Genomic DNA, 113,867 nt, shown 5'->3' on the forward strand with positions numbered 1-113,867 from the left:
GACCTTCTGCACGTCGCGGAACAGCCGGCGCTCGGGCTCGGTGAGGAAGCCGTACAGCGAGACGCTGTCCTCCTTCTGCGCGTAATGGGTGAACAGCACCACCTCGCGACCGGCCTCGGGCAGGTCGTAGAAGGTGCTCATCGGTGCTTCGAGTTCGTAGCCCACTCCATGCACGTCGACCACCAGCCACGGCGGCTGCTTGTGCGCGAGGATGCCTTTCAGGCGACCGATCATGCTGACTCCCGGGAGACGTGTGGTGGTGCGCGACCGCTGACGCTCAGCGGCTCCAGGCGGTGCGCGTACCGACGCCCAGCCGCGCCGCGCTGGCGCGCACGTGGGCGTGGGTGATGGCCGCCGCCAGCGCATCGGCGGCATCCGCCTGCAGCCTGCCCTGCAGGTTGAGCAGGATACCCACCATATGCTGCACCTGGGTCTTTTCCGCCTTGCCGCGCCCGACCACCGCCAGCTTGATCTCGGTGGCGGCGTATTCGTGCACCGGCAGGTCGCGCAGCACGGCGGCGCAGATCGCCGCACCGCGGGCGTGGCCCAGCTTGAGTGCGGAATCGGCATTGCGCGACATGAACACCTGCTCGATCGAGACCTCATGCGGATGCCAGGTATCGATCACCGCGCCGAGCTGGTCGAGCAGCCGCCGCAGCCGGTCCGGGAAACCGCCTTCGCCCAGCAGTTGCAGTGGCGCGTGGTGGACGTGGCGCAGGCGGCCATCGGGGGCGACATCAACGATGCCGACGCCGGTGCGCTGCGAACCCGGGTCGATGCCGAGGATGCGGGTGGTGCCGGCGATGGGGTCAGTCATGCGCGGCGGGCAGGCGATCGTGCCCGCCAACTGCGGGCGCTGCGGGGTTGCTGGCGCCGCCGGCGCCACGAGCGCGCATCAGGCCTGGTCCAGCGACGCCTGGTCGACGTTGGAATAGACGTCCTGCACGTCGTCGAGGTCCTCAAGCATGTCCAGCAGCTTGCGCACCTGCTGCGCGGTGTCGGGATCGGCGGCGACGTCGGTGTCGGCGCGGAAGGTGAGCTCCGCATGCGCCGGCGCCATACCGGCGGCGGTCATCGCATCGCGCACGCCGATGAAATCCTCGGGCGAGGTGAGCACCTCGATCGCGCCGTCGTCCGGGTACACCACCACGTCGTCAGCGCCGGCCTCGATCGCCGCTTCGGTCACCCGGTCCTCGTCGGCCCCGGCGGCGAAGCTCAGCACGCCCAGGCGCCGGAACATGAAGGACACCGACCCTTCGGTACCCATGTTGCCGCCGCACTTGGAGAACGCATGGCGCACATCGGCCACGGTGCGCACGCGGTTGTCGGTGAGGCAGTCCACGATCACCGCGATGCCGCCGGGGGCATAGCCCTCGTAGCGCACTTCCTCGTACTCGACGCCCTCGAGTTCGCCGGTGGCCTTTTTGATCGCGCGCTCCACCACGTCCTTGGACATGTTCTGCGCCATGCCCTTGTCGATGGCGGCACGCAGGCGCGGATTGTTGGCGGGATCGCCGCCGCCGGCACGCGCCGCGACGCCGATCTCGCGGATGATCTTGGTGAAGATCTTGCCGCGCTTGGCGTCGGTCGCGTTCTTGCGCGCCTCGATCGAAGGTCCACGACCCATCGGGATGTCCGTTGTGTTGAGCGAGCCGCGATTTTACACCGCGGCGGAGGCCGCCCCGGCGTGGTCGAACGCTCCCTCGCGCAGGAAGCGGGCGGTCTGGGCGACCGCGTCCGCGCTGAACATCAGGCCGGTGTGGCTGGCCGGCAGCAACAGGTGGTCGGCCAGGCCGGGGGCGCGGGTCTCGCGCACCGCCACCGTGCCGTCGTGCGGTTCGTCGAAGCGCGCCACCAGCCCACCCAGCCCGCGTGGACGGGTGCCGGCGATCATCCCGACCTCGACCGCGTGGGGCCATTGGGCGCAGCCGCGCTCGAGCAGCGGACCGGCACGCCCAAGGTAGGCGCCGGTCAGCCGCCGGCCGCGCAGCACGCGTGCGGCCGCGCTGCCGCACAACGGGCTGCCGATGCAGACCACCCGCCCGGCCGGCAATGCCGGATGCCCACGCAACGCCTCCAGCGCGATCACCCCTCCCAGGCTGTGGCCAACCAGATGCGCCGGGCCGGCCTGCAGCGCCTCCCCGATTTCCTCGATCGCGTACCGGGCACCGTCGACGATGCTGCGGTAGCCGAGCGTGCGCGCATCGAAGCCGAGTGCACGCAGGCGCGCGGCGAACCACGCCATCGACACCGCCGGCATCCACAGGCCGGGCAGCACGATGACGCGATCCACATGCCGCTCAGGCATCGGGCTGGCCCGCTTCGGCCGGGCGCCTGAGGATGTATTCGAGGTCACGCACGCGCCCGACCGGAAAGATGTAGTCGCCCACGCGCTCGAAGCCGTAGCGTGCGTAGAAACGTTGCGCGCCGTGGTTCTCCGACCAGGCGCCGACCCACAGCGTGCGCGGGCCATCGCGCAGCAGCCACTCCATCGCCGCGTCCATCATCCGTGCGCCGTGCCGGGCACCCTGCCAGCCCTGCACGAGATACAGGCGCTTGATCTCGCCGTCGCCGGGTACGACCTCCGGGTGCGGCAGGCCGCATGGGCCGGTGGCGACATGGCCGACCGCTTCGCCATCGGCCTCCAGCAGCCACACCGCGTATGCGGGATGCGCCAGGATCGTGCGCTGGCGGCCGACCTCATAGGCCTCGACGAGGAACGCGTCGAGATCCTCGCGCGGATACAGATGGCCGAAGCTCTCGATGAAGGTGCGCGCCGCCAGCGTCGACAGCAGCTCGGCATCATCGACAGTGGCGCGGCGGAGAACCGGGGTCATTGCTCTGCCACGGATGTGCACCGATGGACGCGGACCACGCGGCTGTCGGGCCCGCGGTCGTCGGCAACGACCACACGGCAGGCGTATCCAGCATGCCGGCCGTCCGCGCTCATCCGCGTGGTCCGTGGCCGGTCAAGCGCCGTGGTCCGCCTTCGCCCGCACTGCCACGTGCACCTCGGCGAGCTGCGCGTCGGCGATCGGCGATGGCGCGCCCGTCATCAGGCACTGCGCACCGGTGGTCTTCGGGAAGGCGATCACGTCGCGGATCGATTCGGTGCCGGCCATCAGCGCGGCGATGCGGTCGATGCCGAAGGCGATGCCGCCGTGCGGCGGCGCGCCGTACTTGAGCGCGTCGAGCAGGAAGCCGAACTTGGCCTGCGCTTCCTCGGCGTCGATGCCGAGCAGCCCGAACACCGCGCTCTGCATCTCCGGGCGATGGATGCGGATCGAACCGCCGCCGATCTCGTTGCCGTTCATCACCATGTCGTAGCCGCGCGACACCGCGGTCCTGGCATTGGCGCGCAGGTCGTCGATATCGTCGACGGCCGGCGCGGTGAATGGATGATGCAGGGCGACGTAGCGCTGCGCCTCGTCGTCGTACTCGAACATCGGGAAGTCGGTGACCCACAGCGGCTTCCAGCCGTCCTGCACCAGGCCGAAGTCGCGGCCGGCCTTCAAGCGCAGCGCGCCCATGAAGTCCGACACCCGGTTGTATGCGCCGGCACCGAAGAACACGATGTCGCCGTTGCCGGCGCCGACGTGCTGCACGAGCGCGGCGAACGCGGCGTCGTCGAAGAACTTCCGGATCGGCGACGAGATCTCGCCGGCCGCGTCGATCTTGATATAGGCCAGACCCCTGGCGCCGAACTTCGCGGCATGCGCGGCGTACTCGTCGATCTGCTTGCGCGAGAGGCTGGCACCGCCGGGAATGCGCAGCGCGGCCACGCGGCCCTCGGGGTCATTGGCGGCACCGGCGAACACCGCGAAACCGCTGTCGGCGACCAGTTCGGCGACATCCACCAGTTCGAGGTCGATGCGCAGGTCCGGCTTGTCGGAGCCGTAGCGGCGCATCGCCTCGGCCCAGGTCATGCGCGGGAAGGGATCTGCAAGCTCGACACCGATGACCTCGTTGAACACCGCGCGGATCATGCCTTCCACGGCGTCCTGCACGTCGGCCTCGCGCACCCAGGCGAACTCCATGTCGAGCTGGGTGAATTCCAGCTGGCGGTCGGCGCGCAGCGCCTCGTCGCGGAAGCAGCGTGCGATCTGGTAGTAGCGGTCGAAGCCCGCGACCATCAGGATCTGCTTGAACAGCTGCGGGCTCTGCGGCAGCGCGTAGAACTCGCCGGCATGCATGCGCGCCGGCACCAGGAAGTCGCGCGCGCCTTCCGGCGTGGCCCTGGTCAGGATCGGGGTCTCGATGTCCTGGAAACCACGCGCGTCCAGCCAGCGGCGCAGCGCCTGCACCAGGCGGATGCGGGTGCGCTGCATGCGCTGCATCTCCGGGCGGCGCAGGTCGAGGTAGCGATAGCGCAGGCGGGTTTCCTCGCCGGGATTCTCATGCGCATGGAACGGCAGCGGCGCGGCCTTGTTGACCACCTCGATCGCGGTTGCGACCACTTCGACCTGGCCGGTGGCGATCTTCGCATTGGGGTTGTGCCGCCGGCGCACGCTGCCGGTGATGCGCAGGCAGTCCTCGTAGCCGATGGTTTCCGCGATCGCGACGACGCCGGCATTGCCTTCGGCATCGCCCGGCTCGGCGACGATCTGCACGATGCCTTCGTGGTCGCGCAGGTCGATGAAGCAGACGCCGCCGAGGTTGCGGGCGACATCGGCCCAGCCGCACAGGGTCACGGTCTGGCCGATCAGTGCCTCGTCGATCAGGCCGCAGAAATGGGTACGCATGGGAGCTCCGGGGGGATTCGACCCGGCGCCGCCGGGGAACCGGCTATTTTGCGGGGGTGGCCGCGGTGCGGCAAATGCGGGCCGGCGCGATGCCGGCCCGGACGCACTCAGGGGGTGGTGGCCGGCGCGCTGGCGGGCTTGGCCGCAGGGGCGGCGTCGGCGGCCGGCTTGGACTCGGGCTTCGTGTCGGGCTTGGCCTCGGACTTGCCTTCTCCACCACCGCCGTCGGCAAGGTTGCGCTTCCTGTCGCCGTCCTTCTTGAAGTCGGTCTCGTACCAGCCGCCACCGGCGAGGCGGAACGACGGCGCGGTGACCTGGCGACCCACGGCGGACGCGCCGCAGGCCGGGCAGTCGGTGGGATCGGGGTCGGAAAGCTTCTGCAGGCGGTCGAAGGCATGGCCGCAGTCGGCACAGCGGAAAGCGTAGATCGGCATGGCGTGATCGCTGAACGACAACAGGGAGCCGGCATTGTGGGGGTATGCCGCGCGCTTTCAAGTCGTGGGCCCGCGGACTAGGCTGGGCGCCCCACGTTCCGAGACCCCTCCATGGCACAGCCACCGAACTTCCGCACCGTCGCCGCTGCCCTGCTGATCGCGCTGGGGCTGCTTGGCGCGGGCTGGTTCGCGTCACACGGCATGACCGGCCTGCGCACCGCGGACCGCTTCGTGACGGTCAAGGGGCTGGCCGAGCGCACCGTGGATGCCGACCTGGTGGTGTGGCCGCTGTCGCAGACGGTGGGTGGCGATGATCTCGCCGCGGTTCAGGCGCAGCTCGACGCCAACACCGCGACCATCCGCGCGTTCCTGTCCGGGGCGGGCTTCCCGGATGAGGAGGTGGTGGTGTCGCCACCGCGGCTCGAGGACCGCTGGGCCTATTCCTGGGGCGAAAGCCGGCCGCCGGAGCGCTACCGCTATTCCAATACGGTGACGCTGCGCACCGGACGCGTTGCCGAGGCAATGGAGGCGCTGCGCCGCAGCGGGCAGATGGTCGCCGGCGGGGTGATGCTCAATACCGACGAGGGCGGCGGGCCGCAGTTCGAGTTCACCAGATTGAACGACATCAAGCCGGAGCTGATCGCCGAGGCCACCGCCAACGCACGCGCGTCGGCCGAGCAGTTCGCCAACGACTCCGGTGCACGCATCGGCGGCATCCGCAGCGCCAACCAGGGCGTGATCTCGATCAGCGACCGCGACCGCGGCAGCCCGCACGTCAAGACCGTGCGCGTGGTGTCGACCGTCGAGTACTTCCTGAAGGACTGAGCCGCGGCAGCACGCCGGCGGTGAGGCACGGAGGCGGACGATTGGCGCCGCGTGCAAGCGGCCAGGTGCGGCGACCCGCCTGGGCGATGCGGGATCGCAGGGCGGGACACGCGTTCGCTCCCGAGGTCACGACCGACATCGAGCCTGTGCCTACTCATGCCCCCACGGGGTTGGCGGCAGCTCGACCGGGCGGGTCAGGTCGAACTCCACCTGGAACATGCGGCCGCCCGGACGCGAGAGCTCGTAGAGGAAACGCTGGTCGGGCTCGATCTCCATCGCCCAGGTATTGGTCACCGACGCCGACAGCCCCTCGCGTTCGAAGGTCGCGATCGACTCCGCATCGACCGGGAACTCCTGCCGCTGCGCGGTGCCGGCAGCTGCGGTGTCGCCACCGTACATCGTGACCGCGTCCTCGCTGCCGTCCTCGTGGCGATGGTCGTGCTTGAGGCGCATGCCGTCGTCGGTGCGGGTGAGCACCCAGGTGCGCGAATGGTCGTCGCCGACATGGAACGGCACCTTGAGTTCGCGGGTCGGGTCGTCGCAGCCGCGCACATGCATCACCAGCCGCTGGCCCTCGAAGGCATCCGGCGTGGTGGGGGCGGGTTCGTTGGTGACGATGCGGCCCTCGAAGGCCTGCCCGCAATGATGGGCGATCGCGGCCATGAACTCGTCGGCGGGCGCGTTGGCCACGTCGATGCCGTCGGCCGGCGCGGTGTCGATCGCGGATGCCGCGGGCGCATCGGTGGACGCGGTATCGGTTGAGGGGGAGCACGCGGCAAGTGCCAGTGCGAGGGCGATCGAGGCGGAAAGTTTGAATGTGTTCATCCCTGCACCCTACCCGCCGCCGGCGCGACCCCGCAAGCAAGCCCCTCCGGTCACCCCTCAGGCATTGCCATACATGGCCAGGCAGCGCTCCTCCGCTTCGGCGAGTCGCTCCGCCACCTGCGCACGCTCGCGACCGAGCGCGACCAGCCGCGTGGCATCGGCCTGCACCGACGGATCGGCCAGCGCCGCATCGATGCGCGCCAGCTCGGCTTCAGCCGCTTCCAGCATGCGTTCGGCATCGGCCAGCTTGTGCGGATTGACCTTCGCCGCGGCAGGCTTCGGCACCACCGCCGGCGCGGGGGGCGCTGCAACCGCCGGCGCTTTCAGCTCACCGGCATTGCCGCGCGCACGCAGCCAGGCGGCGTACTCGTCGAGGTCACCATCGAAGGGCTTGACCACGCCGTCGGCAACCCGCCAGAACGTGTCGCTGACCAGGCCGATCAGGTGGCGGTCGTGCGAGACCAGCACGATCGCGCCGGCGAAGTCGGACAGCGCCTCCGCCAGCGCCTCGCGCATCTCGAGGTCGAGGTGGTTGGTCGGTTCGTCGAGCAGCAGCACGTTGGGCTGCAGCCAGGCCAGCAGCGCCAGCGCCAGCCGCGCGCGCTCGCCGCCGGAGAAGCCGTCGATCGATTCGAACGCACGGTCGCCGGGAAAGCTCCACTTGCCGAGGAAATCGCGGAACGCCTGGGTGGAGACGTTCGGCGACAGCTCGCGCAGGTGGTCGATCGGCGAGGTGCCGGCGACCAGCGATTCCACCGTGTGCTGGGCGAAGTAGCCGATGCGCAGGTCCGGATGCGCGTAGCGCTCGCCGGCCAGCAGCGGCAGCTCGCCGACCAGCGTTTTCACCAGCGTCGACTTGCCGGCGCCGTTGGGGCCCAGCAGGCCGATGCGGTCGCCGGCCTCGAGGCCGAAGCCGACGTTGTCGAGGATGACCGCCTCGCCCGAAGCGGTGGCATAGCCGCAGCGGCCCTCATTGATGCGCAGCAGCGCATGCGGAAGTTTCACCGGCGCCGGAAAGTCGATCCGCACCTCGCGCTCGGCGCGCACGGCTTCGGTGTCGGCCATCTTGGCCAGGCGCTTGACCCGCGACTGCGCCTGCTTGGCCTTGGCCGCGCTGGCCTTGAAGCGGTCGATGAATTTCTGCAGGTGCGCGCGCTCGGCCTGGGTCTTCTCGTGGGTGATCTGCTGCAGGCGCAGCTGCTCGGAACGCTGCCGCTCGAACGAGGTGTAGTCGCCGGTATAGAGCTTCGCCTTGCCGCCGTGCAGGTGCAGGGTGTGGGTGCAGACGTTGTCGAGGAACTCGCGGTCATGCGAGATCAGCAGCAGCGTGCCCGGGTACTTCAGCAGCCACTGCTCCAGCCACAGCACCGCGTCGAGATCGAGATGGTTGGTGGGCTCGTCGAGCAGCAGCAGGTCGCTGGGGGTCATCAGCGCACGCGCCAGGTTCAGCCGCACGCGCCAGCCGCCGGAGAACGTCGCCACCGCGCGCTGGTGGGTCTCGGCCGGAAAGCCCAGCCCATGCAGCAGTTTGCCGGCACGCGCGCCGGCGTCGTAGGCGCCGACCTCGGCCATGCGCAGGTGCACGTTGGCCACCGCTTCCCAGTCCTCGGCGGCAAGCGCATCGGCCTCGGCCTTGAGCACGGCCGCCACCGCGGCGTCACCACCGAGCACGAAGTCGATGGCGGGGTCCGGCAGCGAAGGCAGTTCCTGGGCGATGCTGGCCACCCTCACACGATTCGGCAGGTCGAGGTCGCCACGGTCGGCCTCGACCTCGCCACGCACCGCGGCGAACAGCGAGGATTTGCCGGTGCCATTGCGGCCGACCACGCCCACCCGCCAGCCGGCGTGCAGGGAAAGATCGACTTCGGACAGCAGCAGGCGTTCGCCCCGCCTGAGGGCGAAATTGCGGAAAGAGATCATCCGCGCATTCTACCGGTGCCGCCGCGGCCGCCAGCCGCCGGGTGATCGTTCGCCTCCCTCGCCGCGCAGGCCGCATTCAGGGCGAAGCCTCTCCCGGACACGGTTTCCGCTGAAACATTTGCGCACTGCAACAGGCGGTGCTACAGGCGATGGAGGCCGAGATCCTGTCATCCACCACCACGGAGAGGTACCCGCATGACCCGTCGTCCGATCGCCGCAGCCATCGTGCTGGCGCTGGCCAGCCCCTTTGCCCACGCCCAGCAGGCCACGCCGGCGCAGGGGGCGAGCGCACAGCGCCCCGCCACCCTCGACACCCTGATCGTCACCGGCACCCGCGTCACCGACCGCTCGGTGGCCGAATCGACCGCGCCGATCGACATCATCACCCCGGAAGCGCTGGCGTCCACCGGCACCGTCGAGCTGGCCACGGCGCTGTCGCGCGCGGTGCCCTCGCTGAACTTCCCGCGTGCGGCGATCAACGACGGCACCGACGCCATGCGCCCCGCGCAGCTGCGCGGTCTCGCCCCCGACCACACCCTGGTGCTGGTCAACGGCAAGCGCTACCACCCCGGCGCCCTGGTCAACGTCAACGGCAGCCAGGGTCGCAGCTCGTCGCCGGTCGACCTCAACTCGATCCCGATCGCCGCGATCGAGCGGGTTGAAGTGCTGCGCGACGGTGCCTCGGCGCAATACGGCTCGGATGCCATCGCCGGGGTGATCAACATCGTGCTCAAGGGCTCCGGCGAAGGCGGCGCGGTCAGCCTCACCGGCGGCCAGTACAGCGCCGGCGATGGCCAGCAGGCGCAGCTGCTGGGCGACGTGGGCCTGCGGCTGGGCGAGCGCGGCAAGGTGCATCTGGCCGCGCAGTCCGGCTACCAGGAACAGACCGACCGCGCGCGCCCGTTCGCGGGTCCCGCCTCGCCCACCAATCCGGCGCCCGGCGACGTGGTGCAGCGCTATGGCGACCCGGAGGTCGACAACGGCTCGGTGCTCTACAACGGCGAGGTCGACATCACCGATTACCTGCAGGTCTATTCCTACGGCCTGTACACCCGCCGCGAGACCCTCTCCAACGGCTTCTTCCGGCCCGCCGGCGACACCCGCAACATTCCTTCCATCCATCCCGACGGCTTCCTGCCACAGATCTTCAACACCTCCAGCGACATCAGCGTGTCGACCGGCCTGCGCACCACCACCGCCGGCGGCACCGGCATCGACTTCAGCTACACCTACGGCAGCAACGAACTCGAGTTCGATATCCTCAACACCCTCAACCGCAGCCTCGGGCCGTCATCGCCGACGCGCTTCTACGCCGGCGCGCTGGAACTCGACCAGCACGTGCTGAACCTCGACTTCAACCGCCAGCTCGACTGGGGCATGGCCTATCCGCTCACCCTGTCCTATGGCGCGGAATGGCGCGGCGAGGAATACACCATCGGCGCCGGCGAGCCGGCCTCCTACATCAACGGCGGCGTGCTGTTGCCCAACGGGCAGCCGGCACCGTCCGGGGCGCAGGTGTTCCCGGGTTTCCGCGAGTCCGACAGCGGCAGCTTCGACCGCCACAGCTATTCGTTCTACGCCGCGCTCGAAGGCGACATCACCGAACGCTTCTCGGCCGGCATCGCCGCGCGCCACGAGTCCTACAGCGACTTCGGTGACACCACCACCGGCAAGCTCACCGCGCGCTATGCGTTCAACGATGCCGTCGCGCTGCGCGGCACGGTGTCCACCGGCTTCCATGCGCCGTCGCTCGCGCAGCAGTACTACCAGACCACCTCGACCAACTTCATCGGTGGTATCCCGTTCGACCTGGTCACCTTCCGCGTCACCAACCCGGCCGGCATCGCGCTGGGCGCGGAGCCGCTGCAGGCCGAGACCTCCGACAACCTCAGTCTCGGCCTGGTGCTGACCCCGGCCGAGCGCCTGTACGTGACCATCGACGCCTACCGCATCAGGCTCGAGGACCGCATCACCCTGTCGGAAAACCTCAACAGCACGGCGGTGCGCAACTGGCTGAACACCAACGGTTTCCCGGATGTCGCCGGCGGCCGCTATTTCACCAACGCACTCGACACCACCACCACCGGTATCGACGTGGTCGGCACCTACGGCTGGGAGCTCGCGGCCAGCGCGCTCGACCTGACGCTCGGCTACAACTACAACCGGACGGAGATCGACCGCGTGGCGCCGAACCCGGCGTCGCTGGAGGCCATCGACCCCACCGCGCTGCGCTTCGGCCGGGTGGAACTGGGGCGGTTCGAGGTCGGTGCGCCGCGCGACAAGGCCATGCTCAATACCGTCTGGACGCGCGGTGGCCTGAGCCTCTCGGCCACCGCCACCCGCCATGGCGAATTCACCCTCAACAACGCCAACCCCGACCTCGACCAGACGTTCGGCGCGAAATGGCTGCTCGACGTCGCCGCGACGTACCGCGTCGACGGCTGGGAGTTCACGGTGGGCGGCGACAACGTGTTCAACGACTACCCGGACGAGGTGCTGGCGGCCAACTCCACCTCCGGCCAGCTGATCTACCCGTCGCAGAGCCCGTTCGGCTTCAACGGTGCCTACGTGTACGGCCGCATCGGCTACCGCTGGTAGCCACGCGCGTTGCGGGTCGGCCGCGGCGCCCGGCGTCATCCGGGTGTCGCGGCCGCTGTGCCAGACTCGCGTCGCCTGCAGATGATCCACTCGCGCGCGCAAGCCGCGAGGTGCGCCCGACCCGACCGCGAACCGCCTGACCGGGACGCCACCGATGCCGCACGACATCTCGCTGATCTCGATCCTGTGCGTGGGCTTCGTGCTGGCGTTCGTGCTGGGCCTGGCCGCGCAGCGGCTGCGGATGTCGCCGATCGTGGGCTACCTGCTGGCGGGAATCATCGCCGGGCCGTTCACCCCAGGCTTCGTCGCCGACCAGGAACTGGCACCGCAGATCGCCGAGCTCGGGGTGATCCTGCTGATGTTCGGCGTCGGCCTGCATTTCTCGCTGCGCGAGCTGATGTCCGTGCGCGCCATCGCCCTGCCCGGCGCGGTGGTGCAGATCGGCGTGGCGACCGCGATGGGCTGGGCGCTGGCGCGACTGCTGGGCTGGTCGCACGCGGCCGGGCTGGTGTTCGGGCTTGCGCTGTCGGTGGCGAGCACCGTGGTGCTGCTGCGTGCGCTGGAGGAGCGACGCCTGCTCGACACCGGGCGCGGCCACATCGCGGTGGGTTGGCTGATCGTCGAGGACCTGGCGATGGTGCTGACGCTGGTGCTGCTGCCACCGGTCGCCGCGGCGCTGGAGGGCACTGCGACCGGCGTCGGCAGTCGCGGAGTCGGCATGAGCCTGCTGCTCACCCTGGGCAAGGTCGGCGCGTTCGTGGCGGTGATGCTGCTGGTCGGCCGCCGGGTGGTGCCCTGGGTGCTGGGGCGGGTGGCAGGCACCGGCTCGCGCGAACTGTTCACGCTGTGCGTGCTGGCGGTGGCGATGGGCGTGGCGTTCGGCGCGTCCGAGTTCTTCGGGGTGTCGTTCGCGCTGGGTGCGTTCTTCGCCGGCATGCTGCTCAACGAAAGCGAGTTCGGCCACGAGGCCGCGAATGATTCGCTGCCGATGCGCGATGCCTTCGCGGTGCTGTTCTTCGTCTCGGTGGGGATGCTGTTCGACCCGCGCATCGTCGTCGAGCACCCGCTGGAAGTGCTGGCGACCTTCCTGATCATCGTGGTCGGCAAGTCGCTGGCGGCCTGGGGCATCGTGCGCGCGTTCGGCAAACCGAATGCGACGGCGCTGACGATCTCCGCAAGCCTGGCGCAGATCGGGGAGTTCTCCTTCATCCTCGCCGGGCTCGGGCTGGCGCTGGGCGTGCTGCCGCCTGAAGGCCAGGACCTGATCCTCGCCGGCGCGCTGCTGTCGATCATGTGCAACCCGCTGGTGTTCGCCCTGCTCGACCGCTGGCAGGCGCGCGAGGACGCCCGTGCCGCGGCCATGGCGCCGCGCCCGGAACAGCCGCCGCCGCTGCTGATCGCCGATCACGCGATCCTGGTGGGCTTCGGGCGCGTCGGCAGCGATCTGGCCGGCCTGCTGCGCGAGCGCGGCGTGCCGCTGGTGGTGGTCGAGGCGGATGGCGAACGCGTCGCGCAGTCGCGCGATGCCGGCTTTCCCACCGTGCGCGGCAATGTCGCCATGGAAGCGGTGCTGGCCGAAGCGCGGCCGGAGCTTGCGAAGATGGCGATCTTCGCGATCCCGCATGTGCTGGAGGCCGGCGAGACCATCGCCCGCATGCGCCAGGCCAACCCGGCACTGAGCATCCTGGCGCGCGCACACAGCGAGGGCGAGGTGCGCCACCTGCTCGAACGTGGTGCCGATGCCGCGGTGCTGGCCGAGCGCGAGCTCGCGTACTCGCTGTCGGAAATGGTGATGGCGACGCCGCCATTCCGTGCACTGCGTGACCAGCCGGCCGCCGCGGCAGCGGTACCTGCGAGCACCACGCCGCTGCCGGACCCGGGGACGGCCTCGGCCGCGTAGCCGCACTGGCGGGCTTGCGTGGTACGCCGGCAGACGAGTCAGGCGAATCCGGGGCGCAGCACCGTATCCAGGCGCGGATGGCTGAACTCGAAGCCGCTGTCCAGCAGCCGCCGCGGCAGCACCCGCTGGCCGTCCAGCAGCAGCGTCGACATCTCGCCGAGCACCAGCCGCAGGGCTTGCGCCGGTACCGCGGCCCATGCCGGCCGGCGCACCGACCGGGCGAGGATGCGGGTGAACTCACGGTTGCTCACCGGCGCCGGCGCGGTCAGGTTGACCGGCCCGGCCAGCGCAGGCCGGCCGGCATGCGGGTCGAGCAGCTGCAGCACCGCACGCACCCAGTCCTCGCGCGAGATCCAGCTCAGGACCTGCTCGCCATCACCCAGGCGGCCACCGGCACCAAGCCGGAACACCGGCAGCAGCCTGCGCACCATGCCGCCGGCCGGGTCGAGCACCACCCCGGTGCGCAGCAGCACCACCGGCACATCCAGTGCCACCGCCTCCAGCGCCGCGCGTTCCCATTGCGCGCACAGCGCATGCACGAATTCGCGATGCGGGGTGCTGTCCTCGGCCAGTTCCCGCGTGGCCGGCTGGCGCCCGTACCAGCCGACCGCCGACCCGCTGAGCAGCAGCCGCGGCCGCACCTGCGCACGGCGCATCCAGTCCACCACCGTGCGGGTCGGGCCGAGGCGGCTGTCGAACAGTTCCTGCTTGCGGGCATCGCTCCAGCGGCGGTCGGCGATCCCGGCGCCTGCGAGGTTCACCACCACGTCGAAGCAGTCGCCCGGCTGCAGGCTGTCGTAGCCGCGCACCTCGACGCCAACGGGCGCGTCGATGCCGCGCGGATCGCGCGACAGCCAGGTGGGCGTCGCCCCTTGCGACAGCAGCGCAGCGGTGAGCGCTCGGCCCAGGAAGCCGCTGCCGCCAGTGATCAGGATGCGCATCGGGAACCTCGTGGAATGCATGGAGCGACCCGCGTCCATTCGCTGTGTCGTCCGTTCGCCGGCACTGCAACAGAGCGCCGATGAAATGCACGTCAGCAAACGCTGACTGCGCATCGTCATGAAGCCGCTGGATGCATGCGGCGCAGCGGCCGCATGCAATGCAGGCTCAGCCCCGGGCGAACACCAGTGCACCGGCGGCCGCATCCACCCTCACGGTATCGCCGCTGGTGAATTCACCGGCGAGGATCTTCTGCGCCAGCGGATTCTCCAGCTGCTGCTGTACCGCACGCTTGAGCGGGCGGGCGCCATACACGGGGTCGAAGCCGACATCGCCCAGCAGGTCGAACGCGGCGTCGCTGATCGCCAGCTTCAGCCCGCGGTCCGCCAGGCGCTGTTCCAGGCCACGCAGCTGGATCCGCGCGATCCGGCGGATCTGCGCCTTCTGCAGCGGGTGGAACACGATGATGTCGTCGAGCCGGTTGACGAATTCCGGGCGGAAGTGCGCCTGCACCACGCCCATCACCGCCGCCTTCATCTGCGTGTAGGCGATCGCCGACTGCCCCTCGTCGCCACCGGAGCCACCTTCGCCGGCCAGCTCCTGGATCATCTGCGAGCCGAGGTTGGAGGTCATGATGATCACGGTGTGGCGGAAGTCCACCGTGCGGCCCTGACCATCGGTGAGGCGACCGTCGTCGAGCACCTGCAGCAGGATGTTGAACACATCCGGATGCGCCTTCTCGACCTCGTCGAGCAGGATCACGCTGTACGGGCGCCGGCGCACCGCTTCGGTCAGATATCCACCCTCCTCGTAGCCGACGTAGCCGGGCGGTGCACCGACCAGCCGCGACACCGCGTGCTTCTCCATGAACTCGCTCATGTCGATGCGCACCATCGCCTCGGCCGAATCGAACAGGAATTCCGCCAGCGCCTTGCTGAGTTCGGTCTTGCCGACGCCGGTGGGGCCAAGGAACAGGAACGAGCCCGACGGCCGATCGGGATCCGACAGCCCCGCGCGCGAACGCCGCACCGCATCCGAGACCACCTTGATGGCCTCGTCCTGGCCGACCACGCGCGCATGCAGCATGTCCTCCATCTTCAGCAGCTTCTCGCGCTCGCCTTCCAGCATCCGGCTGACCGGAATGCCGGTCCAGCGCGCGACCACCTCGGCGATCTCCTCGGCGGTGACCTTGTCCTGGAGCAGGGTGAAGCCGGTGGTCTCGGCCTCCTGCGCGGCCCTGAGCTGCTTTTCCAGCTCCGGCAGGCGGCCGTACTGGATCTCGCTCATCTTCGCGAAGTCCTGCCGGCGCTGCGCGGCCTCGAGCTCCAGCCGCGCCGCCTCGATCTGCTCCTTGATCCTGGTGGCGCCCTGCACGGTGGCCTTCTCGGCCTTCCACACCTCCTCGAGGTCGTTGTACTCGCGCTCCAGCGTGGCGATCTCGGCTTCGAGGTCGGCCAGGCGCTGCTTCGAGGCGTCGTCCTTCTCCTTCCTCAGCGCCTCGCGCTGGATCTTGAGCTGGATCAGCCGGCGTTCGCGGCGGTCGAGTTCCTCCGGCTTCGAATCGATCTCCATGCGGATGCGGCTGGCCGCCTCGTCCATCAGGTCGATGGCCTTGTCGGGCAGCTGGCGGTCGGCGATATAGCGGTTGGACAGCGTGGCCGCGGCCACGATCGCGGGGTCGGTGATCTCGACGCCGTGGTGCACGGCGTACTTCTCCTTGAGCCCGCGCAGGATGGCGATGGTGTCCTCCACCGACGGCTCGCCCACGAACACCTTCTGGAAGCGGCGCTCCAGCGCGGCATCCTTCTCGACGTACTTGCGGTACTCGTCGAGGGTGGTCGCGCCGATGCAGTGCAGTTCGCCACGCGCAAGGGCGGGTTTGAGCATGTTGCCGGCATCCATCGAGCCTTCCGCCTTGCCGGCGCCCACCATGGTGTGCAACTCGTCGATGAACAGGATGACCTGCCCTTCCTGTTTGGACAGGTCGTTGAGCACGCCCTTGAGGCGCTCTTCGAACTCGCCGCGGAACTTGGCGCCGGCGATCAGCGCGCCCATGTCGAGCGACAGCACGCGCTTGCCGCGCAGGCCCTCGGGCACCTCGTTGTTGATGATGCGCTGTGCAAGGCCTTCGACGATCGCGGTCTTGCCGACGCCGGGTTCGCCGATCAGCACCGGGTTGTTCTTGGTGCGGCGCTGCAGCACCTGGATGGTGCGGCGAATCTCCTCGTCGCGGCCGATCACCGGATCGAGCTTGCCGCTCTCGGCGCGGGCGGTGAGGTCGACGGTGTACTTTTCCAGCGCCTGGCGTGATTCCTCGGCGTTCTCGTCCTGCACGCGCTCGCCGCCGCGGACCTTGTCGATCGCGGCCTCCAGCGCCTGCTTCGTGCCGCCGGCGGCCGTGAGCGCGCGGCCGGCGTCGCCACCGTCCTCGAGCGCGGCCAGCAGGAACAGTTCCGAGGCGATATAGGCATCGCCGCGCTGCTGCGCGAGCTTGTCGGTGAGGTTGAGCAGGCGCGCGAGGTCGTTGCCGACCGACACCTGCCCGGCCTGGCCCGACACCTTCGGCAGGCGCTCGAGCACTTCGCCCAGCCGTTCGCGCAGCAGCGGCACGTTGACCCCGGCCTGCGACAGCAGCGGGCGCGTGCCGCCGCCCTGCTGGTCGATCAGCGCCACCAGCAGGTGCGTGGGTTCGATGAGGTTGTGGTCGCGCCCGACGGCCAGCGACTGGGCGTCGGCAATGGCCTGCTGGAAGCGCGACGTGAGCTTGTCCATCCGCATGGGCGTGTCCTCGGGCATCGTGGCCGGCGGCTGGCCGGCGATACCCATCAGATGCGGGCTCTTGGTATCGATTCAAGCGGATGGCCCGCGCTCCAGAGCAGCTGATGCGGCGACCGGTCAGGGCTGGCTGCGCGGTAGGGCCGGCGCAGCATCACACGGCGGGACACGCCGTGAATCCGTCCATGGAGGCTTGTCGGCGCCATTCACGCGCCCGCGGTTTCCACTGGCCGGCCCCATCCCGCCTGTGAACTGCTGGTGCCGTTGAAGGAGAGCGCAAAGCACGAATCTGCGGTAGGCGCGCTCGCCTGTTTATCGGCTCGCTACTCCGGGAAGTCATCCGCACTCTTCTTGGAGCCGCAGCGGTGTCGGCAGAGACGGTGCGGCACCGCCCGCGGGGACTGTCGGCGCCATGGATGGCGCCGACAAGCCTCCATGGACGGATTTACGGCGTGTCCCCGCGGGTGATGCCGCGCCGGCTCACTACGAAGCCTCTCGCCAACGACATCACCGACGCGACAATGGGCAGCCTCCAGAACCGGCCTCAGCCAGGCGGACGAGCTCCATCAGGTCAGCCGAGCGGCGTCGGCTGGATGATCTCCACCCAGTAGCCGTCCGGATCCCTGATGAAGGCGATCTCGCGCATGCGGCCGTCGGTCAGCCGCTTCTGGAAGGCCACGCCGAGTTCCTCGAAGCGCGCACAGGCCGCGACCACGTCGGGCACGCTCACGCAGATGTGGCCGAAGCCGCGAGGGTCGCTGTTGCCGTCGTGGTAGACCGCGCCGTCCTCGCTCTCGGTGCCATGGTTGTGGGTGAGTTCGAGCACGCCCGGCCGCGCGGCCAGCCATTGCTTGCGCGCCGCATCGTCGTCGGGGATCGCGCCGGAGTCATCGGTCAACACCAGGAAGTAGAGGCTGAACTTCGCCTCGGCGAAGTCGATCCTGCGCACCAGCGTGAAGCCGAGCACGCGGGTGTAGAAATCCAGCGACGCCTGCGGGTCCTTGATCCTGAGCATCGTGTGGTTGAACACGAAGCCGCGGGTGGCGACGTCGCGCTCGCCGGCGACGCCCGGGACCTGCGCCAGCCCGGCGCGAGTGGTTGCAGTCATGGTGGACTCCTGACGTGGAAGGACCCGCCATTATCGGCGATGGCGCCTGCACGATCGCCCGCCACGCCGTGCAGACCAATCCTCACGCCGCATCCGGCAGAATGCCCCGATGGCTGCCGAGTCCCCCACCCGACCGCCGCCGCCGTCGATCGACAAGGCCTGGGCCCTGTTCCTCGACGTGGACGGCACCCTGCTCTCCTTTGCCACCGAACCGTCGGCGGTGGTCGTCGACCCCGTCCTGCGTGACAGCCTCCAGCATGCGCACCAGCGCCTCGATGGCGCGCTGGCGCTGATCAGCGGACGCCCGCTGTCGACGCTGGACCGGCTGTTCGCACCCCTGCGACTTCCGGCTGCCGGCCTGCACGGGCTGGAACGCCGCAACGGCGACCGGCAGTCCGCACCGGTGGCCGCACCCGGGGCGCTGCATCGCATCCGTGCCGAAGCGGAAGCACTTTCGGCGCGCCTGCCCGGCACCCTGGTCGAGGACAAGGATGTCGCGCTCGGCCTGCACTGGCGCGCCGCGCCCCAGCACGGGCCGCAGCTGCGTGCGTTCGCCGAGGCCGCGCTGCCGCGCCTGCCCGGCTACCGCCTGCAACCCGGCGACCACGTGGTCGAGCTGCGGCCTGCCGGCGCCGACAAGGGCGATGCCATCGCCGCGCTGCTCGAACAGCCGCCATTCCGCGGCCGCACCCCGGTGTTCGTCGGCGACGACCTCACCGACGAGCACGGCTTCGCCGTCGTCAACGCGCGCCACGGCATAAGCGTGCTGGTCGGCACCCGCGAACCCAGCGCCGCCCACTACACCTTGCCCGACGTCGCCGCCGTGCACGCCTGGCTGCAGGATGCCCTTCCCGCATGAACGCACCACCCACCGCACCCTTCGCGCCCGATACCGCTGCCACCCTCGACCTCGGCGTGATCGGCAACGGCAGCTTCGGCGCCCTGCTCGACGCCCGGGCGCGGGTGGTCTGGAGCTGCCTGCCCGCATTCGATGGCGATCCCGCGTTCTGCGCGCTGCTGTCGCCGCGCGAGCAGGAGGGCGGCGACTTCGCCATCGAGCTCGAGGATTTCGAGCGCAGCGAACAGGCCTACCTGGCCAACACCGCGATCCTGCGCACGGTGCTCCACGACAGCCATGGCGGTGCGGTGGAGATCATCGACTTCGCACCGCGCTGGCGCGAGCACGGGCGGCTGTACCGCCCGGTCTCGATCATGCGCCGCGTCACCCCGCTGTCGGGCAGTCCGCGCATCCGCGTGCGCCTGCGTCCGCTCACCCACTGGGGCGAGCAGCGCGCGGCGACCACCTGGGGCAGCAACCACATCCGCTACCTGCTGCCGGACTTCACCCTGCGCCTGACCACCGACGTGCCGGTGCGCTTCGTGCGCGAGGGCACGCCCTTCGTGCTCGCCCACCGGGTGCACCTGCTGCTGGGCGTGGATGAAACGCTCACCCGGCCCCTGCACGGCTTCATGGAGGAGGCGCTCCACCGCACCACCGGTTACTGGCGCGAATGGGTGCGCTACCTGTCGATTCCATTCGAGTGGCAGGACGCGGTGATCCGCAGCGCGATCACCCTCAAGCTGTGCCAGTACGAGGACAGCGGCGCGATCATCGCCGCGATGACCACCTCCATCCCAGAAGCCCCGGGTTCGGCGCGCAACTGGGACTACCGCTACTGCTGGCTGCGGGATGCCGCCTTCGTGGTGCGCGCACTCAACCGCCTGGGCGCGACGCGCAGCATGGAGGAGTTCGTGCGCTACATCTTCAACCTTGCGACGCACGACGGCGGCCTGCAGCCGCTGTACGGCATCGACTTCTCGGCGCGCCTGGACGAGCACGAGGTCGAGGCGCTGCAGGGCTACCGCGGCATGGGCCCGGTGCGGCGCGGCAACCTGGCGTGGGTACAGCGCCAGCACGATGTCTACGGCAGCGTGGTGCTGGCCTCCACCCAGCTGTTCTTCGATTGCCGCCTGGCCGATCCCGGCAGCATCGCCGACTTCGAGCGGCTCGAACCGCTGGGCGACCACGCCTTCGAGCTCTACGAGGTGCCGGATGCGGGGCTGTGGGAGTTCCGTGGCCGCACCGAGGTGCATACCTATACCGCGGTGATGTGCTGGGCCGCCTGCGACCGGCTGGCGAAGATCGCCAGGCATCTGGGGCTGGACGAGCGCGCCACGCACTGGCGCGAACGTGCCGACGGCATGCGCGTGCGCATCCTTGAACGTGCCTGGCGCGAGGACGCCAACCACTTCAGCGCCTCGTTCCAGAGCGACTACCTCGATGCTTCGCTGCTGCTGCTGGCCGACGTCGGCTTCATCGCACCGACCGACCCACGCTTCGTGGCAACCGTCGAGGCGATCGGTCGCGACCTCAAGCGCGGCGACGGGGTGTTCCGCTATATCGCCCCGGACGATTTCGGTTCGCCCGAGACCAGCTTCACCATCTGCATCTTCTGGTACATCGACGCGCTGGCCGCGATCGGCCGCGTCGACGAGGCCCGCGAGATGTTCGAGCGCATCCTCGCGCGGCGCAATCCGCTCGGCCTGCTGTCGGAAGACCTCGCGCTGGAAGATGGCGAGCTGTGGGGCAACTTCCCGCAGACCTACTCGCACGTCGGCCTGATCATGGCGGCGATGCGCCTGTCACGCTCCTGGGAGGACGCAACATGAGCCGTCTGGTGGTGGTATCCAACCGCGTGGCGGTGCCGGGGGAGAATCGCGCCGGCGGGCTGGCCGTGGCCCTGCAGGCGGCGTTGCAGGAAAACGGCGGGCTGTGGTTCGGCTGGAGCGGGCGCGCGGTGCGCGGCGAGAGCGGCACCATCCACGAGCAGAGCGAAGGCGACATCCGCTACGTCACCCTCGACATCAACCGCCGCGATTTCGACGCGTACTACAACGGCTTCGCCAACCGCACGCTGTGGCCGCTGCTGCACTTCCGGCTCGACCTGGTCGACTACGACCGCGACACCCGCGAGGGCTATGCGCGGGTCAACGCGCTGTTCGCGGAAACGCTGGCGCCGCAGCTGCGCGACAGCGACACCCTGTGGATCCACGACTACCACCTGATCCCGCTGGCGGCGCTGCTGCGCGAACGCGGAGTCGGCTGCCGGATGGGCTTCTTCCTGCACGTGCCGATGCCCTCGTCCGACCTGCTGGCGGCGATGCCCAACCACACCCGGCTGTTCTCGTCGCTGTATGCCTACGACCTGATCGGCATGCAGACCCAGCGCGATGTCGAGCGCTTCCAGGACTACGTGCGCCTGTTCGGCGGCGGCCGCGTGCTCAACGACGGCTGGATGGAAGCACCCGGCGGCCGCAGGTTCCGCGCCGGGGCGTATCCGATCAGCATCGACACCGACACCATCGCCACGCAGGCGCGCGCGGCGGTCGCCAAGACCGCGGTCAGGGACCTGCGTTCGAGCCTCGACGGGCGCGCGCTTGCCATCGGCGTCGACCGGCTCGACTACTCCAAGGGCCTGCCCGAGCGCTTCCGCGGCTTCGAACGCTATCTCGAGACCCGCCGCGAGCAGCGCGGCACGCTCACCTACCTGCAGATCGCGCCGGTCTCGCGCGGCGAGGTCAACGAGTACCGGCAGCTGCGCCAGGAGCTGGAGCAGATCGCCGGTCACATCAACGGCGCCTATGCGGAGCCGGAATGGACGCCGCTGCGTTACGTGAACCGCAACTTCGCCCACGCCACCCTGACCGGCTTCTATCGCAGCGCGCGGATCGGCCTGGTGACCCCGCTGCGCGACGGCATGAACCTGGTGGCCAAGGAATACATCGCCTCGCAGGATCCCGAGGACCCTGGCGTGCTGGTGCTGTCGCTGCTGGCCGGCGCAGCCTATGAGCTCAAGGACGCGCTGCTGGTGAACCCGCACGATCTCGATGGCGTTGCCGACGCGATCGCGGTGGCGTCGACGATGCCGCGCGAGCAGCGCATCGAACGCTGGCGCTCGATGATGGATCACCTGCGCAGCCACGACATCCACGCCTGGCGACGCAATTACCTGGCCGACCTGCGCGCCCGATAGGCGGCGAGGCATGCGCACGGAGTGGGCCGCGCGGCGGCGGGGCCTGGTCGCGTGCAGGCGATCGTGCCGCAATGCGTTGCCCGCGAACGCGCACGCAGCGGGTTACCGCGGCGCGCGGATCCATGCCAGCGTCGCCATGCGGCCGGTGCGGTGGTCACGGCGGTGCGAATAGAAGCGCGCGGCATCGCCGATCGTGCACAGGCCGCCGCCGTGGATGCTGTCCGCAGCGATGCCGGCGGCGAGCAGCCGCTGCCGTGCCAGTGCATACAGGTCGACCTTCCAGTGCCCCGGCCGGGTGGCGACGAAGGCGGCCGCCGCCTGCGTGCTGCCGGCAACGAAGGCGTCGCGCACCTCCGCACCGACCTCGTAGGCCCGCGGCCCCGCGGCCGGACCGAGCCATGCCAGCAGCTGCGCGGCAGGCGTGGCCATCGCGGCAATGGTCGCCTCCAGCACGCCGCCGGCAAGCCCGCGCCAGCCTGCGTGCGCGGCGCCGACCTCGCGTCCGTCGCGCGCGGCGAACACCACCGGCAGGCAGTCGGCGGTGAGGATCGCCAGCACCACGCCGGGCGTGCCGGTCACCGCGGCGTCGGCTTCCGGTTGCCCAGGGGCGCCGGCATCATCCAGGCCACCCTTGTCCGGCGCGTCGCCCCGCCCGCGAGCGGCATCATCTCGGGGGCAGGCGCTTTCCCCATGCACGGGAGACGGGCTTTCGCTTCGCCCGTCGAACCGCACCACCCGCGCGCCATGCACCTGGCGCAACCAGCGCGGCGCGTTCGGCAGCCGGCCCAGCGCCACCAGTGCATCCCGGTTGCGCTGGACCGCCGCCGGGTCGTCGCCACTGTTGAGGCCGAAATTGAAGCTGTCGAACGGCGGCGCCGACACGCCCGCGCCGTGACGCAGCGTGGTGAACGCGGTGACGCCGGGCGGTGCCGGCCAGTCGGCTGCAAGCCACGGATCCGCACCGCTCGCCATCTCAGCGGCTCCGCGCGTGGCGCCCTGGCGCGGGCGTCGCGCCGGTACCGCGATCGGCAGCGACACGACCCATGTCAGCCGCGCCCGTCGTCATTGAAGGCGCGGGTGTCCTCGCGCAGCAACCGCAGCAGCGTGCGCATGTCCTCGGGGATCGGCGCAGTGGCGCGGACCGGTTCGCCGGTGCGCGGATGCACGAATTCCAGGGTCTCCGCGTGCAACGCCTGCCGGCGCAGCCCGCGCAGGGCCGCGGCAAGTTCCGGCGTCGCGGCCTTGGGCAGCTTCAGCGCACCGCCGTACAGCGGGTCGCCGATGATGGGGTTGCGCAGGTGCTGCATGTGCACGCGGATCTGGTGGGTGCGGCCGGTTTCCAGGCGGCACTCCAGCGCGGTGTGGGCACGGAAACGTTCGCGCACGCGGTAATGGGTCACCGCCTCGCGGCCGCCCTCGCGCACGGCCATGCGCAGGCGGTCGCGCGGATGGCGGTCGATCGGCGCATCGGCGGTGCCGCCGCTGACCAGCGCGCCGACCACGATCGCCAGGTACTGGCGGTGCACGGCGCGCGCCGACAGCTGCTCCACCAGCGCGGCATGCGCCTGCACGGTGCGCGCGATCACCATCACGCCGGAGGTGTCCTTGTCGAGGCGGTGGACGATGCCCGCGCGCGGCAGCGTGGACAGCGTGGGGTCGCGGAACAGCAGGCCGTTGACGAGGGTGCCGGTGCGGTTGCCGGCACCCGGATGCACCACCATGCCGGCCGGCTTGTCGATCACCAGCACGTCGGCATCCTCGTACAGCACCTCGAGGGCGATGTCCTCGGGTTCGTCGTGGGTCTGATCCTCGAGCACCACGTCGAGCACGATCGTCTCGCCGCCGGCCACCGGATCGCGCGGACGCACCTGGCGGCCGTCGAGCAGCGCATCGCCGGACTTGATCCACTCGCTCAGCCGCGAACGCGAGAACTCCGGCAGCAGCTCGGCAAGCACCTGGTCGAAGCGGCGCCCGGCAAGTGCCGCGGGCACCACCACGGTGCGCGGTTCGAGCTCGTCGTCGGCGCGATCGGCGTCGCTGGCGTGGGGTTCGGTCATCATCGGGTCCGGTTCAGGGGGGACCGGACGGGTGCCCGGCCGGGACTGCTATTATCGGCGCTTCGCGCTTTGAACGCCCAGCAGCCCATGACCCGAACCCCGTCCGTCTTCCGTGTCGCAGTAATCCTGTCGCTGCTGGCCGTCCTCCTGGCGAGCGGGTGCTCGCGCCTGCGTGGCGACCGCGAGGAGGTCAACGAGGGGGTTCCGGTCGAGGAGCTCTACGACAGGGGCCACCAGTCGATGCGCTACGGCAACTGGAGCGCGGCCGCGACCACGTTCCGCCGGCTGGTCGCGCAGTACCCGTACGGGCCGCTCACCGAGCAGGCGCTGATCGAGACCGCCTACGCGCAGTACAAGATGGGCAACAACGAGGAAGCGATCTCCAGCATCGACCGCTTCCTGCGCACCTATCCCACGCACCGCAATACCGCCTACATGTACTACCTGCGCGGGCTGGTGAACTCCAACCGCGACACGGTGTTCCTGCAGCGGGTGTGGAGCCTGGACGCCAGCCGCCGCGACCTCGCCACGCCCAACCAGGCGTATGCGGACTTCGGCATCGTCGCCGAGCGCTTCCCCAACAGCCGCTACGCCGAGGACGCGCGCCAGCGCATGGTCGCGCTGCGCAACATGTTCGCGCGCCACGAGGTCGACACCGCGCTGTACTACCTGCGCCGCGGCGCCTGGGTGGCGGCCACCAACCGTGCCACCTACGCGCTGGAGACCTACCCGCAGAGCGAGTACCAGAGCGACGCCGTGGCGGTGCTGGCCGAGGCCTACACCCAGCTCGGCAACGAGACCCTGGCCGCCGACGCGCGCCACGTGCTCGAGCTCAACGATCCCGACCACGCCTGGCTGCAGGGCCGCAACTGGCCCGACTATCCGTGGGCGATCCGCAAGCTCAACCCGTTCGCCGGCGAGCGCTCGCCGCTGCAGGATTGAGCGGGCTGCAGAAGCAGACAGCAGGAAGCCGGCCCGATGGCCGGCTTCCTCGTTTCTGCCCGCTGTGGATGGCTCGATGCTGCTGGCGTGTGCCTGTCGCATCCGTGGGCGCCCGCCGCCCCCGGCGACCCACAGACGACCGTGCGGGCCCGCGCCTTACTCGCGGCGCGAGGGCCACACATAGCCGGACAGCTGCGCCAGTTCCTCCGGCGTCTTCAGCCCGGGATGGTGGAGCCCGTGGATCACCCAGGTCGGGTAGGCGCCCACGCCGGCCCGCACGCAGGCACCGGCCACCGGCCCGCCGCGGCCCTCGGGCGTGCACTCGACATACGGCAGCCGGCTGGCCGACGCACCGAACATGCGTGTCTGCCTGCGGCAGTTGGCGCACCACGACGCGCCGTAGTAGGTCGCGCCGATCGCATCCAGATGGTCGACCAGGCCCGCCACCCGCGGGTCCTCCGGGCGCCGGTCGAGCACGCCGCTGCCGCTGACCAGCAGCAGGGCCATCACCGCGACAGCGACCAGGCCATTGCCCAGCCACCAGCTGGTCCAGCCGGGGCCGCCCGGCGCCGCGGCCGGCCGGCGGACGTGGGTCCACGCGAACAGCGCCGCCAGCAGCAGCAATGACAGCAGGCACCAGGCACAGCTGGCGCCCACGTCGACCCAGCCGACCACGGTGAGCAGCACGCTCACCGCGAGCCCGAGCAGCGACAGCCGTGACAGCCAGCGCCAGCGCGCCAGCACCGAACGCCCGGTGACCGCCGCCAGCGCCACCAGCGCGTAGAGCACGAAGCCCCACAGCGCGAGCGGCAGGCCGAGCAGGGTCGACCACGCACTCGACTGGATCGCGTCGCACCCGCTGCCTTCGGTGCACCACGCGGGCGTGGCCCCACGCCAGGCCAGCATGGTGAGGTATCCGGTCAGCAGCAGGCCCGCGGCTGCGATCGCCAACGCAACGGCATCGGGCCGCAACCGCGGCTTGGCCACGCGCGCACTGCCACCGCGTTCCGGGCCGGCACTTGGCCGGCGCTTCTTCTTTGCCATCAGCTGTCCCCCTCGAACGAGCCGCATTCTAGCCATTGCCCGGTCGCGGCCGGCCGGATGGGGCATCCGGCGACGGGCTGGAACGCATGGCATAACTGCGGCCCAGGTCTCACGTTTTATCGGCCAATTGCACGCTGTGGCGATCTCACGCAACGCCAGCTGACTGCAGACGCCCCCAAACGGCGCGCTTTACCGGAGGTCCATCGGCCGCCACCTATCGTGGCGCATGCACGTATCGCGCGGGCGGCCTCAATACCCGCGCGGGGACGACCGGAGAAGCACGCATGGCCAGACGGGAGGGCACCGCAGGTTTCACCCTGATCGAACTGATGGTGGTGGTGGCGATCATCGCGATCCTCGCCGCCATCGCGCTGCCTGCGTATGGCAACTATGTGCTGCGCAGCAAGATGCGCGTTGCCCAGGCGGACCTGCTGGCGTTGTCGGCCAATGTCGAGAACCACCGCCAGCGCACCCTGCTGTATCCGGCCAGCGCACTCGGCAGCACCGCGGCGCTGCGCTCGGCCTTCCCGGGCTGGTCGCCGGCATCGGAGGCCGGCGATTTCTCCTTCGCGTATTCGCCGCAGAACGGCTACACGCTGACCGCCACCGGCACCGGGGGCCGGCTCGGCGGCTGCACGCTGCGGCTGACCGCGGGCAATACCCGCACCAGCCAGGGCTGCCCCGACGTGGGCGGCAGCGCATGGTGAGTCTGGCGCCCCGACCGGTGTTATCCGCCTGCGCACCCGTGCCGGACGCACGGTTGTGCGCGCGCCACCACAGTCGCGGCGTCACCCTCATCGAACTCGTGATCACGCTGGCGATCGCGGCGATGCTGATGCTGGTCGGCGTGCCGCTGACCGCCGGCTGGATCGACGGCGCCCGGCAGATGCACGCCCGTGCACAGGCCAGCGAAGCGGTGGCACAGGCCCGCGCGCTGGCGTTGCGCAACCCGGGCGCGCTGCCGTCCGACACCGTTGGCGGGGTGGCACGCCTGGAACTGGTGTCGCACGACGACACCAGGCGCCTGCAGGTGCGGGTGCGCAACGCCGATGGCAGCTGGCGCACGGCACCCGAATGGCAGGCGGAGCTGCCGCCGCACCGCGATATGGAACTGAAACTCACCGGCATCGGTGGCTTCGCCAGCGTGTCCAGCTTCCGTGCCGACGGCAACGCATTCTCCTGCGTGGCGTACGACAGCCACGGCCACCGTACCGATGCCCCGGGTTGTGCGCTCGCCACCCAGGAGCGCATCGCCATCGGGGCCGGCAACCAAGCGCTGGAATATGTGGAACTGCTCTAGGCCCATGCACAGGCACCAGCGCGGCGACGTGCTGCTGGAAGCACTGGTCGGCGTGCTGATCACCGCCCTGCTGGGCGCTGCCATGGCGCATGTGGCGGGCCGCGTGGCGGCCGGGCAGCACGAGGCGCGGGTCGCGAACCTTTCGGTCGAGCAGCTGCGCCACACCCTGCAGATGGAGGGCGTGGCGCTGTGCGATGCCGGCGGCACCACGATCGTCGCGCCGTGGACCGCGCAGGGCAAGCAGCCGGTTTCGGTGCAGTGCGCACCGGGCGCGGCGGTATCGCTCGGATTCGGCGGCGGCGCCAACGCGACGGTGACGGCCCCGCGGGAAGTGGCACTGCGCGTCCCGGTGCAGGCGCTCGAAGGCACGGCCTCGCAGGCACCCGACGCGGCCACCCTGGTGGTCGGCACCCGGCAGGTGGCGCGATGATTTCCGCGCCCCGCAGTCCGCGCAGGCAAGGTGGCCAGAGCCTCATCAGCATGATGGTCGGCGTGCTGATCTCGCTGGTGACGATCGCGGCAATGGTGTCGGTCTACCGCGTGCTGATCGACGTCTCCGGCAACGCCTCGCGCAGCGCGCAACGCGATGGCCAGCTGGCATCCGCGCTGCTCACCGTGCAGATGGAGATGCAGCGCGCCGGTTTCGGCATCGCACCGGGCGAGCCGGGCGTGCTGGCGATCCTCGACGGCGGGCGGCAGGTCGTCTGGCGCTACAGCCTGCATCCCGATCCCGGCCATGCCTGTGCGGGACTGCGCATCGCCACCGCCGCGAACGCGCCGGGCCTGCCGGTGGCGCCCGCCGATGCCGGCGCCGACCGCCGCGGCCTCTACTGGTTGCCGGGGCGCAGCTGCAGTGCCGCCGACGATCCGGCACTCGCCTGGACGGCAACCGGGCCGTCGGCTCCGCGGCGGCTGGTCTCGGCCACCGGTTTCTTCGTGCCGCAGGCCGCGGACGGCACTGCCTATGGCGACGAGGCCGGCGTGCACGCCCTGGGCAGTGCGCGCTTCGAGCGGGACGGCGCCTGCAGCCTGCCCTACGCCCAGCAGGCGGACCTGCTGCCGGTATCGCAGCGGGTGTCGCTGAAGGTCGGCAGTGACGTGGTGTTCTCCACCTGCCTCGCCAACCTGCGGGCCGGTGGCGGAGGCGTGGGATGAGCACTGTCCGCGGACATCGCAGCAATCCGCCCCGCCACCAACGCGGCGTGGCGACGATCCTGGTGCTGCTGCTGCTCGGCCTGGTGGTCGGCACCACGGTCTTCGCCATGACCGGCTCGCTGCGCGGCACCCAGCAGCGCCAGCTCACCGTGCACGCGGCCACCGCAGCGCAGGGTGCCGCGTGGCGCGGTGTCGAGACCATCCGCACCGCGCTGCTGGCGCTGCCGGAGGACCGCTACGAACGCTGGGCCGATGGCCAGGGCTGGAGCCGTCGCGACGCGGTACCGGCCACACCCGCCGCCGCGGCGGCGGCGGCGCCGTCCGCCGATCCGTATGCCTGCCAGGGCGCGCCGGTGCGCGGGGAAATCGCCATCACCGGCGCCGAAGCCATCGCGGTGCCGCGGGCCACGATCAGCGAGGTCTGCCGGCTGCCCGGCGCGGCGACCTACCGCGTGACCGCGCAGGTCACCGGCCGCGCATCGGAGGGCACATCCGCCACCACCTCGACGGTGGAAGCGGTGTACATCGTCGCGCTGCCCGGTGCCGCGGCCCCGCCCGGCGGTGGCGGCGCGGCGACGCTGGGGGCGATCAACATCTACCGCGACCTCGACATCTCCGGCGGCATCGCCTTCACCGGCGAGAACGCCGTCATCAACGTCGATGGCGACGTGCGCCTCGACAACGCCTCGATCACCGGCATCGACACCCTGCGCGCCACCGGCAACGTCACCATCGGCAGCGGCATCCGGGTGAACACCGTGGAGAGCGATGGCGACGTCGTGCTGCGCGGCAGCTCCGGCGTGTCGCAGGTGCGCGCGAAGGGCCATGTGCGGGTGGAAGGCGGGGCCCGGCCGATGTCGATCCGCAGCGACCGCACGGTCACCTTCGCCGGCGGCAGCGGCGACGTGGTCGAGGCGAAGGGCGACGTGCTGGTGACCGCCGGCGGCGTGACCATCAGCGCGATCACCAGCGAGGGCAGCGTGCGCTGGACCGGCAGCGGCGGCGGCGCCGGCTCCATCCGCGCCAACGGCGACATCGAGTACGGCGGCGCCAACCGCAACCCGACCACCCTGGTGGCGGGACGCAACATCAGCGTTGCCGCCGGCGCGACATCAGCGCATGCCGGCGGCCGGGTGCAGCTGTCGGGCTGGGGCCATACCGGCCAGGTGCGTGCCGGTGGCGACGTCGTGCTGCTGGGCAGCACCTCGGCGGGCACCATCACCAGCCGCGGCAATGTGCGGCTGGAGGGCAGCGGCGCGGCGGACGCCGTGTTCGCCAGCGGCTCGCTGTACGTATCCGGCTGGCAGGCGGTCGGGGCGGGCACCATCGGCGGTGCGCTGCAGCGCGCACAGGCCGGCAACAACAACGTCCGCGTCACCGTGCAGCGCGGCTACCAGGCAGGCGTGCCCATGCCGGCGACGGTCGCCGTGCCGGTGCTCGCGGCGATCGACATCCCGCGCGTGCGCGTGGACACGTTCCCGCTGCGCGAAGCCGCGAACTACCGCTTCGAAGTCGCCAACGGACGCATCCAGGTGACGGTGGCGCACGTGCAGGGCATCCCCGCCGGCACCTATGTGCTGGGCGATCGGCTGGCCAACAACAGCCGCCAGCCGGACTGGCTGTGCCGCCCGCAGGACATGTCCGGCACGCTGTGCACGCGGCCGGTGGCGACGATCTGCCAGGGGTTCTCGCCGCAGAACAGCTGCTTCGCCCATGCCAACGGCAACTGGACGGTCAACGGCACGTCGATGGCGCGCGGCCTCGCGTGGTTCGACGGCAACCTCGAAGTCGGCAACGGAACCTACGTCAACACCTTCATCGCCACCGGCAACATCCGCACCGCCGGTGCCCACCGCACCATGGCGCCGAACTGGGCGGGTTACGCATCCACCTGCACCAATGCGTCCGTGGCCGGCGGGGTCAACGCCAACTTCGCCGAGCTGGTGCCCACCAACCTGTGCGATACCGCCGCCCGCACGATGCTCGACAGCACGCTCGCCAATGCCGCCTATATCGCCGGTGGCTACCGGCCGAACGGCACGTACGGCGGCGGCTTCATCGACCTCGGCGCGTCGACGGTCGCGTCCGGCAACGTGGTGGCCGGCGACACCCTCGCCACCGGCGGCAGCACCCGGATCGACGGCTCGATCATCGTCGCCGCGCAGTCGGGTGCCACCGGCGCGGCGACGATCAGCGGCAGCACCACCATCAACCAGACCACCGGCGACATCGCCTTCGATCCCGGGGCGCTGCCCTGCCTGGGCGCGTCCTGCGGCGCTGCCGGGACCGCGCCGCCCACCGGCAGCCCGGAGGCGACGGTGCTCTGGACCCGCTACCGCTGACGCCTCAGGCGCCGTAGCCGTTGCTGATCGGGTAGCGGCGCTCGCGGCCGAACGCGCGCCGCGAGATCTTCGGGCCGGGCGCGGCCTGGTGGCGCTTCCACTCGCTGGTGCGCACCAGCCGCAGCACGCGGTCGACCAGGGTCGTCTCGAAACCCGCGGCGACGATCTCGTCGCGCGACTGTTCGTAGTCGACGTGGCGCAACAGGATGGCGTCGAGCACGTCGTAGGGCGGCAGCGAGTCCTGGTCGGTCTGGTCTGCGCGCAGCTCCGCCGACGGCGGCCGGCTGATCACCCCGCGCGGGATCGCGGGCGCGCCACCCACGGTATTGCGCCACTTCGCCAGCCCGTAGACCTCGGTCTTGTAGAGGTCCTTCAGTGGCGCGTAGCCGCCGGCCATGTCGCCGTAGATGGTCGCGTAGCCGACCGCGTACTCGCTCTTGTTGCCGGTGGTCAGCACCAGCCCACCGAACCTGTTGGACAGCGCCATCAGCATCGCACCACGGATGCGCGACTGCAGGTTCTCCTCGGTGACATCCGGCTCCTGCCCGGCAAACGTCTCGGCCAGCGTGTCGAGGTAGGCCCTGAACGGGGCCTCGATCGGCAGGCTCATCATCCGCACGCCCAGCGCCTCGCACTGTTCGGCGGCGAGGTCGTTGCTCAGCCCCGCGGTGTAGCGCGACGGCAGGCGCACCGCGGTGACGTTCCCGGCACCCAGCGCATCGACGGCCATCGCCAGCACCACCGAGGAATCCAGCCCGCCCGACAGCCCGATCCACGCGTGCGCGAAACCGTTCTTGCCGAAATAGTCGCGGATACCGCGGGTCACCGCACGCCACGCCAGCGCATCCATGCTTTCGTCGCCGTCGTCCACCCACACCAGCGGCGAGAACCGGCGCGTGGCGGCGTCGTAATCCACCACCAGCCACTGGTCGGCGAACGCGACGGCCGCCGGATGGATCGAGCCATCGCCATCCGCCACCAGCGAGGCACCGTCGAACACCAGCGCGTCCTGTCCGCCGACGACGTTGACGTAGGCGATCGCCGCGCCGGTCTCGGCGATGCGGTCGGCCAGCATGCCGTCGCGCTCGGCGTGCTTGCCGCGCTCGTAGGGCGACGCATTGGCGACCAGCACCAGCTCGGCACCTTCGCGCACGGTGTCGACCATCGGTTCGGCGAACCACAGGTCCTCGCAGATCAGCACGCCCAGCGGCACGCCCTTGACCTCGAACACGCAGGAGCCGCCATCGGGATCGACATGGAAGTAGCGGCGCTCGTCGAACACGTTGTAGTTCGGCAGCTCGCGCTTGCGGTAGGTGCGCTCGATGCGGCCGTTGCGCAGCACGCTGGCCGAGTTGTAGAGCACGCTGCCAGCGGACTCCGGCCAGCCGACCACCGCGACGATGCCGGTGGTCTCCTTCGCCACCCGCTGCAACGCGCGCTCGCAGGCGGCCAGGAACGACGGCCGCATCAGCAGGTCCTCCGGCGGATAGCCGCTGATCGCCAGTTCCGGAAACAGCACCACGTCGGCGCCGAACTCGTCGCGCGCCTCGCCGATCATCTGCACGATGCGGTCGGCATTGCGCTCCACTGCGCCCACCGGGAAATCGAACTGCGCCAACGCGATGCGGAGGGTCGTGGACATGGGGACACCGGAAACGGGGAAGGTGGCCATTATTCCAGACTGCACTGTACGGGCTGCATGCGCTGGATCAGGCGACCGACCTGCCGGGCAGCACGACCGTCGGCCGGATCGATGGCGAGGGGGTCATCCCACATCGGTCTGTCGTGGTGCAGGACCGGACCCTCGAAGGGCGCGCGATGCCGGACAGTCGGACGCCGCTATTTGGACCCTTCTCCCGCGTGCGGGAGAAGGTGCCCCGAAGGGGCGGATGAGGGCGTCTCAGGCCTGCTGGACCTCCCTCCACCGCGATGCCACGGTCGCGCACGCACAATCCGCTACGTCCAGCTCTGCCACGATCGCCTCCAGCACCCGTGCGGTTCGCACCAGCACATCGTGATTCCAGAACCGCAGCACCCGGTAACCGCGACGCTCGAGGAATCGGGTACGCGCGGCGTCCACGTCGCTGCCGTGCTGCGAACCATCGATCTCGACGATCAGGCGCGCTTCCGCACAGACAAAGTCGGCCACGAAAGGGCCCACGGGACACTGGCGACGGAACTTCGCGCCCAGCATGGACCGGCTACGCAGGTGGAACCACATCAGCTGCTCGGCGTCGGTCATCTCGCGGCGCAACTGGCGCGCGAGACCCTTCTTCACGTTCTGGCGCATCCATGCGCTCCGGTCCAGCGACGAGCGCAATGTGCGACACCCGCCCTGCTGCGACCATCGGAAAAGTCCGCGCGTTGTTGTCGGATGCTCCGCCTTTCTGCCCTCACCCCAGCCCCTCTCCCGCTCGCGGGAGAGGGGTAATTCCGCGCGTTGGAACAACTCGAACCTGCGGCCGCGAAGCACGCGCCACCCTTCTCCCGCACGCAGGAGAAGAGCCTGCCCCCGAGATGTCTTTGGTCGGGGGTGCCCCAGCGGGCGGATGAGGACCGCTTCGATGCACCGGAACGCCCTCGGCCTTTGTTCGCTCGCCGGAGAGGGGTCACTCCGCGCGACTGCAACGGCCCGCGCCTCTGCACCGAAAAGGCCGCCCGGAGGCGGCCTTTCAAGAGGTGCTTACCGCACACCCGTGCGCGTTGCGTGCTCTTACTTCACCAGTTCCGCGATCGCCGCGCCGAGGTCGCCCGGCGAGCGGACGGTCTTGACGCCTGCCGCTTCCATCGCCGCGAACTTGCCTTCCGCGGTGCCCGAGCCGCCCGAGGCGATCGCGCCGGCGTGGCCCATGCGCTTGCCCGGAGGGGCCGAGGCGCCGGCGATGAAGCCGACGACCGGCTTCTTGACGTGTGCCTTGATGTACTCGGCGCCCGCTTCCTCGGCGTCGCCGCCGATCTCGCCGACCATGATGATGCCCTCGGTCTGCGGGTCCTCGTTGAACAGCTTGAGGCAGTCGACGAAGTTCAGGCCGTTGACCGGGTCGCCACCGATGCCGATGACCGTGGACTGGCCGAGGCCGGCCGCAGTGGTCTGCTTGACCGCTTCATAGGTCAGCGTGCCCGAGCGCGACACGATGCCGATCTTGCCCGGCATGTGGATGTGGCCCGGCATGATGCCGATCTTGCACTCGCCGGGGGTGATCACGCCGGGGCAGTTCGGCCCGATCAGCACCACGTCGTCGTGCTGCTTGAGCACGTTGTCGACGCGCAGCATGTCCAGCACCGGGATGCCTTCGGTGATGCACACGATCACCTTGATGCCGGCGGCCGCGGCTTCGAGGATCGCGTCGGCCGCGAACGGCGGCGGCACGTAGATCACCGAGGCGTTGGCGCCGGTGGCCTCGACGGCCTCGCGCACGGTGTTGAACACCGGCAGGTTGATATGGGTGGTGCCGCCCTTGCCGGGCGTGACGCCACCGACGACCTGGGTGCCGTATTCCACCATCTGGGTGGCGTGGAAGGTGCCCTGCTGGCCGGTGAAGCCCTGCACGATCACCTTGGTGTCTTTATTGATCAAAACGGACATGGAATCTTCCTGTTGGAGCCCTTCCCGCGAAGGAGAAGGGTTTGGCGGCGAGGGCTGCAGTCTGGATGCGCCCTCGTCCGCCCTTCGGGCACCTTCTCCCGCGTGCGGGAGAAGGGAGGAAACAACGGTGAGGGCTCAGGCAGCGGCAGCGACGGCCTTGCGGGCGCCGTCGTTGATGTCGTCGGCCGGGGTGATGGCCAGGCCGGACTCGGCCAGCAGCTTCTTGCCCGCTTCGACGTTGGTGCCTTCCAGGCGCACGATCACCGGCACCTTGACGTCCACTTCCTTGACCGCGGCGATGATGCCCTCGGCGATCATGTCGCAGCGCACGATGCCGCCGAAGATGTTGACGAAGATCGCCTTCACCTTGTCGGACGACAGGATCAGCTTGAACGCCTCGGTCACGCGCTCCTTGGTGGCGCCGCCGCCAACGTCGAGGAAGTTCGCCGGCGAACCGCCGTTGAGCGAGATCACGTCCATCGTCGCCATCGCCAGGCCCGCACCATTGACCATGCAGCCGATGTTGCCGTCCATGGTCACGTAGTTGAGGTCGTGCTCGCTGGCGCGCACCTCGGCCTCGTCTTCCTGCGTGGTGTCACGCATGGCGGCGAGGTCCTTGTGGCGGAAGGTGGCGTTGTCGTCGGAATTGACCTTGCCGTCGAGCGCGTACAGATCGCCCGAGTCGAGGATCGCCAGCGGGTTCAGCTCGACCAGCGCCAGATCCTTCTCGTTGAACAGCCGGTAGAGGCCGCCCATGATCTTCGCCAGCTGGTTGGCCTGCTTGGCATTGAGGCCGAGCTTGAAGCCGATCTCGCGCGCCTGGTAGGGCTGCAGGCCTTCGACGAAGTCGACGTTCAAGGTCTGGATCTTCTCGGGGGTCTCGGCCGCGACCTGCTCGATGTCGACGCCGCCTTCGGACGAGGCGATGAAGGTGATCGAACGCGTGCCGCGGTCGACCAGCACCGACAGGTACAGTTCCTTGGCGATCTCGCCGGCTTCGGTCACCAGCACCAGGTTCACCGGCAGGGCGACGCCCGCCGACTGGTAGGTGGCCATGTTGGTGCCGAGCATGCCCGCCGCTGCGGCCTTGACGTCATGGGTGGTCTTGCAGAACTTCACGCCGCCGGCCTTGCCGCGGCCGCCTGCGTGGATCTGCGCCTTCACCATCCAGGGGCCGTTGCCGAGGGCGTTGGCGGCCTCGACGGCTTCATCGGCGGTGGACGCGACGCGCCCGGCCGGCACGGGGATGCCGTAGTCGGCAAACAGCTGCTTGGCCTGATATTCGTGGAAATTCATGAGGAATCCTGCGTGGGGTGACGGACCGCGCACGACGGATTCGCTGGCCGGAAGGCTGGCGACAGGGGCGCGGGCAGACCGCCATTCTCGCCGATGCTGCGCTGCGGGGCAAAAGTGAGGGTCGCGATCGGCGCGGTGAATCGGATCGATCGGGCTGACCCTTATCCCGCAGGCGAGTGAAGGGTCGGAAATCGCGCCGCGCAGGCATACCTGGCCGCCCGCCTATACTCGCGACGATCCCGCCCAGGAAGGCGCTTCTGTTCCAGTTGCCCGCCAGCATCGTCTACACCGACCGCGTCCTGCGACGCGAGCTGCAATTGCTGGCGCTGTACCGCCTGCTCGAGGCGAGCCTGCTGTGCTTGCTGGTGTTCAGCCCGATCGGCCCGCTGATCGCCGAACCGCACGACGCCAACCTGGCAATCACCGTGGCGCTGGGCGGCCTGCCCGCCGCGTTCGCGCTGTGGCTGTGGACGCGCAGGCCGGACGCACATCTCGGCGAACTGGCACTGATCGGCGTTGCGGTGGACATCACCCTGGCCCTGCTGATCACCCACGCCCTGCCCACCGCCGGCCCCGGCGTCGCCCTGCTGCTGCTGACCAACATCGGCGGCGCCGCACTGTTCCTCAAGCTGCGGGTGGCGCTGCTGGTGGCGTTCGCTGCCGCCGCGGCGATGATCGGGGAATACGTCTGGTCGCAGATCGAGGGCGGTTCCGTGCGGCCACTGGCGGAAGCACTGATGTTCGCGATCAGCTTCATCGCCATCGCGGTGCTGAGCAACCTGCTGGGCGAGCGCATGCGCGAAAGCCAGGCGCTGGCCGAGCGCCATGGCGAGCACGCCGCCAACCTCGCCGGCCTCAACGAGCTGATCATCCGGCGCATGCGCACGGGCGTGCTGATCGTCGACGGCCGCGACCGCATCAAGCTGGCCAACGAGGCGGCGACGCTGGTGCTCGGTGGCGAGGACGATGGCGCACTCGATGGCACCGCGCTGGCCGAACCCGCGCCCGAGCTGGCCGCGCGCCTCGTCAGCTGGCGGCTCGACAACCGCAACGACGAATCCCCCGTTCTCTGCGGCCCCGAGCGCATCGAGGTGCAACCGCGCTTCATGCGCCTGCTGCCGGGCAGCGACTCGGTGCTGGTGTTCCTCGATGATGCCTCGCTGGTCTCCCGGCGGGCCGAATCGCTGACCCTCTCGGCGATGGGCCGCTTCTCGGCCAGCCTGGCGCACGAGATCCGCAACCCGCTGGCGGCGATCAACTACGCCGCGCAGCTGCTGGAGGAAGCCGAACTCGCCGATGCCGACCGCCGCCTGCTGCAGATCATCAGCCAGCAGTGCCAGCGCACTAACGGCATCGTCGAGAGCGTGCTCGGCCTGGCACGGCGCGAACGTGCGATGCCCGAGCAGCTGGAACTGGTGGCCGCGGTGCGCCGCTTCATCGCCGATTTCCACCTCACCCTGGCGCCCGAGAACGGCAGCCTGCAGCAGGCCGGCCGAGATCGCCCCCTCGAAGCCGTGTTCGACCCGCGCCACCTGCAGCAGATCCTCACCGTGCTGGTGCAGAACGCCATCAACCACGGCCGCCTGCCCGGCGAGATCGCCAGGGTCACGGTGGCGGTCGAGGTGCGCGAGGGCCGCCCGGCGATCGAAGTCACCGACCGTGGCCCGGGCATCCCCGAAGCAGTGGCATCGCAGATCGGCCGGCCGTTCTTCACCACCTCGGAATACGGCACTGGGCTGGGCCTCTATATCGCCCGCGAACTGGCCAAGGCCAACGGCGCCACCCTGGACTACGTGTCGGTGCCGGGCGGCGGCGCCTGCTTCCGCCTGGTGCTGTCGGGACGCAACCCGCTGCTTTCGGCATAATTGGTCACCTATTGACCTGCGCGGGCAAAAGCCGGCGCCGCCGCACCGATGCGGACGCCCCTCACATCGCCACTGCCAGGGCGCGTGAGCCCCTGCAGGCGCGGCCCATCCCCATTCCCCAACCGCATGGATCGCGGCCAGGCAACCCAACGAGGATCCCCGGTGACCACGACCAGCGAACAACGCTCCGTACTGATCGTCGACGACGAGCACGACATCCGCGAGCTGCTGGTGCTGACGCTGGGGCGGATGGGCCTGCGCACCGACACCGCAGCCACCCTCACCGCCGCGCGCGAGCTGCTGGGCAGCGGCAGCTACGAGCTGTGCCTGACCGACATGCGCCTGCCCGACGGCTCCGGCCTGGAACTGGTGTCGGAGATCACCACCCGCTTCCCGCGCACGCCGGTCGCGGTGATCACCGCCTACGGCAACGTCGAGGCGGCGGTGGAAGCGTTGAAGGCCGGCGCATTCGACTTCGTCAGCAAGCCGGTCGACATCCACATGCTGCGCGGGCTGGTGCGGCAGGCGCTCGACCTCAACACCCGCCCGGCCCCGGCGCCCAGCGACGAGCCCGCCGGGCGCCTGTTCGGTGAATCCGACGCCATGGTCGACCTGCGCCGCACGGTGGCCAAGGTGGCGCGCAGCCAGGCGCCGGTGCACATCAGCGGCGAGTCCGGCACCGGCAAGGAGCTGGTGGCACGCACCATCCACGGCCAGAGCGCACGGGCGGCTGGCCCGTTTGTGCCGGTCAACTGTGGCGCCATCCCCAGCGAGCTGATGGAAAGCGAGTTCTTCGGCCACCGCAAGGGCAGCTTCACCGGCGCCCACGCCGACAAGCCCGGCCTGTTCCAGACCGCCGACGGCGGCACGCTGTTCCTGGACGAGGTGGCCGAGCTGCCACTGTCGATGCAGGTCAAGCTGCTGCGCGCGATCCAGGAAAAGACCATCCGCCCCGTGGGCGCCTCGATCGAGGTGCCGGTGGACGTGCGCATCCTCTCGGCCACCCACAAGGACCTCGCCCAGCTGGTGGACCTCGGCAGCTTCCGCCACGACCTCTACTACCGCATCAACGTCATCGGCCTGCACGTGCCCCCGCTGCGCGAGCGCACCGGCGACCTCAAGCTGCTGTCCACGGGCATCCTGCAGCGCCTGGCCCAGGCCATGCGCCGCCCCACCCCGGTACTGGCCCCGGCCGCACTGGCCGCGCTCGAGGAATACCCCTTCCCCGGCAACGTGCGCGAGCTGGAGAACATCCTCGAACGCGCGCTGGCGCTGGCCGAAGGCGACCTCATCCAGGCCGAGGACCTGCACCTGCCGCGCGGCCAGCGCCCGGGAATGCACCTGGGTGCAGGCGCCGGCCGCAGTGATGCATCACCCGGCCAGTCGCCCGGCGGCACGCAAGGCCCCGCGCCCACGCCCGACCCCCGCACCCTCAGCCCCTACGACACCGCCTCCACCGCCCTGCCCTCGTACATCGAGGAAATCGAACGCGCCGCCATCCAGCAGGCCCTGCAGGAAAACCGCTACAACAAGACCAAGACCGCGGCGGCGCTGGGCATCACCTTCCGGGCGCTGCGGTACAAGTTGAAGAAGCTGGGGATCGATTAGAGATTAAATTGCATTTAACCGGCCTCAAGCGTAATTTAATTTCGCATGGCCAAGCGGACACCCCCAGTGATGCCCCGTGCCCAGCGGCAGATCCAACGGCTGGGCGCGCGCCTGCGCGCGGCGCGGATGCGGCGTGGGATGACGCAGGGCGAACTCGCGACGCGCGTTGGCGTCAGCGTCCCCACGATCGGCAAGTTGGAAGCGGGCGATTCGTCCACGAGTTTCTCCACTGTGTGGCGCGTGCTTGCGGTGCTTGGGCTGGAGGCCGACATCGACAAGCTGGCCCAGGACGATCCGCTGGGGCGGGAACTCCAGGACAACCGTCTGCGGCGCCCGGGGGGTGGGCCCCGATGACCCCGGCCACGCGATCCAGCGAAGACATCACGATGGTCGAGGTCTGGCTCGACGACGCCACCCTGGGTGGCCCCGCGCTGGTGGGGCAACTGAACCGCCGCCCCAGCCGGACCGGCGACACCATCGATTTCACCTACGCTCCGGGCTGGCTGGAAAGCGCTCCGCCCCACCGCAGGTTTCCGTTGGATCCACAGCTCCTCCTCGGCCCTGGCGCGAAGCGTGCCCGTGCCGGCGCCGCCAGCCTGACCGGCGCGTTCCTGGACTGCTCCCCCGACCGCTGGGGCAAGATCCTGATGGACCGCCGTGAAGTGATCGCCGCACGTGCGGAGGATCGGCGACCCCGCACCCTGCGCCACTGGGACTACCTCCTCGGTGTCAATGACGAGTCCAGGATGGGCGCACTGCGCCTGCGCACGCCGGACGGTCCATACCTGGACGACGACGTGCTGAGCGCTCCGCCCATGACCGAACTCCGACAACTGGAAGCGATCGCACGCCGCATGGAGCAGGGCGACACGGCCGCCGACGGGCAGGAAGCGGCGTGGATCCGGCAACTGGTGGCGCCCGGCGCCTCGCTCGGCGGCGCGAGACCGAAGGCCGGGGCGCGCGACGCGGCCGGATCGCTGTGGATGGCGAAGTTTCCATCCGCGGAGGATCGTCGTGACGTCGGCCTGTGGGAATACATCGCCCATCGCCTGGCACTTCAGGCCGGCATCGTCATGTCGCAGGCCATGCCGATGCGGCTGTCCGGGCACGGCACGACCTATGCCGTCCAGCGCTTCGACCGGACACGGACAGGTCAGCGGCGCGCCTATGCCTCGGCCTTCACCCTGCTGGACGTGGACGACAGCGAAGGCAGCAGTTATCTGGACCTGGTGGAGACCATCGAGCATCAAAACGTGCCGGACGCGATCGAGGAAGACCTGCACGCACTGTTCCGCCGTGTCGCCTTCAACGTGCTGGTCGGCAACCGCGACGACCACCTGCGCAACCACGGTTTCCTCCGCGCGCCCGGTGGCTGGCGGCTCTCCCCGGCGTTCGACGTGAACCCCAACCCCGACAAGGACGTCCATGTGCTGGCCATCGGCGCCGACGACCCCACCCCGGACAGCCGCCTGCTGCTCGAGGTGCACGACTTCTACCGTCTTCAAGGAGCACGGGCCCGCGAGATCCTGGATGAGGTGCGCCACGCGGTCCGGCCCTGGCAGGAGGAGGCCAGACGCTGCGGTGCAAGGGCTGCTGAAGTCTCCGCAATGGTCGGCGTGATCGATCCGGAGCGCTGACGGTGAAGCGGATCGCCGCCCTCGTCACCCTCGCCAACCTCCTCGGGTACCTCGCCCTGATGCAGGTCGAGCCCCGCTACAGCCTGCTCCAGCCGCGCGGCGGCCTGCTCACCTTCGGCATCTCCTTAGCCATCGCCTGGGTCGGCCTCATCGTCGCCAGCCGCGACGACCTGCCGCTGGACCGTCGCTTCCAGTACGCCGCCGCTGCGTGGATATGGCTGCTCGTGCAAAGCTTCGGTCTCGGCTACATCTACTGGAAGGCGGTTTCGCCCTGAGGATCTGCGGTCGCGCGGCACCGAGGCACACCCAACCTTTCGCGTCACTTCGAACCCTCGAACTGACGCGTCGCGTCACCCCGACTCGTTCCGGCAATCCCATTCTGTGACCCCACCCGGCAAAACCTGCCACTCAGGGGATCCCCGACAGGGTTGGCACGCGAGTTGCGTAGATCATGAGGCACGTGCGGGACGTCGCACGGCTGCCAACGGACCCGGCACCCGCCGCCCACCGGCACGTGAGTTCAAATCACTCCTAGGGGATACACCATGAAGAAGATGCAGAAGGGCTTCACGCTGATCGAACTGATGATCGTCGTCGCGATCATCGCCATCCTGGCCGCCATCGCGCTGCCGGCTTACCAGGACTACGTGGCTCGTGCGCAGGCGAGCGAAGCACTGACCGCTACGGCTGGCGTGCGTGCTGACTTGGGCGTTGAACTTGCAGAGAATGACGCGTTTCCTGCTGCTGGTAGTCCGATTCACGCCGCCACCTTGCTCCTTGATGGCAAGTACTTCGCCCCGGGCGGAGCGGTTCTGGGCGGGGGCAATGGCGTCATCACTGTTACGTTTAATGATGGTGCGCTCGACACCCAAGCTATGACCATTACGCCGAACCTGTCCGCCACTGGTGACCAGATCGCAAGCTGGACCTGTGCAGGCCTGACTAAGCCGAACCATATCCCGTCCGGCTGCCGCTAATCATTAGCGACTAGCCAGCGGAGAACATCCTTCCGGCTTTCAACATGGACCCCGGCTTCTGCCGGGGTTTTTGTTTGTTCGATCTGTACGGTGTGATCTGGTCCACGACCCCTATTTTTTCCCGCTTCGCGTTCTCGCCTCGCGGCAATGACCGGGCTATTGATCAGAATTGAATCAGCTCACTGCGACCCCGAGAGTCGGGTTCAGATGACGACGAATGTCTCGAATCTCGAATCCGCTGGTCGCGCCGGCCAATCGAGACTGACTCAGCTTTGCCCTTGCGCTAAAGTCGCGTCAGTCTGCAGGGAACATTCACATGAGCGCAGTTGTCTCCGCCAACCTTGTCGGCATCACCGGCATCGCCCGCCGTCTTGTGATGGATGGCGCGCTCGACGAGGCGACCGCCCGTGAGGCACTCGACCGAGCTTCAGCCGAGCGCAAGCACGTCAGCGCCTGGCTGCGTGAGAATCGCAAGATCACCGGCGCCCAGTTGGCAGCCGCGAACTCCATCGAGTTCGGCATGCCGCTGTTCGACCCCGCCGCGATGAATGCGGGCGAAAGCGCGGTGAAGCTGGTCAAGGACGAGCTGTTGCGCAAGCACTGCGTGCTGCCGCTGTTCAAGCGTGGCGGCAAGCTCTTCGTGGGCACGGCAGACCCGACCGACACCCGGGCGCTGGACGAAATCAAGTTCCACACCAACCTGGTTGTGGAGCCGATCCTGGTGGATGAGGAAGTGCTGCGGCGCACCCTCGACCTGTGGCTCGAGGCCAACGACAGCTTTGGCGACGCGCTCGAAGATGCGGAAGGACTCGAAAGCCTGGACGTGGGCGGCGACGAGGACGGCCGCCCCGACACCGTGGCCGACGGCAAGGACGACACCCCGATCGTCAAGTTCGTCAACAAGGTACTGGTGGATGCGATCCGCAAGGGTGCATCCGACATCCACTTCGAGCCCTACGAGGATGATTACCGGGTGCGGCTGCGCATCGACGGCATCCTCAAGCAGGCGGCGAAGATGCCCGTCAAGCTCAACGGGCGGATCACGGCGCGCCTGAAGGTGATGGCGCAGCTGGACATCGCCGAGAAGCGCGTGCCGCAGGATGGGCGCATCAAATTGAACCTGTCCAAGACCAAGCAGATCGATTTCCGTGTCAGCACCCTGCCCACCCTGTTCGGCGAGAAGGTGGTGCTGCGTATCCTCGACGGCAGCGCGGCGAAGCTGGGCATCGAGAAGCTGGGCTACGAGCCCGACCAGCAGAAGCTGTTCATGGATGCGGTGCACAAGCCCTACGGCATGGTGCTGGTGACCGGCCCGACCGGCTCGGGCAAGACCGTGTCGCTGTACACGGCGCTGGGCATCCTCAACGACGAGCAGCGCAATATCTCCACCGTCGAGGATCCGGTGGAAATCCGCCTGCCCGGCGTGAACCAGGTGCAGCAGAACACCAAGCGCGGCATGACCTTTGCCGCGGCGCTGCGCTCGTTCCTGCGCCAGGACCCGGACATCATCATGGTCGGCGAAATCCGCGACCTGGAAACCGCCGAGATCGCAGTGAAGGCGGCCCAGACCGGCCATATGGTGCTGTCGACGCTGCACACCAACGATGCGCCGCAGACCATTGCGCGCCTGATGAACATGGGGATCGCGCCGTACAACATCACCTCTTCGGTGACGCTGGTGATCGCACAGCGCCTGGCGCGGCGGCTCTGCGAGAAGTGCAAGAAGCCGATCGACCTGCCGGAGAACGCACTGCTGGCGGAGGGGTTCACAGCGGACGAGATCCATGCGGGCCTGAAGCTGTTCGACGCCGGCAGCTGCGACGACTGCACCAATGGCTACAAGGGCCGGACCGGCATCTACCAGGTGATGCCCATGAATGAGGAGATCCAGGCCATCGTGCTGGCGGGCGGCAATGCGCTGGAGATCGCGGAGGCGTCAAAGCGGTCCGGGGTGCGGGATCTGCGGCAGTCGGCCCTGTTGAAGGTGAAGCAGGGGGTGACCAGCCTGGCGGAGATCAATCGGGTGACGAAGGACTGAGCCAGGAGCGCCCTCACCCGCCCCTTTGGGGCACCCTCTCCCGTTGAACGGGAGAGGGGCAAAGGCGGGGGCGAAGCCGCGGGTGATGCAAAGGCTGCCGGGCGTCACAGTGGGAAATTCCGCACGGGGCCGCGACGCGCTACCATGCGGGCGTTACCCGGCCCGGGGAGGCCGGTCAAGGGGATAAGCCGATGTCCGTGACCCGATCCGCCGCCAAGTCCGCGGCCCGCAAGCCCGTGTCGCCCGGTCGCCAGGGCGTGACCCTGGAGACGTTCGTCTGGGAGGGCACCGACAAGCGCGGCAAGAAGATGAAGGGCGAGCAGTCGGCGAAGAACGCCAACCTGCTGAAGGCCGAGCTGCGCAGGCAGGGTATCAGCCCGGGCGTGGTCAGGCCGAAGAAGAAGCCGCTGTTCGGCGGGACCGGCAAGAAGATCACCCCGAAGGACATCGCGGTGTTCAGCCGGCAGATCGCCACGATGATCAAGTCGGGCGTGCCGATCGTGCAGGCCCTGGAGATCATCGGCAACGGGCACAAGAACCCCAAGATGGCCGACATGATCAACGCCATCCGTGTCGACATCGAAAACGGCACCGCGTTTGCCGAGGCGCTGGGCAAATACCCGGTGCAGTTCGACGAACTCACCCGCAACCTGGTACGCGTGGGCGAATCCGCCGGTGTTCTGGAGACAGTGCTCGACAGCATTGCTTCCTACAAGGAAAACATCGAGACCCTGAAGGGCAAGATCAAGAAGGCGCTCTTCTATCCCATAACGGTCATCGCCGTCGCGATCATCGTCAGCGCGATCCTCTTGATCTTTGTGGTGCCGCAGTTTGAATCGGTGTTCTCCAATTTTGGCGCTGAACTTCCTGCTTTCACCCAGATGATCGTCGCCGCCAGCCGCTTCATGGTGGCGTACTGGTGGTTGATCCTCGGCATCGTGCTGGCAGCAGTCTTCGGCTTCATCTACGCCTACAAGCGCTCGCCATCCCTGCAGCACGGCATGGACCGCTTCGTACTGAAGATTCCGGTGATCGGCCAGATCATGCACAACTCTGCCATCGCCCGTTTCAGCCGTACGCTGGCGACCACCTTCAAGGCAGGTGTGCCACTGGTGGAGGCGCTCGAATCCGTCGCCGGTGCGACCGGCAACATGGTCTACGAAAAGGCCACCTGGCTGATCCGCGACGATGTCTCCGTCGGCTACCCGATGAACATGGCGATGAAGCAGGTCAACCTGTTCCCGCACATGGTGGTGCAGATGACCGCGATCGGTGAGGAAGCCGGCGCGCTCGACACCATGCTGTTCAAGGTGGCGGATTTCTACGAGGAAGAGGTCAACAACGCGGTCGATGCACTGGCCAGCCTGATCGAGCCGATGATCATGATCTTCATCGGCGTGGTCGTCGGCGGCATGGTCATTGGCATGTACCTGCCGATCTTCAAGCTGGCGGCCGTGGTCTGATCCGCAGCCGCTAGCCCGCTCCTCTAGAATCCTGCGCATGGCATTTCTCGATCAGCACCCCGAACTGGGGTATCCGGCTGCGGCTGCGCTCGGGCTCATGCTCGGCAGCTTCCTCAATGTGGTGATCCTGCGGCTGCCGAAACGGCTGGAGTGGGAATGGAAGCGCGACGCGCGCGAGGTGCTGGAAGCGCCGGAGATCTACGATCCACCGCCACCCGGCATCGTGGTGGAACGCTCGCACTGCCCGCACTGCGGCCACCAGCTGAGCTGGTACGAGAACATCCCGGTCTTCAGCTGGCTGGCGCTGCGCGGCAAGTGCCGCTCGTGCAAGGCGCCGATCTCGATCCAGTACCCGCTGGTCGAGCTGCTGACGATGCTGCTGGTACTGGCCTGCGTGTGGAACTTCGGCTTCGGCTGGCAGGGCTTCGGCGCGATCGTGCTGACCTGCTTCCTCGTCGCGCTATCGGGCATCGACCTGCGCACGCAGCTGCTACCGGACCAGTTGACGCTGCCGCTGATGTGGCTGGGGCTGATCGCCGCCGCCGACAACTTATATATGCCCGCAAAGCCTGCGTTGCTCGGCGCCATCGCGGGCTATGTGAGCCTGTGGTCGGTGTGGTGGGTGTTCAAGCAGCTCACCGGCAAGGACGGCATGGGCCACGGCGACTTCAAGCTGCTGGCCGCGCTGGGTGCGTGGTGCGGCCTGGTGGGGATCCTGCCGATCATCCTGGTGTCGGCGGTCGCCGGTGCGATCATCGGTTCCATCTGGCTGGCCACGCAGGGGCGCGACCGGGCATCGCCGATTCCGTTCGGGCCCTATCTGGCCATCGCGGGCTGGATCGTCTTCATGTGGGGCGACCGGCTGATCGGCTGGTACATGGGCGTGGCGGGGCTCGGGGGCTAGGGAGCCGCCCTCATCCGGGCTGCGCGCCACCTTCTCCGGCGTGCGGGGAAGGGTCAGGCGGCGGCCCGCGGGATTGCGGCCGTGGTCGGGCGCTCGGCAATCATCAGCGCGATCCGCAGCTGGTAGGCGGCGCGTTCCGCCGGGGTGGTCGGCAGGCTCTGGATCAGCGAGAGCTCGCCGCGGAACCAGGTCCAGAAGTCCTCGTCGGCCGGGTAGCGCTCGCGCGCCCAAGGCAGGCGGCGCTGCAGGGAGCACAGGCGGGTCTCAAGTTCGTCGGAAAGCGCGCCCGGGCGCCTGGGCGACGCCTCCGTCGACGCGGCGGGACCAGTGGACACCAGGTGCGCGTCAGCGCCGGATGCCATCGGCGCGGCAATATCGACAGATGCGTGCTCGACCATGATCCTTCCTCCTTGCGCGTCGGCCGAGCGTAGGCGGTTCCGCGTCATGGCGGCGGCAAGATCACGCAGGCGTCCCCGCCGCTGCCGCGCGCCATCGGGTGCGCGGCAACACCATCGGCGATCGGCGCGCCCGCGGGAGCCTCGCGCTTTCGCTCAAAGGCTGACGTGGACCCCGCCTCGCCACGCGCTGGTCAGGGCAACGCGAATCCGCGCCGGCTTCACTCCTTGCCGATCACGCCCGCCCTACGCTCGCCGTCCAGATCGGGGAGTCCTGTCATGAAGCCCACGCCGATCGGGGAATCGTCGTCACCGGCACCAGCAGCGGCCTCCGACCGTGCGCCGTGCTTGTGGGAGCGACGCTGGCCCCGATCGATCCCGCCCGGAGATCGCCTGAACACGGATGATCGCGCCATGGTGCGGGCATGAGCCGCCGCACGCTCCGGCTGGCCACTTTCAACGTCAACGGCATCGGCACCCGGCTGCCGCATCTGCTCGCCTGGCTGGAACGCGAACAGCCCGACATCGTCGCGCTGCAGGAACTGAAGGCGCTCGACCAGGCATTCCCGGTGGATGCCCTGGACGCCGCCGGCTACGGCGCGATCTGGCAGGGCCAGCGCTCGTGGAACGGCGTGGCGCTGCTGGCCCGGGGCGCGGTGCCGGTGGAAAGCCGGCGCGGCCTGCCCGGTGACGCCAGCGATACCCAGAGCCGATATCTGGAGGCGGCGGTGCACGGCATCGTGGTCGCCTGCCTGTACCTGCCCAACGGCAATCCGCAGCCGGGGCCGAAGTTCGACTACAAGCTGGCGTGGATGGAGCGGCTGATCCGCCACGCCCGCACGCTGGTGGAGCTGCCGCACCCGGTGGCGATGATCGGCGACTTCAACGTCATTCCCACCGACGCCGACGTCTACGACCCGAAGTCCTGGCGCAAGGACGCGTTGCTGCAGCCGGAAGTGCGCGAGGCCTTCGAACGCCTGCTGGCGCAGGGCTGGACGGATGCGCTGCGCACGCTGCACCCGGACGAGACGATCTACACGTTCTGGGACTACTTCCGCCAGCACTTCCAGCGCGACCGCGGCCTGCGCATCGACCACCTGCTGCTCAACCCGCCCCTGGCCAAACGCCTGAAGGCGGCGGGCGTCGACCGCTGGGTGCGCGCGCTGGAAAAGCCCAGCGACCACGCACCGACCTGGATCGAGGTCACCGCGCCCGCCGCACCACGCAAGCGCGCACCCACTGCGAAGACCGCGAAGACCGCCAGGAGCGCGAAAAGCGCGAAAAGCGCCTGACGCACCCCGCACGCGCGCGACGCTGCGTTGGCCGCACAGAGCGGCTGACACGCCGGTTCACGGCGGCACCACAAAGGCCATCGCACGGTGTGGCCACCCTCACCTGGAGACAGCCCATGGCCGACGACAAGACCCAGACCGGCAGCCCGGACCGCGACCGCATCAACATGAGCGAGGACTACGAAGTCCAGTACTGGACCAAGGCGCTGGGCGTCAGCCGTGATCGCCTGCAGGAGGCCGTGGACGCGGTCGGCCCCACCGCGGACGCGGTGCGCCGCCACCTCGGCCAGTAACGCCCCGGCGCCGGCATGAGCCTGGCCGACTACCGCCGCAAGCGGAGTTTCGACAAGACCCGCGAGCCGGAGCCCGGCAAGCCGGTGCCCAAGGGCAGGCGCGCGATCTTCGTGGTGCAGCTGCACCACGCCAGCCGTCGTCATTACGACTTCCGCCTGCAGGTCGGCGACGCCCTGAAGAGCTGGGCGGTGCCCAAGGGCCCGAGCTACGACCCCGACGTCAAGCGGATGGCGGTGGAGGTCGAAGACCACCCCGTCGACTACGCCGGCTTCGAGGGCGAGATCCCCAAGGGCCAGTACGGCGGCGGCCATGTCGCGCGCTTCGACCACGGGGTCTGGGCCACCCGCGGCGACCCCGAGGAGCAGCTGGCCAAGGGCCATCTGCGCTTCGAGCTGTTCGGCGACAAGCTCAAGGGCGGCTGGCACCTGGTGCGCTCCGGCAAGCCGGCGCGGCAGCCGCAGTGGCTGCTGTTCAAGGACAAGGATGCCTACGCCGGCACGCTGGAGGCCGACGACCTGCTGGCCGACGTCACCCCGCCACCCGCGGCGGACCTGAAACGCGCAGGCGCCGGCAAGGCGGTCAAGAAGAAGCTCGCCACCGCGCCCGCACCCGCGCGCCGTCGCCGCCGGGACTGGGCGAAGAAGGCGCTGGCACTCGACGGTGCCAAGCGCGCCGACGCGCCCACCGGGCCGTTCCAGCCGCAGCTGGCCAAGCTCGGCGATGCCCCGCCCAGGGGCGAGCAGTGGCTGCACGAGCTCAAGTGGGACGGCTACCGCATCCTCGCGACGATCGCCGACGGCGAGGTCCGCCTGTGGTCGCGCAATGCGCTGGAATGGACCGACAGGATCCCCGAGATCCGCGACGCTATCGCCGCGCTCGGGCTGAAGTCCGGCGCGCTCGACGGCGAGCTCATCGCCGGCAAGGGCACCAAGGAAGACTTCAACCTGCTGCAGTCCACGCTGTCGGGCGAACGCCAGGGCGCGCTGGCCTTCGCGCTGTTCGATCTGCTGCACCTCGATGGCGTGGACGTCACCGCCGCACCGCTGCTCGAACGCAAGGCCCTGCTGCAGGAGCTTCTGGATGGTGCGCCGCCGCACCTGGCCTACAGCTCGCATATCGAAGGCGATGGCGACGCCGCGTTCAAGCTGGCGGGCGACACCCACTTCGAGGGCATCATCTCCAAGCGCATCGACCGTCCCTACCACGGCGGCCGCAGCGACGACTGGCGCAAGACCAAGCTGCTGGCGAGCGACGAGTTCGCCGTCGTCGGCTACACCGCGCCGAAGGGCAGCCGCACCGGCTTCGGCTCGCTGCTGCTGGCGAAACCGGATGCGGAGCATGGCTGGCTGTATGCCGGACGCGTGGGCAGCGGCTTCAACGACACGCTGATGCGCGAGGTCACCGCGAAACTCGGCAAGGGCGGCGCGCGCAAGCCCACCGTGCACGTGGGCACCACCGACACCGACCTGCGCACCGCCACCTGGTTCGAGCCGTGCTTCGTGGTGGAGGTGTTCTACCGCGGCATCGGGCGGCAGGAGCTGCTGCGGCAGCCGTCGCTGAAGGCGGTGCGCTGGGACAAGTCCGTGGACGATCTTGCAGATTCCGATCGCGGGCCGGGCGCTGGCAAGCCGGCGAAGAAGGCGGCGAAAACCGCGAGCAGGGCCGCGACGAAGACGGCCGCCTCGAAAGCGGCTGCAGGGAAGGCAACGAAGGCCGCCCCGACCAGGGTTGCGGGCAAGCAGGCCGCTGCGAAGAAGTCGACGAAGCGCACGACGGCCGCGACATCCAGCGCCACCGCAGCCCCGTCACCCGCGGCCGATCGCACGCCACCGCGGCTGTCGAGCCCGACCAAGGTGCTGTTTCCCGACATCGGCGCGACCAAGAAGGATGTCTGGGATTACTACACCGCCGTGATCGACCACCTGCTGCCGGAGATCGCCGGGCGGCCGCTGTCGATCATCCGCTGCCCCAGTGGCGTCGAGCGCCCCTGCTTCTTCCAGAAGCACCACACCGCCGGGCTGGAGCTGGTCTCGTCGGTGCGGCTGAAGGAGGACAGTGGCGTCAACGCCTACTACCTGATGGTGGAGGACGAGGCCGCGCTGATGGAGCTGGTGCAGTTCAACGCGATCGAGTTCCATCCCTGGGGCTCGCACGCGGCCGAACCCGACATCGCCGATCGCGTGGTGTTCGACCTCGACCCCGGGCCCGACGTGCCGTTCGCCGAGGTCAGGAAGGCCGCGGTCGATATCCGCAAGCTGCTGGCGCAACTCGAACTCGAATCCTTCCTGCGGGTGTCCGGCGGCAAGGGCCTGCATGTGGTGGTGCCGCTCAACCCGGGCTGCCACTGGGACCTCACCAAGCGCTTCGCACACGGGTTTGCCGATGCGCTGGCGCGTGCGCAGCCGGACCGCTTCCTCGCTACCGCCACCAGGAGCCTGCGCAACAAGCGCATCTTCGTCGACTACCTGCGCAATGGCCGCGGCGCGACCGCGGTGGCCTCGTACTCGCTGCGCGGCCGGCCGGGCGCACCGGTGGCGCTGCCGCTGGCATGGAGCGAACTGTCGAAGCTCAAGCGCGCGGATGCCTTCACCATCCACGAGGTACCGGCGCTGCTGCGTCGCCGCCGCAAGCACCCGTGGGCCGACATCGACCGCATCACCCAGGACCTGTCGCGCTGGTCCGACGCGGAGTAGCGCCATCGGCCACGATTGGAGAGGTCGGCGTACAGCGCGGATGAGAGCGCCTGCACCTGACGCGTGGACATCACGCCTGCGGCGGCGACAATGGCGGCCGACTCCCGTCCGAACGGTCCGCATGACGCCAGCGCCCAGGTTCCGCTGCAGTTCTGCCCGCTCCACGCAACGCGGGGCGTTGTCGCATCCGCTGGCCGCGCGTATCGCCATGGTGTTGCTGTGGCTGCTGCTGATGGCGCCGGCCTTCGCGCAACCGGCGGTGGAACCCACGGCCCCCGTCCCGGCCGCGGAGGCGGCGACCGCCACGCTCGACACGGCCGACGACGAACTCCTGGCCCTGCGCGAGCGGCTGGGCGAAACCACCGACACCGCCGGCTTCGTGCAGCTTCGCGATGCCGCGGTGGCACTTGACGTGCGCGTGCAGGATGCAGTGCGCACGCTGGAAGCCGAACTCGCAGGCGTGCAGGGTCGCCTCGACGAACTGGGGCCGATCCCGGAGGACGCCGCCGGCGAGGACGCGGGAATCCGCGAACGCCGTGCCGAGCTTGCGGCGCGCGTTTCGGTGCTCGATGGCGCGGTCAAGCGCGGGCGGCTCCTCGGCATCGACATCCGCGACGTGCGCGAGGAGATCACCGCTACCCAGGGCCGCCAGCTCGGCGAGCAGCTGTCGCAGCGCTACGGTTCGCCGCTGACGCCGCGGCTGTGGCATGCGGTCGCGGAGGACTTCCCCAGCGACCGCCAGCGCGTGGAGGCGTTCCTCGGCCTGCTCGAGCGCAGCGTGCGCGATGGCATCGCCCGCTTCGGGGTGCCGGTGGCGATCACCATCCTGGTGCTGGCGGGGGTGCTGGCGTGGCCGCTGCGCCGCGTGCTGCGTCGGGCGGGTCGCCGCTTCGCATTGCGCCACACCCCCGGCGACAGCCGCCTGCGCCGCACCGCGCTGGCGGCATGGCTGGTGCTGTCGAGCATGCTGTGCATCGGCCTGGCGGCGTGGCTGGCGTCGCACCTGCTGCGCTGGGGTGACCCGCCGGTGGCGGTGATGGAGCAGCTCGCCAACGCCATCGTGGCCGCCGCGGTGTACGGCGCGCTGGTGGCGAGCCTGGGCAACAGCCTGCTGATGCGCGCCAGCCCCGAGTGGCGCCTGCCCCCGCTGTCGGAAGACATGGTGGGCAGCCTGCGGCCGTATCCGTGGCTGGCCGGCGGGCTGGTGTTCGTCGACCGGGTGGTCGAAGGGGTGATGGTCGCGATCAATGCGCACGCCGCGCTCGCCGCCACCGTCACCGGCGCGGTGGCGCTGAGCTATGCGGTGCTGGCGATCAGCGTGCGGCGCCGACGCCTGCCGCTGGGTGGCGGCACCGACACCGTGGCGGTCGCTGCCTGGGTGCGGGCGCTGCTGGTGATGATCCGGCTTGCGGTGCTGGCGCTGCTGGTGGCACTGGCGCTGGGCTATTTCCAGTTCGCGCTGCTGATCGGCCGCGAGGTGGTGTGGGTGGGCGTGGTGGCGATGGGCCTGTACCTCGCCTGGGTCGGCGTCGACGATCTCTGCGGTCTGGTGTTCGGCGACGACAGCCGGCTGGGGACCGCAACCGCACGCGCCACCGGCATCCGCCCGCACCGGCTGCGCCAGGCCGGGCTGATCGTCTCGGCGGTGAGCCGCGTGCTGCTGGCGCTGATCGCGATCGCGCTGGTGCTGGCGCCGCTGGGCACCAGTTTCTCCGGCTGGCGCGAGCTGGTCGCGGCGGCGGGCAACGGGCTGCGCATCGGCGAGGTGGTGATCTCGCCGTCCGGGGTGCTCAAGGCGGTGCTGATCTTCGGCGGCGGCTGGGTGGCGGTGCAGGCCCTGCATGGCTGGCTGGTCGAACGCTACCTGCCCGCCACCGACCTCGACGCCGCCTCGCGCAACTCGGTGGCGACCGTCGCGCGGTACTTCGGCATCACCGTGGTGCTGGCGCTGGGGCTGGCGGCGCTGGGCATCGGCATCCAGCAGATCGGGCTGGTGGTGGGCGCGCTGTCGGTCGGCATCGGCTTCGGCCTGCAGGCGATCACCCAGAACTTCATCTCCGGGCTGATCCTGCTCGCCGAACGCCCGGTCAAGATCGGCGACTGGGTACGGGTGGGTGATTTCGAGGGCGATGTGCAGCGCATCAGCGTGCGCGCCACCGAAATCCGCGTCGCCGACCGTTCCACGGTGATCGTGCCCAACTCCGAACTCATCACCAAGCCGCTGCGCAACATGACCCTGGCCAACCCGCTGGGCCGCGTGCTGCTGCAGTTCCCGGTGCCGCTGGATACCGATGTCGACCGCCTGCGCGGGATCATGCTGGAGACCTTTGCCGCGCACCCCGCCGTGCTCGCCGAGCCGGCGCCCTCGATGACGCTCGACGGCATCGCCGCCAACGGCATCCCGGTGACCGCGGTCGGGTTCGTCGATTCGCCACGCATCGCCGGTGGTGTGCGCAGCGAGTTGCTGTTCACCCTGCTGCGGCGGCTGCGCGAGGAAGGCATCCACCTCGCGCCGATGGCGCAGAGCATCCGCGTGCTGCGCGACGACGGCGGTCTGTTCGTACAGGACGACGCATCCCCGACCGGGGACGAGGCATGAGCGCCTACGTGGTCGGGCTGACCGGCGGCGTGGCCTCCGGCAAGAGCGAGGTGGAACGCCGTTTCGCGGCGCGCGGGGTGACGGTGGCGGACGCCGACATCGCCGCCCGCGACGCGGTCGCGCCGGGCAGCGAAGGCCTGGCCGCGGTCGTGGATGCATTCGGCAGCGGCGTGCTGCAGGCCGACGGCAGCCTCGACCGTGCGCGGATGCGGCGGATCGTGTTCGCCGATGACGACGCGCGCCGGCGCCTGGAGGCCATCGTGCATCCGCAGGTGCGCCTGCGCCTGCGTAGCGCCTGCGAAGCCGCGCCCGGCCCCTACGCGATCGCGGCGATTCCGCTGCTGGCCGAAGGCGGGCGTGGGCATTACCCGTGGATCGACCGGGTGCTGGTGGTGGACGTGCCGCGCGAGGTGCAGCTGGCACGCCTGCAGCAGCGCGACGGCATCGACGCGGCGCTTGCCGGCCGCATGCTGGCGGCACAGGTGGACCGCGCGACGCGGCTGGAACTGGCCGACGACGTGATCTACAACGACGGCCCGCTGGCCGCGCTCGACGGCCATGTCGCGGCGCTGGATGCGCGTTACCGGCGCCTGGCCGCAGACGCCTGCTGAGCCCGCGCTCCGTCGATCCGCTGCAGGGCCGGGTGCCGGCCCGCGGCATCTGCGCGCCTTCGTTTTCCCTATGCGCCACGCTCACGGGGCGCTGTCTACGGTCTGGCATCCACGCTGAGCGGCAGCCACCGCAGCGTCGCGGAGACGGCACATCCGCCGCCACCGCGCCTGCCACCGGACGCGACGAGCGTCCGCCCCGCCCGCCCGTGGACCGGTTCCGGCCCCCTCACTCCAGGAGTCACACGATGGCGATCAAGACGATTGAAGACCTCTTCATCCACGAACTGTCCGATACCTACAGCGCCGAGAAGCAGATGACCAAGTCGCTGCCGCGGCTGGCCAAGGCCGCCACCGACGAAGGCCTGGTGGCCGCGTTCGAGGCGCACCTGACCGAGACCGAGGCACAGGTGGAGCGCCTGGAGCAGGTGGCCGAAGTGCTGGGCATCAAGATCAAGCGCATCAAGTGCGAAGCGATGGAAGGCCTGGTCGACGAGGCCAAGGAGATCATCGACGCCATCGACGCCGGCCCGCTGCGCGACGCCGCGCTGATCGGCGGCGCGCAGAAGGCCGAGCACTACGAGATCGCCGCCTACGGCACGCTGTGCGCGATGGCCAAGAGCCTCGGCTACAAGGATGCCCTGCCGCTGCTGCTGGAAACCCTCGAGGAAGAGAAGGCGACCGACGAGAAGCTCACCATCCTTGCAGAGCAGGGTGGCAACCAGCGCGCCGCCGAACAGGCCGCCTGATCGAAGCAGGTGGATGAGCGCCGCCGACGGCTGTCGCGGCGCTCCGGTGGTCCGGAGGCGCCGTCACAGGGTCTCCGGACCACGTTGGCCGGCGGTTGGCCGGCGGGCCCTGGCTGCAATGTGGTCGGCGCCGCGGCCCGGGCGCCTTCTCTCGCCCGACAAGCGCATCCCCTGGCGTTTCTGGTCAGGGTGCGCAACCGCTACACACTGCCGTGCCCCGCACCCATGCCCAGCAGGCGGCGTGCCTGGCCGCGCACCCGCCGCCGTGGCGGGCTGGCCTCGTGCGCAGCCCACAGCGCCCGGATCGCGGCGATGCCCTGCGCGCCATGCGTGCGTGCGATCCCGATGTCGCCGGTGCCCAGGCCCCCGATCGCGTAGATCGGCAGCGACACCTCCTCGCGCATCGCCGCAAAGGCCTCCCAGCCGATCCCGGTGGCGTCCGGGTGGCTCGCCGTCGCCGCGACCGGGCCGAGCACGACGAAATCGCAGCCCACCTGTTGCGCGTGGCGCAGTTGGGCGATGTCGTGGCAGGAAGCACCGAACGGAATCTCCTCGGCCACCGGGCGTGTTTCGCAGGCCATCAGCTGGGCCGCAGGCAGGTGCAGCCCGCAGCCGTGCTCCGCCGCCAGCACCGCATCGCCATTGACCAGCACCTCGGCGTCGACCGCGCGTGCCAGCAGCGCCGCCGCGGCGACCAGCCGCTCGCGTCGCTCGGGCCCGACGCCGGGCAGGCGCAGCTGCAGCCGGCGGACGCCATCGGCAAGCAGCCGCTCGACGCCGGCCAGCCAGTCCTCGTCGCGTTCGTCCTCCGCAGGCGGCGGCGTGACGGCGTAACGATCCGGCTGGCGTAACGCCGCCACGACCGGGCGATCGGCCGGCGGCATCATGTAGCGTTCGAGCTTGTCCTGCGGCACCCAGGCCATCGCCTGGCCTTCATGTCCCTTCGGCGTGCCGCGCCAGCCATCGATCATCCGCACGTCCAGGCGCAGGCGCTTGTGCGGGTAGCGCTGCGGCACGCTGATCAGCGGTGCGCCGACGTCGACGCGGATGCCCAGCTCCTCGTCCAGCTCGCGCACCAGCGCCTGCTCCGGGGTCTCGCCCGGCTCGCGCTTGCCGCCGGGGAATTCCCACAGGCCGGCCAGGTCACGCCCCTCGGTGCGGCGGGTCAGCAGCACGCGCCCGCGCGGGTCGGTAATCACGCCCGCCATCACTTCGACGACGGGGGCGTTGTCTTCGTCACTCATGGCGACATCATCAGGAACAGCGGTTCTGTCGGGGTGAATGTTGTCGACCAGAAGCATCCCGGGGGCAGGCTCTTCTCCCGAAGGCGGGAGAAGGGCTCAGACAGCTGCGTCCAGCCACACGCCTGATCGGCCCAGTCGTGGCCTCCCGTACACGCCGCGGACCCAAGAGTGCGGCCGCTGTTGGAAGAGCAGAGCCCCCCTGAGTGAGGGGGGCGCGCCGACGGCGCGGGGGTGTGGAAGCAACCCCGTGGCACCCCCATGGTCCGCAACGCGGACCTGGGGGTTGCCGCCCGCTCCGCGGGCGGCACCACGGGCAGCTCAGCTCAGCTGAGCTGCCCGTGGCAATGCTTGTACTTCTTGCCGCTGCCGCAGGGGCAGGGATCGTTGCGGCCCACCTTGGGCGCGTCGCGGGTCACCTGTGCCACCCCGCCCTGCGCGGCCAGACCACGCTGCACGGTCTCGGCTTCCTCGTCGGCACCGTAGCCGCCGGCATCGGCATGCTGGAACTGCGCCTGGTTGAGCTTGGCCTCGACCTGGCGACGCTCCTCGGCCTCCATCGCCGTGATCTCCTCCTCGCTGCGCACGCGCACGCGCGCCAGCATGGCGATGACCTCGCGCTTGACCTTGTCGAGCATTTCCGAGAACAGCAGGAACGCCTCGCGCTTGTACTCCTGCTTCGGCTGCTTCTGCGCGTAGCCGCGCAGGTAGATGCCCTGGCGCAGGTAGTCCATGCGCGCGAGGTGCTCCTTCCAGCTCTGGTCGACCACGTTGAGCATCAGGTGCTTCTCGAGCATGCGCATGGTCTCGCTGCCGATCTGCTGCTCCTTGGCCGCGAACAGCCCGTCCACCGCCTCCTGCACGTGGGCGGTGATGCCCTCGGCGTCGATCTCCTCCTCGACCAGCCTGCGCAGGTCCAGGCGCAGGCCGAAGTCGGCTTCCAGCGCCGCTTCCAGGCCCGGCAGGTCCCACTGCGCGTCGATCGATTCCGGCGGCACGAAGCGTCCCACGATTTCCGCCACCACGTCGGCGCGGATGCCGTCGACGGTTTCCTTGACGCTGTCGGCGTCGAGCAGTTCGTCGCGCTGGCCGTAGATCACCTTGCGCTGGTCGTTGTTGACGTCGTCGAAGTCGAGCAGGTTCTTGCGGATGTCGAAGTTGTGCGCTTCCACCTTGCGCTGTGCGTTGGCGATCTGCTTGGTGACCAGCGGCGACTCGATGATGTCGTCCTCCTGCAGGCCCATGCGCGCCATCACCTTCTGCACCCAGTCGGCGGCGAAGATGCGCATCAGGTTGTCTTCCAGCGACAGGTAGAAGCGGCTGGAACCCGGATCGCCCTGGCGCCCGGCGCGGCCACGCAGCTGGTTGTCGATACGACGCGACTCGTGCCGCTCGGTGCCGATGATGTGCAGGCCACCCGCCGCCACCACCTGGTCATGGCGCTGCTGCCACGCCGCGCGTACCGCCGCCTTCTGCTCGTCGCCGGCTTCCTCGCCGAGCTCGTGCAGCTCCGCTTCCAGCGAACCACCGAGCACGATGTCGGTACCGCGGCCGGCCATGTTGGTGGCGATGGTCACCGCCTTCGGGCGGCCGGCGTGGGCGATGATCTGCGCCTCGCGCTCGTGCTGCTTGGCGTTGAGCACCTCGTGCGGGATGTTGTCCTTGCGCAGTTCGGCCGACAGCAGTTCGGAGACCTCGATCGAGGTGGTGCCGACGAGCACCGGCTGGCCGCGCTCGTAGGCGTCCTTGATCTCGCGGGCAACGGCGCGGTACTTGCCGGCGCGGTTGAGGAACACCGCATCGGGGTGGTCCTTGCGCACCATCGGCCGGTGGGTGGGGATGACCACCACTTCCAGCCCGTAGATCGACTGGAACTCGTAGGCTTCCGTATCGGCGGTACCGGTCATGCCCGAGAGCTTGCCGTACATGCGGAACAGGTTCTGGAAGGTGATCGAGGCGAGCGTCTGGTTCTCGCGCTGCACCGGCACGCCTTCCTTCGCCTCGACCGCCTGGTGCAGGCCATCCGACCAGCGCCGGCCCGGCAGCGTGCGGCCGGTGAACTCGTCGACGATCACCACCTCGCCGTCGCGCACGATGTAGTCGACGTCGCGCTGGTAGATCGCGTGTGCGCGCATCGCGGCGTTGAGGTGATGCACGACGTGGATGTTGTGCGGGTCGTACAGGCCCTCGTCCTCGCCGATGATGCCGGCCTTGCGCAGCAGTTCCTCGGCGTGCTCCTGGCCCGCCTCGGACATGTGCACCTGCTTCTGCTTCTCGTCGACCCAGAAGTCGCCCTCGCCATCCTCGGCGGTCTGCCGCACCAGCGACGGCACGATGCGGTTGACCTTGATGTAGAGCTCGGGGGTCTCGTCGGCCGGGCCGGAGATGATCAGCGGCGTGCGCGCCTCGTCGATGAGGATCGAGTCCACCTCGTCGACGATCGCGTAGTTCAGCCCGCGCTGGTAGCGGTCGGCCTTCGACAGCGCCATGTTGTCGCGCAGGTAGTCGAAGCCGAACTCGTTGTTGGTGCCGTAGGTGATGTCGGCGCCGTAGGCGGCGTGCTTGTCGCCGTGCGGCATGCCGGGGTAGACCACGCCGACCGTCAGTCCCAGCCAGTTGTAGAGCTTGCCCATCTGCGCGGCGTCGCGGCGTGCCAGATAGTCGTTGACCGTCACCACGTGCACGCCCTTGCCTTCCAGCGCGTTGAGGTAGACCGGCAGCGTGGCCACCAGGGTCTTGCCCTCACCGGTGCGCATCTCGGCGATCTTGCCCATGTGCAGCACCATGCCGCCGATCAGCTGCACGTCGTAGTGGCGCATGCCCAGCACCCGGCGGCTGGCCTCGCGGCAGACCGCGAACACTTCCGGCAGCAGCTTGTCGAGCGACTCGCCATCGGCGACGCGCTGCTTGAAGTGCGGGGTCCTGGCCTGCAACTCGGCGTCGGTGAGCTTCTGCATCTCCGGCTCGAGTGCATTGACCTTCTGGGCGACCTTGTCGAGCTGTTTGACGAGACGTTCGTTGCGGCTGCCGAAGACGCTGGTGAGCAGGCGGTTGAGCATGGGTGTACCGGTTCGGGGTTCGGGGCACGGGCCGGTCGTGCCGGCCCGCAACGAAAAAAGGGCGCGGGGCGCCCTTTCTCATGGCAACGCGGATTGTAGCGTGGGGACGCGCGCGGCGGCTTTCAAGGAAAACCGAGTCACCGACCCGACTGGCGAGGGCACCTTCGGACGAGCGCGGCGAGCTTCGCCCTCACCCCATCCCCTCTCGCGTAAACAGGAGAGGGGCGATGGTGCCGGGCGGGAGATACTTCGAACGTGGCGGGTCGCAACCGGACGATCTTTCGCACGGTTCGCCTCGGGTCCTACTGGCGCGAGACGCCCATGTCGGCGAGGAACTGCCGCGGGTTGAGCACGCGGCCACCTTCCCACACTTCGAAGTGCACGTGCACGCCGGTCGAGCGCCCGGTCGAGCCGGCCTTCGCCAGTTCGGTGCCGGCGCGCACCAGGTCGCCGACCCGCGCGGTGTTGCGCGAGTTGTGCGCGTAGCGGGTGACGTAACCATTGCCATGGTCGACCTCGACCACGTTGCCGTAACCGGAGCGCTGGCCGGAGTAGCTGACCACGCCATCGGCCACCGCCATCACCGGGTCGCCGAGGCGGGCGCTGAAGTCGATGCCGCGGTGGAAGGCACGGCCACCACTGAACGGATCGGCGCGGTAGCCGTAGCTGGAGGTGACGTAGCTGCTGCCCACCGGCGAGCGCGAGGGCAGCGCGGCACGCTCCATCTCCTCGCCGAGCAGCAGCGCCTCGAGCACCGAGAGCTGGTCGCCCGAGGTGCGGAACTGGGTGTCCACCTGCTCCATGCCCTCGTGCAGCGCACGGGCCGGCATGTCCTGGACGGGACCCGGACCACCGACGGCGACCGCGGTGGTGAAGTCGAACTCGCCCTCGCCGAGCTTGCCGATGCGGGTCAGGCGCTCGCCCAGCGCATTGAGGCGGTTGGCCTGGGCCTGGAGTTCGCCGAGACGCGCGGCGAGCGCGTTGACCTCGCGCTGCGCCTCCTGGCGGGTGTTGTCGATCATCGCCTGCTGGCGGGTGTTTTCCGCCTTCAGGCGGGAGATCTCGCCGGCAGCGGCGCCGGCACCGAGCACGAGGCCCGAGCAGGCCAGCACGGCGGCGGCGGTCATCGGGCGGCGGGCGATCCGGGCGCGCGTGCACCGCAACCAGTGCATCATGCGGGCTCGCGCCTGCCGGGTATAAGAGTTCAGGGTCATTGCTTCACATGTCCGGAGTTCGTTCAAAGCCACCCAGGACCGGTCCGCAAACCCCACAGCCGGCGCTCGATACGCTGCTGGGCGGTGCGGCCGGTGATCCGTTGCGTCGGGCACTGTGGCTCGACGACCTGGACCGGCGACTGCGTCCCCTGCTTCCCCCGGCGCTGGCCGCGCATGCGCGGCTGGGCAACGTCGACGGTGGCAGGCTCGTACTGCTGGTGGAAGCTGCGGTCTGGCATGCCCGTGCAAGGCTGGCCGGTCCACAGATCCTCGAAGCCGCCCGCTCCCTCGGGCTGGATGTCACGGTGCTGGTGGTGCGTACCACCAGCCGACCCGCCTCGCCGCCTCCCCCGGCCAGACCCAGGTCACGTCCTCTTTCGCCACACGCCGAACAGGCCCTGCGCGAGGCGGTCACGCTCCTGTCGACCAACGACACCGACGATCGAAGCGGGTCCTGACACCCGCCGCGGCTTCACGCGGCCTGCACGGCGGGGACGGGGCATCCTATCGGCCATACCCGCGCGAAGGGTTAACGACTCGGTAAGTAAGCGTAAATTTCCGTTAACTTTTCGTTATGAGTTCACTCGGAACTCACGTTGGTGAGCCCCCGCGACGCACCTTGCCAGCGGTCAAAGCCCCGTGCGGGGCACGCATCGCGTTGGAAAGTCCAATGAAACCAGTGACCTGCGCGGGTCGCGCTGGCGTTGCGATTGCGTCGCCCGATAGCCCGGATGCGACCGCACCGCGCGTGCGATCCAGTGGCCATGCGCAACCCGACATCGGTACATGCGGGGCGTCCCGGCATCAGCCCGGATGCAGGGCGTCCAGCGCGTGCGATCGGCGCCCGACGCGCGTCATCGCGTCGGGGCGTCGCGTCCGGACCGGTTCGTGGGTTTGCCGCGTAGGGTCGATGCCGACGCCGCGCGGGTACATGCTCAGGCGGCGACGGGAACGCCGTAGGACACCGGGGCCTCGGCCTGCGCGTCGAAGCTCACCTCTTCCCAGGCCGATGGCTCGGCCAGCAGCGCACGCACCAGCTTGTTGTTGAGCGCATGGCCGGACTTGAAGCCCTCGAAGGCACCGAGGATCGGGTGGCCGGCGAGATAGAGATCACCGACGGCGTCGAGGATCTTGTGGCGCACGAACTCGTTGGCGTAACGCAGGCCGTCGTCGTTGAGCACGCGGAACTCGTCGAGGACGATGGCGTTGTCCATCGAGCCGCCGAGACCGAGGTTGCGCTCGCGCATGAACTCGAGGTCGCGCATGAAGCCGAAGGTGCGCGCGCGGCTCACTTCGCGGATGTAGTTCTCGGTGGAGAACTCCACCACGGCGCGCGACTGGGTGGCGGGGATCGCCGGATGGTCGAACTCAATGGTGAAGTCGAGCCTGAAGCCGTCGTACGGCGTGAAGCGCGCGATCTTGTCGCCGTCGCGCACCTCGATGTGGCGCTTGATGCGGATGAAGCGCTTGGGGGCGTCCTGCAGCACGATCCCCGCCGACTGCAGCAGGAACACGAACGGACCGGACGAGCCGTCCATGATCGGCACTTCCGCCGCCGACAGCTCGACATGGATGTTGTCCACGCCCAGCCCGGCCAACGCCGACATCAGGTGTTCGACCGTCATCACCTTGCCCGCGCCACGGGTCAGCCCGGTGCAGAGCATGGTCTCGGTGACGAGTTCGCCGTTGGCGGGAATTTCCACCACCGGATCGAGGTCGACGCGGCGGAACACGATGCCGGTATCGACAGGCGCCGGACGCAGCGTCAGGAAGACCTTCTCGCCACTGTGCAGGCCTACGCCGGTGGCGCGGATGGTGTTCTTGAGGGTGCGTTGCTTGGGCATCAGGGGTCTGCCAGGAGCGCGGGAACCCGGTGGGCCAACGCGGAACGCGCGAAGGTTAGCACGCGCCCCGCTTAACCTGAACGGAAGCGACGGGGCCCGGGAGGCCTCGCGTAAAACGCCACCGGGCCGGCGCAGGCCCGGTGACAAAGGACACGTCAGTACCACTGCGGCCCGGGACGGACGGCCCGGACCGCTGCAACGGAGACGACCGTCAGTCAGCCTGGCGGCGCAGGGTGAGCCCACCCGCCTGCGAGGCATTGCCTCGAGGGTGGGCGAACCCCCGTCCATGGACGGCCGGGCCGGGGGCTCTGATCCCGTGCCGCCTCGCCATGGATGGCATCAGTCGGCCTGACGACGCAGGAACGCAGGAATGTCCAGGTAGCTGCTGTCGTTGCCGAAATCGGCGACGGCGGGCTTCGCGGTGTCCTCGGCAGCCACGCTGCGGCCACGCAGGGCCGAGGCGATGCTCGGCGCCTGGCCGGCAACGGCGTCCTCGATGACCATGCCGGTGGTGCCGTCGCGCTTGGCCTGGGTGTGGATCAGCTGCACCTGCGGGCGACGCGCCGGCTCGGCGTTGTAGTCGCTGCCGCGCACGCTGCTGCGGGTGGCCGCGCGGTTGAGGCCGGTGGCGACCACGGTCACGCGCACTTCGTCCTGCATGTCCGGGTCGAGCACGGTGCCGATGACCACGGTGGCGTCCTCGCTGGCGAAGTTCTCCACCGTGCGGCCGACCTCGTCGAACTCCGACATGGTGAAATCCGGGCCGGCGGTGATGTTGACCAGGATGCCGTTGGCACCGGCAAGGTTGACGTCGTCGAGCAGCGGGTTCTGGATCGCCGCCTCGGCCGCGGCCTGCGCACGGTCGTCGCCGCGGGCGTGGCCGGTGCCCATCATCGCCAGGCCCATCTCGGACATGACGGTGCGCACGTCGGCGAAGTCGACGTTGATCAGGCCCGGGCGCACGATCAGGTCGGCGATGCCCTGCACCGCGCCCAGCAGCACGTCGTTGGCGGCACGGAAGGCCTGGATCATCGTGGCGTTGCGGCCGAGCACGGTGATCAGCTTCTCGTTGGGAATGGTGATCAGCGAATCGACGTGCTGCGACAGGTCCTCGATGCCCTTGAGCGCCACCTGCATGCGGCGACGGCCCTCGAACGGGAACGGCTTGGTGACCACGGCGACGGTGAGGATGCCCATCTCCTTGGCCAGCTGCGCAACCACGGGCGCCGCACCGGTGCCGGTGCCGCCGCCCATGCCGGCGGTGATGAACACCATGTCCGCGCCCTGCAGCGAGTCCATGATGATCTCGCGGTCTTCCAGCGCGGCCTGGCGGCCGACCTCCGGGTTCGCGCCCGCGCCCAGGCCCTTGGTGACATTGCCACCGAGCTGCAGCTGCAGCTTCGCGCCGCAGTTCTTGATCGCCTGCGAGTCGGTGTTGGCGGTGATGAACTCCACCCCGTCCACGCTGCTGCTGACCATGTGGGCCACGGCGTTGCCGCCACCACCGCCCACGCCAATGACCTTGATGACGGCATTGGGTGCCATCTTCTCTACCAGTTCGAAATGCGCCATGTCCGTTGTCCTCGCAAGTGTGTGTTGCTTATCGATATGTTGTTGAAACGCCCTGCTCCGCCCTGCTTCCCTCCGTCCGTCCCGCGCGTGGCGGGCCGGCTCAGAATTCGCCCCGGTACCACTCCTTCAATTTCTTGAAGAAGCTGCCTGCGCGCCCGGTCGGGATCACCGGGCGGCGGGGATGTTCGATCTGGCTGCCCATCAGCAGCAGGCCCACGCCGGTGGCGTGCACCGGGTTGCCGACCACTTCGCCCAGCCCGGTCACGTGCTGCGGAATGCCCACGCGCACCGGCATCTGCAGCATTTCCTCGGCGAGTTCGACCACGCCTTCCATCTTCGCGGCGCCGCCGGTCAGCACCATGCCGGCGCGCACGTGCTGCTCGAAGCCCGAGCGGCGCAGTTCGGCCTGCACCATCTCGAAGATCTCCTCGTAGCGCGCCTGAACCGCCTGCGCGAGCGACTGCCGCGGCAGACGCCGCGGCGGGCGGTCGCCCACGCTCGGCACCTGGATCGATTCCTCGCTGGTGGCCAGCTGCGCCAGCGCGCAGGCGTAGCGCACCTTGATCTGCTCGGCTTCCGGCGTGGGCGTGCGCAGCATGTGCGCGATGTCCTCGGTGACCTTGTCGCCGGCGATCGGCAGCGACGAGGTGTGCGAGATCGCGCCCTGCACGAACACCGCCAGATCGGTGGTGCCGGCGCCGATGTCGACCAGCACCACGCCGAGCTCGCGCTCGTCGGCGGTGAGCACGGCGGTGCTGGATGCCAGCGACGACAGCACCAGGTCGTCGATCTGCAGCCCGCAGCGCTGCACGCACTTGGAGATGTTGGCGGCAGCCGACTGCGCGCACACCACCAGGTGCGCGTGCACCTCCAGGCGCACGCCGGTCATGCCGACGGGATTGCGGATGCCTTCCTGCGAGTCGTCGAGCACGTACTCGCGGGGAATCGCGTGGAGGATCTTCTGGTCGGCCGGGATCGCCACCGCCTTGGCGGCGTCGAGCACGCGGTCGAGATCGGCCCAGGTCACCTCGCCGTCGCGGATCGGCACGATGCCCGGCGAGTTCTTGCACTGCACGTGGTTGCCGGAGATCGACGCATACACCGAGCGGATCTCGCAGCCGGCCATCAGCTCGGCTTCCTCGATCGCGCGCTGGATCGACTGCACGGTGGACTCGATGTCGACCACCACGCCGCGCTTGAGCCCGCGCGATTCATGGCTGCCGATGCCGATCACCTCGATCGGGTTGCCGGGGGAGTACTCGCCCACCAGCGCCACCACCTTGGAGGTGCCGATGTCGAGGCCGACGATCAGGGCCTTGTCGCCTTTGCGGTTCATGCGGTGCTGCCGGAAATGAAGGGGGGAAACAGTGCGCGCGGGGCGCCGGAGGTCAGGGCACGGACGATCGCGTCGAGCGGCTGCGCTGCACGCATTCGCGCGGCTGCGAGCGGACGGCCATTCACCGCCACGGTGGCGGTGTTCGTGCCATCGGCCGGGGCGGCTTCGCCCCAGGTCAGTGCAAAGCCATTCGTGTAGCGCAGGTCCGCCCGCTGCAGGCGCTCGGCGCGCTCGTGCAGCAGCCGCGGCAACAGGCGGGCGAAGCGTTCGATGCGCGGGCGCGCCTGCTGCCCGCCAATGACCACGTCGGTGCCGCTGGCCAGGCGCATCGACCAGCTGCCACGCGAATCCACCGCCACGCGCTCGACGTCGTCGCCGACCGCGGTGAACAGCGCGCGCGACTCGTTGTAGAGCGCGACCACGTCCGGCACGCGTGCCTCCGGGCCGTCGAACCACGGCAGGCCATCCGGCGGCGTGGTGCCCGCGGCCGGGAACAGCCGACCCTGCTCGGACAGCAGGCGGTCGTCGCCCCAGCGCGCGAACGGACGGTGTTCGCTGACGCGCACTTCCAGCACGTCCGGCCAGCGCTTGCGCACTTCCGCCTGTTCCACCCACGGCAGCGTCGATACGGCGGCCTGGGCGGCAGCGAGGTCGACGGCGAAGAACCCGCGCTGTGCATGCGGCAACACCGCCTCGCGCAGCGCCGCGTCCTCGACCCAGGCGAGGTCGCCGATCACCCGCAGCGTGCGCAGCGGCCAGCGCTCGGCGCCGATCCAGCCCTGCACCACCGCCACCACCGGCAGTGCCACCAGTGCCAGCGCCAGTGCCCAGGCGAGGATGCGCAGCATCGCGTTCACAGGGTCTGCTCCAGCACGCGCCAGCACAGTTCCTCGAACCCGATGCCGATCTGGCCGGCGGCCTTGGGCACCAGCGAGTGGCTGGTCATCCCCGGCGCGGTGTTGACCTCGAGCAACTGGAAGTCGCCGGTCTCGCGGTCGCGCATGATGTCGACGCGGCCCCAGCCACCGCAGCCGGCGGCGACGAAGGCCGCCAGCGCGAGTTCGCCGATGCGACGCTCGTCGTCGCCCTCGAGGCCCGGGCACAGGTACTGCGTGGCGTCGGACACGTACTTGGCTTCGTAGTCGTACCACGACCCCTTGGGCACGATGCGGATCGACGGCAGCGCGCGCAGGCCGTCGCCGGTGTCGAGGATGCCGACGGTGAGCTCGTCGCCGACCACCATGCGCTCGACCAGCAGTTCGCCCGGGTAGCGTGCGGCCAGCTGCACGGCATCCTCGAGGCCGGCATCGTCGAACACGCGGCTGACGCCGACGCTCGAACCTTCCTGCGATGGCTTGACGATCACCGGCAGGCCGAGCGCGCGCGCGGCGGCATGCACGTCGTCGCCGCGCGCCAGGCGCGCGTAGGCCGGCGTCGGCAGACCGAGGCTCAACCACACCTGCTTGGTGCGGATCTTGTCCATGCTCAGCGCCGAGCCGAGCACGCCGGAGCCGGTGTACGGCACCCCGAGCGCATCCATCAGCCCCTGCACCACGCCGTCCTCGCCACCGCCGTGCTGGCCGTGCAGCACGTTGAACACGCGGTCGTAGCGGCGTGCCACCAGCGCCTGCGCCAGCGCGGCGATGCCGTCGACCGGCTGTGCATCGACGCCGCGCGCGCGCAGTGCTTCGAGCACGTTGCGGCCCGACTCCAGCGACACCTCGCGCTCCGACCCGGTGCCGCCAAGCAGCACGGCGACGCGGCCGAAGCCGGCCGGATCGGCGAGGCGCGGGGCGGGCAGCGGACGTGCGCTCATCGCAGCACCTCCGGAAAACCATCGAGCGCCAGCTGCTGCGCGGCATGGCCGATGTCACCCGCGCCCATCACCAGCAGCAGGTCGCCATCGGCAAGCACGTCGGGCAGCACCGCACGCAGTTCATCGGTGTCGTCGACGACCACCGGGTCGAGACGCCCGCGCGCACGGATCGCACGTGCCAGCGCCCGCGAATCGGCATTCGCCAGCGGCGCCTCGCCGGCGGCATAGACCTCGGTCAGCACCAGCACGTCGACCTCGGACAGCACCGCGGCGAAGTCATCGAGAAGGTCGCGGGTGCGGCTGTAGCGGTGCGGCTGGAAGGCAACGACCAGCCGCTTCTCCGGCCAGCCACCGCGCGCGGCCTCGAACACCGCCTTGAGTTCCTTCGGGTGGTGGCCGTAGTCGTCGACCAGCTGCACCGTCGCGCCCTGCGCGGTGGTGAGTTCGGCCAGCAGGTTGAAGCGGCGGCCGATGCCCTGGAACTTCTCCAGCGCCTGCACGATGCGCGCCGGCTCCACACCGACCTGCCAGCCCACCGACGCCGCCGCCAGCGCGTTCTGCACGTTGTGGCGGCCGGGCAGTGCCAGCGTCGCCGGCGTGCGGCTGCCATCGGGCAGGCACAGGGTGAAGCACATGCGCGCACCATGCTGCACCACGTCCTCGGCCCGCACGTCGGCATCCACGCTGAAGCCGTAGGTGGTCACGTGGCGCGGGGTCTCCTCGGCCAGCCGCGCGACTTCGGGATCGTCGATGCACAGCACCGCCAGCCCGTAGAACGGCAGCCGGTGCAGGAATTCGGAGAACGCCGCCTGCACGCGTGCGAAGTCGCCACCGTAGTTCTCCAGATGGTCGGCATCGATATTGGTGACCACCGCCACCAGCGGGTTCAGCCGCAGGAAGCTGCCGTCGCTCTCGTCGGCCTCGGCCACCAGCCAGTCACCACCGCCCAGCCGCGCATTGGCGCCGGCGGCCAGCAGCTGGCCGCCGATGACGAAGGTCGGGTCCATGCCGCCTTCGGCCAGCACGCTGGCGGTCAGCGAGGTGGTGGTGGTCTTGCCGTGGGTGCCGGCGACCGCGATGCCGCGCTTGAGGCGCATCAGTTCGGCCAGCATCTCCGCACGCGGCACCACCGGAATGCGGCGCGCACGCGCTTCCACCAGTTCCGGGTTGTCGGCGCGGATCGCGCTGGAGATCACCACGCAGTCGGTGCCCTGCACGTTGTCGGCGGCATGCCCGCGATGCACGCGGATGCCGAGCGCCTGCAGGCGACGCGTCACCGCGTTGTCGGCGAGGTCGGAACCCGACACGCTGTAGCCCAACGTGTTGAGCACCTCGGCGATGCCGCTCATGCCGGCGCCGCCGATGCCGACGAAATGCACCCGCCCGTAGGCACGCGCGAGTTCGGCGCCGGACAGCAGGCGGGCGTCGAGCAGGCGACGGATCATGCAGAGGTTCTCCCGAAGGTGGGTTCGACGCGCTGGCGCAGGCGGCTGGTGCCGTAGGCGGGCGCCCTTGCGGCGTCGGCGGCAGGCGCAGGGGCGGCGGGCGTCGCGCGCGCCGGTGCGGGGTCGTGGCTGGACGGTGCCGGTACCGGAGTAGGAGCATCGCCGCGCAGGCGTGCGACCTGGCGCTGGGCGCGGTCGAGCTCGAAGGACACCCGCAGCAGCAGGCCCACCGCGACGCAGGTCATCATCACGCTGGAGCCGCCGGACGAGATCAGCGGCAGGGTCAGGCCCTTGGTTGGCAGCAGGCCGAGGTTGACGCCGATCGACACCAGGCTCTGCAGCGCGATCGCCAGTGCCACGCCGAAGGCGCAGTAGCCGGCGAAGTGGCGGCGCATCTCCACGCACTTCAGGCCGATCCACAGCGCGCGCCCGACCAGCAGCGCGTACAGGCCGATCACCAGGCACACGCCGAGGAAGCCGAGTTCCTCCGCGATCACCGCCAGGATGAAGTCGGTATGCGCCTCGGGCAGGTAGTTGAGCTTCTGGATCGACGCGCCCAGGCCGACGCCGGTGAGTTCGCCGCGGCCCACCGCCATCAGCGCGTTGGCGAGCTGGTAGCCGGAATTGAACGGATCCGCGAACGGGTCCATGAACGAGGTGAGGCGGCGCATGCGGTACGGCTCGGCGATCGCCACGATCGCCAGCAGTGGCAGGCCGATGACCACCGGCGCCGCCATCCGCGGCAGGTGCACGCCGCCCAGCACCAGCATCCCGGCGGTGATCGCCAGCATCAGCGCCAGCGAGCCGAAGTCGGGCTGGAACACCAGCAGCACCATGAGGCCGCAGGCCACGAAGATCGGCTTGAGCATCGCGCCCCAGGTCGCATTGACCTCGTCGCGGAAGCGCACCAGGTAGCTGGCCAGCCACACGATGTACATCAGCTTCACCGCTTCCACGACCTGGAAGTTGGAGACGCCGAGGTTGATCCAGCGCTGCGCGCCATTGACGCTGTGGCCCAGGCCCGGGATGAACACCAGCAGCAGCAGGCCGAAGCAGCCCAGCAGCAGCAGGCGGTCGTACTTCTCGATGCTCTTGAGCTCGGTGCGCATCACCAGCGCGCACAGCACCGCGCCCATGCCCAGGAACATCAGGTGGCGCACCAGGAAGTAGAACGGGCCGACCTCCAGCTCCTCGGCCACCGCGATCGAGCTGGAACCGACCATCACCACGCCCAGCACCGCGAGCGCGATGGCGGCGCCGCACAGCCACGGGTCGAAGCGCCCCTGGATGGCGTCCAGGCGGGTGGCCTGGCGGCTGGCGGTGGTGTCGGCAACGGCCATCAGCGCACCTTCAACGTCGCGAGGCCGACCAGCACCAGGATCACCGAGATGATCCAGAAGCGCACGATGACGCGCGGCTCCGGCCAGCCCTTGAGCTCGAAGTGGTGGTGGATGGGCGCCATCCGGAACACGCGCTTGCCGGTGAGCTTGAACGACGCCACCTGGATCATCACCGAGAGCGTCTCGATGACGAAGATGCCGCCCATGATCACCAGCACCAGTTCCTGGCGAACGATCACCGCGATGGTGCCCAGCACCGCACCGAGCGCCAGCGCGCCGATATCACCCATGAACACCATCGCCGGATAGGTGTTGAACCACAGGAAGCCGAGCCCTGCGCCGGCGATCGCCGCGCAGATGATCACCAGTTCGCCGGCACCCGGAATCTGCGGGATCTGCAGGTAGTTGGAGAACACCGCGTTGCCCGAGGCATAGGCGAACACGCCCAGCGCGCAGGCCACCAGCACCGTCGGCATGATCGCCAGGCCATCGAGGCCGTCGGTGAGGTTGACCGCGTTGGAGAAGCCGACGATCCAGAAATAGGCGATGGCGACGAAGGTGATCGACACCAGCGGCAACGCCACCGCCTTGAACAGCGGGATATAGAACGTGGTCGCCGCGGCGACGTCGGCGGTCTGGTACAGGTAGATGCCGGCCGCCAGGCCAAACACCGACTGCAGCAGGTACTTCCAGCGCGACTTCAGCCCGTTCGGGTCGCGTCTGACGATCTTGATCCAGTCGTCGTACCAGCCGATGGCGCCAAAGGCGAGCATCACCAGCAGCACCACCCACACGTACTTGTTGCGCAGGTCGCCCCACAGCAGCACCGAGGCGAGCACGGTGAGCAGGATCAGCGCACCGCCCATGGTCGGGGTGCCGGCCTTGGAGAAATGCGTCTGCGGGCCGTCGCTGCGGATCGGCTGGCCACCCTTGTACTGGGCCAGCCTGCGGATCACCGCCGGGCCCCACCACAGCGACAGCAGCAGCGCGGTCAGCGCGGCGAGGATGCCGCGGAAGGTCAGGTACGCGAACAGGCCGAAGAAATCCTCGAGCCCCTGCAGCCAGCGCGCCAGCTCAAGCAGCATCGGTGGTGTCCTCCGTCAGGTCCAGCAATGCGGACACGACCCGCTCCATCGCGCTCGAGCGCGATCCCTTGACCAGCACGCGCAGCGATGCGCCCTCGCCTGCCGCAGCCCGCGCCTGCACCTCGCGTCGCAACGCGTCGATCAGTGCGGGCTGGTCGTCGTGGTGGTGGGCGTCGGCGCCGAATGCCTGCGCCGCGGCGGCGCTCAGCCGGCCCACCGTGTACAGCCGTTCGATGCCCGCCTGGTGTGCGCGGCGGCCGATCTCGGCATGCAGCGCGGCGGCATCCGTGCCCAGCTCGCCCATGTCGCCCAGCACCAGCCAGCGCTGGCCCGCAGCGGCCGCCAGGGTGTCGATCGCGGCATCCATCGAACCGGGGTTGGCGTTGTAGCTGTCGTCGATCAGCAGGCCGCCGCCCGCCATGCGATGGCGCACCAGGCGGCCGGCCACCGGCTGCGCGGTGGACAGCGCGTTGGCGATGACGCCCGCGCTGGCGCCAAGCGCCCAGGCGATGGATGCCGCCGCCAGTGCATTGCGGATGCTGTGGCGGCCGGCCAGCGGCAGTTCCACCGCGGCTTCGGCATCGGGCAGCACCAGCACGAAGGTGCTGCCGGCATCGCTGGCGCGGATCGCGGTGGCGGCGATGTCGGCACCGTTGTCGATGCCGAAGCGCAGCAGGCGGCGGCCATGCGCGCGTTCGGCGAAGTACGGCGCGAAGGCGTCGTCGGCATTGATGATGGCGGTGCCGTCGGCGGGCAGCGCCTCGTAGATCGCGGCCTTGGTCTCGGCGATGCCGAACAGGCTGCCCATGCGCTCGAGATGCGCCGGCGCCACGTTGTTGACCAGCGCCACCTGCGGCCGCGCAACCGCCGTCAGCCAGGCGATGTCGCCGGGCTTGCCGGCGCCCATCTCGTAGATCGCGTAGCGGCTGTCTTCCGGCGCCGACAGCACCGACAGCGGCAGCCCGATTTCGTTGTTGCGGTTGCCGGGGTTGGCGTAGGTCGGCCCCAGCCGCGACAGGATCGTGCGCGTGAGTTCCTTGACCCCCGTCTTCCCGTTGCTGCCGGTGATGCCGACCACGGTGCCGCTGCGCGCACGCTGCACGGCGCCGGCCCACATCGCCAGCGCGGTCTGGGTGTCATCGACCACGATCTGCGCGATGCCGGCATCGGACGGCCGCGACACCAGCGCGGCGCGCGCGCCACAGGCCGCAGCGGCGGCGACATGGTCGTTGCCGTCGAAGCGTTCGCCGCGCAGGGCGACGAACAGGGTGCTGGCGCCGGCACCGAACGCACGGGTATCGGTTTCGACCGCATCGATCAGCGGGTCGCTGTCGGGCGCGGCATCGAGCCGGCCCTGCGCCCAACGGGCAATCTGCGACAGCGGCATCGGGGTGATCGCCAGGCTCATGCGCACTGCTCCAGCACAGCGCGCGCGACCTGCGCGTCGTCGAAGGGATGGCGCACGCCGCTGATCTCCTGGTAGGGCTCGTGCCCCTTGCCGGCGACCAGCACGATGTCGCCCGGGCCGGACTGGCCGATCGCCTGCGCGATCGCGGCAGCGCGGTCGCGCTGCACGGTCACCGCGCTGCGCCCGGCAAAGCCGTCGAGGATCTCCGCGACGATGGCATCGCCGTCCTCGCCGCGCGGGTTGTCGTCGGTGACCACCACCGCATCGGCCAGGCGTTCGGCGATCGCCGCCATCTGCGCGCGCTTGCCGCGGTCGCGCTCGCCACCGCAGCCGAACACGCAGACCAGCCGACCGCGCACGTGGTCGCGCAGGCTGGCGAGCGCCTGCTCCAGCGCGTCGGGGGTATGCGCGTAATCGACCACCACGGTCGGTCGGCCGGCGCCGCCGAGCCGGGTCATGCGCCCGGGCACCGGCTGCAGCCGCGACAGGGTGTCGGCGATGGTCGCAGCGTCCTCGCCGAGCGCATGCAGCACGCCGGCCACCGCCAGCAGGTTGTCGACATTGAAGCGCCCCAGCAGCGGTGAACGCACCGGATGCTCCGCCTCGCCGGTACACAGCCGGAAACCGATGCCGGCACCGTCGAGCGCCACCGACTCCGCGCGCAGCAACGCCGCAGGATGGCCGCGGGTGCTGATGCCGATCGTGCGCCCGGCATGGCCGGACTCGAACAGCTGCAGGCCGTAAGGATCGTCGAGGTTGACCACCGCCGCTTCCAGCCCCGGCCAGCGCAGCAGGCGCGCCTTGGCGGCACCGTAGCTGGCCATGTCGCCGTGGTAGTCCAGATGATCGCGGGTGAGGTTGGTGAACACGCCGACGCGGAAATGCACGCCATCCACGCGCCCCTGGTCGAGCGCGTGCGAACTGACCTCCATCGCCACCGCCTGCGCGCCGTCGTCGCGCAGGCGCGCGAGCAGCGCATGCAGCTGCGAGACCTGCGGCGTGGTGAAGCCGGTCGGCTCCACCGCGCCATGCAGGCCGGCGCCGAGGGTGCCGATGCTGCCCGCCCGCAGGCCGCGCAGGGTCCACGCCTGTGCCAGCAGCTGCACCGTGGAGGTCTTGCCGTTGGTGCCGGTGACGCCGACGGTGACCATCGCCTTCGACGGCGAGCCATGGAAGCGGTCGGCCATTGCACCCAGGCGGCTGCGCAGCCCGGGCACCGCGATCGCGTCGGCCGGCACCTCGAGGTCTTCCGGCGCCGGGATTTCGTAGACGATCGCCGCGGCACCGGCATCCAGCGCGCGCGACGAGAAGCGCAGGCCGTGGGTGCCGAAGCCCGGGATGGCGATGAAGGCATCGCCCGGGCCGACCTCGCGGCTGTCCTGCACCAGCCCGGAGACGGCCAGCCCGGCCGGCACGCCGGCGACGTCGGGCAGCAGCTCGCGCAGCGCCATGCGGCTCATCGCGCGGCTCCCGCATTGGCCACCGCGGCGGCCACCGCCGGTGCGACCGGGCGCGCCGGTGCCTGGCGCGCGGCGGTCGCCCGGCGCTTGCGCTCGGCATCGGCCTGCGCCGCAAGCCAGGTGTCGATGTCGTCGGGCGGCACGTCCATCAGCCGCAACGTGCCTTCCATGGTCGCCTTGAACACCGGTGCGGAGATGTAACCGCCGCCATAGGTGGAACCACCGCGCGAGGTGTCGGGGTCGTCGATCACGATGACCATCGAGAAACGCGGGTTGTCGACCGGCACCAGGCCGGCGAAGAACGCGACGTAGCGGCGCGCATAGCCGCCGCCGCTGGCCTTGCGCGCGGTGCCGGTCTTGCCGGCCACGTGGTAGCCCAGGATCGCCGCGCGCGTGGCGGTGCCACCCGGCTCGGTCACGGTCTGCATCATCCGCATCACTTCGGCGGCGATGCCCGGATCGAGCACCTGGGTCGGCTCGTTGTGCTGGCCCTTGACGAAGGTCGGCGCGATCAGCCTGCCGCCGTTGCCCAGCGCCGCGTAGGCGACCGCCAGCTGCAGCGGCGTCACCGACATGCTGTAGCCGTATGACATCGTCTGCTTCATGGTGCCGTCCCAGCTCGCCGGCTCGCGCAGGAAGCCCGCCGCCTCGCCGGGAAAGCCGCTGCCGGTGCTGCGGCCGTAACCGAAGCGCTGCAGGAACTGGTAGAAGCGTTCGTCGGGCAGCGTGTGCACGATCTTGGCCACGCCGACGTTGGAACTCTTGGTCAGCACGCCGGTGACGTCGAGCACGCCGTAGTTGCGGAAATCGCTGGTGCGGTAGCGCCCGTTCGGGATCCAGCCCGGGTTGGTGTCGATACGGGTATCGGGGCGGATGGTGCCGGCCTCGAGCCCCGCGGCCACGGTCAGCGGCTTGATCGTCGAGCCCGGCTCGATGAGGTCGGTCACCGCGCGGTTGCGGCGCGCCTCGCGGTCAGTGCTGCCCAGCACATGCGGGTTGTAGGCCGGCAGGTTGGCCATCGCCAGCACCTCGCCGGTGGCGACGTCGAGGATCACCGAGGAACCGGCACTGGCGCCGGAGCTGACGATCGCGTTGCGCAGTTCGCGGTGGGCGAGGTACTGGATGCGGCGGTCGATCGACAGCGTCAGGTCCTTGCCCGGCTGCGCGGGGCGCACCAGGTCGACGTTCTCGACGATGCGGCCGCGGCGGTCGCGGATGACCTTCTGCGCACCCGGATGCCCGCGCAGCCATTCGTCGAACGCCAGCTCGATGCCTTCCTGGCCACGGTCGTCGATATTGGTGAAGCCGAGCACATGCGCCAGCGCCTCGCCCTGCGGGTAGAAGCGGCGGAACTCGCGCTGGCTGAACACGCCGGGGATATTGAGCGCGACGATCTTCTGCGCGCTGGCCGGGTGGATGCGGCGCTGCCCCGGCAGGTACATGAACTCCTTGTCGGCGCGCTGCGCGACCGCGCGCGCAAGCTGGTCCGGGTCCTGGCCGATCGCTTCGGCCAGCTCGGTGATGCGCTCGGGGTGCTTCACCAGTTCCTGCGGGTTCGCCCACAGCGACGCCACCGGCGTGGAGATCGCCAGCGGCTCGCCGTTGCGGTCGGTGATCATGCCGCGCGAGGTGGCGATCGGCAGTTCGCGCAGGAAACGCGAGTCCGCCTTCTGCTGGTAGAAGGCGTTGTCGATGAGCTGCAGGTCGATGGCACGGCCCACCAGCACCAGCGCCACCAGCCCGAGCCCGCCGCCCACCAGCAGCAGCCGCGCGCGCAGGTCGAACTGCGCGCGGGCACGCGGGCGCTTGGCATGGCCACCGGGGATGCGTCCGAACCTCATGGCCGGATCACCACGATGTCGGCGGTTTCCGGGAACTTCATCCCCAGCCGCTCGCGCGCCACCTGGTCGATACGGGTGCTTTCCGCCCAGGTCGCCTGCTCGAGTTGCAGCCGGCCGAATTCGATGTTGAGTTCGTCGCGGGCGTTCTCCAGCCGCGTGAGCTGGCTGAAGAGCTGCCGGTGCTGGTGGCGCGCATGCACCACGCCGATCGCGGTGATGACGATGGCGACCAGCACGATGGCGACCAGGAAGCGGGTGATCATGCCGCCACCCCGTCGAGCTTCTGGGCCACCCGCAACACCGCGCTGCGCGCGCGCGGGTTGGCCGCCACTTCGTCGGATTCGGCATGGATGGCGCCGCCGAGGTCGCGCAGGCGCGGCACGAACGGCGCGATCTCCGGCAGCCGGCGGTTGCTCGGCGGCGGCTTGGCGTGGCGTGCGATGAACTGCTTGACGATGCGGTCTTCCAGCGAATGGAAGCTGATCACCGCCAGCCGCCCGCCCGGGCGCAGCACCTCGAGGGCGGCATCGAGCCCGGCCTCGAGATCGGCCAGTTCCCGGTTGATGTGGATGCGGATGGCCTGGAAGCTGCGCGTGGCCGGGTGGATGCGGTTGCGCTCGCTGCCCGGCTTGCCGCGCGGCATCGCCGCGGCCACCAGTTCGGCCAGCTGCGCGGTGCGCACGATCCGCTCCTGCGCGCGCCGGGCGACGATCGCGCGGGCGATGCGGCGGCTGTGCCGTTCCTCGCCATAGGTCCACAGCACGTCGGCGATCGCGCGCTCGTCGGCGTGCGCCAGCCACTCGGCCGCGCTCTCGCCGGAGCCCGGGTCCATGCGCATGTCGAGCGGGCCGTCCTTGCCGAACGAGAATCCGCGCTCGGCAACGTCGAGCTGCGGCGAGGACACGCCGAGGTCGAACAGGATGCCGTCGACGCCGGCACGCGCGAGGTCCCAGCCGCCGAGCGAGGCGAAGCTGGCCTGGCGCACGTGCACGCGCGCGTCCGCGCCGAACTCGCGTCCGGCCACGGCGATCGCGTCGGGATCCTTGTCCATCAGCAGCAGCCGGCCCTGTGCGCCCAGACGTTCCAGTACGCGTCGCGCATGGCCGCCACGACCGAACGTGCCGTCCAGATACACGCCGTCCTCCACCACCCGCAGGCCGTCGATGACCTGCGCGACCATGACTGGAAGGTGGCCGGACGGGGTGTCCGTGCCACCGCCGTTCATAGCTTCAACTCGAGCAGTTGCCCGCTGAGATCCTCGTCGGTGATCACCTGGCGGATCTGCGCGTGGTGCGCCTGCTCGCTCCAGAGTTCGAACTTGTCGCCCATGCCCAGCAGCACGGCCTTCTTCTCGATGCCGACCGCCGCGCGGTGGCTGGACGGCACGCTGATGCGGGCATTGCCGTCGAGTTCCACATGCGCCGCCGAACCGACCAGGCAGCGCTGCATGCGCCGGTGCGCCGACAGCGAGCCGGGCAGCTGGTTGACCGCGTCGCGCACCCGCTCCCACTCCGCTTCCGGGTACAGGAACAGGCAGCCGGACTCGAACGGGTTGTAGGTCAGGACCAGGCGACCGGCGCACACGCGCGCGACAATGTCCCGATAGGCGGTGGGAATCGCCAGTCGGCCCTTGTCGTCGATGGTGATGGCGGTCTCGCCCTGGAACACTTGGTCTCGGCCCGGATGCCCGTCTGCGGCGGGCTTCAGATTCCGCGGAAAACCACAAAAACCCCGGCTTCCCCACGTGGCGCCACCTTAGGGTCGGGTCAGGGGGTTGTCAACAATGCGTTTGTCAAATTTTCGCTAGTCCGCTCAATGACTTGCGAAGAAGTTCACATACTTGTTCAAGCTTTATCCACAAGCTGCTGTTTCGTCTCAAATTTTGAGATAGCTCACAGAATTCAGGGTCGTGGAGGGCGTGTGAAGGGTGGCATGGGCGACGGATGGATTCGTGCTCCGTACCGACCTTCAGCTTGGGCACTGCGCGAGAGGGGGGATTCGCGCCGGGACGCTGGCCCTGGCACCGGCGAGATCAATGACCAATGACTTCACCGACGAGCACACCATTCTTCTGGCTGCCGGCGAAGGTGCTCCGGAGGGGTGGATGAGGGCGTATTTCCGCGCCCCTCACCCCAACCCCTCGTCCGTCAACGGAGGGGTGATCGTGCGTGCCGGCGGCGCTTCGGCGACCCGGCTTTCCCTTCTCCCGCCTGCGGGAGAAGGTGCGCCGAAGGGGTGGATGAGGGCGCTATCGCGACTTCTCACTCACCCCAACCCCTCTCCCGTGAACGGGAAAGGGGCGATGGTGCCGTGCGGTGGAGCTTCGGGTGCGACGACGGTGTCGCCATGGGGCCCCTGAGTCAGGGGGCGGCTCGCGCCGCAGGCGCGAGTGGGGGTCGGGAGCACAAGCGGGGCCCGAGGTTCGCAAGGCGAACCCTTGGGTTTCCCGGGGGCAGCCCGGGAAAGTGGCGGAGCCGGCCTGTAAGCCGGGTTCTGTCGTGGACAGTCATTCCTCTAGGCGCATCGTCACCGATACGCTCAAGCAACCTACCCGGACCCGACGCGGGCCGCGCCATGAGGTCCCTATTTGGTCTTGCTCCCGGTGGGGTTTGCCGTGCCGGTCTGTTGCCAGACTCGCGGTGCGCTCTTACCGCACCATTTCACCCTTGCCTGATCCCTGCCACCCCTTTGCCGTCTCCAGAAAACACTTGGCCGGCTTCGCCGGCAGCGCGCTGGAGATGTCCACCCGTTCGATCGGGTGGCGGCAAAGGGGTGACAGGGCCATCGGCGGTATCTTTCTGTTGCACTTTCCGTCGGCTCGCGCCGCCCAGGCGTTACCTGGCACCGTGCCCTGTGGAGCCCGGACTTTCCTCGGCATCGCAAGCGATGACGCGACTGTCCGGCCGACTCCGCCGGCGCGGATTGTCTCACGTGCCGGCGGCGCCTGCCGTTCCCGCGACCGCTGCCACCCGCTCGACCAGTTCAGCCATCGCCGCCAGGAATTCGGGCGAATGGGTGGCGGTGTTGTGGCCCTTGCCCGGCACCACGACCAGGCGCTTGTCGGCGGCGGGCAGCGGCGTGGCGTCGTACAGCATCCGCGAGTACGCCGGTGCCGTGGTGGCGTCGTCGGCACCGACCAGGAACAGCACCGGCTCGTCGAGCGTGCGTGCCACCTCGAGGTTGCCAGCACCCTGCAGCGCGGGCGGCACCGCGATACGGCGCACCAGCAACCGGGTCCGCCAGCCCGCGCGCGCGCGCATGTCCGCCACCCAGTCCTCGGCGGTGGTCATCGAACTTTCCAGCACCAGCCCGTCGAGCCGGCGCTCGCGGGCGACATGGCCGGCGAGGAAGCTGCCCAGCGACTGCCCATGCACCAGCAGCGGGAGCGTCGAGAACGTCGGCTCGGTGCGCAGCCGATCATGGACGGCCAGCGCGTCCGCGCGCAGCGCGGCCAGCGTCGCATCGCCGGTACTGCCGCCGTACCCGCGATGATCGACCAGCACCAGGTTGACCGGCAGCCGGGCGTAACCGCGCAGGGTCTGTTGCGCATGCACGCCGATGCGGTAGCCGTTGCCGCCGAAGTACAGCACCGTCGCCCGCGCATCCGGCCGGGTCAGCCGCAGCGAGTACAGCGACGCCCCGTCGCCGGTATCGATCCGCACCTCGTCGAGTGCGTAGCCGGGGAACGCTTCGGCGAGCGTGGCGATATCCGTCGCCGGCGCAGGTTGCGGCCTGACCAGGTGAGATTCCTGCAGCTGGTAGGTACAGGCGGAAAGGACGGCTGCCGCAGCCAGCGGCCAGATGAAACGGAACGGGCGATCCATCGCAACTCCTGTCATGGGCGATCCGGGGGTGATCTCAATTGTCGGCGCCGCCACCGCCATACAGCGCCTTGCGCGGGGCGCCGGTGATCTCGGCGGCCAGGCGCGCCGCGGACGAAGGCGGCAGCTGCGCCGACAGCAGCGCGTAGACGCGCCGGCCCTCGGCCAGCTGGGCATCAGCATCGTCGCCGGCACCCTGCACGACCACGACGAACTCGCCTTTCCGCTGGTTGGGGTCGGCGTCGACCTGCGCCTGGAGCTCCGCGAGGCTGCCGTCGAGCACGGTCTCGAACAGCTTGGTCAATTCGCGGGCCAGCGCCGCGGGGCGGTCGTCGCCGAATGCGCCGCGCATGTCGGCAAGGGTCTCGATGATGCGATGCGAGGATTCGTAGAACACCAGCGTGCGCGGCTCGCCTGCCAGCCGCGCGAGCGCCTCGCGACGTGCCGTCGCCTTCGCCGGCAGGAAGCCCTCGAAGGTGAAGCGGTCGCTCGGCAGGCCGGCGACGCTGAGTGCCGCGACCACCGCGCTCGGGCCCGGCACCGGGCTGACGCGCACCCCGGCCTCGCGCGCGGCGCGCACCAGGCGGAATCCGGGATCACTCACCAGCGGCGTGCCCGCATCGCTGACCAGCGCCAGCGATTCACCGGCCAGGAGCCGCGCGACCACCCGGCCCGCCAGCGCCTCCTCGTTGTGCTCGTGCAGCGCCAGCGCCGGCGTATCGATGCCGAAATGCGCCAGCAGCGCGCGCGTGTGGCGGGTGTCCTCGGCACAGATCGCATCGACATCGCGCAGCACCTGCTGCGCGCGCGGCGACAGATCGGCGAGGTTGCCGATCGGGGTGGCGACGACGTGCAGCACGCCGCGGGCGTCGGGGGAAGCGGCCAATCGTGTCTCCACACTCGGGGTCGGTAGAATCCTAGCCGTTTCTCCCTTCCGGACCGGTTTCCATGCGCAACCAGGCAAGTCGCCTTTCCCGCACGCTCCTGCTGATGGCCGCACTGCTGCTGGCCGGCTGCGCATCGGTGACGCTCGCGCCGACGGCACCACCACCGGCGCCGACCGACCCGAACCTGGTCGCCGCGAATGAACTGGCGCAGCGCTACCCCACCCTGCGCGGGCCGGAACGCGCGCAGGCCGCGCAGGCGATCGAGCAGCTGCTGTCCACGGTGCCCGACCAGGCACTGACCGATTTCGCCGCCGGCCTGCCGGAGGGCGACCCGATGTATGCGCATGCCGGCCGCGTGCTGCAGGCGCGCGGGCTGCCGCTGCCGCGCCCCTACGACCTGGCCGCGCTGTGGGCGGTGCACGCGGGCAACCGGCCACCGGCCGACCACGACGGCTACCGCCCGCCGATGCGGCTGGGCGTGCTGCTGCCGCTGTCGGGCAACCTCGCCACCGCGGCCGCGCCGGTGCGCGACGGGCTGCTGGCCGGGTATTACGGCGAGCGTCGCAACCGCCCGGAACTGGTGTTCTACGACACCGCCGGCGGTGCCGGTGCGGCCTACGAGCGTGCGGTAACCGAAGGTGCCGACTACGTGCTCGGCCCGCTCGGCCAGGACGAGGTCGCCGCCCTGCTCGCCCGCCCCGATCGCCTGCAGGTGCCGGTGCTCGCGCTCAACCGCGCCGGCGAAGGCGCCCCGGCCGGCTCCTTCAGCTTTGCGCTGGCACCCGAGGACGACGGCACCGCGGCCGCCGACTACCTGCTTGCGCGCAACGTGCGCCAGGTGCTGGTGCTCAACGGCGGTGACGACACTGCGCGCCGCAGCGTCGATGCTTTCCGCAAGCGTCTGGAAGCCGGTGGCGGCGCGGTCAGCGACATGCTGGTGGTCACCGGCGAAACCCCGGCCGACATGACCGAGGCGATGCGCACCGCGATGCTGAAGGACAACGGCGCACAGGCGGTGTTCCTGGCCCTGCGCGTGGCGCAGGCGCGCGCGATCGCCCCGCAACTGGTTGCGGCGGGCTTCGCTACCCGTCCGCGCATCGGCACCTCGCAGCTGTATTCGAGCGGACGCTCCGAACAGGACTCCGTGCTCGACGGCATCGTGTTCCCGACCGAGCGCTGGGCAGCGGCCGGCGTGGCCGGCCTGCCGATGGCCTCGACGGTGGCATCGTCGCTGCCGACCGCGCGTGGCCCGGCCGCGCGGCTGTTCGCGTTTGGCTACGACGCCTGGCTGCTGACCGCTTTCATGGAGCGCCTGGTCACCGGCGACGAGGCGGAGCTGCGCGGCGCGACCGGGCTGCTGCGCATCGACGGTGAAGGCAATATCCTGCGCGCGCCGTCGTGGGCCACCTTTACCGGCGGCCACGTGGTGCCGGTCGCCGACCGCTGATCCACTGACCGCGCGCAGGATGCGCGCCACCGGAGGCAGGATGCCCAACCCGATTGACAGGCGCGCGGCGACCGCGAAACGACGCCGCGGCGACGCCGTCGAGCAGCTCGCCCGCGACCTGCTGCACGCGCACGGCCTGCAGGATGTCGCGCGCAACGCCGGTTACCGCGTCGGCGAGCTCGACCTGGTGATGCGCGACGGCACCACGCTGGTGTTCGTCGAGGTGCGCTACCGCCACAATGCGGGTTATGGCGGCGGCGCGGAATCGATCGATGCGCGCAAGCGCCTGCGACTGGTACGCGCCGCGCAGGTGTTCCTGTCGCGACACCCGCGCTGGATGGCGGCCCCCTGCCGTTTCGACGTCGTCGAGGCCAGCGGCGAGCCGCCGCGGCTGCAGTGGATCCGCGACGCGTTCCGCGCCGACGACTGACGCCCCGGCCCGCTTCGGGCGGCGCCTGCCCGCGCCAGCGACGCGGTTACCATCGGATGCTCACGCTGCGGGGGACGCGTCGCTGGACACATCCGATCCATCCACCACCCGGGTGCCGGTGCAGGCCGGCCTGCTGCGCGCGGTCGGGCGCTGGCAGATCGTCGGCCTATCGATCAACGACGTCGTCGGCAGTGGCATCTATCTGCTGCCGGCGATCGCGTTCGGCCTGCTCGGGCCCTTCAGCGTGTGGGCGGTGCTGCTGGCCGGGCTGACCGTCGCGCTGCTGGTGCTGTGCTACGCCAAGGCGGCGAGCTACTTCGAACAGCCCGGAGGCAGCTACCTCTATGCCCGCGAGGCGTTCGGCCCGTTCGTAGGCTTCCAGGTCGGCTGGACGATCTGGCTGACCCGCATCAGCGTTGCCGCGTCGCTGTCGAATGGCCTGGCCGATGCGGTGGCGCGGTTCTGGCCTGCGGCGGGCGATGGCAGCGGTCGCGTGGCGGTGATCGCCGGTTCGTTGCTGCTGCTGACGGCGATCAACATCGCCGGTGTGCGCTGGGCGGCGCGCGCGGCGATGGTGCTGGTGGTGGGCAAACTGCTGCCGCTGCTGCTGTTCGTGTTCATCGGCCTGTTCCATGTCGACTGGGGCCTGGCCGCGGGTGGGCCGCCGACGTCACTGTCCGGCGACGGTGCGGCCGAAGCCGCGCTGCTCCTCCTGTTCGCGTACGCCGGCTTCGAGAACCTGCCCGCCGCCGCCGGCGAGTACCGCAACCCGCAACGCAACGTGCCGTTCGCGCTGGTGACGATGATCGCGCTGGTGACGCTGCTGTATGCCGCGGTGCAGCTGGTGGCGCAAGGCACGCTGCCGGGCATCGCCGGCTCCACCACGCCGCTGGCCGACGCGGCGGCGGTGTTCGGCGGCGAGGGCCTGGCATTGCTGCTCACCATCGGCGCGGCGCTGTCGATCCTCGGCACCAACAACAACACCATGCTGCTCGGCCCGCGCTTCCTGCATGCGCTGGCCGCGGACGGCTACGGCCCGGCGGCGCTGTCGCGCGTACACCCGCGCTTCCGCACGCCGATGGCCGCGATCGTGGTGCAGTGCGTGCTCGCGCTGGCACTGGCGCTGTCGGGTTCGTTCGTGCAGCTGGCACTGCTGTCGATGGTCACGCGGTTGCTGGCCTACATCTCCACCGCCGCCAGCGTGCTGGTGCTGCGGCGCCGGCATGGCGATCCTCCCGGCACGCTGCGCCTGCCCGGCGGCGCGCTGATCCCGGTGGCGGCACTGCTGCTGGGCATCACCCTGCTGCTGGGCGCCAGCACCACCAACCTGCTGGCAGTGGGCGTGGCGATCCTCGTCGGCAGCGTCATCTACCGGTTTCCGCGCAAGGCGTAGACGCGGCGGATGCGTCTGGAATGCCCAGGCAACGCATTGACGCGGATTCGGTGTGCAGCCTGCGCGCCGTACATGGCGTCTTCGCGAGGCCAGTGCCCTGGGACAACCCGCGCCACGCAAGTCACCAGGCTGTGCTCGCGGACCCTGAGCCGGGTCTCCGGGCAATGGATGTCCGGGTAGCCCGCCACGGCCACAGGGGGATGCCCAGCCGGATATCTCCGCGTCCTGCTACCACATCCGGCCGCCGGCCATCCATGGCCGGCTCTGGACATCCCCCTGCGTCCGCGGCGGGCACCGACCGGTCGTCGCATCGGCGCGAAAGATCCAAATCAAAAGCAGGAACGAGCGCGTCGTCGTTGCAGACGATTGCAGCGGGACCGCTCCTGCTTCCTGCTCTTCGTGCCGAAGCCCGCGATTGCCTGAGCCCGTCGCGTGCGCCGGGGGGTGTGCTCCCAGCCGGCCATGGATGGCCGGCGGCCGGCCGTGGTAGCTGGACGCGGACTCCGGCCGGGGGAGCACACCCCCCGGTGCACGCGACGGGCAGCGCGCACCACAACGAAGCAACACAAGGCGCACGAACACTCCCGATCTGCTTCAGTGCCGCATCTCTGGACGAGCCCGACAAAACGCCGGAACGATACTCTGCGCAGTCCTGCGAATTGGCCCACCGATGGGCTCGGCCGACGAGTTATCCATGAGCGTTCGGACGGCCCGGGTGCGAGCACCCTCCGCGCCATCAGGAACGGAGTCCGCCGGTCCGCCAGGCGGTTCGTCCTAGACTGCAATGCCAGCAGCACCGAGGACCACCGTGGACTTCGCCACCCGGATCGACGCCCTCACCCACGATCAGCTGCGCGCGGCTGGCGGACTCAAGTGGAACGCGTTCCCCGACTGCATCGGTGCGTTCGTTGCCGAGATGGATTTCGGGATCGCGCCAGCGATCGCCGATGCCCTGCACGCCGCGATCGCGGATGGCCGCACCGGCTACCTGTCGACCCCGCTGACCAACGCGCTCGCCGAAGCCTGTGCCGGGTGGCACGCGAGCGCCTATGGCTGGAACGTCGAGCCCGCACGCATCCACCCGCTGCCCGACGTGCTGACCGGGCTGGAGCTGGCGCTGCGGCATCTGTTGCCGCCGGGTGCGCCGGTGGTGCTGCCGACGCCCAGCTACATGCCGTTCCTGCCGCTGCTGCATTTGCTCGGGCACCCGGTGATCGAAGTGCCGATGCTGGACGTCGACGGCCACTGGCGCTTCGACGAGGACGCCCTGGATGCGGCCTTCGCGCATGGGGCGAAGCTGCTGCTCCTGTGCAACCCGCACAACCCGATCGGCCGCGTGTACACGCGCGAGGAACTCGCGCGGCTGTCCGCCATCGTTGCCCGCCACGATGCACGCGTGTTCAGCGACGAGATCCACGCGCCGCTGGTGTTCGCACCGCACCGGCATCTGCCCTACGCCGCAGTGAACGCCGAAGCCGCGGCGCAGGCGATCACCGCCACGTCCGCTTCCAAGGGCTGGAACCTGCCCGGCCTGAAGTGCGCGCAGCTGATCCTGACCAACGACGACGACCAGCGGCGCTGGCGTGCGATGGAGCCGCTGGCCGGACATGCCACCGCCACCCTGGGCGTCATCGGCAATACCGTCGCCTACCGCGAGGCTGGCGACTGGCTGGCGGAAGTGCTCGCCTACCTCGCCGGCAATCGCGCACTGCTGATGCAGCGCGTGCGCGATGAGATGCCCGGCATCGGTTGTCGCGAACCCGAAGGCACCTATCTGGCATGGCTGGACTGCCGCACGCTGGGCCCGGGGCCGCATGCGCCGCGGTTCCGGGCGGCCGGCGTGGCGCTCACCGATGGGGCGGACTGCGGCCGCGGCGGCGAGGGGTTCGTGCGGATCAACTTCGCGATGCCGCGACCGTTGCTGGAGGAAGCGCTGACACGGATGGCAGGCGCGGTCGGCAGGACCTGAGCGCATATCCGGGCCGGCCATGGACGGCGGTCCGTTGCGCTGCCGAGGCACGGCCGGCTTCGACTTCCCCACCGCACTGGCCTTGCTGGCGACGCGCGGCATCAGGTCGCCGACGCCACGTGGGGCACGCTGCTACCCCATGAAATGCTCGTAGCCGGCGCGCGTGCCGGTCCACGGGGTGCCGTCCGCGGTCCGGCATTGCAGGCCGCCGTCGGCCCGCATCCGGCCGATCGGGGTCACCGTGATCCCGGCGCCTTCCGCCGCAGCGCGCACGGCGTCATGCAGTGCGGGCGGTGCAGTGAAGCAGAGTTCGTAATCATCGCCGCCACCGGCCTGCAGGCTGCGACGCAGCGCCGCGTCGGCGCAGGCCGCATGCAACGCGGGCGATGCCGGCAGCGCGTCGACATCGACTTCCGCGCCGATGCGGCTGGCGGCGAGCACATGACCGAGGTCCGCCAACAGACCGTCGGAGACATCGATCGCCGACGTCGCCAGCCCCGCCAGCGCGAGCCCGAGCGCGACGCGTGGCGATGGCCGGTCCAGCCGCGCGCGCAACGCCGCCGGCACCGTCTCGCCGCGCGACCAGCCGCGCAGGGCCGCCGCCGCGTCACCGAGCGTGCCGCTCACCCAGAGCTCGTCGCCTGCGCGTGCGCCATCGCGCCGCAGCGCATGCCCGGGCGCGACATGGCCGATCGCGGTCACGCACAGCGACAGCGGCCCGCGGGTGGTGTCGCCACCCACCAGCGCGACCCCGTGCAGCGCCGCCAGTTCCAGCAGACCACCCAGCAGGGCGTCGGCACGCGCGCGGTCGGCGTCGGGCAGCGAGAGCGAAAGCGTGCACCAGGACGGCACCGCGCCCATCGCCGCGAGGTCGGACAGGTTCACCGCCAGCGCCTTCCAGCCGATGTCGGCAGGCGCGGTGTCATCGGGAAAATGCACGCCAACGTTGAGCGTGTCGGTGCACACCGCCAACTGGCGGCCGGGTGGCGGCTGCAGCACCGCGGCATCGTCACCGATGCCGAGCACCACGTCGTCGCGGCTGCCGGCACGTGCGCGGATGCGCGCGATGAGGTCGAACTCGCCGCTCATGCCGGCGCGATCGCCGTGGGAATGACGCGGAGGCGGGCGCTCATCGCATGGCCGGGCACGTCAGCCGCGCGGGGCCTGCACCTCGGTCGCGCGCCATGTGGCGGCGGCGCGGTCGAGCACGCCGTTGACGTAGGTATGGCCGTGTTCGGAGCCGAAGCGCTTGACGGTCTTCAGCGCCTCGTCGATGACCACCCGGTAGGGCACGTCGATGCGGTGCTGCAGCTCGTAGCCGGCAATGCGCAGCATCGCCCGCTCGATCTGGTCGACCTCCTCGATGCCGCGGTCGAGGAACGGCTGCAGCGCTTCGTCGAGCACGCGGCGGTGGGTGATCACGCCGCGCACCAGGTCCTCGAAATACTCGAGGTCGGCCACTTCATTGGCCTGTTCGTGGGCGAACTGCGCGATCACCGCGGTCGCCTCGCCGCCGCTCACCTGCCAGGCGTACACCGCCTGCAATGCACGCCGGCGCGCGCGCGTGCGCAGCACCGGGTCGATACCGGAACGCTGGGGGCGGGTCATGGCAGCTTCTCCATCAGGTCACTCATCTCGATCGCCACCAGCGCGCACTCCTCGCCCTTGTTGCCATGGCTGCCACCGGCGCGGCGCTCGGCATCGTCGGCATCGTCGACCGCCAGCACGCCATTGGTCACCGGCACGCCGAACTCCAGCTGCAGCTGCATCAGGGCTTCCGCGCAGTAGTCGGCGACATGCTCGAAGTGGCGGGTATCGCCGCGGATCACGCAGCCCAGCGCCAGCAGCGCGACGTGGCTGCGCATCGAGGCCACGCGCGCGGCGGCCACGGGAATCTCCCAGGCGCCGGGCACGCGGACCACGTCGATGGCGTCGTCGGGCACGCCGTTGTCGGCGAAGACCTTGCGCGCGCCGGCCACGAGCGCGTCGGTGATGCGCGGGTTCCAGCGGCTGGCGATGATGGCGAAACGCGCGCCCTGCGGCGAGTGCAGGTCGCCTTCGTAATGACTCATGCGGGGGACTCCGGGGAAGGCGGCAGTTTAACCCGCGAGGGTCGCGGGACCGGTGGCGAGCATGGCCGGCTCGATGGTGTCCACCACCTCCAGCCCGAAGCCGGACAGCCCGACCTGCCGCCGCGGCGTGCCCAGCACGCGCAGGCGGCGCAGGCCGAGGTCGGCGAGGATCTGTGCACCGGCACCGTTGCGACGCCACTGGCCGACATCCTTGCCCTTGCCCGCCGTCGTGGACTCCGGCTGCGAGCGCACGCGCGACAGCAGGGCATCGGAATCGCGCGGCGACGACAGCACCACCAGCACGCCCTCGCCGGCAGCGGCGATCGCACGCAGCGCATCGGTGGTGGACACGCCGAAGTCCTCGCGGCGCCAGCGCAGCAGGTCCGACAGCGGATTCTCCACGTGCACGCGCACCAGCGCCGGCCGCTCCGCCGAGGGCGTGCCGCGCACCAGCGCGAAATGCAGTTCGTGGGCGATGCGGTCGCGGTAGGTCACCAGCCGGAACGGACCGGCATCGGTCTCGACGTCGCGCTCGTCGACGCGCTCAACGGTGTGCTCGGTGGCCAGCCGGTAGGCGATGAGGTCGGCGATCGAGCCGATCTTGAGGCCGTGCTCGCGTGCGAACACTTCCAGCTCCGGGCGCCGGGCCATGGTGCCGTCGGCATTGAGGATCTCCACCAGCACGCCGGCGGGCTCCAGCCCGGCGAGTTCGGCGAGATCGGCGGTGGCCTCGGTATGGCCGGCACGGGTCAGCACGCCGCCGGGCTGCGCGATCAGAGGGAAAATGTGGCCCGGGCGGCTGAGGTCGGTCGGCTTGGCATCCGGGCGCACCGCGGTGCGGATGGTGTGCGCACGATCCGCCGCCGAGATGCCGGTGGTCACGCCCTCGGCCGCCTCGATGCTGACGGTGAAGTTGGTCGCGAACTGCGCGGTGTTGGACTGGACCATCGGCTCCAGGCCCAGCTGGCGGCTGCGCGGCTGCGAGATCGACAGGCACACCAGGCCACGGCCGTGGGTGACCATGAAATTGATGTCGGAGGCCCTGACCAGTTCCGCGGCCATCACGAGGTCGCCCTCGTTCTCGCGGTCCTCGTCGTCGACGATGACGACCATGCGGCCAGCGCGGATTTCTTCGATCAGTTCGGGAATGGGGGCGAATGACATGGCGGTCCGTCAGGAAGCGGAAGGAAGCGCGGCGGGGCCGCGGTCGACGAGCAGCCGCTCGACATAGCGCGCGACCAGGTCGACCTCGAGGTTCACCGCATCGCCCACGCCGATGGCGACGAACGCGGTGTTGGCGACGGTGTGCGGCACCAGCGCCACCTCGAAACCTTGCGCATCCACCTCGTTGACGGTGAGGCTGACGCCGTCGACGCAGATCGAACCCTTCTTCGCGATATAGCGCAGCAGCGCCGGCGGCGCCTCGAAGCGCCAGCGCTGCGCGCGCGCATCGTCGGTGATCGACGCCACCCGCCCGAGCCCGTCGACATGGCCGCTGACCAGATGCCCGCCGAGACGGTCGCTGGCGCGCAGCGCGCGTTCGAGGTTGACCGGGGCCTCGTCGGCCAGGCGGCCGAGTGTGGTCAGCGCCAGGGTCTCGGTGGAGACGTCGGCCTGGAAGCTCGCCGCGTCGAAAGCCACCACGGTCAGGCACACGCCGTTGACGGCGATGCTCTCCCCCAGCTGCGGGGTCTCGAACGGCAGGTTGCCGGTGGCGACGGTCAGGCGCAGGTCGCCGCCACGCGGCTCGCGTGCGGCAATCCGGCCGACCCCGGTGATGATTCCAGTGAACATGCTGCTGTCTTCCGCTCGGCGAAAGACGTCTGCGGACACGACGGACGCGCGGCTGCGCGCCGCGAAAACCCGTCTTCTTTCATCCGGACTGTGACCGTCGGCTCCGGCATTGGACCGGATCTGCTGACCTCCCGCGGCTGACGCCGAAGGAGCGCTCGCGGGCTCGTGCCATTGCTGGCACCTACCGCCGGTGGGGAGTTGCACCCCGCCCTGAAGACGCCTGGTGGTGGGAATGCCGGCTGGCCGGCAGCCCGGGATTCTAGCACCGGGCCCCGGCGCGCCCCCGGGGCGGCGGCAGACGCACCGTCCCGCCGGCGGCGCCGTTCAGGCCGTGGCGGACACGCGTGGCCGCAGGATCAGCCGCAGGTCGGCGCCGACCTGGCGGGTCTCCAGCGTTTCCAGCCCGATGCGCTGCGCCATGGTGCGCAGGTCGAGCCCGTCGAACAGCGGGCGCGCATCCTCGCCCAGCAGCAGCGGCGCGACGTACAGCACGATCTCGTCGACCAGCCCGGCCCTGAGCAGGCCGCCGGACAGCGAGGCGCCGGCCTCGACGTGGACCTCGTTGATCTGCAGGTCCGCGAGTGTTGCCATCACCGCATGCAGGTCGAGGCGACCATCGCGGGTGGGCACGGCGGCGCGGGCGATGTCGAGGTCGCGCGGCGGCCGCGCGTCCGGTGCATGCAGGTAGAGCGTGGGCGCATCGCCCTCGCGGATGCGGCCGCGGTGGGTGGTGGCGAGCCCGGCATCGAGCACCACCCGCAGCGGCGGCACGAACGGCGTGTCGTCATCGAAGCGCACGGTCAGCGCCGGGTCGTCGGCAAGCACGGTGCCGCTGGCGGTCAGGATCGCCCCGGCGCGGGCACGCCACTGGTGCACGTCGCGGCGCGACGCCTCGCCGCTGATCCATTTCGAATCGCCATCGGCAGCGGCGGTGCGGCCGTCCAGGCTCATCGCGAGCTTCACCCGCACCCACGGGCGGCCGCGCTCCACCCGCGACAGGAAGCCGCGGTTGAGCTGGCGCGCCTGCGCCTCCATCAGCCCGGACGCGACGTCCACGCCGGCTGCGCGCAGGCGCTCGAAGCCGCGGCCGTCGACCTGCGGAAACGGATCGCGCATCGCGGCGATGACCTTCGACACCCCGGCGGCCAGCAACGCGTCCACGCATGGCGGGGTGCTGCCGGTGTGCGCGCAGGGTTCGAGCGTGACGTAGGCGGTGGCGCCGCGGGCGCGGCCACCGGCCGCGGCCAGTGCGACCACCTCGGCATGCGGCCCGCCGCGCCGGGCATGGAAGCCTTCGCCGACGACCTGGTCGGCGTGCGCGACCACGCAGCCGACCATCGGGTTGGGCTTCGTGGTGTACGCACCGCGTTCGGCCAGGCGCAGCGCGTGCGCCATCATCGCGTGGTCGATTGCGGTGAACGTGTTCGCGGTCATCGTCGCTCCGGGAAAAGGATGGGCGGCGAAACGCGCCGCAGACGCCTCAGGCGATCGAGGCCGGCAGCGCCAGCACCAGCAGGAACACCGCGACGATGCTCACCGCATCGATCAGCAGCGAGCCGCCCCAGGCGATGCCCGCGGCCAGGCGGTCGCGCAGCGGATGCCGGCGCAGCAGCCACCAGATCCCGGCCACCAGCAGCGGCCATGCGAAGGCCAGCGGATACAGCCGTGCCCACGCCGCGGACAGTGCCGGCACGCCGGCATCGGCCTGCATGAACACCGGCACCAGCGTGCGATCCAGCAACCAGGGCAGCAACGCGCCGGGCAGTGACGCGACCAGCGCCTTCACCAGTCCCGGCACCGCGCCATCCGTGACCGCCGCGCCACGCCTCACCGCTTGCGGCCCTTGCCCTTGCCGCCCTTGTCGAAGGCGACCACGTCGCCGGCCAGCAGCGGCAGCTGCGCCTCGGCCGGCTGCTCGCGCTCGAGACGGTCGAGTTCCTCGCGGAAATCGGCGACATCCTGGAACGAGCGGTACACCGACGCAAAGCGCACGTAGCCCACATGGTCGAGCTTGCGCAGCTCGTCCATCACGAAGCCGCCGACCTGGATCGACGGCAACTCGCGCTCACCGCTCATGCGCACCGCGTGCACCACCGCGCGCACCGCGGCCTCGATGCGTTCCTCCGACACCGGCCGCTTCTGCAGTGCCCGGTCGAAGCCGATGCGCAGTTTCTTGGCGTCGAACTGCTCGCGCCGGCCATCGGACTTGATGATCGCCGGCAGCTTGAGCTCGATCGTCTCCAGCGTGGAGCAGCGCTGGCCGCAGGCCTCGCACTCGCGACGGCGGCGGATCGTCGCGCCGTCCTCCGACACCCGCGAATCGATCACGCGGGTGTCGGTGTGCTGGCAGAACGGGCAATGCATCAGGCGGCCGCGCGCAGGGGCACGGCGTCGGTCAGCACATCGGCTCCGCGCTCAGCCATAGACCGGGTACTTCCGGCACTGCTCCGTCACCAGCGCGCGCACGCGCTCGATCACCGCCTCGTCTTCCGGCGCGTCGAGCACGTCGCACATCCAGCCGGCCAGTTCCGCGCAATCGGCCTCGGTGTAGCCGCGGGTGGTGACCGCCGGCGTGCCGATGCGCAGCCCCGAGGTCACGAACGGCTTCTGCGGGTCGTTGGGCACCGCGTTCTTGTTGACGGTGATGTGGGCGCGGCCGAGTGCCTCCTCGGCGGCCTTGCCGGTCACGCCCTTGCCGATCATGTCGACCAGCATCAGGTGGTTCTCGGTGCCGCCCGACACGATGCGGTAGCCGCGCTCGATGATCACCTTCGCCATCGCCTGCGCGTTCTTCACCACCTGCTGCTGGTAGGCCTTGAACTCCGGCTCCAGCGCTTCCTTGAACGCGACGGCCTTGGCGGCGATCACGTGCATCAGCGGGCCGCCCTGGATGCCCGGGAACACGATCGACTGCAGCTTCTTGACGATCTCGTCGGCGCGCTCGCCCATCGCGTCACGGCTGGCGACGATGATGCCGCCGCGCGGCCCGCGCAGCGTCTTGTGCGTGGTGGACGTGCAGACGTGCGCGTGCGGCACCGGATTCGGATACACGCCGGCCGCCACCAGCCCGGCGACGTGGGCCATGTCGACGAAGAAATACGCACCGACCCTGTCGGCGATCGCGCGGAAACGCGCCCAGTCGATGACCTGCGAATACGCCGAGAAACCGGCGATCACCATCTTCGGCTGGTGCTCGACCGCGAGCCGCTCGACCTCGTCGTAGTCGATCAGGCCCTGTTCGTCGACGCCGTACTGCACGGCGTTGAACAGCTTGCCCGACACGTTGACCCTGGCGCCGTGGGTGAGATGGCCCCCGTGGGCAAGGCTCATGCCGAGGATGGTGTCACCCGGTTGCAGCAGCGCCAGGTATACGGCCTGGTTGGCCTGCGAGCCGGAATGCGGCTGCACGTTCGCATAGTCCGCACCGAACAGTTCCCTGGCGCGGTCGATCGCCAGCTGTTCGGCGACGTCGACGTATTCGCAGCCGCCGTAATAGCGCTTGCCGGGGTAGCCCTCGGCGTACTTGTTGGTCAGCTGGCTGCCCTGGGCCTCCATCACCCGCGGGCTTGCGTAGTTCTCGCTTGCGATCAGCTCGACGTGGTCTTCCTGGCGGCGCGCCTCGTCGGCAATCGCCCGGGCCAGCTCGGGATCGTAGGTTTCGATACGTGCATCGCGGGGGAACATCGTGACTCCACAGGCAGCGGGGGCGTGCCGTCGATTGTAGCCCCGCGCGCCGGTATCGGCCCCCGCGACCAGGGTCGGCCATGTGCCCCGGAAACCCGCCGGGCGCGCCGCTCCAGCTGAACCGGCGACCCCGCCACCGGGAGCCGGCCCGCGGGCGGACGCTATAATGCCCCGTTCCCGAATTCCCTTCGCGGCGCAGCCCCCGGCTCGCGTCGCCGTCCGCGTACGGAGCCTGCATGTCCTCGCAATACATCTACACCATGAACCGCGTGTCCAAGGTGGTTCCGCCCAAGCGGCAGATCATCAAGGACATCTCGCTGTCGTTCTTCCCGGGCGCCAAGATCGGCCTGCTCGGCCTCAACGGTTCCGGCAAGTCCACGGTGCTGCGGATCATGGCCGGCGTCGACCAGGACTTCGAGGGCGAGGCACGCCCGCAGCCCGGCACCAAGGTCGGCTACCTCGCGCAGGAACCGGAATTGAACCCCGAGCACACCGTGCGCCAGGCGGTCGAGGAAGGCGTGGGTGAAGTGCTGCAGGCGCAGGCGCGCCTGGAAGAGGTGTATGCCGCCTACGCCGAGGAAGGCGCGGATTTCGACGCGCTGGCCAAGGAGCAGGAGCGCCTGGAGGCGATCCTCGCCGCCGGTGACGCGCATACGCTGGAGAACCAGCTGGAAGTCGCCGCCGACGCGCTGCGCCTGCCGCCGTGGGATGCGGTGATCGGCAAGCTGTCGGGTGGCGAGAAGCGCCGCGTCGCGCTGTGCCGCCTGCTGCTGCAGAAGCCGGACATGCTGCTGCTCGACGAGCCCACCAACCATCTCGACGCCGAATCGGTGGAGTGGCTGGAGCAGTTCCTCGCGCGCTACACCGGCACCGTGGTCGCCGTCACCCATGACCGCTACTTCCTCGACAACGCCGCCGAGTGGATCCTCGAACTCGACCGCGGCCGCGGGATTCCGTGGAAGGGCAACTACACCGAGTGGCTGACGCAGAAGGAAGACCGCCTCAAGCAGGAAGACAACCAGGAAAAGGCGCGCCAGAAGGCGATCCAGAAGGAGCTCGAGTGGGCGCGGCAGAACGCCAAGGGCGGCCGCTCCAAGGGCAAGGCGCGTCTCGCCCGCATCGAGGAACTGCAGTCGGTCGATTACCAGAAGCGCAACGAGACCAACGAGATCTTCATCCCGCCGGGCGAGCGCCTGGGCAACAAGGTGATCGAGTTCAGGAACGTCTCGAAGAAGTTCGGCGACCGCCTGCTGATCGACGATCTGAGCTTCATGGTGCCGCCGGGTGCGATCGTCGGCATCATCGGGCCGAACGGCGCCGGCAAGTCGACGCTGTTCAAGATGATCACCGGGCAGGAACAGCCGGATTCGGGCTCGATCGACATCGGCCCGACCGTGAAGCTGGCCTACGTCGACCAGAGCCGCGATGCGCTGACGGGCAACCACAACGTGTTCCAGGAAGTCTCCGGCGGCCTCGACATCCTCAACATCAACGGTATCGAGATCCAGTCGCGCGCCTATATCGGGCGCTTCAACTTCAAAGGCCAGGACCAGCAGAAGCTGGTGGGCACGCTGTCGGGTGGTGAGCGCGGCCGCCTGCACATGGCCAAGACCCTGCTGCAGGGCGGCAACGTGCTGCTGCTCGACGAACCGTCCAACGACCTCGACATCGAGACCCTGCGTGCGCTCGAGGACGCGCTGCTGGAGTTCCCGGGCAACACCTTCGTGATCTCCCATGACCGCTGGTTCCTGGACCGCATCGCCACCCACATCCTCGCGTTCGAAGGCAACAGCCACGTGGAGTTCTTCCAGGGCAACTACCGCGAGTACGAGGAAGACAAGAAGCGCCGCATGGGCGACGACGCCGGCCCGAAGCGCCTGCGGTTCAAGGCCCTGAAGTGACGGCCTGACGCGCCCGCGTTCGCGCGGGCGCGTTGGCCAGGCCTTCAGCCCGACTGCTTCTGTCGGAGCGCTCGACGGCCGCATGGGGGGCCATCCCGGGCCACTGCGGTTGCGGTTGCGTGCGGAGGTCGGAGTTGCGCTGGAGATCCGCGGATTGCGGATTACGATGATCCGGTGTCTTCCGGCGACCACCCACGGACGACACTGGACTCCCGCCTTCGCGGGAGTGACGGCAACCGTGCATGTCCGGCCCGGCCCGCTGTCCGCATGAATCCGCGGCATAAACATCCTTTGCGAGAGGAAGCATCCAATGGGTTTCATGCAGCAGCTCCGGCAACGCTGGGCCACGTCGGGTTCGCTGGTGTGTGTGGGGCTGGATCCCGAGCCCGCGAAGTTCCCCGCGAAGTTCAGCGGCGATCCCGATGCGGTGTTCGCGTTCTGCCGTGATATCGCCGATGCCACCGCGGAATTCGCCTGCGCGTTCAAGCCGCAGATCGCGCATTTCGCCGCGCTCGGCGCCGAGGACGCGCTGCAACGGCTGATCGCCCATCTGCATGCCGCGCACCCCGGGGTGCCGGTGATCCTCGATGCCAAGCGCGGCGATATCGGCAGCACCGCGCAGCGCTATGCGGTCGAGGCGTTCCAGCGCTACGACGCCGATGCGGTGACCGTGAACCCGTACCTCGGCCGCGACTCGGTGCAGCCGTTCCTGGACCACGCCGAGCGTGGCGTGGTGATCCTGTGCCGCACCTCCAACCCCGGTGCCGGCGACCTGCAGGATCTCGACGTGGGTGGCCGCCCGCTGTACCAGCACGTGGCCGGAACCATCGCCCGTGACTGGAACGCGCACGGCAACTGCGCGCTGGTGGTGGGTGCCACCTGGCCTGCCCAGCTGGCCGAGGTGCGCGCGATCGTCGGCGACATGCCCCTGCTGGTGCCGGGTGTCGGCGCCCAGGGTGGCGACGCCGAAGCGGTGGTGCGCAATGCGAAGAGCGCCGACGGCACCGGCCTGCTGGTGAGTTCGTCGCGCGCGATCCTGTACGCGTCGTCCGGCGACGATTACGCGGACGCCGCGGCCGACGCCGCACGCGCGTTGCGCGACACCCTCGACGCCGCGCGCTGAGGATCAGTCCCGGGCGGCGCCCGCGCTCCTGACGCCGGCGATGAACGCCCGCACGGCAGCGATGGCCTGTGGATGCATCGGGCCGCACCCGGACGTGACGTCGATGGCCACGACATCCGCCTCGTCCATCGGGCGTTCCAGCGCCTCCAGCTGGCTGTGCAGCAGGCCGGGTGGCGCGAAGTGACCGCTGCGGGCCTGCAGGCGGGCGCGGATGACCGCCGGGTCGCCGACCAGATGCAGGAACAGCGTCGGGTAGCCCAGCTCGCGGAAGCGCTGGCGATGGGCGCGACGCAGCCCGGAAAAGGCCAGTACGCAGCTCTCGTCGCGCTGCCGGTGCCCGCGCAGGGTCGCGCACATCGCGGCGATCCACGGTTCGCGCATGGCATCGCTCAACGGTTCGCCGGCACGCATGCGCGCCACGTTCGTGGGCGGGTGGAAATCGTCGGCCTCGAGCAGCCGCAACCCGAATTCGACGGCAAGGCCTGCTGCCAGCGTCGACTTGCCGCAACCGCTCACGCCCATCGTGATGACGAGCACCGGCCTCGCGGCGGACGCGGTCGTGTTCATCGCTGGGGCACGTCGAACACCTGCCGCAGGTAGGCGAGGTAGGCGGGGTCGTCGCACATGGTCTTGCCCGGCGAATCGCTGAGCTTGGCCACCGGCTGGCCGTTGCAGCGGACCATCTTGATCACGATCGACAGCGGCGTCGGGCCGAGGTCGTTGGTGAGGTTGGTGCCGACCCCGAACGACATCCGGCAGCGGCCATGGAAATGCGCGTACAGCTGCATCACGCGTTCGATGTCGAGGCCATCGCTGAACACCAGCGTGCGGGTGCGCGGGTCGATGCGATGCGCTTCCAGATGCGCGATCAGGCGCTCGCCCCAGTCCACCGGATCGCCGGAATCGTGGCGCATGCCGTCGAACAGCTTGCAGAAGTACAGGTCGAAATCGCGCAGGAAGGCATCCAGGCCGATGACGTCGGTCAGTGCGATGCCGAGGTCGCCACGGTATTCCTTCGCCCAGGCATCGAACGCCGCGGCCTGCGAATCGCGCAGCCGCGGCCCGAGTGCCTGGAAGGCCTGCAGCCATTCGTGCGCCATCGTGCCCTGCGCCACCAGCCCGTGGCGACGGGCAAGGTCGACATTGCTGGTGCCGGCGAACTTCGCGCCAAGGCCATCCACCAGGTGCGGGACCAGCGCCTCGTGCCAGGCACGCGAGTACCGCCGGCGGGTGCCGAAATCGGTGATGCGGCAGTCCTCGTAGCCGACCGCGTCGTTGATGCGTCCGATCTTGGCCTGCAGCCGGCGCATGCCCTCGGCCACGTCCGGTGCGCCGTGGCTGTCGCGGAAATACACCTCGTTGATGATCGCCAGCAGCGGCACCTCGAACAGGATGGTGTGCAGCCACGGCCCGCTGATCGTCAGTTCGATCTCGCCCGGCATGGTGGCCGAGGCCCGCAGGTCGACGTACTTGCGGTCGAAGCGGAACAGGGCGAGGAAGTCGACGAAGTCCGGCTTGATGAAGCGCAGGCCGCGCAGGTAGTCGAGCTCGTCGGGCTGCAGGCGCAGCGCGCACAACGCATCGATCCCGGCCGAGATCGCATCGAGGTGGCGGGCGAGGTCCACGCCGGGGGTCCGGCAGCGGAAGCGGTACTCGGCCTGCGCGGCCGGGTACTGGTGCAGCACCGCCTGCATCATCGTGAACTTGTAGAGATCGGTGTCGAGCAGCGACTGGATGACGGGCATGTGCGGCCCCCGTGTGCGGGCTGACAGGCTAGGACATTTCCCGCGAACGGACGGCGACGCCTACCGGCGCAGCTGCCGCAGCACCGCCAGCGGGAAGCGCAGCCAGATCGCCGCCCACACCGCGCCGCGCTCCGGCAGGCTGCGTCGTGGCGCCTCGAAACGCCGGAAATAGCGCCACAGGCCGCGGTGCTTGTGCCATTCCACGAACACCGGCCGCGAGCGGCTGGACACCCCGCGCACATGCACGACCCGCACGTCATTGGCGACCCGCACCGCGGCCCCCGCCATGCGCGCGCGCCGGCACAGGTCGAGATCCTCGGCATGCAGGCGATAGCCGCTGTCGAAGCCGCCGATACGGCGGAACAGCGCGCGCGGCATCAGCATCAGCGCACCGGAGATCGCATCGACGTCCTGCAACGCGGTGCCATCGTCGACCGGCACGTCCAGCTGTCGTGCCGCCGCCGAGCGCAGCATCGCGCCGAAGTCGGGATCGCGCCTGCGCGCGGCGCCATCGCGCACGCCGGCCTCGTCGACCAGGTCGCCGCCCAGCAGCACCGGGCCGTCGTGCGCGGCGGCATGCGCGCGCAGCCGCGCCAGTGCATCGGCATCGGGCAGGCAGTCCGGATTGACGAAGGCCAGCCACGGCGCGTCGCTGGCCGCGGCGCCCTGGTTGCAGGCCACCGAGAACCCCGGGTTGTCCGGGTTGGCGATGAAACGCACGCGCGCATCGGCGCTGGCATGGCGCTGCACGAGGGCGACGGTCGCATCCTGCGAGTTGTTGTCGACGATGCGGATCTCGGTGACGCCATCGGCCGCGCGCAGGCGCGTCAGGCAGTCATCGATGGTCGAGGCGCTGTTGTAGCTGACCACCACCGCGGCGATGCCGTCGGTGGTGGTGGCACTGGCGTGCGTCATGCGGAATGGGTCCGTGGAGCGGAAGGCGGCGGCGTGGCAGGGGGGAGGGACGGTGGCGGGCCGCCGGGGGCGGCCGCTTCCTGCTGGAACAGTTCGCGCTGGGTCGGCGGGCCTTCCAGCGCGGCATACGCGGCCTGCAGCGCCTGCCGGCAGCCTGCCAGCGGGTCGCGCATCAGGAACGCCGCCAGGCGCGCATGCCAGTCCGGCCAGCGCGCGGCGAGCGCCGGCATGTCGCCATCCGCGGCACCGCCCTCGCCGCCGCGCGCGACGAATGCCGTCTCGCACAGCACATTGCGCCAGCCGAGCCCGGCGAGGCGCAGCGACAGGTCGATCAGCGCCGCATACCAGGAGGCGTAGCTCGACGCATCGAGACCACCGGCCCGGCGCCGTGCACTGCCGCGCAGCAGCACCGCGTGGCCGACCGCCGCGGGCAGTTCCGGATGCAGCGGCGGCAGCGTGAGACAGGCGTCACCCAGGCGCACGAGGTCGCGCGGCACCGCGCAGATCTCGCCGATCCGCGGCCAGGCCACGGTTTCGCCGGCGTTGCACCACGGCGTGGCGGTGGCGATGGCGGCGTCGCGGGCGAAACAGGCCACCAGCTGCGTCAGCCAGCCGGCTGCGGGAATGGCATCGGGCGCGAGCACGACGACGTCGGCATCGCCGCAGGCGGCCAGCACCTCGTCGAGGTGCGCGACCTCCCCGATGCTGCGCTGGCGGCGGCTGTAGTCGGCCTGCAGTCGGGTGCCGCCCAGCCAGCGCTCGACGATCGCCAGCCCGCGCGGGCCGGCGCAGGCGTCGTCGGCCAGCCACACGCGCGTACCCGCCGGCGTGCCGGCATCGAGCGCGGCCAGGCAGGCGTCGAGCGCGTCGTCGTCACTGCCCAGCGGCAGCACGATGATCGGCAAGGTGCTCATCGGCGGGCCCCGTCCCGCGACATGCTCACTCGACCCGGTCGGCGGCCCGGCCGGCCTCGTCCGCCTGCTGCTGGCGCATCGGATCGAGCGCGCGGAAGCGGCGGCCGTACTCGTCGGTGAGGCGGCGCGCCTCGTTGGGATCGCGCACGATGGTCGGGGTCAGCAGGATGATCACCTCGCTGCGCTCGCTGGCGATGCGCTGCTGGCCGAACAGCCCGCCCACCACCGGGATGCGGCTCAGCCCCGGGAAGCCGGTGGAGCCGCGGGTGTTCTGGTCGCTGATCAGGCCGGCCAGCATCACCGTGTCGCCGGCCTGCACCGCGGCTTCGGTCTTCATGCGCCGGGTATTGATGCGCACGTTGCCGTACTGGTCGGGCTCGTCGCCGGGGGTGCTCACTTCCTGCACGATGTCGAGGAACACGGTGCCGTCGCGGGTCACCCGCGGGCGCACGGTGAGGATGATGCCGGTATCGATGTACTGCACCTGGCTGATGGCGTTGTCGCCGCCGCCGAACACCGGGTTGACGCTGACCGAGGCCACCGGGATGCGACTACCGACGTTGAGCGTGGCCTCGGCGTTGTTGCGCACGAACACCGATGGCGTCTGCAGCAGGCGCACGTCGGTGACCTGGTCGAGCGCCGACAGCACCGCCGCGGCATTGCGGCCGAGGAAGGTCCAGCCCAGCCCGGGGCCAACGCCGCCCTGGGTGGTGCCGCTGACATTGCCGGCCAGGCCACTCCAGGTCGTACGTCCCACCGCGCTGGGCAGGCCGGCGTCGGTCACGGCGCGCTCGAAGAACCAGTTCACGCCGTAGCGCAGGTCGCCGGTGAGCAGCACCTCGGCCACCTGCGCCTCGATATGCACCTGCATCGGCATCACGTCGAGCCGCTCCACCACCTCGCGGATCGACTTCCACGCCGAGGCCGTCGCACGTACCAGCAGGGTGTTGGTCTCGTCCACCGCGGACACACCGACCCGCGACCCCTCGACTTCCAGCATCACGCTGGTATTGCCCTGGCTGGCCGGGTTGAGCGACATCTCGCCCTGGAAGCCTCCGCCGGTGCCGGCGCCGCCACCGAAACGGTCGTTGCCGCTACTCATCGACGTGTCGTCGCGGCGGCTGTCGTCCTGGCTGCCGATGCGCGTCTGCGTGGTGCCCGGCATCAGCGACGCACTGCCCCCGGTATCGCCCGAACCACCCGACGATGCTCCGAACACCTGCGCCAGCCGCTCGGCCAGCTCCGCCGCCTTGATGTACTTGAGTTCGTAGGAGAACAGCCGCGACTCGCCGCCGGCGGTGTCGATGCGCTCCAGCCAGCGCTGGATCTCGTCGAGGTAGGCCGGCTGTGAGGTGATCACCATCACCGCGTTGGCCCCGTCCAGCGGCAGGAAGCGGAACATGCCGGCCACCGGCGAGCCGCTGTCCTCGCCGAACACCTTCTCGAGGTCACCGACCACCTGGGTGGCGCGGCCGGATTCCAGCGGGAACACGCCCACCGACATCCCGGCCAGCCAGTCGACATCGAAGATCTCGATCGTGCGCAGGTAGTTCTCGAGCTCGGCGCGGGTGCCGGCCACGGTGATCACGTTGCGGCCGTTGTCGACGTTGACGATCGAATTCGGCCGCGCGTAGGGCTCGAGGATCTTCTCCATCTCGGTGGCGGAGATGTACTGCAGCTGCACCGTGCGCGCCTCGAAGCCGCGCGCGCCCGCCGCGCTGCCGGTGCGCGGGGCGACCGCGCCGGTGGCCATCGCGGTATCGGCAGGCACGATGTTGTAGCGGCCGTCGCTGTAGATCATCCGCGCGTTGTTCCAGCCCAGCACCATCTCCAGCAGGCTCAGCGCCTGCGAGGCGCCGACCGGACGCGGCGTGGCCAGCGTCACCGTGCCCTGCACTTCCGGGGCGATCACGTAGTTCTGGCCCAGCATGTCGCCGAGCACCGCCTTGACCACGGCGTGCACGGATTCGCCCTCGAAGTTGAAGGTGGCCTCTCCGCTGGTGGCGCTGAGGTTGGGCAGCGGCTGCGCGGCGGCGGCGCGGTTGATGGTCTGCTGGGTGCCGCGGCGCACCTGCGCGCGCGGGCCGGCTTCCGCCTCGTCGAGTGCTTCGCGCTCGACCTCGCCCGGCGCCACCATCGGCTGGGCATCGCGGCGGATCTCCGGCACCGCGATCGAGGCGCAGCCGGTGAGCAGGCCGAGCAGCAGTGCGAGCGCGAAGGGGCGCAGACGGAACATGCCGTAATGGAGCACGCGGTAATGGAGCAGGCGGTAATGGAGCAGGCCGTAACGGAGCAGGGCGGATCGGGATCGCGTCATTGCGGGGACTCTACGGGTTCTGCGGGCCGGGTGGCCCGTTCGGCCTGCAGGCGCGCGCGGCGCGCCTCGATGCGGCGGCGGATGGCTTCGGCCTGGCTGGCCGGGGTGGGGTCGGCGTCGCGCGGCGGGCTGTCGCCGGCCTCCACCGCGCCCGCCTGCGGAGGTTGCGCGGCCTGCGCGGGCTGTGCCGCGTCCCGGGCCTGCTGCGCCTGCTGTCGGGCCTGTGCGCGGGTGCGCGCGGGCGGCGGTACAGGCTGCACCGGCATCGCGGCCACGGCCGGTGGCGTGACGGCAGTCGAAGGCGTCGGCGGCTGCCCGCCCTGGCCGTCATAGACGCGCAGTTCCAGCACGCGCTCGCCATCGGGACCGGCGAACACCGCCGCACGCGGCGACACCGAGCGCAGCGCCCAGTTGCCGAATCCGCGCGGCGCATCGCCGACGCGCACGCGCAACGCATCACCGCCCTCGCGGGGCTGCACGATCGCCATCTGCAGCGATGGGGTGATCAGCACGCTGGTCAGCACGACGTCGAAATCCGGTGCGCCGGTCTCCCCGGTGCCGCCATCCAGCACGAACGGGCGATGGCGACGGTCATCGGCGAACAGCGGCCGCTCGCCGATGGCCGCGTACTGCGGCAGCGGGCCGAGGCGCTCGGCCGCGGGCTCGCCGGCCTGCGGCAACGGCTGCAGCAGCGAGGCGTCATCGGCCAGTGCGCCGACGCGGCTGCCGAGCCCGCCGAGCGCCAGCAGCCACAGCAGCACCGCCCAAAGCGCAAGCGCCGCGAGCACGCCGGTCGAGGTGCCCACGTGCTCAAGGCGCATCGGCGGCCTCCGCGGGCTGCAGGAAGCCGTACAGGTCGAAACTCACGTCGAGGCCGACGCCCTGGCCGGGCGCTTCCGCCGCAAGGAAATGCCGCTGCGACAGCACGTTGAGGTTGTCCACGAACAGCCGCGGCGCACCGCTTTCAAGCGCATGCAGCAGCGCGGCGAGCTCCGGTGCGCCACAGCGGATCCGTGCCTGCACCACCACCCGCGGGAAGCGGGCGTCCTGCCCCGGCAGCTGCATCGGCGAGCGGTTGACGATCGCGCAGCTGCGATTGCCCGGGCTGGCCTCGGCCACCGCCGATTCCAGCCGCTGCACCAGGAACGCAGTGGCCAGTTCCGGGCTGCGCTCGGGCAGGAACCCGGGCGTGCGCGCGTAGCGTTCGGCCAGCTCGATCGCGCGCGCCTCGACCTGCGGCGCCTGCTGCAGCACCGTGCGTGCGCGCAGCTCGCGCTGCTGCAGCGATTCGATCCGCGCCCCGGCCTCGCGCATCGGCCGCGTCCACCACGGATGCACCAGCACCAGGTAGGCCAGCGCCAGCACCGCGACCAGCAGGCCCAGCGCCAGCCAGCGATCGCGCGGCCGCACCTCAGCCGCCCGCATCGGGGCCTCCGCGTGCCGGCGGCGCGGCGGTCGTCGCCACGTCACTGACCGCCAGCGAGGCCGTCAGCGTGAAGCGGTCACGGCGGCTGCGCGGATCGGGCTGCAACGCGCCGGTCAGCGCCGGCGACCGCCACAGCGGCGAGCCTTCCAGCTGCCCGACCAGCGCGGAGGCCTCGCTGCTCAGGCCGATCAGCAGCAGGCGGTCGTTCTCGACCGCGAGCTTCTCCAGATAGGTGCTGTCGGGCAGCCGCTGGCTGAGCTCGTCGAGGATCTCGACCATCGTCGGGCGCGCCGCGCGTTGCGTCTCCAGGTACTGCATGCCTTCGATCAGACCGGTCAGGCGCTGGCGCTGGGCCGAGGCCGCACGCGCCTGCGCGATCACCGGGCGCGACGCGTCCTCGAATGCATCGGCCGCCGCGCGGCGGTTGTCCAGGACCTGCCACATCCCGGCCACCAGCGCGCACAGCGCGATCGCCGCCAGCAGCAGGTTCCAGCGCCGCCGCGGATCCGCGCGGTGCAGCCTGCGCCCGGCGGGCAGCAGGTCGATGCCCAGCGCCTGGCCGCTGCCGTCATCGAGGTCGACGCCCGCGAGGGTGTCGGCAACCGGGCCCAGCGCCGCAAGCGCGTCGTCGAGCGTGCGCCGCGGCACCACGATCAGCTCGGCATCCAGCTGGCCGTCGTCGCGCAGCGCGATCACTTGGGCATCGAACACCGCGGTCTGCGCGGAGAAGGGAGTCTGGCGGTCGATCTCGAACGAGACCACGTCGCGCAGCCGCTCCGCCGCGGCAGCGGGCAGGCGCAGCGTGCGTCGCAGGCCACTGCCGGCCGGCAGCACCAGCCAGCGCGGCAGGTCCGCAAGCTGCGGTGCGAGCACGCGTGCCAGCACCGCGGCGGCATTGCTGTCGTCGTCCTGCCAGGGCAGCACGGCCAGCGCGCGCGCCTCACCGGCACGTTCCAGCGCGATCGCGAGATCGGCACCCTGCGGGTGCAGCAGCAGGCGCTGCGGCAGCAGGCCGAGCCGCTCGCGCAGGCGCAATGGCAGCCACGCCAGCAGTGCCGCGGTCCACCACCGCCACGCCGCAAGCAGGCGTGGGCCGATCCTTCCAGCGAACGCCGCGCGCGAGGTCGCGGGCGCGGGCGACATCACGCCCGCCATCGGCTGGCACTCCGGCCATGGCCGACCGCAGCGTCGGCACGCACCGGCAACGGCGTATCCCCGTGCACGGCCACGCCGGCACCGGCACCGGCGACGGGGCGCATCAGGGACTGGACTGCGGCTCGGATACGGACACTCCTTCGTTCCAGAACAGTGGCGTATAGGCGGTGCCCGGCGCCCCCCCGCCGACCCGCACCACCGCCCGCAGCACCGCCTCGCGACCATCGGCGAGGCGGGCATGGCTGTCGATACTATACGTGCCGGTTCCGGCGCCCAGCAGGTCCGGCGGCGGGGTGATTCCAGACAGTTGCGTGCGTTGCTCCAGCACCGGCTGCGGGTCGAGACCCATGGCCTGCAGCACCAGCGCGCCGGCGAACCGCGGGTCCGGCGATGGCAGCCCGCTATGGACCGTGACGTGCGGCGCGACCGCGACGTACAGCGCGGGGGTCATGCCCAGCACCTGCTGCAGTTCGCCGACGTCCTCGAACGGTGCGTCCTTGGCACCGTAGGGCAGGCCGGCCGCGGCGTACTGCGGATCCTCCGCGGCGCCGGAGGGCTGGCCGAGGTCATCGGTGTCGCGCCAGTCGGCGATGGCGCCTGCCAGCTGCTCCGCCATGTCCGCCTCGGCACCGGCCGCCTGCAGCAGCCCGGCAAGCAACGGAGGCTGGGCGACATTGAGGTCGACCTTGCCGGTCTCGTCGACGATGCGCAGGGTCAGCGCGGCATCGTGGAAACGCCATGCGTAGTCGCGGCCGTCGGGCAGCCAGCGCCCTTCCGGCGTGGTGTCGATGACCCGCGCAACGGCGTACTCCAGCCCGGCACGCGCCGCTTCGCTGGCCACCACGCCGCGGTGGAGTACGCGGCCCTGCAGATGTTCGGTGCGTGCGGTCAGCGCGAATGCCCCGACCAGTGCGGCCAGCAGCGCGATCAGCCACAGCACCAGCAGCAGCGCCGCGCCACGTGCATGTCGACCCGCGGATGCCCGCGTCACGGCACCAGGCCCGCGGGATCCTGCATGCGGCCACTGCCCTGTGGCAGCGCCACCAGCAGCGTCGGCCACGTTGCGCCGTTCCTGCCGGTGATCTCCACCCGCACCTGCAGCGGCAGCTCGTCGGCACCGCCCCAGCGCTCCAGCCACGCGGTCGGTTCGCCGTTGGCATCCAGGCCGCGATAGGCAAAGCGCACCGCCTCCAGTCCGTCCGCCAGTGGCTCCGGCGCGCGTGCGGGACGTTCCTCGAAGGTGCTGCCGCCGACCACGCTGGCAAACGAGACCACCAGGCGCAGCCCGTCGCGGCTGCGTTCGACACCGACATCGTGCAGGGCCGGCCCGCCGCGTCCGAGGTAGTCCGGAAGCTGCGAGACGAACCGCATGCGGTCGGCCTCGCCGACGAAGCGCAGCGGCGCGCCGGTCTGTTCGTCCTGGCCGAACGCCATCGGCAACGCCGCGGTCAGGCGTCCGCGCAGGAAGGTGCTGACCGCACGCATGCGCTCGCTGTCGCGCGCCAGCGTCTCGCCGCGTTCGACGGTGGCGGTGGCCGCGCGCAACGTGGCAAACCCCAGCGCGAGCCCGGCCGCCAGCAGCACGGTGGCCAGCAGGATCTCGATCAGGGTGAAGCCCCGCTGAGCAGATATTGAAGCAACCGGCCTGCAGAAGCCGTCGGCACGGCTTGCGCACGGTGAACCACTGCGACAAAGCCCCTGCCGCTGGAACCGGAACGACGCACCGGGCCGGTGGAAGCCGTCGCCACGGCCGCGCAAGGACGAAAATGAAACCCCGGCGCTGTCGGGGCCGTCGCCACGGTCTGCGCACGGCAGGTCACCGCGTGAGCATGCCTGCCGCCTGGACCGGCACGACCCACCCGTTCCATTGAAGCCATCGCCACCGCCTGCACGACCCGGACCGCGGTACCGGGGCGGCCTCATGGCAGCGGCCCGGCAATGGCATCGGCCTGCACCAGCCGCAACGAATGCAGCTGCAGGCGTTCGCGCGGGCCACCCTCGCCCCACAGCACGGTGAGCTGCAGCGACAGCAGCTGCGGCGCAAAGGGATCGACCACGGCCGGCGGTGGCAGGCTTGGTTCCACCCATGGCGAGACCTCGAGCGACCAGCGGTAACGCCCATCGTCGAACACGCCGTCACGACGACCGGCCTCGAGCACCGTACCGACGCCGACATCGGCCAGCAGCGATTGCGCATGCAACGCCGCACGACCCGCATCGGCCGACCAGCGCACCTGCCGCGTACCGCCCGACAGCGTGCCGAGCAGCAGGGTCAGCGCCAGTGCCAGCACCGCGAACGCGACCAGCACCTCGAGCAGGGTGTAGCCGCGCATGTGCCGGGCCGGACCACGGTGGTGCCGGCAACCGGCAGGCGCGGAGGTCCCGCGATGCGCGGCCGTCATGGCGTCACCCCACCGCGGTGCACGCGCACCTCGCCGGTCAGCCAGGCCACGTCGACATGCCAGCGCGCGTTGCCGGTCACCAGCGCGACGCGGCCACCGGTGGATGCGCCGTCGGCGAAGAACACGATCGCGCCTTCGCCGTCGCGCGGCTGCACTTCGCGTGCGCCGGTGAACTCGACCGTGAGCTGCTCCGGCAAGCGGCCATCACGATCGCCGGCGGCACGCCAGGTACGCTCCTGCGGCACCACCACGAATCGCTGCGGCTGGCCGGTGGCGATCGCCAGTGCACGGGTGTGGCGCAGGTTGCCGGCGACCTCGTTGACCGCCGAGCGCAGCCGCAGGCGTTCGAAGCCATTGCCGAACACGCCGACCGCCAGCACACCGGCGGCGGCGATCAACGCCACCACCACCAGCACCTCGATCAGCGAGAACCCGCGCGAACGCGACGGCCACGCCCGGTGCGCCGCCGCCATGGGATCACTCGCTGCGGATGTCGGCGTTGACGCTGTCGCCGCCCGGGCTGCGGTCGGCACCGTAGCTCACGATCTCGAACGGCCTGCCTTCGCCGGGCACGCGGAACTCGAACGGCGTGCCCCAGGGGTCGTTGAGTTCGGACGCGCGTGCGTACGGACCAAGCCAGCCGGCGGCGTCGCCGGGCTGGGTGACCAGGTCGCCGAGTGCATTCGGCAGGCGGCCGGTATCCATGCGGTAGCTGTCGACCTTTTCCACCAGCGTCTGCACCTGCGCGCGCGCAAGGTTGACCCGCGCACGGTCGCCGCCGCCGAGGATGCGGGTGGCGGCGAACGCCACGATGCCGCCGATCAGCACCACCACCAGGATGATCTCGATCAGGCTGAAACCGCGCTGCGCGGACATCGAAGCGCCCGGCCTGCCGAAGCCGTCACGGCGCTGGGACTGGAGTGAAAGTCTGATGCTGCCGGAGCCGTCGCCACGGCCTGCGCAAGGCGAACCACCACGCACACCCACCCGCGAAACTCCATTTGTTCCGGCAGGACCCACGCGCCCCGCCCTTCTGCAATAACGATATGAATTCATGCCATCAGCCCATGACGTTGGTGAGATCGTAGATCGGGACCAGCACGGCGAGGATGACGACCATCACGATGAGCGCCAGTGCCATGGTGATCACCGGCACCAGCGCGGCCAGCATCCGGTCCAGCGCCTGCGCGGTTTCCTGTTCGAAGGTGTCGGCGGTCTTGAGCAGCATGGTATCCAGCGCGCCGGATTCCTCGCCGACCTGGATCATCTGCACCGCCAGCCGCGGGAAGCGCTTGCTGCGTGCGAGCGCGGTGGCAAGCCCCGTCCCGCCCTTCACCTCTTCCGCGGCTGCCGCGACGTCGGCGGCGAGTGCGCGATTGCCCAGCACGTTGCGGCCGATGCCCAGCGCACCCATCAACGGCACCCCGTTGCGCAACAGCGTGCCCAGCGTGCGCGTCAGCCGTGCGGTTTCCAGCCGCGCCACCAGCGGCCCGGCAACGCGCACACCCAGCAGGCGCTCATCGAAGCGCAGGCGGAATGCCGGAAGGCGCAGGCGCCGGTCCAGCCACCACAGCGCCAGCGATGGCAGCACCAGCAGCACGATCCACCAGTCGCGCACCGCCTCGCCGATGCCGAGCACGATGCGGGTGAACAACGGCAGCGTGGCATCGAGGCTTTCGTACATCGCCGCGAACTGCGGCACCACGTAGCCGAGCAGGAACAGCAGCGAGCCGCCGACCATCACCAGCAGGATCGCCGGATAGATCAACGCGTTGACCACCCGTCCGCGCAACGCTCGGCTGCGTTCCAGATAGTCGGCCAGGCGCTGCAGCGTTTCGTGCAGGCTGCCACCGGCCTCGCCGGCGCGGATCATGTTCACGTACAGCCGCGAGAACGTGCCGTGCTGGCGCTCGAGCGCGGTCGACAGCGGGCTGCCACCGCGCACCGCATCACGCACGTCGACCAGCGTGCGCCGCGCCGCGGCATCCTCCGGCAGGTCGAGCAGGATGGTCAGCGCGCGATCCAGCGGCTGCCCGGCCGCAAGCAATGTCGCCAGCTGCTGGGTGAACTGCACCAGCCGCTGGCCACCGAAAGGCTTCGGTCTGAACAATGTCTTCCACGCACCGTCGCCACCGCCTTCGCTGGCCGGCCGCGCCTCGACCGGAAGATGCCCCTGCTCCTGCAGGCGCAGCGCGACCTCCTGCTCGCTGGCGGCCTCCATCTGGCCGTCGAGCAGTTCCCCGCGCGCGTTGAGCGCCTTGTAGCGGTAGAGGGTCATTTGATCCGGCTAAGACTCTTGCCTGTCATCCCTGTGGTCCTGTCCTTGCTCGTCGTTCCCGTGCCCAGGCCCTTGCCCGTCATTCCCGCGAAGGCGGGAATCCAGCGTCTTCGGCACGGTATCCGAGATTGTCGGCCACAAGTCATTCCAGTACGGGTTCTGCGTTTCGATCAGGCGAACCTTCCAGTCCCTGTTCCACTTCTTCAGTTGCTTCTCGCGCCGGATCGCGGCTTCCATAGTCTCCGCGACGTCGTACCAGAGCAATCGCGTGACGTCGTACTTGCGGGTGAATCCATCCACAACGTGCTCGCGGTGCTGCCAGATCCGCGCAACCAGGTCGCGGGTCACGCCGATGTACAGCGTGCCGTTGCGGCCACTACCCAGGATGTAGACCGCCGGAAGTCTGTCCATGACCGTTGTCCGCGAAGAGAAAGACACTGGATCCCCGCCTTCGCGGGGATGACGGCAACAGCGGGATCGCTTCATGGACGCCCCACTGCCACGGCAGCATCCATGCGTCCCCGTCACGCATCCTCGGTCACCCGCAGCACTTCCTCGATGGTGGTTTCGCCGGCCAGCGCCTTGCGGATGCCGTCCTCGTACATCGTCTGCATGCCGGCATCGCGGGCGATGCGCTCGAGTTCGCCCATGCCGGCGTGGCGCATCACCGCGCGGCGGAGTTCGTCGTTCATCACCAGGAACTCGACGATGGTGGTTCGGCCGAGGTAGCCGGTCGGCGCGATCGCCGAGGCGCGCGGACGGTACAGGCGGATCTCGCCCTCCGGCTGGAAGCGGCGCAGGTCGAACTTTTCGATCTCCTCCGGGCTCGCCGGGTAGCTCTCGGCATGCGTCGGCTCCAGCCGCCGCACCAGCCGCTGGGCGAGGATGCCGTTGACGGTGGAGGTCAGCAGGTAGTCCTCGACACCCATGTCGAGCAGGCGGGTGATCCCGCCGGCGGCGTTGTTGGTGTGCAGCGTGCTCAGGACCAGATGCCCGGTCAGTGCCGACTGGATCGCGATGCGCGCGGTCTCCAGATCGCGCATCTCGCCGATCATGATGATGTCCGGGTCCTGCCGCACGATCGAACGCAGCGCATTGGCGAAGTCGAGGCCGATGGCCGGTTTCGCCTGGATCTGGTTGATGCCCTCGATCTGGTATTCGACCGGGTCCTCGACGGTGATGATCTTGACGTCGGCGGTGTTGAGTTTCGACAGCGCGGTGTACAGCGTGGTGGTCTTGCCCGAGCCGGTCGGGCCGGTGACCAGCAGGATGCCGTGCGGCTGCTCGAGCACCTGCTGGAACTGCGGCAGGAACTCGTCGGTGAAGCCGAGCCGGTGGAAGTCCAGCACCACGGTCTCGCGGTCGAGCAGGCGCATCACCACGCTTTCGCCGTGCGCGGTGGGCACGGTCGACACGCGCAGATCGAGTTCCTTGCCCTGCACGCGCAGCATGATGCGGCCGTCCTGCGGCAGCCGGCGCTCGGCGATATTGAGCCGCGCCATGATCTTGATGCGGCTGATCACCGCCGCGGTCAGGTTGACCGGCGGACTCTCGCCATCGATCAGCACGCCGTCGACGCGGTAGCGGACTTTCAGCCGGCTCTCGAACGGTTCGATGTGGATGTCGGAGGCACGCAGTTCGACGGCACGCTGGATCACCAGGTTCACCAGCCGGATCACCGGCGCGCCGGACGCGAGATCGCGCAGGTGTTCGACGTCGTCGACATCGGCACCGCCGTCGCCATCGGCGGATTCGACGATCGTGCCCATCGCGCTGCGCCCCTGCCCGTGCCAGCGCTCGACGAGGTCGGCGATTTCCGAACGCAGCCCGACCACCGGGGCCAGCGCACTGCCGGTGGCCAGCGCCACCGCCTGGCGCGCGTAGTCGTCCCAGGGGTCGGCCATCAGCAGTTCGAGGCGGCCGTCGCGCTCGCCGAGCGGACAGAGGTGGAATTCCTTGAGGAAGCGCAGCGCCAGCGGCTGGCTGCCTTCCAGCGGCTCGGGCGGGGTATCCGGCAGTTCGCGTGCGGCAAGCAGCGGCAGTTCGAGCACCTCGGCGCAGGTCTCGGCATGGTCGCGCTCGGAGACCAGCCCGAGCCTTCCGAGCAGGCCCAGCAGGCTGCCACCGGATTCGTCGTGCACGCGGCGCGCGCGGGCGAGGTCCGCTTCCTTGAGGCGACCGCGTGCGACCAGTGCGGCCACGATGCGGCCCTCGTTGTCGGGCGCGGCCGCCGTCCCGCCCGTGTCCATGGATACCGCGTTCACCAGATCGCCGTCCCGTGCTGCAACCCGCCGGACTTTAGCAGGCCCGTCGCGCGCCACGCGGCGCCCCCACGACCTCCCCGGAGGGGACTTCTGCCGTGCGATATCCTTCACCGCATGCCTGATTCCGCCCCGGATCCGCGCCCGCTGGCGCCGGAACCACCACTGCCGAGCGACTGCTGCGAAAGCGGCTGCAGCGTCTGCGTGTACGACAGCTACGCCGAGGAGCTGGACGACTACCGGCGGCGGCTGGCGGCCTGGAAACAGCGCAACCCCGACGCCGCGGACTGAGGACACATCGCCCCCCCTACGGGCGGGGCCGGGGGTGCGGGCGCACACGCGGAAGGTGCCGCGCTGGCCTGGTTCAGGGCATCGGCCGGCTGGCGATCCACCGCTGCGGGACAACGGGATGTTCCCGCCGATGGTCTAGCATGCGCGCTTTCCCCGCACCGCGAGGCCGCCATGCGCACTCCCGCCTATGCCGCGCCGTCAGCCGACGAGCCGCTGGCCCCGTTCACCGTCGAGCGCCGCGAACCGCGCGCGCACGAGGTCCTGATCGACATCCTCTACTGCGGTGTCTGCCATTCCGACATCCACCAGGTCCGCGACGAATGGGGTGGATCGATCTTTCCGATGGTGCCGGGCCACGAGATCGTCGGCCGCGTCAGCCGTGCCGGCGAAGGCGCGACGAAGTTCGCGGTCGGTGACCTGGTGGGCGTGGGCTGTTTCGTCGATTCCTGCCGCAGCTGCGAGCCGTGCCGTGCCGGCGAGGAACAGTACTGCCGCGAAGGCATGACCGGCACCTACAACAGCCGCGAGCGCGACAGCGGCGAGCCGACCTACGGCGGCTATTCGACGCGGATCGTGGTCGACGAGAACTACGTGGTGCGGATTCCGGACGGCATCCCGCCCGAGCGTGCCGCGCCGCTGCTGTGCGCCGGCATCACCACCTATTCGCCGCTGCGCCACTTCGGCGTCAAGGCCGGCGACGAGGTCGCCGTGGTCGGCCTGGGCGGGCTCGGCCATATGGCGGTCAAGCTGGCGCGGGCGATGGGCGCACGGGTGACCGTGCTCAGCACCTCGGAATCCAAGCGCCAGGACGCGATGGCGCTGGGTGCGACGGGCTTCCTGTCCACCCGCGAGCGCAGCATGTTCCGCGAACATGCCGGCACCTTCGACTTCATCATCGACACGGTGTCGGCGCAGCACGACTACAACGCGTATCTCAACCTGCTGAAGATCGACGGCACCATGGTGCTGCTGGGCATTCCCGACCCGACCCCCCTGAGCGCCTTCCCGCTGGTGGCCGGACGCCGCCGCCTGGCGGGTTCCATGATCGGCGGCATCCGCGAAACCCAGGAGATGCTCGACTTCTGTGCCGAGCACGGCGTGGCCGCGGACGTGGAGATGATCGACATCGCCGACATCAACACCGCCTACGAGCGCATGCTCAAGGGCGACGTGCGCTACCGCTTCGTGATCGATACGGCCTCGCTCGCCGACGCCTGAGCCCGCACCTGGCCAGGGCGCTCAGGCGCCCTGGGCCTTGCCGTTCTGCAGCGCGCGCTCGATGTCCTCCAGCGGCACGTTGGTGAGGTTCTTGCCGATCTCGGCCAGCATCCGCGCGGTGGTTTCCTTGTGCAGCAGCGGGCGCATCTGTCCCAGCGTCTGCGGATCCGCCATCAGCACCAGGTGGTCATACCTGTGCTTGAGCGCGCCGGCATTGAGGTTCTGCGCCAGCTGCTTGGCGAAGGTGGCCTCGTCGATGGCCTCGCCGCTGGATTCGGTGGGCATGCTGCCCGCCGGGCCGTCATCGTTCATGTTCATCAGCTCGAGCAGTTCCTCCTGCTTGAGCATCAGGTACTGCTCGTCGCCGACGTTGCGGAACACACGCGCGCCGCCGCCATCTGCAACCACCACCAGGGTACGGGCCGGAATCTTCATGGAGCCTCCTGTGTCTCGGGATGTTGGCGTCCACTCTAGGAAGCCTGCCGTGACGGACGCGGCGAGACGCCCGCCTCAGGCCTCGCCGGGTGCCGGGGCGCCGGCGGCCAGCGCCTGTTCCACTTCGCCACGTTCCTGCGGCCGCACCACGCGTGCCACTTCCTCGCCATCGCGCAGCACCACCAGCGTCGGCCACAGCTTGACCCGGTAGCTGCGCCCCAGCGGGCGGCCGCGCCCGTCCTCGATGCGGATATGGCGGACCGCGCCATTGCAGGCACGGACGGCCGCGTCGACCAGCGGCATGGCCATCTGGCAGTGGCCGCACCAGCCGGTGCCGAAATCCAGCACGGTCACCCCTGCAAGTGCATCGGCATCGGCGCGGGT

General features: G+C 70.0%; 98 protein-coding genes, 1 other RNA gene, 4 pseudogenes and 1 riboswitch (2 of these 104 cut by a window edge). Of the genes and pseudogenes, 36 read left to right on the forward strand and 67 right to left on the reverse strand.

Annotated elements, in window-relative coordinates; genetic code table 11:
- The 7 genes from ruvA to ERL55_RS12305 form a co-directional block, all read right to left on the reverse strand.
- Positions 1 to 234 carry the start of a Holliday junction branch migration protein RuvA gene (ruvA, locus tag ERL55_RS12275; protein WP_129136664.1) on the reverse strand. The gene continues 357 nt to the left of window position 1, outside the view, so the window shows 234 of its 591 coding nt (coding positions 1-234); it begins with the start codon at positions 232 to 234; its stop codon lies beyond the left edge, outside the window.
- 43 nt (positions 235 to 277) lie between these two features.
- Positions 278 to 817 (reverse strand): crossover junction endodeoxyribonuclease RuvC, encoded by a 540-nt coding sequence (ruvC, locus tag ERL55_RS12280; RefSeq protein ID WP_129136665.1) that lies wholly within the window; start codon positions 815 to 817, stop codon positions 278 to 280.
- 78 nt (positions 818 to 895) lie between these two features.
- Entirely contained in the window at positions 896 to 1,627 is a 732-nt protein-coding gene (locus ERL55_RS12285) for a YebC/PmpR family DNA-binding transcriptional regulator (protein ID WP_129136666.1), read from the reverse strand.
- A gap of 33 nt (positions 1,628 to 1,660) precedes the next feature.
- Positions 1,661 to 2,293, reverse strand: coding sequence for an alpha/beta fold hydrolase (locus ERL55_RS12290; protein WP_241685764.1), 633 nt, complete (start codon positions 2,291 to 2,293; stop codon positions 1,661 to 1,663).
- 7 nt (positions 2,294 to 2,300) lie between these two features.
- Complete coding sequence (locus tag ERL55_RS12295) at positions 2,301 to 2,837, reverse strand: GNAT family N-acetyltransferase (protein ID WP_129136668.1); 537 nt, start codon at positions 2,835 to 2,837, stop codon at positions 2,301 to 2,303.
- A gap of 132 nt (positions 2,838 to 2,969) precedes the next feature.
- Positions 2,970 to 4,742 carry an aspartate--tRNA ligase gene (gene aspS, locus ERL55_RS12300; RefSeq protein WP_129136669.1) on the reverse strand — a complete coding sequence of 591 codons (1,773 nt, stop codon included), beginning with the start codon at positions 4,740 to 4,742 and terminating at the stop codon, positions 2,970 to 2,972.
- Positions 4,743 to 4,849: 107 nt separating this feature from the next.
- The gene (locus tag ERL55_RS12305) at positions 4,850 to 5,176 is read right to left on the reverse strand and encodes a zinc ribbon domain-containing protein (RefSeq protein ID WP_129136670.1); all 327 of its coding nucleotides are present in this window, start codon (positions 5,174 to 5,176) and stop codon (positions 4,850 to 4,852) included.
- Positions 5,177 to 5,287: 111 nt separating this feature from the next.
- Between ERL55_RS12305 and ERL55_RS12310 the strand changes: the two genes are divergently transcribed.
- Positions 5,288 to 6,001, forward strand: a complete 714-nt coding sequence (locus ERL55_RS12310) for an SIMPL domain-containing protein (RefSeq protein ID WP_129136671.1) — start codon at positions 5,288 to 5,290, stop codon at positions 5,999 to 6,001.
- A gap of 150 nt (positions 6,002 to 6,151) precedes the next feature.
- Here the strand turns inward: ERL55_RS12310 and ERL55_RS12315 are convergent, their stop codons facing one another.
- Both ERL55_RS12315 and ERL55_RS12320 read right to left on the reverse strand, forming a co-directional pair.
- Positions 6,152 to 6,826 carry a hypothetical protein gene (locus ERL55_RS12315; RefSeq protein ID WP_129136672.1) on the reverse strand — a complete coding sequence of 225 codons (675 nt, stop codon included), beginning with the start codon at positions 6,824 to 6,826 and terminating at the stop codon, positions 6,152 to 6,154.
- A 57-nt stretch (positions 6,827 to 6,883) separates the two neighbouring features.
- On the reverse strand, positions 6,884 to 8,746 hold the full coding sequence (locus ERL55_RS12320) for an ABC-F family ATP-binding cassette domain-containing protein (RefSeq protein ID WP_129136673.1): 1,863 nt from the start codon (positions 8,744 to 8,746) through the stop codon (positions 6,884 to 6,886).
- Between the two features lie 195 nt (positions 8,747 to 8,941).
- Between ERL55_RS12320 and ERL55_RS12325 the strand changes: the two genes are divergently transcribed.
- Together ERL55_RS12325 and ybaL are read left to right on the forward strand one after the other, a co-directional pair.
- Positions 8,942 to 11,344 carry a TonB-dependent receptor gene (locus ERL55_RS12325; RefSeq protein ID WP_129136674.1) on the forward strand — a complete coding sequence of 801 codons (2,403 nt, stop codon included), beginning with the start codon at positions 8,942 to 8,944 and terminating at the stop codon, positions 11,342 to 11,344.
- A gap of 154 nt (positions 11,345 to 11,498) precedes the next feature.
- Positions 11,499 to 13,166 (forward strand): annotated as a pseudogene (gene ybaL, locus ERL55_RS12330) (YbaL family putative K(+) efflux transporter); the annotation flags it as partial.
- A 116-nt stretch (positions 13,167 to 13,282) separates the two neighbouring features.
- On the opposite strand, the gene ERL55_RS12335 reads toward ybaL, so the two are convergent.
- The 3 genes from ERL55_RS12335 to gloA all read right to left on the reverse strand — a co-directional run bounded on the left by ERL55_RS12335 (position 13,283) and on the right by gloA (position 18,066).
- Positions 13,283 to 14,185: a TIGR01777 family oxidoreductase gene (locus ERL55_RS12335; RefSeq protein WP_129136676.1), complete on the reverse strand. Its 903-nt coding sequence runs from the start codon at positions 14,183 to 14,185 to the stop codon at positions 13,283 to 13,285.
- Between the two features lie 166 nt (positions 14,186 to 14,351).
- The gene (gene clpB / locus ERL55_RS12340) at positions 14,352 to 16,961 is read right to left on the reverse strand and encodes an ATP-dependent chaperone ClpB (protein WP_206733413.1); all 2,610 of its coding nucleotides are present in this window, start codon (positions 16,959 to 16,961) and stop codon (positions 14,352 to 14,354) included.
- Positions 16,962 to 17,529: 568 nt separating this feature from the next.
- Positions 17,530 to 18,066 (reverse strand): lactoylglutathione lyase, encoded by a 537-nt coding sequence (gene gloA / locus ERL55_RS12345; protein ID WP_129136677.1) that lies wholly within the window; start codon positions 18,064 to 18,066, stop codon positions 17,530 to 17,532.
- Between the two features lie 109 nt (positions 18,067 to 18,175).
- On the opposite strand from gloA, the gene otsB reads away from it, so the two are divergent.
- From otsB to otsA, 3 genes are read left to right on the forward strand one after another with little or no spacing between them, the layout of a single operon-like run.
- On the forward strand, positions 18,176 to 18,925 hold the full coding sequence (gene otsB, locus ERL55_RS12350; RefSeq protein WP_129136678.1) for a trehalose-phosphatase: 750 nt from the start codon (positions 18,176 to 18,178) through the stop codon (positions 18,923 to 18,925).
- Positions 18,922 to 20,736 (forward strand): glycoside hydrolase family 15 protein, encoded by a 1,815-nt coding sequence (locus ERL55_RS12355; protein ID WP_129136679.1) that lies wholly within the window; start codon positions 18,922 to 18,924, stop codon positions 20,734 to 20,736. The genes otsB and ERL55_RS12355 overlap by 4 nt, the downstream gene beginning before the upstream one ends.
- The gene (otsA, locus tag ERL55_RS12360) at positions 20,733 to 22,100 is read left to right on the forward strand and encodes an alpha,alpha-trehalose-phosphate synthase (UDP-forming) (protein WP_129136680.1); all 1,368 of its coding nucleotides are present in this window, start codon (positions 20,733 to 20,735) and stop codon (positions 22,098 to 22,100) included. The genes ERL55_RS12355 and otsA overlap by 4 nt, the downstream gene beginning before the upstream one ends.
- Before the next feature lie 102 nt (positions 22,101 to 22,202).
- On the opposite strand, the gene pgeF is transcribed toward otsA, so the two are convergent.
- Both pgeF and rluD read right to left on the reverse strand, forming a co-directional pair.
- Complete coding sequence (gene pgeF / locus ERL55_RS12365; protein WP_129136681.1) at positions 22,203 to 23,072, reverse strand: peptidoglycan editing factor PgeF; 870 nt, start codon at positions 23,070 to 23,072, stop codon at positions 22,203 to 22,205.
- 74 nt (positions 23,073 to 23,146) lie between these two features.
- Positions 23,147 to 24,157, reverse strand: coding sequence for a 23S rRNA pseudouridine(1911/1915/1917) synthase RluD (gene rluD / locus ERL55_RS12370; RefSeq protein WP_129136682.1), 1,011 nt, complete (start codon positions 24,155 to 24,157; stop codon positions 23,147 to 23,149).
- 87 nt (positions 24,158 to 24,244) lie between these two features.
- On the opposite strand from rluD, the gene ERL55_RS12375 reads away from it, so the two are divergent.
- Positions 24,245 to 25,099, forward strand: coding sequence for an outer membrane protein assembly factor BamD (locus tag ERL55_RS12375; RefSeq protein ID WP_129136683.1), 855 nt, complete (start codon positions 24,245 to 24,247; stop codon positions 25,097 to 25,099).
- Between the two features lie 156 nt (positions 25,100 to 25,255).
- On the opposite strand, the gene ERL55_RS12380 is transcribed toward ERL55_RS12375, so the two are convergent.
- Complete coding sequence (locus ERL55_RS12380) at positions 25,256 to 26,143, reverse strand: vitamin K epoxide reductase family protein (protein ID WP_206733319.1); 888 nt, start codon at positions 26,141 to 26,143, stop codon at positions 25,256 to 25,258.
- A 284-nt stretch (positions 26,144 to 26,427) separates the two neighbouring features.
- On the opposite strand from ERL55_RS12380, the gene ERL55_RS12385 reads away from it, so the two are divergent.
- The 5 genes from ERL55_RS12385 to ERL55_RS12405 are packed head-to-tail and all read left to right on the forward strand — an operon-like array spanning position 26,428 to position 30,940.
- On the forward strand, positions 26,428 to 26,850 hold the full coding sequence (locus ERL55_RS12385; RefSeq protein WP_129136684.1) for a type IV pilin protein: 423 nt from the start codon (positions 26,428 to 26,430) through the stop codon (positions 26,848 to 26,850).
- Positions 26,851 to 26,903: 53 nt separating this feature from the next.
- The gene (locus ERL55_RS12390; RefSeq protein ID WP_164972192.1) at positions 26,904 to 27,443 is read left to right on the forward strand and encodes a prepilin-type N-terminal cleavage/methylation domain-containing protein; all 540 of its coding nucleotides are present in this window, start codon (positions 26,904 to 26,906) and stop codon (positions 27,441 to 27,443) included.
- A 4-nt stretch (positions 27,444 to 27,447) separates the two neighbouring features.
- Positions 27,448 to 27,873, forward strand: coding sequence for a hypothetical protein (locus ERL55_RS12395; RefSeq protein ID WP_129136686.1), 426 nt, complete (start codon positions 27,448 to 27,450; stop codon positions 27,871 to 27,873).
- Positions 27,870 to 28,598: a hypothetical protein gene (locus tag ERL55_RS12400; RefSeq protein WP_129136687.1), complete on the forward strand. Its 729-nt coding sequence runs from the start codon at positions 27,870 to 27,872 to the stop codon at positions 28,596 to 28,598. Before ERL55_RS12395 ends, ERL55_RS12400 begins: the two co-directional genes overlap by 4 nt.
- Complete coding sequence (locus tag ERL55_RS12405) at positions 28,595 to 30,940, forward strand: hypothetical protein (RefSeq protein WP_129136688.1); 2,346 nt, start codon at positions 28,595 to 28,597, stop codon at positions 30,938 to 30,940. The genes ERL55_RS12400 and ERL55_RS12405 overlap by 4 nt, the downstream gene beginning before the upstream one ends.
- A 4-nt stretch (positions 30,941 to 30,944) precedes the next feature.
- Here the strand turns inward: ERL55_RS12405 and ERL55_RS12410 are convergent, their stop codons facing one another.
- From ERL55_RS12410 to sucC, 4 genes are all read right to left on the reverse strand, one after another.
- Positions 30,945 to 32,582 (reverse strand): NAD+ synthase, encoded by a 1,638-nt coding sequence (locus ERL55_RS12410; RefSeq protein ID WP_129136689.1) that lies wholly within the window; start codon positions 32,580 to 32,582, stop codon positions 30,945 to 30,947.
- 258 nt (positions 32,583 to 32,840) lie between these two features.
- Entirely contained in the window at positions 32,841 to 33,230 is a 390-nt protein-coding gene (locus ERL55_RS12415) for a DUF559 domain-containing protein (protein WP_129136690.1), read from the reverse strand.
- A 423-nt stretch (positions 33,231 to 33,653) separates the two neighbouring features.
- On the reverse strand, positions 33,654 to 34,526 hold the full coding sequence (gene sucD, locus ERL55_RS12420) for a succinate--CoA ligase subunit alpha (RefSeq protein ID WP_129136691.1): 873 nt from the start codon (positions 34,524 to 34,526) through the stop codon (positions 33,654 to 33,656).
- A gap of 135 nt (positions 34,527 to 34,661) precedes the next feature.
- Positions 34,662 to 35,822, reverse strand: coding sequence for an ADP-forming succinate--CoA ligase subunit beta (gene sucC, locus ERL55_RS12425; protein ID WP_129136692.1), 1,161 nt, complete (start codon positions 35,820 to 35,822; stop codon positions 34,662 to 34,664).
- A gap of 266 nt (positions 35,823 to 36,088) precedes the next feature.
- On the opposite strand from sucC, the gene ERL55_RS12430 reads away from it, so the two are divergent.
- The 9 genes from ERL55_RS12430 to ERL55_RS12470 all read left to right on the forward strand — a co-directional run bounded on the left by ERL55_RS12430 (position 36,089) and on the right by ERL55_RS12470 (position 46,314).
- Positions 36,089 to 37,687, forward strand: coding sequence for a HAMP domain-containing sensor histidine kinase (locus ERL55_RS12430; RefSeq protein WP_241685765.1), 1,599 nt, complete (start codon positions 36,089 to 36,091; stop codon positions 37,685 to 37,687).
- 126 nt (positions 37,688 to 37,813) lie between these two features.
- On the forward strand, positions 37,814 to 39,295 hold the full coding sequence (locus tag ERL55_RS12435; RefSeq protein WP_129136693.1) for a sigma-54 dependent transcriptional regulator: 1,482 nt from the start codon (positions 37,814 to 37,816) through the stop codon (positions 39,293 to 39,295).
- A gap of 69 nt (positions 39,296 to 39,364) precedes the next feature.
- Complete coding sequence (locus ERL55_RS12440; RefSeq protein WP_129136694.1) at positions 39,365 to 39,649, forward strand: helix-turn-helix transcriptional regulator; 285 nt, start codon at positions 39,365 to 39,367, stop codon at positions 39,647 to 39,649.
- Positions 39,646 to 40,932, forward strand: coding sequence for a HipA domain-containing protein (locus ERL55_RS12445; RefSeq protein WP_129136695.1), 1,287 nt, complete (start codon positions 39,646 to 39,648; stop codon positions 40,930 to 40,932). The genes ERL55_RS12440 and ERL55_RS12445 overlap by 4 nt, the downstream gene beginning before the upstream one ends.
- A gap of 2 nt (positions 40,933 to 40,934) precedes the next feature.
- On the forward strand, positions 40,935 to 41,207 hold the full coding sequence (locus ERL55_RS12450; protein WP_129136696.1) for a hypothetical protein: 273 nt from the start codon (positions 40,935 to 40,937) through the stop codon (positions 41,205 to 41,207).
- 270 nt (positions 41,208 to 41,477) lie between these two features.
- Complete coding sequence (locus tag ERL55_RS12455) at positions 41,478 to 41,909, forward strand: pilin (RefSeq protein WP_129136697.1); 432 nt, start codon at positions 41,478 to 41,480, stop codon at positions 41,907 to 41,909.
- A gap of 316 nt (positions 41,910 to 42,225) precedes the next feature.
- Positions 42,226 to 43,947: a type IV-A pilus assembly ATPase PilB gene (gene pilB / locus ERL55_RS12460; protein ID WP_129136698.1), complete on the forward strand. Its 1,722-nt coding sequence runs from the start codon at positions 42,226 to 42,228 to the stop codon at positions 43,945 to 43,947.
- A gap of 191 nt (positions 43,948 to 44,138) precedes the next feature.
- Positions 44,139 to 45,410: a type II secretion system F family protein gene (locus ERL55_RS12465; RefSeq protein WP_129136699.1), complete on the forward strand. Its 1,272-nt coding sequence runs from the start codon at positions 44,139 to 44,141 to the stop codon at positions 45,408 to 45,410.
- A gap of 37 nt (positions 45,411 to 45,447) precedes the next feature.
- Positions 45,448 to 46,314 (forward strand): A24 family peptidase, encoded by an 867-nt coding sequence (locus tag ERL55_RS12470; protein WP_129136700.1) that lies wholly within the window; start codon positions 45,448 to 45,450, stop codon positions 46,312 to 46,314.
- Between the two features lie 53 nt (positions 46,315 to 46,367).
- Here the strand turns inward: ERL55_RS12470 and ERL55_RS12475 are convergent, their stop codons facing one another.
- A complete protein-coding gene (locus tag ERL55_RS12475; RefSeq protein ID WP_129136701.1) occupies positions 46,368 to 46,712 on the reverse strand; it encodes a hypothetical protein in 345 nt (114 codons plus the stop codon).
- 422 nt (positions 46,713 to 47,134) lie between these two features.
- Here ERL55_RS12475 and xth point away from each other — a divergent pair, with 422 nt between their 5' ends.
- The 6 genes from xth (at position 47,135) to ERL55_RS12505 (ending at position 54,944) form a co-directional block, all read left to right on the forward strand.
- Positions 47,135 to 48,001, forward strand: a complete 867-nt coding sequence (gene xth, locus ERL55_RS12480; RefSeq protein ID WP_129136702.1) for an exodeoxyribonuclease III — start codon at positions 47,135 to 47,137, stop codon at positions 47,999 to 48,001.
- A 116-nt stretch (positions 48,002 to 48,117) separates the two neighbouring features.
- Positions 48,118 to 48,294, forward strand: a complete 177-nt coding sequence (locus ERL55_RS12485) for a DUF3606 domain-containing protein (protein WP_129136703.1) — start codon at positions 48,118 to 48,120, stop codon at positions 48,292 to 48,294.
- Between the two features lie 15 nt (positions 48,295 to 48,309).
- Positions 48,310 to 50,988 carry a DNA ligase D gene (gene ligD, locus ERL55_RS12490; protein ID WP_129136704.1) on the forward strand — a complete coding sequence of 893 codons (2,679 nt, stop codon included), beginning with the start codon at positions 48,310 to 48,312 and terminating at the stop codon, positions 50,986 to 50,988.
- Between the two features lie 178 nt (positions 50,989 to 51,166).
- Complete coding sequence (locus tag ERL55_RS12495) at positions 51,167 to 53,587, forward strand: DUF3772 domain-containing protein (protein WP_129136705.1); 2,421 nt, start codon at positions 51,167 to 51,169, stop codon at positions 53,585 to 53,587.
- A complete protein-coding gene (gene coaE, locus ERL55_RS12500) occupies positions 53,584 to 54,198 on the forward strand; it encodes a dephospho-CoA kinase (protein WP_129136706.1) in 615 nt (204 codons plus the stop codon). The genes ERL55_RS12495 and coaE overlap by 4 nt, the downstream gene beginning before the upstream one ends.
- A 245-nt stretch (positions 54,199 to 54,443) precedes the next feature.
- Entirely contained in the window at positions 54,444 to 54,944 is a 501-nt protein-coding gene (locus tag ERL55_RS12505; protein ID WP_129136707.1) for a ferritin-like domain-containing protein, read from the forward strand.
- Between the two features lie 290 nt (positions 54,945 to 55,234).
- Here ERL55_RS12505 and ERL55_RS12510 read toward each other — a convergent pair.
- The 3 genes and pseudogenes from ERL55_RS12510 to ERL55_RS12520 all read right to left on the reverse strand — a co-directional run.
- A pseudogene (locus ERL55_RS12510) lies at positions 55,235 to 56,188 on the reverse strand (Nudix family hydrolase); the annotation flags it as partial.
- A gap of 323 nt (positions 56,189 to 56,511) precedes the next feature.
- Complete coding sequence (secA, locus tag ERL55_RS12515; RefSeq protein WP_129136708.1) at positions 56,512 to 59,244, reverse strand: preprotein translocase subunit SecA; 2,733 nt, start codon at positions 59,242 to 59,244, stop codon at positions 56,512 to 56,514.
- A 302-nt stretch (positions 59,245 to 59,546) separates the two neighbouring features.
- On the reverse strand, positions 59,547 to 60,371 hold the full coding sequence (locus tag ERL55_RS12520; RefSeq protein WP_241685766.1) for a M23 family metallopeptidase: 825 nt from the start codon (positions 60,369 to 60,371) through the stop codon (positions 59,547 to 59,549).
- A 95-nt stretch (positions 60,372 to 60,466) separates the two neighbouring features.
- Here ERL55_RS12520 and ERL55_RS12525 point away from each other — a divergent pair, with 95 nt between their 5' ends.
- Entirely contained in the window at positions 60,467 to 60,916 is a 450-nt protein-coding gene (locus ERL55_RS12525; protein WP_129136710.1) for a DUF721 domain-containing protein, read from the forward strand.
- A gap of 477 nt (positions 60,917 to 61,393) precedes the next feature.
- On the opposite strand, the gene lpxC is transcribed toward ERL55_RS12525, so the two are convergent.
- The 17 genes and pseudogenes from lpxC to rsmI form a co-directional block, all read right to left on the reverse strand.
- Positions 61,394 to 62,302, reverse strand: coding sequence for a UDP-3-O-acyl-N-acetylglucosamine deacetylase (gene lpxC / locus ERL55_RS12530; RefSeq protein WP_129136711.1), 909 nt, complete (start codon positions 62,300 to 62,302; stop codon positions 61,394 to 61,396).
- Positions 62,303 to 62,641: 339 nt separating this feature from the next.
- On the reverse strand, positions 62,642 to 63,874 hold the full coding sequence (gene ftsZ, locus ERL55_RS12535) for a cell division protein FtsZ (protein WP_129136712.1): 1,233 nt from the start codon (positions 63,872 to 63,874) through the stop codon (positions 62,642 to 62,644).
- Positions 63,875 to 63,974: 100 nt separating this feature from the next.
- Entirely contained in the window at positions 63,975 to 65,210 is a 1,236-nt protein-coding gene (gene ftsA, locus ERL55_RS12540) for a cell division protein FtsA (protein ID WP_100321820.1), read from the reverse strand.
- On the reverse strand, positions 65,207 to 66,067 hold the full coding sequence (locus ERL55_RS12545; RefSeq protein ID WP_129136713.1) for a cell division protein FtsQ/DivIB: 861 nt from the start codon (positions 66,065 to 66,067) through the stop codon (positions 65,207 to 65,209). The genes ftsA and ERL55_RS12545 overlap by 4 nt, the downstream gene beginning before the upstream one ends.
- A complete protein-coding gene (locus ERL55_RS12550) occupies positions 66,064 to 67,026 on the reverse strand; it encodes a D-alanine--D-alanine ligase (RefSeq protein ID WP_129136714.1) in 963 nt (320 codons plus the stop codon). The genes ERL55_RS12545 and ERL55_RS12550 overlap by 4 nt, the downstream gene beginning before the upstream one ends.
- Positions 67,023 to 68,471 (reverse strand): UDP-N-acetylmuramate--L-alanine ligase, encoded by a 1,449-nt coding sequence (gene murC, locus ERL55_RS12555; RefSeq protein ID WP_129136715.1) that lies wholly within the window; start codon positions 68,469 to 68,471, stop codon positions 67,023 to 67,025. Before murC ends, ERL55_RS12550 begins: the two co-directional genes overlap by 4 nt.
- Positions 68,468 to 69,811, reverse strand: coding sequence for a putative lipid II flippase FtsW (gene ftsW, locus ERL55_RS12560; protein WP_129136716.1), 1,344 nt, complete (start codon positions 69,809 to 69,811; stop codon positions 68,468 to 68,470). Before ftsW ends, murC begins: the two co-directional genes overlap by 4 nt.
- Positions 69,811 to 70,896, reverse strand: a complete 1,086-nt coding sequence (mraY, locus tag ERL55_RS12565) for a phospho-N-acetylmuramoyl-pentapeptide-transferase (protein WP_129136717.1) — start codon at positions 70,894 to 70,896, stop codon at positions 69,811 to 69,813. The genes ftsW and mraY overlap by 1 nt, the downstream gene beginning before the upstream one ends.
- The gene (gene murF / locus ERL55_RS12570; RefSeq protein WP_129137346.1) at positions 70,886 to 72,283 is read right to left on the reverse strand and encodes a UDP-N-acetylmuramoyl-tripeptide--D-alanyl-D-alanine ligase; all 1,398 of its coding nucleotides are present in this window, start codon (positions 72,281 to 72,283) and stop codon (positions 70,886 to 70,888) included. Before murF ends, mraY begins: the two co-directional genes overlap by 11 nt.
- Positions 72,284 to 72,300: 17 nt before the next feature.
- A complete protein-coding gene (locus tag ERL55_RS12575) occupies positions 72,301 to 73,764 on the reverse strand; it encodes a UDP-N-acetylmuramoyl-L-alanyl-D-glutamate--2,6-diaminopimelate ligase (protein WP_129136718.1) in 1,464 nt (487 codons plus the stop codon).
- 101 nt (positions 73,765 to 73,865) lie between these two features.
- A pseudogene (locus tag ERL55_RS12580) lies at positions 73,866 to 75,605 on the reverse strand (penicillin-binding protein 2); the annotation flags it as partial.
- On the reverse strand, positions 75,602 to 75,865 hold the full coding sequence (gene ftsL, locus ERL55_RS12585) for a cell division protein FtsL (RefSeq protein ID WP_129137347.1): 264 nt from the start codon (positions 75,863 to 75,865) through the stop codon (positions 75,602 to 75,604). The pseudogene ERL55_RS12580 and the gene ftsL, both read right to left, overlap by 4 nt.
- Entirely contained in the window at positions 75,865 to 76,830 is a 966-nt protein-coding gene (gene rsmH, locus ERL55_RS12590) for a 16S rRNA (cytosine(1402)-N(4))-methyltransferase RsmH (protein ID WP_129136720.1), read from the reverse strand. The genes ftsL and rsmH overlap by 1 nt, the downstream gene beginning before the upstream one ends.
- A complete protein-coding gene (mraZ, locus tag ERL55_RS12595; protein ID WP_129136721.1) occupies positions 76,827 to 77,273 on the reverse strand; it encodes a division/cell wall cluster transcriptional repressor MraZ in 447 nt (148 codons plus the stop codon). Before mraZ ends, rsmH begins: the two co-directional genes overlap by 4 nt.
- A gap of 798 nt (positions 77,274 to 78,071) precedes the next feature.
- Positions 78,072 to 78,516: RNase P RNA component class A (gene rnpB, locus ERL55_RS12600), an RNA gene on the reverse strand.
- A 16-nt stretch (positions 78,517 to 78,532) separates the two neighbouring features.
- Positions 78,533 to 79,429 carry an alpha/beta hydrolase gene (locus ERL55_RS12605; protein ID WP_164972193.1) on the reverse strand — a complete coding sequence of 299 codons (897 nt, stop codon included), beginning with the start codon at positions 79,427 to 79,429 and terminating at the stop codon, positions 78,533 to 78,535.
- A 34-nt stretch (positions 79,430 to 79,463) separates the two neighbouring features.
- Complete coding sequence (gene rsmI / locus ERL55_RS12610; protein WP_241685768.1) at positions 79,464 to 80,312, reverse strand: 16S rRNA (cytidine(1402)-2'-O)-methyltransferase; 849 nt, start codon at positions 80,310 to 80,312, stop codon at positions 79,464 to 79,466.
- 62 nt (positions 80,313 to 80,374) lie between these two features.
- On the opposite strand from rsmI, the gene ERL55_RS12615 reads away from it, so the two are divergent.
- From ERL55_RS12615 to ERL55_RS12630, 4 genes are all read left to right on the forward strand, one after another.
- On the forward strand, positions 80,375 to 81,760 hold the full coding sequence (locus ERL55_RS12615; RefSeq protein WP_129136724.1) for a penicillin-binding protein activator: 1,386 nt from the start codon (positions 80,375 to 80,377) through the stop codon (positions 81,758 to 81,760).
- Positions 81,761 to 81,800: 40 nt separating this feature from the next.
- On the forward strand, positions 81,801 to 82,190 hold the full coding sequence (locus tag ERL55_RS12620; protein WP_241685769.1) for a YraN family protein: 390 nt from the start codon (positions 81,801 to 81,803) through the stop codon (positions 82,188 to 82,190).
- Between the two features lie 112 nt (positions 82,191 to 82,302).
- Positions 82,303 to 83,583, forward strand: coding sequence for an APC family permease (locus ERL55_RS12625; RefSeq protein ID WP_129136726.1), 1,281 nt, complete (start codon positions 82,303 to 82,305; stop codon positions 83,581 to 83,583).
- Positions 83,584 to 84,367: 784 nt separating this feature from the next.
- Positions 84,368 to 85,552, forward strand: coding sequence for an aminotransferase class I/II-fold pyridoxal phosphate-dependent enzyme (locus ERL55_RS12630; RefSeq protein WP_129136727.1), 1,185 nt, complete (start codon positions 84,368 to 84,370; stop codon positions 85,550 to 85,552).
- A 132-nt stretch (positions 85,553 to 85,684) separates the two neighbouring features.
- On the opposite strand, the gene thiL is transcribed toward ERL55_RS12630, so the two are convergent.
- The 9 genes from thiL to glyA all read right to left on the reverse strand — a co-directional run bounded on the left by thiL (position 85,685) and on the right by glyA (position 93,102).
- Positions 85,685 to 86,641 carry a thiamine-phosphate kinase gene (gene thiL / locus ERL55_RS12635; protein ID WP_129136728.1) on the reverse strand — a complete coding sequence of 319 codons (957 nt, stop codon included), beginning with the start codon at positions 86,639 to 86,641 and terminating at the stop codon, positions 85,685 to 85,687.
- Between the two features lie 60 nt (positions 86,642 to 86,701).
- Positions 86,702 to 87,160, reverse strand: coding sequence for a transcription antitermination factor NusB (nusB, locus tag ERL55_RS12640; RefSeq protein WP_129136729.1), 459 nt, complete (start codon positions 87,158 to 87,160; stop codon positions 86,702 to 86,704).
- Positions 87,157 to 87,624 (reverse strand): 6,7-dimethyl-8-ribityllumazine synthase, encoded by a 468-nt coding sequence (gene ribH, locus ERL55_RS12645; protein ID WP_129136730.1) that lies wholly within the window; start codon positions 87,622 to 87,624, stop codon positions 87,157 to 87,159. The genes nusB and ribH overlap by 4 nt, the downstream gene beginning before the upstream one ends.
- Before the next feature lie 27 nt (positions 87,625 to 87,651).
- Positions 87,652 to 88,788: a 3,4-dihydroxy-2-butanone-4-phosphate synthase gene (ribB, locus tag ERL55_RS12650; protein ID WP_129136731.1), complete on the reverse strand. Its 1,137-nt coding sequence runs from the start codon at positions 88,786 to 88,788 to the stop codon at positions 87,652 to 87,654.
- 9 nt (positions 88,789 to 88,797) lie between these two features.
- Complete coding sequence (locus tag ERL55_RS12655; RefSeq protein WP_129136732.1) at positions 88,798 to 89,418, reverse strand: riboflavin synthase; 621 nt, start codon at positions 89,416 to 89,418, stop codon at positions 88,798 to 88,800.
- Positions 89,419 to 89,485: 67 nt separating this feature from the next.
- A riboswitch (FMN riboswitch) is annotated at positions 89,486 to 89,640 on the reverse strand.
- Positions 89,641 to 89,742: 102 nt separating this feature from the next.
- Positions 89,743 to 90,852, reverse strand: a complete 1,110-nt coding sequence (gene ribD, locus ERL55_RS12660) for a bifunctional diaminohydroxyphosphoribosylaminopyrimidine deaminase/5-amino-6-(5-phosphoribosylamino)uracil reductase RibD (RefSeq protein ID WP_129136733.1) — start codon at positions 90,850 to 90,852, stop codon at positions 89,743 to 89,745.
- A 46-nt stretch (positions 90,853 to 90,898) separates the two neighbouring features.
- Positions 90,899 to 91,216, reverse strand: a complete 318-nt coding sequence (locus ERL55_RS12665) for a hypothetical protein (protein WP_129136734.1) — start codon at positions 91,214 to 91,216, stop codon at positions 90,899 to 90,901.
- 29 nt (positions 91,217 to 91,245) lie between these two features.
- A complete protein-coding gene (gene nrdR, locus ERL55_RS12670; protein WP_129136735.1) occupies positions 91,246 to 91,782 on the reverse strand; it encodes a transcriptional regulator NrdR in 537 nt (178 codons plus the stop codon).
- A gap of 51 nt (positions 91,783 to 91,833) precedes the next feature.
- The gene (gene glyA / locus ERL55_RS12675) at positions 91,834 to 93,102 is read right to left on the reverse strand and encodes a serine hydroxymethyltransferase (RefSeq protein ID WP_129136736.1); all 1,269 of its coding nucleotides are present in this window, start codon (positions 93,100 to 93,102) and stop codon (positions 91,834 to 91,836) included.
- 236 nt (positions 93,103 to 93,338) lie between these two features.
- Between glyA and ettA the strand changes: the two genes are divergently transcribed.
- Together ettA and pyrF are read left to right on the forward strand one after the other, a co-directional pair.
- The gene (gene ettA, locus ERL55_RS12680) at positions 93,339 to 95,003 is read left to right on the forward strand and encodes an energy-dependent translational throttle protein EttA (RefSeq protein ID WP_129136737.1); all 1,665 of its coding nucleotides are present in this window, start codon (positions 93,339 to 93,341) and stop codon (positions 95,001 to 95,003) included.
- A 310-nt stretch (positions 95,004 to 95,313) separates the two neighbouring features.
- Positions 95,314 to 96,126, forward strand: coding sequence for an orotidine-5'-phosphate decarboxylase (pyrF, locus tag ERL55_RS12685; RefSeq protein ID WP_129136738.1), 813 nt, complete (start codon positions 95,314 to 95,316; stop codon positions 96,124 to 96,126).
- 3 nt (positions 96,127 to 96,129) lie between these two features.
- Here pyrF and ERL55_RS12690 read toward each other — a convergent pair whose 3' ends face one another.
- The 16 genes and pseudogenes from ERL55_RS12690 to gspE all read right to left on the reverse strand — a co-directional run bounded on the left by ERL55_RS12690 (position 96,130) and on the right by gspE (position 111,542).
- The gene (locus ERL55_RS12690) at positions 96,130 to 96,693 is read right to left on the reverse strand and encodes a gluconokinase, GntK/IdnK-type (RefSeq protein ID WP_129136739.1); all 564 of its coding nucleotides are present in this window, start codon (positions 96,691 to 96,693) and stop codon (positions 96,130 to 96,132) included.
- Positions 96,690 to 97,871 (reverse strand): nicotinate phosphoribosyltransferase, encoded by a 1,182-nt coding sequence (pncB, locus tag ERL55_RS12695; protein ID WP_129136740.1) that lies wholly within the window; start codon positions 97,869 to 97,871, stop codon positions 96,690 to 96,692. Before pncB ends, ERL55_RS12690 begins: the two co-directional genes overlap by 4 nt.
- 60 nt (positions 97,872 to 97,931) lie before the next feature.
- On the reverse strand, positions 97,932 to 98,786 hold the full coding sequence (locus ERL55_RS12700) for a glycosyltransferase family 2 protein (protein ID WP_129136741.1): 855 nt from the start codon (positions 98,784 to 98,786) through the stop codon (positions 97,932 to 97,934).
- Positions 98,787 to 98,944: 158 nt separating this feature from the next.
- Positions 98,945 to 99,700 (reverse strand): annotated as a pseudogene (locus ERL55_RS12705) (glycosyltransferase); the annotation flags it as partial.
- A 25-nt stretch (positions 99,701 to 99,725) separates the two neighbouring features.
- A complete protein-coding gene (gspD, locus tag ERL55_RS12710; protein ID WP_129137348.1) occupies positions 99,726 to 101,936 on the reverse strand; it encodes a type II secretion system secretin GspD in 2,211 nt (736 codons plus the stop codon).
- A gap of 77 nt (positions 101,937 to 102,013) precedes the next feature.
- On the reverse strand, positions 102,014 to 102,838 hold the full coding sequence (locus ERL55_RS12715; RefSeq protein ID WP_129136742.1) for a general secretion pathway protein GspN: 825 nt from the start codon (positions 102,836 to 102,838) through the stop codon (positions 102,014 to 102,016).
- On the reverse strand, positions 102,828 to 103,442 hold the full coding sequence (gene gspM, locus ERL55_RS12720; protein ID WP_129136743.1) for a type II secretion system protein GspM: 615 nt from the start codon (positions 103,440 to 103,442) through the stop codon (positions 102,828 to 102,830). Before gspM ends, ERL55_RS12715 begins: the two co-directional genes overlap by 11 nt.
- Positions 103,429 to 104,586 carry a PilN domain-containing protein gene (locus ERL55_RS12725; protein WP_129136744.1) on the reverse strand — a complete coding sequence of 386 codons (1,158 nt, stop codon included), beginning with the start codon at positions 104,584 to 104,586 and terminating at the stop codon, positions 103,429 to 103,431. Before ERL55_RS12725 ends, gspM begins: the two co-directional genes overlap by 14 nt.
- Positions 104,587 to 104,701: 115 nt before the next feature.
- Positions 104,702 to 105,589, reverse strand: a complete 888-nt coding sequence (locus tag ERL55_RS12730; RefSeq protein ID WP_129136745.1) for a type II secretion system protein GspK — start codon at positions 105,587 to 105,589, stop codon at positions 104,702 to 104,704.
- Complete coding sequence (locus tag ERL55_RS12735; protein WP_232141825.1) at positions 105,586 to 106,230, reverse strand: prepilin-type N-terminal cleavage/methylation domain-containing protein; 645 nt, start codon at positions 106,228 to 106,230, stop codon at positions 105,586 to 105,588. The genes ERL55_RS12730 and ERL55_RS12735 overlap by 4 nt, the downstream gene beginning before the upstream one ends.
- 287 nt (positions 106,231 to 106,517) lie before the next feature.
- Positions 106,518 to 106,931 carry a prepilin-type N-terminal cleavage/methylation domain-containing protein gene (locus ERL55_RS12740; RefSeq protein ID WP_129136747.1) on the reverse strand — a complete coding sequence of 138 codons (414 nt, stop codon included), beginning with the start codon at positions 106,929 to 106,931 and terminating at the stop codon, positions 106,518 to 106,520.
- A gap of 65 nt (positions 106,932 to 106,996) precedes the next feature.
- Entirely contained in the window at positions 106,997 to 107,473 is a 477-nt protein-coding gene (locus ERL55_RS12745; protein WP_129136748.1) for a GspH/FimT family pseudopilin, read from the reverse strand.
- Between the two features lie 4 nt (positions 107,474 to 107,477).
- On the reverse strand, positions 107,478 to 107,876 hold the full coding sequence (gene gspG / locus ERL55_RS12750) for a type II secretion system major pseudopilin GspG (RefSeq protein WP_100321787.1): 399 nt from the start codon (positions 107,874 to 107,876) through the stop codon (positions 107,478 to 107,480).
- Positions 107,877 to 108,060: 184 nt separating this feature from the next.
- Positions 108,061 to 109,278, reverse strand: coding sequence for a type II secretion system F family protein (locus ERL55_RS12755; RefSeq protein ID WP_129136749.1), 1,218 nt, complete (start codon positions 109,276 to 109,278; stop codon positions 108,061 to 108,063).
- A gap of 9 nt (positions 109,279 to 109,287) precedes the next feature.
- Positions 109,288 to 109,689 (reverse strand): GIY-YIG nuclease family protein, encoded by a 402-nt coding sequence (locus tag ERL55_RS12760; RefSeq protein ID WP_129136750.1) that lies wholly within the window; start codon positions 109,687 to 109,689, stop codon positions 109,288 to 109,290.
- Positions 109,690 to 109,802: 113 nt separating this feature from the next.
- On the reverse strand, positions 109,803 to 111,542 hold the full coding sequence (gene gspE, locus ERL55_RS12765; RefSeq protein ID WP_206733321.1) for a type II secretion system ATPase GspE: 1,740 nt from the start codon (positions 111,540 to 111,542) through the stop codon (positions 109,803 to 109,805).
- 114 nt (positions 111,543 to 111,656) lie between these two features.
- On the opposite strand from gspE, the gene ERL55_RS12770 reads away from it, so the two are divergent.
- Together ERL55_RS12770 and ERL55_RS12775 are read left to right on the forward strand one after the other, a co-directional pair.
- On the forward strand, positions 111,657 to 111,830 hold the full coding sequence (locus tag ERL55_RS12770) for an oxidoreductase-like domain-containing protein (protein ID WP_129136751.1): 174 nt from the start codon (positions 111,657 to 111,659) through the stop codon (positions 111,828 to 111,830).
- A 171-nt stretch (positions 111,831 to 112,001) separates the two neighbouring features.
- Complete coding sequence (locus ERL55_RS12775) at positions 112,002 to 113,048, forward strand: NAD(P)-dependent alcohol dehydrogenase (RefSeq protein WP_129136752.1); 1,047 nt, start codon at positions 112,002 to 112,004, stop codon at positions 113,046 to 113,048.
- Between the two features lie 21 nt (positions 113,049 to 113,069).
- Here the strand turns inward: ERL55_RS12775 and ERL55_RS12780 are convergent, their stop codons facing one another.
- Both ERL55_RS12780 and ERL55_RS12785 read right to left on the reverse strand, forming a co-directional pair.
- Complete coding sequence (locus ERL55_RS12780) at positions 113,070 to 113,483, reverse strand: host attachment family protein (RefSeq protein ID WP_129136753.1); 414 nt, start codon at positions 113,481 to 113,483, stop codon at positions 113,070 to 113,072.
- Between the two features lie 75 nt (positions 113,484 to 113,558).
- Positions 113,559 to 113,867: the 3' portion of a thioredoxin family protein gene (locus tag ERL55_RS12785; protein ID WP_129136754.1), read on the reverse strand. The gene runs 30 nt beyond the window's last position; the window shows 309 of its 339 coding nt (coding positions 31-339); its start codon lies beyond the right edge, outside the window; it ends in the stop codon at positions 113,559 to 113,561.

It is taken from the genome of Luteimonas sp. YGD11-2, assembly GCF_004118975.1.
GTDB lineage: Bacteria > Pseudomonadota > Gammaproteobacteria > Xanthomonadales > Xanthomonadaceae > Luteimonas > Luteimonas muca.

What these genes read in the sequence shown, in the direction of transcription:
- coaE (WP_129136706.1), top strand. Translation starts at nt 53,584, where the DNA reads ATGAGCGCCTACGTGGTCGGGCTGACCGGCGGCGTGGCCTCCGGCAAG.
- sucC (WP_129136692.1), bottom strand. Translation starts at nt 35,822, where the DNA reads ATGAATTTCCACGAATATCAGGCCAAGCAGCTGTTTGCCGACTACGGC.
- ribD (WP_129136733.1), bottom strand. Translation starts at nt 90,852, where the DNA reads ATGACCGCGAACACGTTCACCGCAATCGACCACGCGATGATGGCGCAC.
- gspG (WP_100321787.1), bottom strand. Translation starts at nt 107,876, where the DNA reads ATGTCCGCGCAGCGCGGTTTCAGCCTGATCGAGATCATCCTGGTGGTG.
- ribH (WP_129136730.1), bottom strand. Translation starts at nt 87,624, where the DNA reads ATGAGTCATTACGAAGGCGACCTGCACTCGCCGCAGGGCGCGCGTTTC.
- gloA (WP_129136677.1), bottom strand. Translation starts at nt 18,066, where the DNA reads ATGACTGCAACCACTCGCGCCGGGCTGGCGCAGGTCCCGGGCGTCGCC.
- ftsW (WP_129136716.1), bottom strand. Translation starts at nt 69,811, where the DNA reads ATGGCCGTTGCCGACACCACCGCCAGCCGCCAGGCCACCCGCCTGGAC.
- ERL55_RS12310 (WP_129136671.1), top strand. Translation starts at nt 5,288, where the DNA reads ATGGCACAGCCACCGAACTTCCGCACCGTCGCCGCTGCCCTGCTGATC.
- ERL55_RS12410 (WP_129136689.1), bottom strand. Translation starts at nt 32,582, where the DNA reads ATGTCCACGACCCTCCGCATCGCGTTGGCGCAGTTCGATTTCCCGGTG.
- pncB (WP_129136740.1), bottom strand. Translation starts at nt 97,871, where the DNA reads ATGCCCGTCATCCAGTCGCTGCTCGACACCGATCTCTACAAGTTCACG.
- ribB (WP_129136731.1), bottom strand. Translation starts at nt 88,788, where the DNA reads ATGTCATTCGCCCCCATTCCCGAACTGATCGAAGAAATCCGCGCTGGC.
- ERL55_RS12355 (WP_129136679.1), top strand. Translation starts at nt 18,922, where the DNA reads ATGAACGCACCACCCACCGCACCCTTCGCGCCCGATACCGCTGCCACC.
- otsA (WP_129136680.1), top strand. Translation starts at nt 20,733, where the DNA reads ATGAGCCGTCTGGTGGTGGTATCCAACCGCGTGGCGGTGCCGGGGGAG.
- ERL55_RS12475 (WP_129136701.1), bottom strand. Translation starts at nt 46,712, where the DNA reads ATGGTCGAGCACGCATCTGTCGATATTGCCGCGCCGATGGCATCCGGC.
- ettA (WP_129136737.1), top strand. Translation starts at nt 93,339, where the DNA reads ATGTCCTCGCAATACATCTACACCATGAACCGCGTGTCCAAGGTGGTT.
- ERL55_RS12700 (WP_129136741.1), bottom strand. Translation starts at nt 98,786, where the DNA reads ATGACGCACGCCAGTGCCACCACCACCGACGGCATCGCCGCGGTGGTG.
- ERL55_RS12620 (WP_241685769.1), top strand. Translation starts at nt 81,801, where the DNA reads ATGCCCAACCCGATTGACAGGCGCGCGGCGACCGCGAAACGACGCCGC.
- ERL55_RS12605 (WP_164972193.1), bottom strand. Translation starts at nt 79,429, where the DNA reads ATGGATCGCCCGTTCCGTTTCATCTGGCCGCTGGCTGCGGCAGCCGTC.
- nrdR (WP_129136735.1), bottom strand. Translation starts at nt 91,782, where the DNA reads ATGCATTGCCCGTTCTGCCAGCACACCGACACCCGCGTGATCGATTCG.
- lpxC (WP_129136711.1), bottom strand. Translation starts at nt 62,302, where the DNA reads ATGCCCAAGCAACGCACCCTCAAGAACACCATCCGCGCCACCGGCGTA.
- ERL55_RS12375 (WP_129136683.1), top strand. Translation starts at nt 24,245, where the DNA reads ATGACCCGAACCCCGTCCGTCTTCCGTGTCGCAGTAATCCTGTCGCTG.
- ERL55_RS12525 (WP_129136710.1), top strand. Translation starts at nt 60,467, where the DNA reads ATGTCCGGAGTTCGTTCAAAGCCACCCAGGACCGGTCCGCAAACCCCA.
- ERL55_RS12550 (WP_129136714.1), bottom strand. Translation starts at nt 67,026, where the DNA reads ATGAGCGCACGTCCGCTGCCCGCCCCGCGCCTCGCCGATCCGGCCGGC.
- murF (WP_129137346.1), bottom strand. Translation starts at nt 72,283, where the DNA reads ATGCCGCTGTCGCAGATTGCCCGTTGGGCGCAGGGCCGGCTCGATGCC.
- ERL55_RS12630 (WP_129136727.1), top strand. Translation starts at nt 84,368, where the DNA reads ATGCCAGCAGCACCGAGGACCACCGTGGACTTCGCCACCCGGATCGAC.
- aspS (WP_129136669.1), bottom strand. Translation starts at nt 4,742, where the DNA reads ATGCGTACCCATTTCTGCGGCCTGATCGACGAGGCACTGATCGGCCAG.
- thiL (WP_129136728.1), bottom strand. Translation starts at nt 86,641, where the DNA reads ATGAGCGGCGAGTTCGACCTCATCGCGCGCATCCGCGCACGTGCCGGC.
- ERL55_RS12780 (WP_129136753.1), bottom strand. Translation starts at nt 113,483, where the DNA reads ATGAAGATTCCGGCCCGTACCCTGGTGGTGGTTGCAGATGGCGGCGGC.
- pyrF (WP_129136738.1), top strand. Translation starts at nt 95,314, where the DNA reads ATGGGTTTCATGCAGCAGCTCCGGCAACGCTGGGCCACGTCGGGTTCG.
- clpB (WP_206733413.1), bottom strand. Translation starts at nt 16,961, where the DNA reads ATGCGGATGGACAAGCTCACGTCGCGCTTCCAGCAGGCCATTGCCGAC.
- ERL55_RS12285 (WP_129136666.1), bottom strand. Translation starts at nt 1,627, where the DNA reads ATGGGTCGTGGACCTTCGATCGAGGCGCGCAAGAACGCGACCGACGCC.
- ERL55_RS12655 (WP_129136732.1), bottom strand. Translation starts at nt 89,418, where the DNA reads ATGTTCACTGGAATCATCACCGGGGTCGGCCGGATTGCCGCACGCGAG.
- ERL55_RS12315 (WP_129136672.1), bottom strand. Translation starts at nt 6,826, where the DNA reads ATGAACACATTCAAACTTTCCGCCTCGATCGCCCTCGCACTGGCACTT.
- ERL55_RS12395 (WP_129136686.1), top strand. Translation starts at nt 27,448, where the DNA reads ATGCACAGGCACCAGCGCGGCGACGTGCTGCTGGAAGCACTGGTCGGC.
- ERL55_RS12690 (WP_129136739.1), bottom strand. Translation starts at nt 96,693, where the DNA reads ATGAACACGACCGCGTCCGCCGCGAGGCCGGTGCTCGTCATCACGATG.
- ERL55_RS12740 (WP_129136747.1), bottom strand. Translation starts at nt 106,931, where the DNA reads ATGCGCGGCTACACCCTGCTCGAGGTGCTGGTCGCGTTCGCGGTGCTG.
- ERL55_RS12755 (WP_129136749.1), bottom strand. Translation starts at nt 109,278, where the DNA reads ATGACCCTCTACCGCTACAAGGCGCTCAACGCGCGCGGGGAACTGCTC.
- sucD (WP_129136691.1), bottom strand. Translation starts at nt 34,526, where the DNA reads ATGTCCGTTTTGATCAATAAAGACACCAAGGTGATCGTGCAGGGCTTC.
- ERL55_RS12445 (WP_129136695.1), top strand. Translation starts at nt 39,646, where the DNA reads ATGACCCCGGCCACGCGATCCAGCGAAGACATCACGATGGTCGAGGTC.
- ERL55_RS12715 (WP_129136742.1), bottom strand. Translation starts at nt 102,838, where the DNA reads ATGCGCCTTGAGCACGTGGGCACCTCGACCGGCGTGCTCGCGGCGCTT.
- ERL55_RS12385 (WP_129136684.1), top strand. Translation starts at nt 26,428, where the DNA reads ATGGCCAGACGGGAGGGCACCGCAGGTTTCACCCTGATCGAACTGATG.
- ERL55_RS12325 (WP_129136674.1), top strand. Translation starts at nt 8,942, where the DNA reads ATGACCCGTCGTCCGATCGCCGCAGCCATCGTGCTGGCGCTGGCCAGC.
- ligD (WP_129136704.1), top strand. Translation starts at nt 48,310, where the DNA reads ATGAGCCTGGCCGACTACCGCCGCAAGCGGAGTTTCGACAAGACCCGC.
- rluD (WP_129136682.1), bottom strand. Translation starts at nt 24,157, where the DNA reads ATGACCGAACCCCACGCCAGCGACGCCGATCGCGCCGACGACGAGCTC.
- ERL55_RS12455 (WP_129136697.1), top strand. Translation starts at nt 41,478, where the DNA reads ATGAAGAAGATGCAGAAGGGCTTCACGCTGATCGAACTGATGATCGTC.
- ftsZ (WP_129136712.1), bottom strand. Translation starts at nt 63,874, where the DNA reads ATGGCGCATTTCGAACTGGTAGAGAAGATGGCACCCAATGCCGTCATC.
- ERL55_RS12575 (WP_129136718.1), bottom strand. Translation starts at nt 73,764, where the DNA reads ATGAGCCGCATGGCGCTGCGCGAGCTGCTGCCCGACGTCGCCGGCGTG.
- ERL55_RS12405 (WP_129136688.1), top strand. Translation starts at nt 28,595, where the DNA reads ATGAGCACTGTCCGCGGACATCGCAGCAATCCGCCCCGCCACCAACGC.
- ERL55_RS12305 (WP_129136670.1), bottom strand. Translation starts at nt 5,176, where the DNA reads ATGCCGATCTACGCTTTCCGCTGTGCCGACTGCGGCCATGCCTTCGAC.
- ERL55_RS12485 (WP_129136703.1), top strand. Translation starts at nt 48,118, where the DNA reads ATGGCCGACGACAAGACCCAGACCGGCAGCCCGGACCGCGACCGCATC.
- ERL55_RS12415 (WP_129136690.1), bottom strand. Translation starts at nt 33,230, where the DNA reads ATGCGCCAGAACGTGAAGAAGGGTCTCGCGCGCCAGTTGCGCCGCGAG.
- ERL55_RS12435 (WP_129136693.1), top strand. Translation starts at nt 37,814, where the DNA reads ATGGATCGCGGCCAGGCAACCCAACGAGGATCCCCGGTGACCACGACC.
- otsB (WP_129136678.1), top strand. Translation starts at nt 18,176, where the DNA reads ATGGCTGCCGAGTCCCCCACCCGACCGCCGCCGCCGTCGATCGACAAG.
- nusB (WP_129136729.1), bottom strand. Translation starts at nt 87,160, where the DNA reads ATGACCCGCCCCCAGCGTTCCGGTATCGACCCGGTGCTGCGCACGCGC.
- pgeF (WP_129136681.1), bottom strand. Translation starts at nt 23,072, where the DNA reads ATGGCGAGCGGTGCGGATCCGTGGCTTGCAGCCGACTGGCCGGCACCG.
- ERL55_RS12400 (WP_129136687.1), top strand. Translation starts at nt 27,870, where the DNA reads ATGATTTCCGCGCCCCGCAGTCCGCGCAGGCAAGGTGGCCAGAGCCTC.
- ERL55_RS12745 (WP_129136748.1), bottom strand. Translation starts at nt 107,473, where the DNA reads ATGGCGGCGGCGCACCGGGCGTGGCCGTCGCGTTCGCGCGGGTTCTCG.
- ERL55_RS12465 (WP_129136699.1), top strand. Translation starts at nt 44,139, where the DNA reads ATGTCCGTGACCCGATCCGCCGCCAAGTCCGCGGCCCGCAAGCCCGTG.
- rsmH (WP_129136720.1), bottom strand. Translation starts at nt 76,830, where the DNA reads ATGAACGGCGGTGGCACGGACACCCCGTCCGGCCACCTTCCAGTCATG.
- gspD (WP_129137348.1), bottom strand. Translation starts at nt 101,936, where the DNA reads ATGTTCCGTCTGCGCCCCTTCGCGCTCGCACTGCTGCTCGGCCTGCTC.
- ERL55_RS12520 (WP_241685766.1), bottom strand. Translation starts at nt 60,371, where the DNA reads ATGACCGCCGCCGCCGTGCTGGCCTGCTCGGGCCTCGTGCTCGGTGCC.
- ERL55_RS12505 (WP_129136707.1), top strand. Translation starts at nt 54,444, where the DNA reads ATGGCGATCAAGACGATTGAAGACCTCTTCATCCACGAACTGTCCGAT.
- ftsA (WP_100321820.1), bottom strand. Translation starts at nt 65,210, where the DNA reads ATGAACCGCAAAGGCGACAAGGCCCTGATCGTCGGCCTCGACATCGGC.
- ERL55_RS12470 (WP_129136700.1), top strand. Translation starts at nt 45,448, where the DNA reads ATGGCATTTCTCGATCAGCACCCCGAACTGGGGTATCCGGCTGCGGCT.
- ERL55_RS12615 (WP_129136724.1), top strand. Translation starts at nt 80,375, where the DNA reads ATGCGCAACCAGGCAAGTCGCCTTTCCCGCACGCTCCTGCTGATGGCC.
- xth (WP_129136702.1), top strand. Translation starts at nt 47,135, where the DNA reads ATGAGCCGCCGCACGCTCCGGCTGGCCACTTTCAACGTCAACGGCATC.
- ERL55_RS12440 (WP_129136694.1), top strand. Translation starts at nt 39,365, where the DNA reads ATGCCCCGTGCCCAGCGGCAGATCCAACGGCTGGGCGCGCGCCTGCGC.
- glyA (WP_129136736.1), bottom strand. Translation starts at nt 93,102, where the DNA reads ATGTTCCCCCGCGATGCACGTATCGAAACCTACGATCCCGAGCTGGCC.
- ERL55_RS12380 (WP_206733319.1), bottom strand. Translation starts at nt 26,143, where the DNA reads ATGGCAAAGAAGAAGCGCCGGCCAAGTGCCGGCCCGGAACGCGGTGGC.
- ERL55_RS12335 (WP_129136676.1), bottom strand. Translation starts at nt 14,185, where the DNA reads ATGCGCATCCTGATCACTGGCGGCAGCGGCTTCCTGGGCCGAGCGCTC.
- gspM (WP_129136743.1), bottom strand. Translation starts at nt 103,442, where the DNA reads ATGCGGGCGGCTGAGGTGCGGCCGCGCGATCGCTGGCTGGCGCTGGGC.
- ERL55_RS12760 (WP_129136750.1), bottom strand. Translation starts at nt 109,689, where the DNA reads ATGGACAGACTTCCGGCGGTCTACATCCTGGGTAGTGGCCGCAACGGC.
- ERL55_RS12725 (WP_129136744.1), bottom strand. Translation starts at nt 104,586, where the DNA reads ATGTCGCCCGCGCCCGCGACCTCGCGCGCGGCGTTCGCTGGAAGGATC.
- ERL55_RS12770 (WP_129136751.1), top strand. Translation starts at nt 111,657, where the DNA reads ATGCCTGATTCCGCCCCGGATCCGCGCCCGCTGGCGCCGGAACCACCA.
- ERL55_RS12320 (WP_129136673.1), bottom strand. Translation starts at nt 8,746, where the DNA reads ATGATCTCTTTCCGCAATTTCGCCCTCAGGCGGGGCGAACGCCTGCTG.
- ERL55_RS12775 (WP_129136752.1), top strand. Translation starts at nt 112,002, where the DNA reads ATGCGCACTCCCGCCTATGCCGCGCCGTCAGCCGACGAGCCGCTGGCC.
- pilB (WP_129136698.1), top strand. Translation starts at nt 42,226, where the DNA reads ATGAGCGCAGTTGTCTCCGCCAACCTTGTCGGCATCACCGGCATCGCC.
- ERL55_RS12295 (WP_129136668.1), bottom strand. Translation starts at nt 2,837, where the DNA reads ATGACCCCGGTTCTCCGCCGCGCCACTGTCGATGATGCCGAGCTGCTG.
- secA (WP_129136708.1), bottom strand. Translation starts at nt 59,244, where the DNA reads ATGCTCAACCGCCTGCTCACCAGCGTCTTCGGCAGCCGCAACGAACGT.
- murC (WP_129136715.1), bottom strand. Translation starts at nt 68,471, where the DNA reads ATGATCCGTCGCCTGCTCGACGCCCGCCTGCTGTCCGGCGCCGAACTC.
- mraY (WP_129136717.1), bottom strand. Translation starts at nt 70,896, where the DNA reads ATGCTGCTTGAGCTGGCGCGCTGGCTGCAGGGGCTCGAGGATTTCTTC.
- ruvC (WP_129136665.1), bottom strand. Translation starts at nt 817, where the DNA reads ATGACTGACCCCATCGCCGGCACCACCCGCATCCTCGGCATCGACCCG.